Source organism: Lysinibacillus sp. RU7, from assembly GCF_057837305.1.
Window position 1 is genome coordinate 1 of record NZ_JBYQFK010000003.1, and the last position, 115,343, is coordinate 115,343.

106 protein-coding genes, 1 rRNA gene, 1 pseudogene and 1 riboswitch (1 of these 109 running past the window's edge) are annotated in these 115,343 nt (G+C 38.9%); of the genes and pseudogenes, 38 read left to right on the plus strand and 70 right to left on the minus strand.

Annotated elements, in window-relative coordinates:
* Nucleotides 1-273 (minus strand): 16S ribosomal RNA (locus AC3II9_RS02950); the annotation flags it as partial.
* A gap of 249 nt (nucleotides 274-522) precedes the next feature.
* Nucleotides 523-1,434 carry a DMT family transporter gene (locus tag AC3II9_RS02955; RefSeq protein WP_489152986.1) on the minus strand — a complete coding sequence of 304 codons (912 nt, stop codon included), beginning with the start codon at nucleotides 1,432-1,434 and terminating at the stop codon, nucleotides 523-525.
* Nucleotides 1,435-1,515: 81 nt separating this feature from the next.
* Here AC3II9_RS02955 and AC3II9_RS02960 point away from each other — a divergent pair, with 81 nt between their 5' ends.
* On the plus strand, nucleotides 1,516-2,238 hold the full coding sequence (locus AC3II9_RS02960; protein WP_489152988.1) for an MgtC/SapB family protein: 723 nt from the start codon (nucleotides 1,516-1,518) through the stop codon (nucleotides 2,236-2,238).
* A gap of 12 nt (nucleotides 2,239-2,250) precedes the next feature.
* The gene (locus AC3II9_RS02965; protein ID WP_489152990.1) at nucleotides 2,251-3,219 is read left to right on the plus strand and encodes a cation diffusion facilitator family transporter; all 969 of its coding nucleotides are present in this window, start codon (nucleotides 2,251-2,253) and stop codon (nucleotides 3,217-3,219) included.
* 40 nt (nucleotides 3,220-3,259) lie between these two features.
* On the opposite strand, the gene AC3II9_RS02970 is transcribed toward AC3II9_RS02965, so the two are convergent.
* From AC3II9_RS02970 to yugI, 4 genes are all read right to left on the minus strand, one after another.
* The gene (locus tag AC3II9_RS02970; protein WP_489152992.1) at nucleotides 3,260-4,414 is read right to left on the minus strand and encodes an iron-containing alcohol dehydrogenase; all 1,155 of its coding nucleotides are present in this window, start codon (nucleotides 4,412-4,414) and stop codon (nucleotides 3,260-3,262) included.
* A gap of 289 nt (nucleotides 4,415-4,703) precedes the next feature.
* Nucleotides 4,704-5,948 (minus strand): Glu/Leu/Phe/Val family dehydrogenase, encoded by a 1,245-nt coding sequence (locus AC3II9_RS02975; RefSeq protein ID WP_489152994.1) that lies wholly within the window; start codon nucleotides 5,946-5,948, stop codon nucleotides 4,704-4,706.
* Nucleotides 5,949-6,175: 227 nt separating this feature from the next.
* Nucleotides 6,176-7,720 carry an L-glutamate gamma-semialdehyde dehydrogenase gene (pruA, locus tag AC3II9_RS02980; protein WP_489152996.1) on the minus strand — a complete coding sequence of 515 codons (1,545 nt, stop codon included), beginning with the start codon at nucleotides 7,718-7,720 and terminating at the stop codon, nucleotides 6,176-6,178.
* A gap of 254 nt (nucleotides 7,721-7,974) precedes the next feature.
* A complete protein-coding gene (gene yugI, locus AC3II9_RS02985; protein ID WP_489152998.1) occupies nucleotides 7,975-8,349 on the minus strand; it encodes a S1 domain-containing post-transcriptional regulator GSP13 in 375 nt (124 codons plus the stop codon).
* 251 nt (nucleotides 8,350-8,600) lie between these two features.
* Between yugI and AC3II9_RS02990 the strand changes: the two genes are divergently transcribed.
* On the plus strand, nucleotides 8,601-9,926 hold the full coding sequence (locus AC3II9_RS02990) for a sodium-dependent transporter (protein ID WP_489153000.1): 1,326 nt from the start codon (nucleotides 8,601-8,603) through the stop codon (nucleotides 9,924-9,926).
* A gap of 138 nt (nucleotides 9,927-10,064) precedes the next feature.
* The gene (locus tag AC3II9_RS02995; protein WP_489153002.1) at nucleotides 10,065-10,268 is read left to right on the plus strand and encodes a helix-turn-helix domain-containing protein; all 204 of its coding nucleotides are present in this window, start codon (nucleotides 10,065-10,067) and stop codon (nucleotides 10,266-10,268) included.
* 176 nt (nucleotides 10,269-10,444) lie between these two features.
* On the opposite strand, the gene AC3II9_RS03000 is transcribed toward AC3II9_RS02995, so the two are convergent.
* Nucleotides 10,445-10,705: a DUF1871 family protein gene (locus AC3II9_RS03000; protein ID WP_391373141.1), complete on the minus strand. Its 261-nt coding sequence runs from the start codon at nucleotides 10,703-10,705 to the stop codon at nucleotides 10,445-10,447.
* 80 nt (nucleotides 10,706-10,785) lie between these two features.
* Here AC3II9_RS03000 and AC3II9_RS03005 point away from each other — a divergent pair, with 80 nt between their 5' ends.
* The gene (locus tag AC3II9_RS03005; protein ID WP_489153004.1) at nucleotides 10,786-11,955 is read left to right on the plus strand and encodes a MalY/PatB family protein; all 1,170 of its coding nucleotides are present in this window, start codon (nucleotides 10,786-10,788) and stop codon (nucleotides 11,953-11,955) included.
* 49 nt (nucleotides 11,956-12,004) lie between these two features.
* Here AC3II9_RS03005 and AC3II9_RS03010 read toward each other — a convergent pair whose 3' ends face one another.
* Both AC3II9_RS03010 and AC3II9_RS03015 read right to left on the minus strand, forming a co-directional pair.
* Nucleotides 12,005-12,265: a hypothetical protein gene (locus tag AC3II9_RS03010; protein ID WP_489153005.1), complete on the minus strand. Its 261-nt coding sequence runs from the start codon at nucleotides 12,263-12,265 to the stop codon at nucleotides 12,005-12,007.
* Between the two features lie 21 nt (nucleotides 12,266-12,286).
* Complete coding sequence (locus AC3II9_RS03015; protein ID WP_489153007.1) at nucleotides 12,287-12,874, minus strand: peptidylprolyl isomerase; 588 nt, start codon at nucleotides 12,872-12,874, stop codon at nucleotides 12,287-12,289.
* A 567-nt stretch (nucleotides 12,875-13,441) separates the two neighbouring features.
* On the opposite strand from AC3II9_RS03015, the gene AC3II9_RS03020 reads away from it, so the two are divergent.
* Entirely contained in the window at nucleotides 13,442-15,292 is a 1,851-nt protein-coding gene (locus tag AC3II9_RS03020; protein WP_489153009.1) for a transglycosylase domain-containing protein, read from the plus strand.
* Nucleotides 15,293-15,442: 150 nt separating this feature from the next.
* On the opposite strand, the gene AC3II9_RS03025 is transcribed toward AC3II9_RS03020, so the two are convergent.
* The 6 genes from AC3II9_RS03025 to AC3II9_RS03050 form a co-directional block, all read right to left on the minus strand.
* The gene (locus tag AC3II9_RS03025; protein WP_489153011.1) at nucleotides 15,443-16,165 is read right to left on the minus strand and encodes a FadR/GntR family transcriptional regulator; all 723 of its coding nucleotides are present in this window, start codon (nucleotides 16,163-16,165) and stop codon (nucleotides 15,443-15,445) included.
* Nucleotides 16,166-16,202: 37 nt separating this feature from the next.
* Nucleotides 16,203-17,468: a TRAP transporter large permease gene (locus AC3II9_RS03030; protein WP_489153013.1), complete on the minus strand. Its 1,266-nt coding sequence runs from the start codon at nucleotides 17,466-17,468 to the stop codon at nucleotides 16,203-16,205.
* Nucleotides 17,468-17,938, minus strand: coding sequence for a TRAP transporter small permease (locus tag AC3II9_RS03035; RefSeq protein ID WP_489153015.1), 471 nt, complete (start codon nucleotides 17,936-17,938; stop codon nucleotides 17,468-17,470). The genes AC3II9_RS03030 and AC3II9_RS03035 overlap by 1 nt, the downstream gene beginning before the upstream one ends.
* A gap of 683 nt (nucleotides 17,939-18,621) precedes the next feature.
* Nucleotides 18,622-19,629 (minus strand): TRAP transporter substrate-binding protein, encoded by a 1,008-nt coding sequence (locus AC3II9_RS03040; protein WP_489153016.1) that lies wholly within the window; start codon nucleotides 19,627-19,629, stop codon nucleotides 18,622-18,624.
* A gap of 13 nt (nucleotides 19,630-19,642) precedes the next feature.
* Complete coding sequence (locus tag AC3II9_RS03045; protein ID WP_489153018.1) at nucleotides 19,643-21,007, minus strand: FAD-binding oxidoreductase; 1,365 nt, start codon at nucleotides 21,005-21,007, stop codon at nucleotides 19,643-19,645.
* Nucleotides 21,008-21,243: 236 nt separating this feature from the next.
* Nucleotides 21,244-21,804 (minus strand): YufK family protein, encoded by a 561-nt coding sequence (locus AC3II9_RS03050; protein ID WP_489153020.1) that lies wholly within the window; start codon nucleotides 21,802-21,804, stop codon nucleotides 21,244-21,246.
* A 161-nt stretch (nucleotides 21,805-21,965) separates the two neighbouring features.
* Here AC3II9_RS03050 and AC3II9_RS03055 point away from each other — a divergent pair, with 161 nt between their 5' ends.
* From AC3II9_RS03055 to mnhG, 7 genes are read left to right on the plus strand one after another with little or no spacing between them, the layout of a single operon-like run.
* Nucleotides 21,966-24,383 (plus strand): Na+/H+ antiporter subunit A, encoded by a 2,418-nt coding sequence (locus tag AC3II9_RS03055; protein ID WP_489153022.1) that lies wholly within the window; start codon nucleotides 21,966-21,968, stop codon nucleotides 24,381-24,383.
* Nucleotides 24,370-24,792, plus strand: coding sequence for a Na(+)/H(+) antiporter subunit B (locus AC3II9_RS03060; protein WP_489153023.1), 423 nt, complete (start codon nucleotides 24,370-24,372; stop codon nucleotides 24,790-24,792). The genes AC3II9_RS03055 and AC3II9_RS03060 overlap by 14 nt, the downstream gene beginning before the upstream one ends.
* Nucleotides 24,792-25,133: a Na(+)/H(+) antiporter subunit C gene (locus tag AC3II9_RS03065; protein WP_489153025.1), complete on the plus strand. Its 342-nt coding sequence runs from the start codon at nucleotides 24,792-24,794 to the stop codon at nucleotides 25,131-25,133. The genes AC3II9_RS03060 and AC3II9_RS03065 overlap by 1 nt, the downstream gene beginning before the upstream one ends.
* Nucleotides 25,126-26,613: a Na+/H+ antiporter subunit D gene (locus AC3II9_RS03070; protein ID WP_489153027.1), complete on the plus strand. Its 1,488-nt coding sequence runs from the start codon at nucleotides 25,126-25,128 to the stop codon at nucleotides 26,611-26,613. Before AC3II9_RS03065 ends, AC3II9_RS03070 begins: the two co-directional genes overlap by 8 nt.
* A gap of 1 nt (nucleotide 26,614) precedes the next feature.
* Nucleotides 26,615-27,094 carry a Na+/H+ antiporter subunit E gene (locus AC3II9_RS03075; protein WP_489153029.1) on the plus strand — a complete coding sequence of 160 codons (480 nt, stop codon included), beginning with the start codon at nucleotides 26,615-26,617 and terminating at the stop codon, nucleotides 27,092-27,094.
* Nucleotides 27,091-27,372: a Na(+)/H(+) antiporter subunit F1 gene (locus AC3II9_RS03080; protein WP_489153031.1), complete on the plus strand. Its 282-nt coding sequence runs from the start codon at nucleotides 27,091-27,093 to the stop codon at nucleotides 27,370-27,372. The genes AC3II9_RS03075 and AC3II9_RS03080 overlap by 4 nt, the downstream gene beginning before the upstream one ends.
* Complete coding sequence (gene mnhG / locus AC3II9_RS03085; RefSeq protein WP_489153032.1) at nucleotides 27,356-27,724, plus strand: monovalent cation/H(+) antiporter subunit G; 369 nt, start codon at nucleotides 27,356-27,358, stop codon at nucleotides 27,722-27,724. The genes AC3II9_RS03080 and mnhG overlap by 17 nt, the downstream gene beginning before the upstream one ends.
* A gap of 63 nt (nucleotides 27,725-27,787) precedes the next feature.
* On the opposite strand, the gene AC3II9_RS03090 is transcribed toward mnhG, so the two are convergent.
* Both AC3II9_RS03090 and AC3II9_RS03095 read right to left on the minus strand, forming a co-directional pair.
* Entirely contained in the window at nucleotides 27,788-28,030 is a 243-nt protein-coding gene (locus AC3II9_RS03090) for a hypothetical protein (protein WP_489153034.1), read from the minus strand.
* Between the two features lie 168 nt (nucleotides 28,031-28,198).
* The gene (locus AC3II9_RS03095; protein ID WP_489153036.1) at nucleotides 28,199-29,695 is read right to left on the minus strand and encodes a leucyl aminopeptidase; all 1,497 of its coding nucleotides are present in this window, start codon (nucleotides 29,693-29,695) and stop codon (nucleotides 28,199-28,201) included.
* A gap of 138 nt (nucleotides 29,696-29,833) precedes the next feature.
* On the opposite strand from AC3II9_RS03095, the gene AC3II9_RS03100 reads away from it, so the two are divergent.
* Complete coding sequence (locus tag AC3II9_RS03100; RefSeq protein WP_489153038.1) at nucleotides 29,834-30,307, plus strand: divergent PAP2 family protein; 474 nt, start codon at nucleotides 29,834-29,836, stop codon at nucleotides 30,305-30,307.
* Nucleotides 30,308-31,005: 698 nt separating this feature from the next.
* Here the strand turns inward: AC3II9_RS03100 and AC3II9_RS03105 are convergent.
* The 5 genes from AC3II9_RS03105 to AC3II9_RS03125 all read right to left on the minus strand — a co-directional run bounded on the left by AC3II9_RS03105 (nucleotide 31,006) and on the right by AC3II9_RS03125 (nucleotide 35,593).
* Nucleotides 31,006-31,335, minus strand: coding sequence for a YuiB family protein (locus tag AC3II9_RS03105; RefSeq protein WP_489153040.1), 330 nt, complete (start codon nucleotides 31,333-31,335; stop codon nucleotides 31,006-31,008).
* 95 nt (nucleotides 31,336-31,430) lie between these two features.
* Nucleotides 31,431-31,928 carry an NUDIX domain-containing protein gene (locus AC3II9_RS03110; protein WP_489153042.1) on the minus strand — a complete coding sequence of 166 codons (498 nt, stop codon included), beginning with the start codon at nucleotides 31,926-31,928 and terminating at the stop codon, nucleotides 31,431-31,433.
* 164 nt (nucleotides 31,929-32,092) lie between these two features.
* Complete coding sequence (locus tag AC3II9_RS03115) at nucleotides 32,093-33,304, minus strand: NAD(P)/FAD-dependent oxidoreductase (protein WP_489153044.1); 1,212 nt, start codon at nucleotides 33,302-33,304, stop codon at nucleotides 32,093-32,095.
* A 310-nt stretch (nucleotides 33,305-33,614) separates the two neighbouring features.
* Nucleotides 33,615-34,820: an EAL-associated domain-containing protein gene (locus AC3II9_RS03120; protein ID WP_489153046.1), complete on the minus strand. Its 1,206-nt coding sequence runs from the start codon at nucleotides 34,818-34,820 to the stop codon at nucleotides 33,615-33,617.
* Nucleotides 34,821-35,218: 398 nt separating this feature from the next.
* Complete coding sequence (locus AC3II9_RS03125) at nucleotides 35,219-35,593, minus strand: HesB/IscA family protein (RefSeq protein WP_391373209.1); 375 nt, start codon at nucleotides 35,591-35,593, stop codon at nucleotides 35,219-35,221.
* A 151-nt stretch (nucleotides 35,594-35,744) separates the two neighbouring features.
* On the opposite strand from AC3II9_RS03125, the gene AC3II9_RS03130 reads away from it, so the two are divergent.
* Entirely contained in the window at nucleotides 35,745-36,428 is a 684-nt protein-coding gene (locus AC3II9_RS03130; RefSeq protein ID WP_489153048.1) for a DUF2225 domain-containing protein, read from the plus strand.
* Nucleotides 36,429-36,511: 83 nt separating this feature from the next.
* Here the strand turns inward: AC3II9_RS03130 and AC3II9_RS03135 are convergent.
* Nucleotides 36,512-36,834, minus strand: a pseudogene (locus tag AC3II9_RS03135) (NifU family protein).
* Here AC3II9_RS03135 and AC3II9_RS03140 point away from each other — a divergent pair.
* Nucleotides 36,833-37,159, plus strand: coding sequence for a YuzD family protein (locus AC3II9_RS03140; protein WP_489153050.1), 327 nt, complete (start codon nucleotides 36,833-36,835; stop codon nucleotides 37,157-37,159). The pseudogene AC3II9_RS03135 and the gene AC3II9_RS03140 overlap by 2 nt on opposite strands.
* 41 nt (nucleotides 37,160-37,200) lie before the next feature.
* Here AC3II9_RS03140 and AC3II9_RS03145 read toward each other — a convergent pair whose 3' ends face one another.
* Nucleotides 37,201-38,274: an NAD(P)/FAD-dependent oxidoreductase gene (locus tag AC3II9_RS03145; protein ID WP_489153052.1), complete on the minus strand. Its 1,074-nt coding sequence runs from the start codon at nucleotides 38,272-38,274 to the stop codon at nucleotides 37,201-37,203.
* A gap of 180 nt (nucleotides 38,275-38,454) precedes the next feature.
* On the opposite strand from AC3II9_RS03145, the gene AC3II9_RS03150 reads away from it, so the two are divergent.
* Nucleotides 38,455-38,691, plus strand: a complete 237-nt coding sequence (locus AC3II9_RS03150) for a YuzB family protein (RefSeq protein ID WP_489153054.1) — start codon at nucleotides 38,455-38,457, stop codon at nucleotides 38,689-38,691.
* 121 nt (nucleotides 38,692-38,812) lie between these two features.
* Here the strand turns inward: AC3II9_RS03150 and AC3II9_RS03155 are convergent, their stop codons facing one another.
* Both AC3II9_RS03155 and AC3II9_RS03160 read right to left on the minus strand, forming a co-directional pair.
* Nucleotides 38,813-39,574 (minus strand): TIGR01457 family HAD-type hydrolase, encoded by a 762-nt coding sequence (locus AC3II9_RS03155; protein ID WP_489153056.1) that lies wholly within the window; start codon nucleotides 39,572-39,574, stop codon nucleotides 38,813-38,815.
* A 1-nt stretch (nucleotide 39,575) separates the two neighbouring features.
* Nucleotides 39,576-40,025, minus strand: a complete 450-nt coding sequence (locus AC3II9_RS03160; protein WP_391373225.1) for a DUF86 domain-containing protein — start codon at nucleotides 40,023-40,025, stop codon at nucleotides 39,576-39,578.
* An 88-nt stretch (nucleotides 40,026-40,113) separates the two neighbouring features.
* Between AC3II9_RS03160 and AC3II9_RS03165 the strand changes: the two genes are divergently transcribed.
* A complete protein-coding gene (locus AC3II9_RS03165; protein WP_489153058.1) occupies nucleotides 40,114-40,380 on the plus strand; it encodes a DUF3055 domain-containing protein in 267 nt (88 codons plus the stop codon).
* Nucleotides 40,381-40,455: 75 nt separating this feature from the next.
* Here AC3II9_RS03165 and AC3II9_RS03170 read toward each other — a convergent pair whose 3' ends face one another.
* From AC3II9_RS03170 to AC3II9_RS03200, 7 genes are all read right to left on the minus strand, one after another.
* Entirely contained in the window at nucleotides 40,456-40,779 is a 324-nt protein-coding gene (locus tag AC3II9_RS03170; protein ID WP_489153060.1) for a YutD family protein, read from the minus strand.
* A gap of 49 nt (nucleotides 40,780-40,828) precedes the next feature.
* Nucleotides 40,829-41,755 (minus strand): lipoyl synthase, encoded by a 927-nt coding sequence (lipA, locus tag AC3II9_RS03175; RefSeq protein WP_391373233.1) that lies wholly within the window; start codon nucleotides 41,753-41,755, stop codon nucleotides 40,829-40,831.
* A 117-nt stretch (nucleotides 41,756-41,872) separates the two neighbouring features.
* The gene (gene yunB, locus AC3II9_RS03180) at nucleotides 41,873-42,622 is read right to left on the minus strand and encodes a sporulation protein YunB (RefSeq protein ID WP_489153318.1); all 750 of its coding nucleotides are present in this window, start codon (nucleotides 42,620-42,622) and stop codon (nucleotides 41,873-41,875) included.
* 61 nt (nucleotides 42,623-42,683) lie between these two features.
* Nucleotides 42,684-43,787 (minus strand): HD-GYP domain-containing protein, encoded by a 1,104-nt coding sequence (locus AC3II9_RS03185; protein ID WP_489153061.1) that lies wholly within the window; start codon nucleotides 43,785-43,787, stop codon nucleotides 42,684-42,686.
* A gap of 84 nt (nucleotides 43,788-43,871) precedes the next feature.
* The gene (locus AC3II9_RS03190) at nucleotides 43,872-45,233 is read right to left on the minus strand and encodes a bifunctional metallophosphatase/5'-nucleotidase (protein WP_489153063.1); all 1,362 of its coding nucleotides are present in this window, start codon (nucleotides 45,231-45,233) and stop codon (nucleotides 43,872-43,874) included.
* Nucleotides 45,234-45,248: 15 nt separating this feature from the next.
* Complete coding sequence (locus AC3II9_RS03195; RefSeq protein ID WP_431027686.1) at nucleotides 45,249-46,070, minus strand: sulfite exporter TauE/SafE family protein; 822 nt, start codon at nucleotides 46,068-46,070, stop codon at nucleotides 45,249-45,251.
* Nucleotides 46,070-46,927: a DUF72 domain-containing protein gene (locus AC3II9_RS03200; protein ID WP_489153065.1), complete on the minus strand. Its 858-nt coding sequence runs from the start codon at nucleotides 46,925-46,927 to the stop codon at nucleotides 46,070-46,072. Before AC3II9_RS03200 ends, AC3II9_RS03195 begins: the two co-directional genes overlap by 1 nt.
* Nucleotides 46,928-47,025: 98 nt before the next feature.
* Here AC3II9_RS03200 and AC3II9_RS03205 point away from each other — a divergent pair, with 98 nt between their 5' ends.
* A complete protein-coding gene (locus AC3II9_RS03205; protein WP_489153066.1) occupies nucleotides 47,026-47,811 on the plus strand; it encodes a glycerophosphodiester phosphodiesterase in 786 nt (261 codons plus the stop codon).
* Between the two features lie 6 nt (nucleotides 47,812-47,817).
* Here AC3II9_RS03205 and AC3II9_RS03210 read toward each other — a convergent pair whose 3' ends face one another.
* Nucleotides 47,818-49,452 carry a glycerol-3-phosphate dehydrogenase/oxidase gene (locus AC3II9_RS03210; protein ID WP_489153068.1) on the minus strand — a complete coding sequence of 545 codons (1,635 nt, stop codon included), beginning with the start codon at nucleotides 49,450-49,452 and terminating at the stop codon, nucleotides 47,818-47,820.
* Between the two features lie 1,003 nt (nucleotides 49,453-50,455).
* Between AC3II9_RS03210 and AC3II9_RS03215 the strand changes: the two genes are divergently transcribed.
* A complete protein-coding gene (locus tag AC3II9_RS03215) occupies nucleotides 50,456-51,169 on the plus strand; it encodes a glycerophosphodiester phosphodiesterase (protein ID WP_489153069.1) in 714 nt (237 codons plus the stop codon).
* Between the two features lie 56 nt (nucleotides 51,170-51,225).
* On the opposite strand, the gene cysK is transcribed toward AC3II9_RS03215, so the two are convergent.
* Nucleotides 51,226-52,155, minus strand: a complete 930-nt coding sequence (gene cysK / locus AC3II9_RS03220) for a cysteine synthase A (RefSeq protein WP_489153071.1) — start codon at nucleotides 52,153-52,155, stop codon at nucleotides 51,226-51,228.
* A gap of 660 nt (nucleotides 52,156-52,815) precedes the next feature.
* On the opposite strand from cysK, the gene AC3II9_RS03225 reads away from it, so the two are divergent.
* Nucleotides 52,816-53,130, plus strand: coding sequence for a thioredoxin family protein (locus AC3II9_RS03225; RefSeq protein WP_489153073.1), 315 nt, complete (start codon nucleotides 52,816-52,818; stop codon nucleotides 53,128-53,130).
* A gap of 153 nt (nucleotides 53,131-53,283) precedes the next feature.
* Here the strand turns inward: AC3II9_RS03225 and AC3II9_RS03230 are convergent, their stop codons facing one another.
* The 11 genes from AC3II9_RS03230 to gltB all read right to left on the minus strand — a co-directional run bounded on the left by AC3II9_RS03230 (nucleotide 53,284) and on the right by gltB (nucleotide 71,811).
* Nucleotides 53,284-54,156 (minus strand): helix-turn-helix transcriptional regulator, encoded by an 873-nt coding sequence (locus AC3II9_RS03230; protein WP_489153075.1) that lies wholly within the window; start codon nucleotides 54,154-54,156, stop codon nucleotides 53,284-53,286.
* Nucleotides 54,157-54,320: 164 nt separating this feature from the next.
* The gene (sufB, locus tag AC3II9_RS03235) at nucleotides 54,321-55,718 is read right to left on the minus strand and encodes a Fe-S cluster assembly protein SufB (RefSeq protein ID WP_489153077.1); all 1,398 of its coding nucleotides are present in this window, start codon (nucleotides 55,716-55,718) and stop codon (nucleotides 54,321-54,323) included.
* Nucleotides 55,719-55,813: 95 nt separating this feature from the next.
* Nucleotides 55,814-56,254: a Fe-S cluster assembly sulfur transfer protein SufU gene (sufU, locus tag AC3II9_RS03240; protein WP_391373272.1), complete on the minus strand. Its 441-nt coding sequence runs from the start codon at nucleotides 56,252-56,254 to the stop codon at nucleotides 55,814-55,816.
* Nucleotides 56,244-57,473, minus strand: a complete 1,230-nt coding sequence (locus tag AC3II9_RS03245; protein ID WP_489153079.1) for a cysteine desulfurase — start codon at nucleotides 57,471-57,473, stop codon at nucleotides 56,244-56,246. The genes sufU and AC3II9_RS03245 overlap by 11 nt, the downstream gene beginning before the upstream one ends.
* Nucleotides 57,473-58,780: a Fe-S cluster assembly protein SufD gene (sufD, locus tag AC3II9_RS03250; RefSeq protein ID WP_489153081.1), complete on the minus strand. Its 1,308-nt coding sequence runs from the start codon at nucleotides 58,778-58,780 to the stop codon at nucleotides 57,473-57,475. The genes AC3II9_RS03245 and sufD overlap by 1 nt, the downstream gene beginning before the upstream one ends.
* A gap of 19 nt (nucleotides 58,781-58,799) precedes the next feature.
* A complete protein-coding gene (sufC, locus tag AC3II9_RS03255; protein WP_489153082.1) occupies nucleotides 58,800-59,582 on the minus strand; it encodes a Fe-S cluster assembly ATPase SufC in 783 nt (260 codons plus the stop codon).
* Nucleotides 59,583-60,708: 1,126 nt separating this feature from the next.
* Complete coding sequence (locus tag AC3II9_RS03260) at nucleotides 60,709-61,932, minus strand: GGDEF domain-containing protein (RefSeq protein WP_489153084.1); 1,224 nt, start codon at nucleotides 61,930-61,932, stop codon at nucleotides 60,709-60,711.
* 66 nt (nucleotides 61,933-61,998) lie between these two features.
* Nucleotides 61,999-62,766: a response regulator gene (locus AC3II9_RS03265; protein WP_489153085.1), complete on the minus strand. Its 768-nt coding sequence runs from the start codon at nucleotides 62,764-62,766 to the stop codon at nucleotides 61,999-62,001.
* 2 nt (nucleotides 62,767-62,768) lie between these two features.
* Nucleotides 62,769-65,684, minus strand: coding sequence for a hybrid sensor histidine kinase/response regulator (locus AC3II9_RS03270; protein WP_489153087.1), 2,916 nt, complete (start codon nucleotides 65,682-65,684; stop codon nucleotides 62,769-62,771).
* 112 nt (nucleotides 65,685-65,796) lie between these two features.
* The gene (locus tag AC3II9_RS03275) at nucleotides 65,797-67,278 is read right to left on the minus strand and encodes a glutamate synthase subunit beta (protein ID WP_489153089.1); all 1,482 of its coding nucleotides are present in this window, start codon (nucleotides 67,276-67,278) and stop codon (nucleotides 65,797-65,799) included.
* 15 nt (nucleotides 67,279-67,293) lie between these two features.
* On the minus strand, nucleotides 67,294-71,811 hold the full coding sequence (gene gltB / locus AC3II9_RS03280; RefSeq protein ID WP_489153091.1) for a glutamate synthase large subunit: 4,518 nt from the start codon (nucleotides 71,809-71,811) through the stop codon (nucleotides 67,294-67,296).
* A gap of 119 nt (nucleotides 71,812-71,930) precedes the next feature.
* Between gltB and gltC the strand changes: the two genes are divergently transcribed.
* On the plus strand, nucleotides 71,931-72,833 hold the full coding sequence (gene gltC / locus AC3II9_RS03285) for a glutamate biosynthesis transcriptional regulator GltC (protein ID WP_489153092.1): 903 nt from the start codon (nucleotides 71,931-71,933) through the stop codon (nucleotides 72,831-72,833).
* Between the two features lie 203 nt (nucleotides 72,834-73,036).
* Here the strand turns inward: gltC and AC3II9_RS03290 are convergent, their stop codons facing one another.
* The 10 genes from AC3II9_RS03290 to AC3II9_RS03335 all read right to left on the minus strand — a co-directional run bounded on the left by AC3II9_RS03290 (nucleotide 73,037) and on the right by AC3II9_RS03335 (nucleotide 83,166).
* Nucleotides 73,037-73,894: a MetQ/NlpA family ABC transporter substrate-binding protein gene (locus tag AC3II9_RS03290; RefSeq protein ID WP_489153094.1), complete on the minus strand. Its 858-nt coding sequence runs from the start codon at nucleotides 73,892-73,894 to the stop codon at nucleotides 73,037-73,039.
* Between the two features lie 65 nt (nucleotides 73,895-73,959).
* A complete protein-coding gene (locus tag AC3II9_RS03295; protein ID WP_489153096.1) occupies nucleotides 73,960-74,628 on the minus strand; it encodes a methionine ABC transporter permease in 669 nt (222 codons plus the stop codon).
* A complete protein-coding gene (locus AC3II9_RS03300) occupies nucleotides 74,621-75,646 on the minus strand; it encodes a methionine ABC transporter ATP-binding protein (RefSeq protein ID WP_489153097.1) in 1,026 nt (341 codons plus the stop codon). The genes AC3II9_RS03295 and AC3II9_RS03300 overlap by 8 nt, the downstream gene beginning before the upstream one ends.
* An 83-nt stretch (nucleotides 75,647-75,729) precedes the next feature.
* Nucleotides 75,730-75,833, minus strand: a riboswitch (SAM riboswitch).
* 56 nt (nucleotides 75,834-75,889) lie between these two features.
* Nucleotides 75,890-76,195 (minus strand): thioredoxin family protein, encoded by a 306-nt coding sequence (locus AC3II9_RS03305; protein ID WP_489153099.1) that lies wholly within the window; start codon nucleotides 76,193-76,195, stop codon nucleotides 75,890-75,892.
* Nucleotides 76,196-76,204: 9 nt separating this feature from the next.
* Entirely contained in the window at nucleotides 76,205-76,528 is a 324-nt protein-coding gene (locus AC3II9_RS03310) for a toprim domain-containing protein (RefSeq protein WP_431027715.1), read from the minus strand.
* Between the two features lie 64 nt (nucleotides 76,529-76,592).
* Nucleotides 76,593-76,973, minus strand: a complete 381-nt coding sequence (gcvH, locus tag AC3II9_RS03315) for a glycine cleavage system protein GcvH (protein ID WP_391373312.1) — start codon at nucleotides 76,971-76,973, stop codon at nucleotides 76,593-76,595.
* 77 nt (nucleotides 76,974-77,050) lie between these two features.
* Entirely contained in the window at nucleotides 77,051-77,407 is a 357-nt protein-coding gene (locus AC3II9_RS03320; protein ID WP_489153101.1) for an arsenate reductase family protein, read from the minus strand.
* 207 nt (nucleotides 77,408-77,614) lie between these two features.
* A complete protein-coding gene (locus tag AC3II9_RS03325; RefSeq protein ID WP_489153103.1) occupies nucleotides 77,615-79,396 on the minus strand; it encodes an acyl-CoA dehydrogenase FadE in 1,782 nt (593 codons plus the stop codon).
* 146 nt (nucleotides 79,397-79,542) lie between these two features.
* Nucleotides 79,543-80,715, minus strand: a complete 1,173-nt coding sequence (locus AC3II9_RS03330; RefSeq protein ID WP_489153105.1) for an acetyl-CoA C-acetyltransferase — start codon at nucleotides 80,713-80,715, stop codon at nucleotides 79,543-79,545.
* Between the two features lie 60 nt (nucleotides 80,716-80,775).
* Nucleotides 80,776-83,166 carry a 3-hydroxyacyl-CoA dehydrogenase/enoyl-CoA hydratase family protein gene (locus tag AC3II9_RS03335; RefSeq protein WP_489153107.1) on the minus strand — a complete coding sequence of 797 codons (2,391 nt, stop codon included), beginning with the start codon at nucleotides 83,164-83,166 and terminating at the stop codon, nucleotides 80,776-80,778.
* A 304-nt stretch (nucleotides 83,167-83,470) separates the two neighbouring features.
* Between AC3II9_RS03335 and AC3II9_RS03340 the strand changes: the two genes are divergently transcribed.
* Entirely contained in the window at nucleotides 83,471-83,791 is a 321-nt protein-coding gene (locus AC3II9_RS03340; protein WP_489153108.1) for a thioredoxin family protein, read from the plus strand.
* Between the two features lie 119 nt (nucleotides 83,792-83,910).
* The gene (locus AC3II9_RS03345) at nucleotides 83,911-84,435 is read left to right on the plus strand and encodes a C39 family peptidase (protein ID WP_489153110.1); all 525 of its coding nucleotides are present in this window, start codon (nucleotides 83,911-83,913) and stop codon (nucleotides 84,433-84,435) included.
* A 24-nt stretch (nucleotides 84,436-84,459) separates the two neighbouring features.
* On the opposite strand, the gene AC3II9_RS03350 is transcribed toward AC3II9_RS03345, so the two are convergent.
* The 3 genes from AC3II9_RS03350 to hutI all read right to left on the minus strand — a co-directional run bounded on the left by AC3II9_RS03350 (nucleotide 84,460) and on the right by hutI (nucleotide 88,405).
* On the minus strand, nucleotides 84,460-85,335 hold the full coding sequence (locus tag AC3II9_RS03350) for a 5'-3' exonuclease (protein ID WP_489153112.1): 876 nt from the start codon (nucleotides 85,333-85,335) through the stop codon (nucleotides 84,460-84,462).
* 266 nt (nucleotides 85,336-85,601) lie between these two features.
* Complete coding sequence (gene hutH / locus AC3II9_RS03355; protein WP_489153114.1) at nucleotides 85,602-87,077, minus strand: histidine ammonia-lyase; 1,476 nt, start codon at nucleotides 87,075-87,077, stop codon at nucleotides 85,602-85,604.
* 23 nt (nucleotides 87,078-87,100) lie between these two features.
* A complete protein-coding gene (hutI, locus tag AC3II9_RS03360; RefSeq protein WP_489153116.1) occupies nucleotides 87,101-88,405 on the minus strand; it encodes an imidazolonepropionase in 1,305 nt (434 codons plus the stop codon).
* 283 nt (nucleotides 88,406-88,688) lie between these two features.
* On the opposite strand from hutI, the gene AC3II9_RS03365 reads away from it, so the two are divergent.
* Together AC3II9_RS03365 and AC3II9_RS03370 are read left to right on the plus strand one after the other, a co-directional pair.
* Nucleotides 88,689-90,008 (plus strand): SPFH domain-containing protein, encoded by a 1,320-nt coding sequence (locus AC3II9_RS03365; protein WP_489153117.1) that lies wholly within the window; start codon nucleotides 88,689-88,691, stop codon nucleotides 90,006-90,008.
* A gap of 12 nt (nucleotides 90,009-90,020) precedes the next feature.
* Nucleotides 90,021-91,127 (plus strand): TFIIB-type zinc ribbon-containing protein, encoded by a 1,107-nt coding sequence (locus AC3II9_RS03370; protein ID WP_489153119.1) that lies wholly within the window; start codon nucleotides 90,021-90,023, stop codon nucleotides 91,125-91,127.
* Between the two features lie 134 nt (nucleotides 91,128-91,261).
* On the opposite strand, the gene AC3II9_RS03375 is transcribed toward AC3II9_RS03370, so the two are convergent.
* From AC3II9_RS03375 to AC3II9_RS03390, 4 genes are all read right to left on the minus strand, one after another.
* Nucleotides 91,262-93,259, minus strand: coding sequence for an ABC1 kinase family protein (locus AC3II9_RS03375; RefSeq protein ID WP_489153121.1), 1,998 nt, complete (start codon nucleotides 93,257-93,259; stop codon nucleotides 91,262-91,264).
* Between the two features lie 13 nt (nucleotides 93,260-93,272).
* A complete protein-coding gene (locus AC3II9_RS03380; RefSeq protein ID WP_489153122.1) occupies nucleotides 93,273-93,707 on the minus strand; it encodes an SACOL1771 family peroxiredoxin in 435 nt (144 codons plus the stop codon).
* Between the two features lie 121 nt (nucleotides 93,708-93,828).
* Nucleotides 93,829-94,764 carry a TRM11 family SAM-dependent methyltransferase gene (locus tag AC3II9_RS03385; RefSeq protein WP_489153124.1) on the minus strand — a complete coding sequence of 312 codons (936 nt, stop codon included), beginning with the start codon at nucleotides 94,762-94,764 and terminating at the stop codon, nucleotides 93,829-93,831.
* Complete coding sequence (locus AC3II9_RS03390) at nucleotides 94,764-95,210, minus strand: hypothetical protein (protein ID WP_489153126.1); 447 nt, start codon at nucleotides 95,208-95,210, stop codon at nucleotides 94,764-94,766. Before AC3II9_RS03390 ends, AC3II9_RS03385 begins: the two co-directional genes overlap by 1 nt.
* 131 nt (nucleotides 95,211-95,341) lie before the next feature.
* Here AC3II9_RS03390 and AC3II9_RS03395 point away from each other — a divergent pair, with 131 nt between their 5' ends.
* Together AC3II9_RS03395 and AC3II9_RS03400 are read left to right on the plus strand one after the other, a co-directional pair.
* On the plus strand, nucleotides 95,342-95,623 hold the full coding sequence (locus AC3II9_RS03395; protein WP_489153128.1) for an amphi-Trp domain-containing protein: 282 nt from the start codon (nucleotides 95,342-95,344) through the stop codon (nucleotides 95,621-95,623).
* A gap of 76 nt (nucleotides 95,624-95,699) precedes the next feature.
* Nucleotides 95,700-96,455: an SDR family NAD(P)-dependent oxidoreductase gene (locus tag AC3II9_RS03400; protein ID WP_489153130.1), complete on the plus strand. Its 756-nt coding sequence runs from the start codon at nucleotides 95,700-95,702 to the stop codon at nucleotides 96,453-96,455.
* 657 nt (nucleotides 96,456-97,112) lie between these two features.
* On the opposite strand, the gene AC3II9_RS03405 is transcribed toward AC3II9_RS03400, so the two are convergent.
* The 5 genes from AC3II9_RS03405 to AC3II9_RS03425 form a co-directional block, all read right to left on the minus strand.
* Nucleotides 97,113-97,685, minus strand: coding sequence for a Fic/DOC family protein (locus AC3II9_RS03405; protein ID WP_489153132.1), 573 nt, complete (start codon nucleotides 97,683-97,685; stop codon nucleotides 97,113-97,115).
* On the minus strand, nucleotides 97,672-97,845 hold the full coding sequence (locus tag AC3II9_RS03410; protein ID WP_391373365.1) for a hypothetical protein: 174 nt from the start codon (nucleotides 97,843-97,845) through the stop codon (nucleotides 97,672-97,674). Before AC3II9_RS03410 ends, AC3II9_RS03405 begins: the two co-directional genes overlap by 14 nt.
* Before the next feature lie 530 nt (nucleotides 97,846-98,375).
* The gene (locus tag AC3II9_RS03415) at nucleotides 98,376-99,218 is read right to left on the minus strand and encodes a hypothetical protein (protein ID WP_489153134.1); all 843 of its coding nucleotides are present in this window, start codon (nucleotides 99,216-99,218) and stop codon (nucleotides 98,376-98,378) included.
* 179 nt (nucleotides 99,219-99,397) lie between these two features.
* Nucleotides 99,398-99,877, minus strand: coding sequence for an NUDIX hydrolase (locus tag AC3II9_RS03420; RefSeq protein WP_489153136.1), 480 nt, complete (start codon nucleotides 99,875-99,877; stop codon nucleotides 99,398-99,400).
* Between the two features lie 300 nt (nucleotides 99,878-100,177).
* A complete protein-coding gene (locus AC3II9_RS03425) occupies nucleotides 100,178-100,930 on the minus strand; it encodes a 3D domain-containing protein (RefSeq protein WP_489153138.1) in 753 nt (250 codons plus the stop codon).
* Nucleotides 100,931-101,269: 339 nt separating this feature from the next.
* Here AC3II9_RS03425 and AC3II9_RS03430 point away from each other — a divergent pair, with 339 nt between their 5' ends.
* On the plus strand, nucleotides 101,270-101,743 hold the full coding sequence (locus AC3II9_RS03430; RefSeq protein WP_489153140.1) for a hypothetical protein: 474 nt from the start codon (nucleotides 101,270-101,272) through the stop codon (nucleotides 101,741-101,743).
* Between the two features lie 273 nt (nucleotides 101,744-102,016).
* Here AC3II9_RS03430 and sstT read toward each other — a convergent pair whose 3' ends face one another.
* Nucleotides 102,017-103,228, minus strand: coding sequence for a serine/threonine transporter SstT (gene sstT / locus AC3II9_RS03435; RefSeq protein ID WP_489153141.1), 1,212 nt, complete (start codon nucleotides 103,226-103,228; stop codon nucleotides 102,017-102,019).
* Nucleotides 103,229-104,144: 916 nt separating this feature from the next.
* Here sstT and qoxA point away from each other — a divergent pair.
* The 4 genes from qoxA (at nucleotide 104,145) to qoxD (ending at nucleotide 107,957) form a co-directional block, all read left to right on the plus strand.
* Nucleotides 104,145-105,035 (plus strand): cytochrome aa3 quinol oxidase subunit II, encoded by an 891-nt coding sequence (gene qoxA, locus AC3II9_RS03440; protein WP_489153143.1) that lies wholly within the window; start codon nucleotides 104,145-104,147, stop codon nucleotides 105,033-105,035.
* An 81-nt stretch (nucleotides 105,036-105,116) separates the two neighbouring features.
* Complete coding sequence (gene qoxB / locus AC3II9_RS03445) at nucleotides 105,117-107,075, plus strand: cytochrome aa3 quinol oxidase subunit I (RefSeq protein WP_489153145.1); 1,959 nt, start codon at nucleotides 105,117-105,119, stop codon at nucleotides 107,073-107,075.
* Nucleotides 107,075-107,674 carry a cytochrome (ubi)quinol oxidase subunit III gene (locus tag AC3II9_RS03450; RefSeq protein ID WP_489153147.1) on the plus strand — a complete coding sequence of 200 codons (600 nt, stop codon included), beginning with the start codon at nucleotides 107,075-107,077 and terminating at the stop codon, nucleotides 107,672-107,674. Before qoxB ends, AC3II9_RS03450 begins: the two co-directional genes overlap by 1 nt.
* Nucleotide 107,675: 1 nt before the next feature.
* Nucleotides 107,676-107,957 (plus strand): cytochrome aa3 quinol oxidase subunit IV, encoded by a 282-nt coding sequence (gene qoxD / locus AC3II9_RS03455; protein WP_489153148.1) that lies wholly within the window; start codon nucleotides 107,676-107,678, stop codon nucleotides 107,955-107,957.
* Between the two features lie 247 nt (nucleotides 107,958-108,204).
* Here qoxD and AC3II9_RS03460 read toward each other — a convergent pair whose 3' ends face one another.
* Nucleotides 108,205-109,560 (minus strand): YjiH family protein, encoded by a 1,356-nt coding sequence (locus tag AC3II9_RS03460; protein WP_489153150.1) that lies wholly within the window; start codon nucleotides 109,558-109,560, stop codon nucleotides 108,205-108,207.
* Nucleotides 109,561-109,826: 266 nt separating this feature from the next.
* On the opposite strand from AC3II9_RS03460, the gene AC3II9_RS03465 reads away from it, so the two are divergent.
* The 5 genes in view from AC3II9_RS03465 to AC3II9_RS03485 are tightly spaced (at most 24 nt apart) and all read left to right on the plus strand, a layout consistent with a single transcriptional unit that may run on beyond the window.
* A complete protein-coding gene (locus AC3II9_RS03465; RefSeq protein ID WP_489153152.1) occupies nucleotides 109,827-110,975 on the plus strand; it encodes a CaiB/BaiF CoA transferase family protein in 1,149 nt (382 codons plus the stop codon).
* 19 nt (nucleotides 110,976-110,994) lie between these two features.
* Nucleotides 110,995-112,134 (plus strand): acyl-CoA dehydrogenase family protein, encoded by a 1,140-nt coding sequence (locus AC3II9_RS03470; protein ID WP_489153153.1) that lies wholly within the window; start codon nucleotides 110,995-110,997, stop codon nucleotides 112,132-112,134.
* A 24-nt stretch (nucleotides 112,135-112,158) separates the two neighbouring features.
* A complete protein-coding gene (locus tag AC3II9_RS03475) occupies nucleotides 112,159-113,649 on the plus strand; it encodes a urocanate hydratase family protein (RefSeq protein WP_489153155.1) in 1,491 nt (496 codons plus the stop codon).
* Nucleotides 113,650-113,660: 11 nt separating this feature from the next.
* Nucleotides 113,661-115,298, plus strand: coding sequence for a urocanate hydratase (gene hutU, locus AC3II9_RS03480; protein ID WP_489153157.1), 1,638 nt, complete (start codon nucleotides 113,661-113,663; stop codon nucleotides 115,296-115,298).
* Nucleotides 115,299-115,316: 18 nt separating this feature from the next.
* Nucleotides 115,317-115,343 carry the start of an AraC family transcriptional regulator gene (locus tag AC3II9_RS03485; protein ID WP_489153158.1) on the plus strand. The gene runs 1,551 nt beyond the window's last position, so 27 of the gene's 1,578 nt are visible here — the first part of the coding sequence; its start codon is at nucleotides 115,317-115,319; the stop codon falls past the right edge of the window.

The window sequence follows — 115,343 nt, forward strand, 5'->3', positions numbered from 1 at the left end:
TACCTCACCAACTAGCTAATGCGCCGCGGGCCCATCCTGTAGCGATAGCAGAACCATCTTTCAACTTTCTAACATGAGTTAAAAAGTATCATTCGGTATTAGCCCCGGTTTCCCGGAGTTATCCCAAACTACAGGGCAGGTTGCCCACGTGTTACTCACCCGTCCGCCGCTAACTTTCAGCTGATGCAAGCATCAAATGAAAGTCCGCTCGACTTGCATGTATTAGGCACGCCGCCAGCGTTCGTCCTGAGCCAGGATCAAACTCTCCATAAAAGAATTTGAGTAAGCTCAAATTTGCTGGCATCATGTTTGATGTCCAAAATTTTGTTTCTTATTCAGAAACATTTATTGTTAACGTTTTGCTTGTTCAGTTTTCAAAGTTCATTTCGTCACCGCTCAACTGCAGCGACTTTTATAGAATAACTTATCCTTAAGTTATTGTCAACATCTTTTATTCACTCTTAAATTTTTTGTGTTGGCGTCTCGTTAAGGACAAGTAATAATATATAATATATTTCCGACCTATGCAACACTTTTTTTAAAAAAACTTTTCACTTTTTTTATATCTGTTACAACCATTGCTATACCAACGATTATAATAATACCTCCAACAACTTGAGAAACCATTAGTTTTTCGCTAAAAATAAAGAAAGCTAAAATTGCAGCACCTACTGGCTCAAATAAGATTGCTATGGATATCGTATTTGTACTCACCCATTTCAATGACCAATTAAATAACGTATGCCCTAGTAAGTTTGGTACAATGGCCAACATAACAAACCAAAACCAATCTGTCTTTTCATAAGGTCCGAATGATTGTCCCATGCATAATACATAAACGAAAAGACATAGCGTACTTACACTATAAACAACCATTGTATAGGTCATCAAAGATAATCGATTACGAACAGCTTGTCCAAATAGTAAATACCCTGTAATTAATGCACAGGCTATTAGCGCTAATATATCTCCATAAAGCGCAGTGCCACTGACCCGAAAATCTCCCCAGCCAATTAATAAACTTCCAAAAAGTGCTACGCTAACTGCTACAATAGATTGAAAAGATGCTCTTTCTTTAAAAAAGATATATGTCCCGACAAATGCAAATAGCGGTTGTAGCGTCACTAATACTGTAGAACTTGCCACAGAAGTGTAATTCAATGATTCAAACCAGAGGATAAAATGGAACGCTAAAAAAATGCCTGCAACGGAAGAAAACAGCCACTCCCTTTTATCTAGTAGCTTCAACTCATGACGATATTTTATAAAGAATAATGGACTCATAATTAGAACCGAAAACAACATACGATAAAAAGCAATCACCCCTGATTCTGCACTCGCCAATTTTACAAAGATTGCTGACAACGAAACTGAAATAACGCCTATTATAATCGCCAAATACGGTTTCATTGATTTCGTTGTTTTATTAAGCATTTATGCCACACCTACCTTATACCTTATTGTACATAAAGTATATTGATTCGCAACACGAAATAACAGAGAGGATGATCACCAATGCATTTCTTATTAAATGATACGCTTTCGCTAGAAATTTTAATAAAATTAACGATCGCGGGAACTTTAAGTTTAATTATCGGAATTGAAAGAGAACTAAAAAAGAAACCAGTCGGATTAAAAACAAGCTTAGTTATCGCTACCTTTAGTTGCTTATTAACGATTATCTCAATCGAAACAGCATATACTACACCTGCAAGAGATGATATTAATATCACAATGGATCCACTACGTCTAGCTGCTCAAGTCGTGAGTGGCATTGGATTTTTAGGCGCAGGTGTCATTTTACGAAAAGGGAATGATAGTATTACGGGCTTAACGACCGCTGCGATGATTTGGGGTGCCGCAGGGATTGGTATCGCAGTTGGTGCAGGATTTTATTTTCAAGCATTTGTTACTGTCGTTATTGTTGTCATCGGAATTGAAGTAATTGCACCATTTCTTATTAAAATAGGTCCAAGGCGATTACGTATGCGGGAAGTGGCATTAAAGGTTGTTATTAAGGACATTAATCAATTACCAGCATTATTAGAACAAATGAAAGCACATAATATGACAATTGAACATGTAGGCATTCGTGATTCAGTTGATGGGCATAACAACCGTTTACACGAGGTAAATATACGACTGTCAACACTTATTTCGAAAGACACACTGTGGATTTACAATACACTGCACATACTTGAGTATATCGAAACAGTAGAAATTGAATTTTTAGCTTAATGGAGGCTCAGTATGGGAGAACTATTTTCGTTGTTAAAAAACGGCAATAAACCTTCACTTGCCGCAGCATTCGTCAACACATTTTTAGGGATCATTAAAGGAGTAGCATTTTTCTTTACCGGAAATGTAGCTATGTTCGCAGAAATGATGCACTCACTTGGTGATGCAGCAAACCAATTTTTTGTTTATATCGGCTCTGCATTATCGAAGAAAGCACCAACACCAAAGTTTCCAAACGGCTACGGCCGAGTAGTCAATCTCGTTTGCTTAGGAGCTGTATTAATTGTTGCTATTCTTTCATATGAAACAATTAAAGAAGGCTGGCATCACTTTATGCACCCAGCCACTGAATCACACGGAATATTCATCGCTTTAGGGGTGCTTTCAATCGGAATTATTTTGGAAGGCTTCGTATTGCATAAAGCCGCTAAAGAAGTACTGCATGAAGTCGGAGTAGAAAAAGTTGGAATGATGGCCATCCCTCAATCTGCACGATATTTAAATCGCGCAAAACCTGCCACAAAGCTTGTATGGATGGAAGATTTAGTGGCAACAAGCGGCAATGTTCTTGCCTTTGTTGCCATCGTGATCGCTTATTTCACAGGCTTTTATCGTCTAGAGGGACTAGTTTCCATCATTATAGGTATAATGATGTTCTACGTAGTCGGCCGTGTGTTCTTAGATAATGCAAGGGGCGCTATTGGCGAAACAGATGAAGAAATGATGATTCATATCGGAAATCTTGTGATGGAAGATCGCCATGTATCCGATATCCCGCGTATTGAAGTCATTAAAGAGGGCGAATTTTTACATGTCGAGGTTGTGGCTGAGACAGATAAAAGTTTATCACTGGATTACTTAGACGATGTACGTGACCATTTAGTCGAACTGATTCTCGCACAAAAAGGAGTAACAAAGGTAACACTCTCTTTTGACGAAGAAGATGGTATTACACAGTGGAAGCATAAACCCACCCTATAAAACAAAGCTCGGCGTCTTACATAAAACGCCGAGCTTTTTTCTATAAAGACGCGACAAGTATAGCGCGTACATCTTCACTATTTAATTTATTGAAGTTCCCAAACGGACCATTTAATACTGTATGCGCAATAATCCCTTCGAAATCACGATCATCAATATGATAATCCGCTAGGCTACTTGGTGCACCAATGGACTTCCAAAACGCACTTAAACGATTAATCCCTTCAAGTGCCATTTCCTCATCTTTGAGATGGCCACGCTCCACCCCAAATACTTTTTCAGCAAGCCTTGCAAATCGCGCTGGATTTACATGCAGATTATGACGCATCCAGTGTGGGAAAAGGATCGCCAGTCCCCCTGCATGCGGAATATCATAGTATGCAGAAATAGCATGTTCAATATTATGTGTTGCCCAATCACCGCGCGAGCCCATTGAAAGGAAATTATTTAAACCAAACGTACTTGATAACATTAATGTTTCACGATGCTCATAATTGTCCGGCTCCGCTAACGCTTTGGGTGTGACATCGATAATTGTACGTAAAATCCCTTCACTCATTTCATCTGTGAGCGGCGTATTTGTTGCATTGTTAAAGTATTGCTCAAAGATGTGCGACATCGTATCTACTACACCATTGACGAGTTGATCTTTCGGCACTGTAAAAGTATAGGTTGGATCTAAAATAGAGAATTTCGGGAATACCGCCGGACTCCCCCAACCAAACTTCTCTTTTGTCTCCAAATTTGTAATAACAGAACCTGAGTTCATCTCTGAGCCTGTTGCCGCAAGTGTTAACACAGTGCCAAGTGGTAATGCCTCATTTGCAGGGGCCTTTCGAATCACGATATCCCATGCATCCGCATCAGACTTCGCCCCAGCTACAATTAACTTAGCACAGTCGATTACTGAGCCACCACCGACAGCTAATACGAAATCGATTTCTTGCTCCTTACATATGGCAACACCTTTTCTAGCAGTTGACACACGCGGGTTTGGCTCAACACCTGATAATTCAAATACTTGCTTACCCGTTAAAGCGTTCATGACATCCTCATAAACCCCATTTTTCTTAATGCTGCCACCGCCATATACAACAAGTATTTTTTCATAAGATGCGACTTCTTTTGTTAATTGTTCAATACTCCCTTTGCCAAAGTGTAATTTCACCGGATTCCAAAACGAAAATGTGTTCATTTTTTCTCTCCTTCCATATACATGTTCATTTTCCATATTAACATAAGAACTATCGATTATGCGTATATGTACTTCGAAGTGGTAGCTGCATTATCACTACTGTACATTTTTCTTTTATTTTTCAACTAAAATTAAGCATTTTTGATTTATTTCTCTTGAATGAATCGATTCAACAAAATACATAAACAACAACATACGATGATTACAAACGTTTCTCTAACTACTCGTTAAGGTAAAAAAAGAGTTAACCCGATGGCATTCGAGTTAACTCTTCTCTATTATATAATAATTAAACCCATCCACGGAAGCGAGATGCTTCTGCTGTACGACGCACACCAACCATATATGCCGCTAAGCGCATGTTAATGTTACGATTTGTTGCTGTTGTGTAGACGTTTTCGAATGCATCTACCATTTTACGATATAATTTTTCACGCACTTCTTCTTCTGTCCAGTAGTAGCCTTGGTTGTTTTGTACCCATTCAAAGTAAGATACTGTTACACCACCAGCTGACGCCAATACGTCCGGCACTAACAGAATGTCACGCTCTGTTAAAATTTTTGTAGCTTCTGCTGTTGTTGGACCATTCGCTGCCTCAACCACGATGTTCGCTTTAATATTATGTGCATTTTCTGCAGTAATTTGGTTTTCAATAGCAGCTGGCACTAAAATATCACAATCAAGCTCTAAAAGCTCTTTGTTTGAAATTGTATTTTCAAATAACGTTGTCACTGTACCAAACGAATCGCGACGATCAAGTAAATAGTCAATATCTAAGCCGTTTGGATCATGTAGTGCACCGTAAGCATCTGAAATACCGATTACTTTCGCCCCTAAATCACTCATAAATTTCGCTAAGAAGCTACCCGCGTTACCGAAGCCTTGAATTACGACACGCGCTCCTTGAATCTCGATACCGCGTTTTTTTGCCGCCTCTTGAATAACAATTGTTACCCCTTCTGCTGTTGCACGGTCACGACCTTGCGAACCACCTAGTACAATTGGTTTGCCTGTGATAAAACCTGGTGAGTTAAATTCGTCCATACGACTATACTCATCCATCATCCATGCCATAATTTGTGCATTTGTAAATACGTCTGGAGCCGGGATATCTTTCGTTGGTCCGACGATTTGGCTCACTGCGCGCACATATCCGCGACTTAAACGTTCTAGTTCACCCATTGACATTTGGCGTGGGTCACAAATAATACCACCCTTACCACCACCATATGGAAGATCTACGATACCGCATTTTAACGTCATCCACATAGAAAGTGCTTTTACTTCTTCTTCGCTCACCATTGGATGGAAGCGTACGCCACCTTTTGTTGGTCCTACAGCATCAGAGTGTTGTGCACGGTAACCAGTGAACACTTTTGTTGTACCGTCGTCCATTTTTACAGGAATACGAACTGTTAATAAACGAAGTGGTTCTTTTAATAATTCATACATCCCTTCGTCGTACCCTAACTTGCCTAGCGCATCTTTAATAACATCCTGTGTTGAAGTAAATAGGTTTAAATTTTCAGCCATTAGTTTCGCCTCTTTAAAATTTAATAGTGATTTGATTATCGCCAACATTGTAACATACTTGATACAAGATTTGGCTACTATTTTGTCACATTTTGAACACTTTTTATAAATTATTTATTTTGTCATGTTTTACTTACATTTTATCCTAATAAAAAAACCACTACACATGACTTTCGATCTATGTTTTTTCATCCTATCATACAAAATTCATTACATTTCAAAGAATTTTAAAGCATTTCCGACGTTGTTTTGGCTTGCATATGAAGTTGTAAGTAATCGGGACCACCTGCTTTTGAATCCGTACCAGACATATTAAAACCGCCAAACGGTTGATATCCTACAATAGCACCTGTACACCCTCGATTAAAATATAAATTCCCAACATGAAAATCCTCACGGGCTTGCTCGATATGCATCCGATTATTCGAAATAACTGCACCTGTTAAGCCATACTCCGTGTCATTCGCAATCGCAATCGCCTCTGTAAAATCGTTTGCCTGTGTAATGGCTACTACAGGACCAAAAATTTCTTCCTTCATAATCCGCGCAGTTGGATCGACATCGACGAACACAGTTGGTTCAATAAAGTATCCTACTGAATCATCACTACCGCCACCTACTAGGAGCTTCCCTTCCGTTTTACCAATTTCAATATACTCGGTAATTTTTTGAAACGCCTTTTCATCAATCACACTTGCCATAAAGTGTTCTGGATTAACAGGGTCACCTATTTTAAGCTCTTTTGTTAAATCAACGACACGTTCTATCACCTTATTATAGACATTTCCTACAATAACAACACGTGAACATGCAGAACATTTCTGGCCTGAAAAACCAAACGCAGACTTTACAATCGATTGTGCAGCTAATTCTAAATCTGCATCACTATCAACGATAATGGTATCTTTACCACCCATCTCAGCAATCACACGCTTGATCCAAATTTGCCCTGGTGCCGGTTTAGCTGCCCGTTCATTAATGCGAAGCCCTATATCACGAGAACCTGTAAAGCTAATAAAACGTGTTTTCGGATGATCAATTAAATAATCGCCTACTTCTGCACCACTTCCTGGCACAAAATTCAATACCCCAGGTGGCAGTCCTGCTTCTTCTAAAACCTCTGCAAACTTATAAGCAATGACTGGAGTAGTCGATGCCGGTTTCAATAGCACTGTATTCCCTGTTACAATGGCAGCTGCTGTTGTACCTGCCATAATCGCTAACGGAAAATTCCATGGTGAAATAATAATGCCCACACCTAACGGGATATAATCATAACGATTAAACTCACCAGGTCGACTTTCAACGGTTTGCCCTTCTTTCAGACGTAACATCTGTCGACCGTAATATTCTAAAAAATCAATCGCCTCTGCTGTATCTGCATCCGCTTCATGCCATGGCTTTCCTGCTTCTTTCGTTAATAGTGCCGAAAACTCAAATTTCCGGCGACGAATAATGGCAGCTGCCTTAAATAAAATATCAGCGCGAACATTCGGATTTACTTTTTTCCACGTTTTGAACGTTTCTTCTGCTACTTGCATCGCCTGTTCTGCATATGCTGTTGTCGCCTTCGAAACAATCCCCACTACTTCCGTTTTTTTCGCCGGATTATACGACCTAATTTTTTCTTGTGTTAGAATACGTTCCCCGCCAATAATCAGTGGATATTCCTTCCCTAAATATCCTTCAACTAGATCGAGCCCCTTTGCATACGCCGCACGATTAGTCTCCATTGAAAAATCAGTAAATGGTTCATGCTTATATGGAATCATTGCTCATCGCTCCTTTAACGACATTATCGCTTATGTAGCATGACACATAAAAAAATAACCCCGTTCACAATACGTCATACTACTAACGTCTTTTATAGATGTATGCTTGACTAATCGTTAAAATTAGAAAGACACATCTCGACCAAAATAGGTCGAGATGATGTTCTTACTTATGTGGATTTCCTTAAATTCCACACTTTCTTATCTACTAAAAAGAATGTGCTAATCCTTTATGATAAGCACATTCTTTGACATCATTCACCTGATTGACTAATCCAATCTTGTAATTTACTTTTTAATAACTGGAATCCATTTGCATCAGCCTCATCTACACGGTCTTGAAGCGATCTACGTGGTACTTGTTCACGCTTTCTTTGTTGTGGCGCTTCATGTAGCATTCGAATGGATAAACTTATTTTCTTGGCATCATCATCTACTTCAAGTACTTTTACAGTAATTTCATCCCCAACGTTTAAATAATCATGTACATCCTTTACAAACCCATACGTAATTTCTGAGATATGAACAAGTCCCTGCGTAGTTTCATCTAACGCAACAAATGCACCGTACGGTTGGATTCCGGTTACTTTACCAGTTAACACTTCACCTACTTCATATTTTTTTGCCATAGCTTTGTTCCTACTTTCTCTATACTTTATCTACGAAATCGTCATGTTAAATTATAACATATCAAAACATTCCTCACAAAGAATGTCCTACACGTACCTACATGTTCTCTTTTTTTACTTTTTTACAATAATTTTTTACACACTACGAAATATTCTAAAAAATTTTTAAATTTTTTCGAAAAATGACTTTGTTTTCATTATAAAGTACGATAGAATGAATACTGTTTTTGATTTTTAAGGAGGTTTTATGTTTGTCATCTAGAGATCAATTCGCCTCTAAGATTGGATTTATATTAGCAGCTGCTGGTAGTGCAATCGGTCTCGGAGCGATTTGGAAATTCCCGTATATGGCTGGTACAAATGGGGGAAGTGTTTTTATCTTTCTTTTCATTTTATGTACTGTATTTATTGGTCTTCCCATTTTAATTGCAGAGTTCATGATTGGTCGACGCGGTCAACTTGATCCGATTAATTCATTTAAAGCGCAAGCACCAAGTAAACCTTGGTATATGATTGGTTGGTTAGGTCTAGTAGCGTGTGGTTTAATTTTATCGTTCTACAGTGTTGTAGGTGGCTGGATTTTAAGTTATTTATTCCGTGCGATTTCGATGAGTTTAACAGGGCAAGGTTTAGATTTCGCTGCCTTATTTGGTGAGATTATTTCAAACCCAGTAGAAGTATTAATGGCACAAGGCGCGTTTATGTTGTTGACACTATTAATTGTACAAGCCGGTATTAAAGGTGGTATTGAAGTAGCAAGTAAATGGATGATGCCTTTACTGTTTATCTTCTTTATTCTATTGTTCATTCGCTCGATTACATTAGACGGTGCAATGGAAGGTATTAAATTTATGTTTGTACCAGATTGGTCATACTTAAATGCGAAAACATTGTTACTTGCACTTGGCCAAGCATTTTTCTCTCTAAGTGTCGGTGTATCCGCAATGATTACGTATGCTTCCTATTTACCACGTACAGAAAACATTGTGAGCTCTGCACGTAATGTAGCGATTATGAATATTGCGATTTCGATTTTAGCTGGACTTGTTATTTTCCCAGCTGTTTTCGCACTTGGTTATTCGCCTGAGCAAGGACCTGGACTTGTATTTATTATGATTCCTGCTGTATTTGAACAATTGCCGATGGGCGGTTTATTTTTAATTATCTTCTTCATTTTACTGTTATTTGCAACAATTACTTCATCTATTGCACTATTAGAGGTTGTTGTATCAATTGGTGTGGGCAAGAAAACACAGGCGCGCAAACGTGCTTCATGGCTTTTCGCCACAATTATTTTTATTGTCGGAATTCCAAGTGCCTTATCATATGGTATTATGAGTGACTTTACCATTATGGGTAAAAACTTCTTTGACTTTGCTGATTATGTAACAAATAGTATTATGATGCCGATTGGTGCATTGCTTATCTCACTATTTGCTGGCTTCCATTACTCAAAGAAAATCTCACAGGAAGAATTCCAATCTTCCCCATTCCTTTTTAAAGCGTGGCTACTAATCGTTCGTTATATTGCACCAATTGCAATCATCGTCATATTGGTTCGTCAGGCATTCGCATAAGTTAAAAGTCGTCTTCATATCATTTTATGAAGACGACTTTTAATTTTCAATTTTTAGACAAAATGTGAAAGCTATTTATAAATCAGCTCGTATTATAATAACTATAACAAACTGAAATCGAAAGGATGTGCTCGCTTTATGACGATGAAATTACATGATTTATTAAAACAGCTACGCGAAGAACGCAATTGGTCGTTAGAAGATTTATCTAAAAAAACGCAAGTTGGGGTTGAAAAATTAGCCATGTACGAGAACGGTGAGTTAACGCCTTCGGTACAAACAATTTTAAAGTTATCAAATGTCTTAGAAATACCTGCTTCTAACTTAATGGACGGCTTATAAAGGGAATGTTGGCATTTTGATACGCCCACCACAGGAGCAATGTTTCTTAGTAGCTATTTATTAAGAAGTGAAGGGGGTGTCCCGAAAGTAAAAACTTTCGAGACACCCCCTAAATCACCAAGTATCTGTTCATATGAATCGCATCAAAAATACGCCCTTATTAAAATCGTATCTTTCTAAATGATGCATTTCGCTTCGAATTTGACCGCAATTAGTTTACGAGCCATTTCTACACATTCTTCAAACGGAATCCACTGTTCAAATGAATGTTCATAAACATTTTGAATCACCTTCGCTAAATCGCTCGGATTATCTATTCCCTGTAATGCTGCTACCACATCCGCTGTCTCTGTATCATAACCATCTTTACCTATTTTAAAAGGGTCCCAATGCAGAAGCATCCAAACTGCCTTTTTATTCATTTCTATATTTTCCACAATAACTCCCCTGACTACTCTTTCTACTATTTCGTATGATAACATATATGTAAGACTAACAAAAAGAAAAGAGTGATAGTATGTCAGTTTTTAATCAAGTTTATCCACGTAGAAATACACGTTCGCTAAAGTGGGACAAAATGGAGAAGGTTTATAATATGGACGATACTTCCGAACTATTAGCGATGTGGGTAGCTGATATGGATTTTGCTCCCCCTCAAGCTGTAATAGACGCTTTACATAAAAGACTAGAACACCCTATTTTCGGTTATTCACTTGTCGATGATCATTGTAAAAATGCCATTGTCTCTTGGTTTGAGCGTCGTCATAATTGGACAATTGATCCAAATTTAATGCTTTTCCATAGCGGTGTCGTACCAGCAATTGCCAATATCGTCAGTGCCTTTACAGAGCCGAATGATAAAATTGTTGTCTCCACACCCATTTACCCACCATTCTTTAACGTACCGAAAAACCAAAAACGCGATTTAATCATGTGTGATTTACATGAAGAAAACGGCACATATCGCTTTAATTTTGAGACGTTAGAAGCGGCCTTTAAAGAAGCAAAAATGTATATTTTATGTAACCCACATAATCCAGGCGGTATGACATGGTCACAGCAAGACCTTGAAAAAATTGTGGAACTCGCGATTCAACATGATGTGTTCATTTTATCTGACGAAATTCATGCGGATTTGCTCATTGATGACAACAAGCATATTCCATTACTCACGGTCGCACGAGCAAATGAAGCGAACATTATTACATGTATTGCACCTACGAAAACATTTAATATCGCAGGGATTCAAGCAGCGATGACGGTTTCATCTAATATGCAATTAAAACACACACTGGAGCAGTACGGTGTCGCACATGGTCTTTTCGAATTAAATGCGTTCGTTTCAACAGCAATAGAAGCAGCCTATACGGAAGGTGATGCTTGGCTAGATGAATTACGCACTTATTTAGCGAACAATATGGATTACGTTATTCAAGAACTAACGAACATTCCAGGCATTCGCATTCAAAAACCACAGGCAACCTATCTCATTTGGATTGATTATCGAGAGATAGGTATCGAAGAAAAAGATATGATGCATCGACTTCTAACAATTGGTAAACTGGCGCTAGATCCAGGAACAAAATATAGTGAAGCAGGTCGCGGTTTCTTACGTATGAATGTCGCTGCTCCGTTTGAAACAATCCAAGACGGTGTAGAGCGATTTAAAAAGGCACTTCAAAAGTAAGACCCTCAAATAAAAAAGCTTCCAAAGTGTGTGCTTTGGAAGCTTTTTTCTAGTTATTTACTTTTTCTTTTTTTGTTTCTTTTTTTGTTTCTTTTTCTTTTTCCTGTTTTATGCGCTTATCACGCTCTTCTAACGCACGTTCTTCAAGCTTTTTTGCTTCTGCCGCTTGTTTTGCTGAATTTTTACGTAGCCATTTAAATATTAAAAACACGACTACAAATAGCAACATCATTTCAATGGCAGCTGGAAGATAAGTGGACTTATCTTCCGGGAAATATAGGAAACCCCAGTTGAGGATGAATTGATCCATCATCTCACACTTCTTTCGTTATTATTCAAAAACAGTGATCGATTCAATTTTAACATCTTCTTTTGGTTTATCGTGCATATCACGGTCAACGTTCGTAATATTGTCAACAACGTCCATACCTTCGATTACTTGACCAAATACTGTATGTTTACCATCTAACCAAGGTGTACCACCGTTTTTCTTGTATACATCTACCTCTTCTTTAGACCAGCCACGTACTTCCATTTGTTTTAACATTGACACTTCTACTTGAGGCGCTTGTACGATAAAGAATTGAGAACCATTTGTGCCAGGACCCGCGTTGGCCATTGATAAGGCACCGCGAATATTTAATAACTCAGGTACACATTCATCTTCAAATGTACCACCCCAGATAGATTCACCACCCATACCTGTACCAGTTGGGTCACCGCCTTGAATCATGAATTTTGGAATGACACGGTGGAAAATAATACCGTTATAGTAACCTGATTTTGCATGACCTAAAAAGTTTTCAACCGTTTTTGGTGCATGTTGTGGGAATAGTTTAATTTTAATATCCCCCATTGTTGTTTTCATTTCTACTAGTACTTCGCCAGCATTTAGTTCTTTTGATAATTGTGGAAACATGCTTGTCTCTCCTTTAAATAAATATAGGTGTTGCATACCTCGATTAAGTTTACCATACCTTCACAATTTTTCCGATTAAAAAACCACTTCCTTCGTCCTACGAAATAAATTGCACAAAAATAGACTCTTCACCATAACTTGTGGTTGATTTCCGTTCCGGCTGGACGCTTTCCTGGGGGCGTTCGATGAGCCGCTTCCCTCGCTACGCTCAGTCCAGGGTCTCATCTAGAACGCTAATCCCCAAGGAGTCGCCAGCCTACACTTCAATCAACAAGCATCCTACCCTAATTTGCAAACAGCTAATTTTAGTAGTAAACCTAAAAAATATTTCAAAACAGATAGAAGGTATAGAAATCAGTGCAAGATAGAAGGCACAATTTGATTGTAACACCTTCTGTTACAATGATTATGCCGCGCTTATTGCTTTAAACGATCCCCGCTTGTCTGTAGCGCCCTTCATTCCGAAAATAATGAAGGAATGTGTAAATAACTTACTTAAAAATCACATATAACGAATAGTTAATATATGTTATATTTTCATATAGGTAAACCGTTGGAGGAAGGAATATGAAACAAATTTTTGGTTATTTCCTTATACTTTGTTCCATTCCACTACTACTACTCTTCGGAAGTGAAGTATGGAAGGAAATCGTGATTGCTAAAACACATGAGGAGAAAATGGAGGCATCCATTCACTTGCCACAAGTACAGGCACAACTGCCCGTTACATTATTAGATAGCAATGACCACATTTTTAACGAGGAATACGTAGAGTGGCGTGAACCACTTACGTTTGAAGAATTTCCGCAAATTGTAAAAGATATTTTCGTTTATAGTGAGGATACGGAGTTCTTTAATCATATTGGCTTTGATGTAACGGCGATTGCCCGTGCTGTTATGGCGAATTCAGTGGAACAATCGATTCAACAAGGGGCCAGTACCATTACGCAACAGCTCGTCCGTATGCGCTATTTATCGGAAGAAAAAACATATGAACGTAAGCTAATGGAATTGTTTTATGCTTACGAGCTAGAACAGATGTACAGTAAAGATGAAATTTTAGAAATGTATTTAAATGAAATGTATTTCGGTAATCAAGTTTACGGTATGGCAAGTGCAGCCACTTATTATTTTGGGCGCCCACTAGCTAAACTAACAATAGCGGAAATTTCCTTTATTGCAGCCATTCCAAATAACCCAAGTCTGTATGATCCACTAGAGAATTTTGATAAGACGAAAGAACGACAAGAACGATTACTTGATACATTAGCCAAACATGCGATTCTCTCGACTAGTGAAGCCGAAAACTTCAAAGCGCAGCCAATCGAATTACAAGTAAAACAGAAAATTCAACAGTACCCCGCCTATAGCACATACGTATTACAAGAATTACGCTGGCTCGTCGCACATCATGAAGGATTAGAAGAACAACTGGCGAAGGCAAAAACAGCAGAAGATCGTCAGCTCATTTCATCACAACTCGATACTATCATTGATGACATGTTTGTAAACGGCATTATCATTCATACAGCATTACAGCCAGAAAAACAGGCAGCCGATGAACAAGCAATGAATCACATTTTATCCCCATATGATATGGAAGCAAGTGCCACCGTGATTGACAATGAAACGCGAGAGATTATTAGCATTTTCGCTGGACGCAATTATGAAAAGCACAATTTACATCGTGCCTACCAAACACCGCGTCAACCAGGATCTGCCTTTAAGCCATTAATCGATTATGCACCTGCGATTGAACTATTGAGCTACACACCATCTTCTACCATTAGCGGAGGGCATTACTGTGTAGGCAGCTTTTGTCCACAAAACTATGGTGGTGGCGTTTATGGTCATGTATCCCTTTCGACCGCATTTAGTTGGAGTTACAATACAAGCGCGCTTCGATTATTAAAGCAAGTCGGTCTTGAGCCAGCATTTAGCTATATTGACCGCTTTCACTTCCGTTCCATTGTCGATGAAGACCGTAACTATGCTGCCGCGCTAGGTGGTTTAACTTACGGGGTGACCTCTCTTGAAATGGCTGACGCTTATACGAGTTTTATAGATGGAAGCTATAGTCAAGCACATGCTATTCGGAAAGTGACAGATTTAGACGGAAATATTTTATATGAATGGCCGAAAGAACGCGATACTATTTGGTCTGCTAAAACCGTACGTCATATGCGTAGCCTATTAACAGATGTCGTCTATAAAGGAACTGGTAAAGGGCTATATACTAATACTTCGTATATAGGCGCCAAAACAGGTACAACAAATGATTTCAAAGACTTTTGGTTAGCTGGACTGACGGAAAATTATACAACCGCCATTTGGATCGGCTACGATGAACCACGTAATATGCAGTCGCTTGAAAATGATAAAATTCACTTTAAAATGTTCAATGCTATTATGGACTAAGAAAAGTGCAAGCGCGCCCGCTTACGCTTTCGTAGCAAAAAAAATTTGGGCGCGAATGCCTAGACACCCTTTCCATTTGAAAAAGTTTATACTTTCTTATTCTTTTAAAAAAGGTGGGGAAAAACATCATCGTTTTTCTCCACCCTTTCTTTACTCTTGTTGTTGATGATAATTTTCTAAAGCAACTTCTGACATTTCTTGACGAATTTTTGTTATGTGTTGAATCATTAATTGTTTAGCACCATGAGCATCCCTACGACTAATCGCTAAAAACAAATCTCTATGCTCATTAAATGTTTCTTCGTATAGCCCATCACGTGCAAAACGGTGATTGCGCGTTGCTTGAATGGTCTTTTTCATATGTCCACCAAGTGTTTGAACTAACCCTAACAAAACGGAATTATGCGCTGCTTCTGCAATACTATAATGAAATTGTAAATCCGCTAGTACACCGCGTTCTGTATCTTTATCTGCCACACGCATCTCTTCAATACATCGCCCAATTTTTTCAATATCTCGACTCGTCGCTCGTAACGCAGCAAAATAAGCACACTCCGACTCCAATACAAGTCTTGTTTCTAACATTTCATAAATCATTGTATCTTCTGTATTAACAATGACATTTGATAAACTTTCCACGACCGCATTGACATTGGATGCTTTTATAAACGTACCGTCCCCATGCCTAATCTCCACAACGCCACTCATCTCTAACACCCGTAATGCCTCTCGAATCGATGTACGGCTCACATTATACCGATTTGCTAGCTCTCTCTCAGATGGTAACTTCTCACCAGGTAAAAGCTCACCTTGCATAATGGAATCTTTTATTTTATTGAAAATGACTTGATAAACCTTTTGATTTGGCTTCATTTCTAGAACCAACTTGTCACACCCTTACAAAATAATACTATTTTACTAAGAATAAGCTTAATTGCGGAATAAATGAAATAATAAGTACGCCAATAATCATGATACAAACAAACGGTATAATCGCTTTCATAACCCCTTCAAATTTTGTTCCAGCAATTTTATTAGCGACAAATAAATTTAAACCGACTGGTGGGGTAATATAACCTATCGCTAAGTTCACAATCATGATAATCCCAAAATGCACAAGGTCCATGCCTAACGCTGAAGCGACCGGTGCCAATATCGGTGTTAAAATAAGAATTGCTGCAGCCGTTTCCATGAAAGTCCCTACCACAAGTAAGATGGCGTTAATTATTAATAAAGCAATAATCCAGTTATCTGTTAAACTTAGAAGTGCTTCCGTAATTTCCATTGGAATGCGTTCACGCGTTAAATAATAAGCAAAAATAGAAGCACCCGCAATAATATACAAAATGGTTGCACTCATTAACATAGAGGATGAAAAGATTTCAAATAAATCTTTGAGTTTAATTTCACGATAAATGAATACACCGACAATTAACCCATATATTACCGCTACTAATGCCGCTTCTGTTGCAGTAAAGAATCCACTATAAATCCCACCTAAAATAATAACTGGCATCATTAAAGCTAAAACGGATTCCTTTAATGCAATCAATAATTCTTTCACACTATGCTTCTCTCCACCACCATACCCTTTCATGAGAGAGATGATATAAACTAAAATCATGAGTAGTATAACAATAAAAATCCCCGGAATAATGCCGGCAATAAACAGGTCACTAATGGATACACCTGCTGTTACACCAAATAATACAAGCGGCACACTCGGTGGGATAATCACACCGACTGTCCCCCCAGTAGCTTGAATCGCAGTGGAGAAATTTTTATCATAGCCCTTTTTCACCATTGCTGGAATCATAATCGCTCCCACGGCCGCTGTTGTTGCAGCTGCTGAACCAGATAACGCTGCAAAAAACGCACAAGATACGATCGATACAAGTGCAAGACCGCCCTTCACACGACCAAGCATCACTTCAGCTAAATGAACAAGGCGTTTAGAAATACCACCACTTTCCATCAATTTTCCCGCTAAAATAAAAAATGGAATCGCTAGTAGTGGAAAAGAATCCACCGAGTTAAACATACGTTGCAAAATCGCTACTAATGGTACATTTCCTTGCATCGTAAAAAAAATAACTGCCGTCATCGATAAGGCTACCGCAATCGGAACATTTATAATGAATAATACAAGTAATACGATAAATAATAAAATATCCATTACTTCGCCTCCTCTTTAATTTGTTGAATAGTTACATCTACTAAGTTCACCATTAAAATAACACCACTGATTGGTATAACTGCATAGACGAGCCCCATTGGAATTTGTAAGACGGGCGAAGGTTGATTCATAACTTGATTGGACAAGGTGATTCCTTCTTTAATCATAAGAAAGAAAAACACCATGGAAACAATCCCCGATAATACAATTACGAGAATTTTCAGCATCCCTTTTACTCTTTCGACAAGTAACTCCATGCCAATATGCGCTCTTTTAGATAGTGCATAAGCTGCCCCTAAAAATGTAATCCAAATTAACGAATAACGAGACAATTCCTCTGTCCATGCTAAAGGCTGATTTAATACTAAGCGGAATAAAATTTGACAAAATACTGTAATGACTAGCTCCGCCATTAATAAAACTAAAAAAATATGTACGACAGCATTCATGCAATCTATTAACTTTCTCACTACACAACCCCTCCTGTTCGATTTATACTCATTTAATACTGAACACACTTCCATCCTTTGCTACTAAAAAAGACAAATAAAAACGAGAAGATATTCTCCTCGTTTTTATCTAATTTTGTCTAGAAATTTACAATGAGCAAATCTGCAAATATATATTACCATTTGAGTAACCATTGCTTTCCGCTACGGCACTCGCTTTCCACGGGCGAGCATCAAGCCTCCTCGTCGCTCATGCGGGGTCTTGATTGTCTCGCTTTTCCCGTAGGAAGCTTTGCTCTGTAGCGAAAGGCGCATGCCGTCAGCTACACCTCGTGCCTCCGCTACAAGCAACTATTGTTCAATAAAAAACAATAAATAACCTCATAGATTACAGTGGGCTAGGCGACGATATGTGTAAATAGAAAGAAATTAATTTCTTTTAAAAAAGAAAAAATTTTTTCTAGAATATCGAGAAGTATTCACTTTTGCCGTAGCGCGCCATAGCCACAGGAGCCAAGATTTTCTTTGCGACGAAAGCGCAAGCGTCAGGAGCAGGAACAGGAGATCCAACCAGGCCCACGCCTGTTTTAGCTCCTGTGTAGGCTGTGGCAAAGCGCGGAGGCTACAAGTATGATTTAGTTTAATATTTTTTACCATTTATCTGGTATTTTTAAGGTGTGGTTTTGCCCATTACGAATAAAAATTTATTGTTGCTGTTCTAAAATGCGATCTAGCAACTCTTTATTTGATGTTTCATTGTAAAGCTCTTCAATTTTGCTTCGGAATTCTTCCACATTTACCTCTTCAATAATTTGCATGCCATTTTCTTTTAAGCGCGCTAAAGCCTCGGTTTCATTGTCAATTACTAATTGTCGCTCATAAGCCCCGATTTTTTTGCCTTCTTCCATTAAAATCTCACGTAAGTCATCAGGTAACTTATTGTATGTAGACTCACTTAACATAAAGACAGCAGAAGAATAAGCATGACTTGTTAATGTCATATACTTTTGATTTGCATCATATAATTTGTAGCTATCAATAACTAAAATAGGATTTTCCTGTCCATCTACTACACCTGATTGCAATGCTGTTAATGCTTCTGTCCATGCCATTGGTGATGCACTCGCACCTAACTTTTCAAATGCTGAAATAAACACCTTATTTTCTTGCGTACGGAATTTCAATCCTTTTAGATCATCTGGTGTTTGTATAGGACGAACACTGTTTGTCATATGACGGAAACCATTTTCCCCCCAAGAAAGCGGGATAATTCCGACGCCTTCTAATTGAGCAAATAACTCATTTCCAATGTCACCTTCTAATACTTTTACAGCCGCATCACGGTTATTAAATAAAAATGGTAAGTCTAATACACCGAAATCTGATACAAAGTTAATAATTGGGCCAGATGTGGAAACGACTAAATCAACTGAGCCTAATGTTAAGCCTTCAATTAACTCCCGCTCCGCCCCAAGCTGGCTTAGTGGGAACGTTTCAATTTTCAAACGGCCATCAGATTTTTCTTCTACATTTTTCGCTAGTTCTTGCATCGCTAGCTCAAATGGATGATCTTCAGCTAATGAATGTCCCGCTTGTAATACAAATGTTTCTCCGTCACCACTATCACTAGCAGTCGTATTATCCTCTCCGCCACAAGCTACTACAATTACCGTCATACATAACAACAATACCCCTAATAGAAACTTTCTCATCTTCTTCCTCCCCTTAGTCGATAAAGATTTTTCCTGGATTCAAAATATTATTTGGATCAAATGTATGTTTAATTTGTTTCATCAACCCATAAGCTACGCCATGTTCAGCCGACTGGTATTTAGCTTTACCTACACCCACACCATGCTCACCTGTACATGTTCCCCCTTTAGATAAGGCAAACTCTACTATATGTTCATTCAACTCTTTTGCTAATTGAATCTCTTCTTCACTGGATAAATCAATCATTAATAATACATGGTAATTGCCATCCCCTACGTGCCCAACAATTCCTGCTTCCATTTGCATGCTATCAATTTTGGCACGTGTATTTTCAATCGCTTCCGGTAATGAGTTGATTGGTACAACGACATCTGTTGTCATCAATTTCTTTCTAGGTGACGAGTGAATATACGTATAGGCAAGATTATGACGTAATTCCCATAAATGATTGCGGGCTTTTTCGTCTTGTTCAAAGGCAAAATTTAGGCAGCCGATATCCTGCAAAATTTCTTGAGCAAATGCAATATCTGCATTTAGGCCCGCTTCATTACCATGAAATTCTAAAAACAATGTTGGTGCTTCTTCAAATGAAGCGTCCGAATTAGCATTCACTAATTGGATACTGCGCTGATCTACAAGTTCCATACGCGCCATCGGAATACCAGCCGCTGTAATGGCCACGACAGCATCCACTGCTTGCTGTACTGTTGGGAATGTAGCACGAGCCGCCATAATTTTTTCTGGAATTCCGTAAACACGTAAGATCAATTCTGTAATAACGCCTAATGTCCCCTCTGAACCAACTAGTAAGCCATTTAAATGAATACCCGATGATGATTTTGCTGCTAAGCCGCCTGTACGAATAATGCGTCCATCTGCTAGTACAACTTCTAAATCGCGTACTTGATCACGCATAATACCATATTTAACAGAGGTTGTACCACTTGCATTTGTCGCAGCCATTCCTCCGAGTGTCGCATCTGCCCCTGGATCTACAGAGAAAAATAAACCAAATTTCTTTAATTGTTTATTCAGCTGTGTTCGTGTAATCCCAGGTTGAACACGTACTAAAAAGTCATCGTTGCGAATTTCCAATACTTCATTCATTAAAGACATATCAAGCGATATCCCACCATTATATGGAATAACATGTCCTTCTAAGCTCGTCCCGAGACCAAATGGTACTACTGGAATTTTGTGTTCATTGGCAAACTGTAATACTTTGCTCACTTCTTCTGTTGTCTTCGGAAACACTACCACATCCGGTAAATGTGGCTTGTGATACGATTCATCCTTACTGTGTTGTTCCAACATGACTTCATTCGTTGTGACTTGATCAGTTGGAAGAATCGCTTTTAATTGTTCGATGTAACTCATTTTCTCTCCACCCCACCATAACAGGTCCAACCAATTCCTCGAAAAAAAGATTGAACATTGTAAAATTTAAAACTTAAATGTCTGTTCACATCATACGTAAACTCTATTGGTCCAACCTCCACTAGAATATACTTAATTTTCTAAAAATACAATATTTTTTGTTAAATAATTTCACTTTTCAAAAAAAAAGCATTTATAACGTCTATATGACGTCATAAATACCTCATTTCATCCCTCTACACAAACGGTAAACTAGCAATTACCCCATTGTATAATTTGATTACGATATATACAATTACTGTACTAAATAATGTCCAAAACAAAATTTCAAAAAAGATTAATCCAATCAGTCCCATTAAGCTCATAAAATGACTCATTTTATATACTGTGTACACAAAATAAGTGGCTACTGTTACGACAAAAATACCAATTAACAAAACAAGTGACTGGATACCCACCGCTGATAGTAACGCCCCAAAAAAGAAAATGACGTAACCTCCACGTGCCACACTCATCGTTTCTCCATTTTGATCCTTCGAGAAAAACAGCATCCCTAGTTCATGAATCGTTTCTCCTATGAGCTTGAGCGCTGAAAAAAGCATAAAAAAACAGAGCGCAAACAGTATAAGTAAAAATACTTTTAGCTCCATATCCGATAAAAACTCTCGCATGCCTGCATATACACCAATTGCTTGAAATAAGTTCATCGATTCTGAAACAGCATAAATACCAAATGTTAAACTAAAAAGTAAAATCGTAAATAACGGTAAATAACCATATAAATATGGATTTTTCATAAAATTTTAACCCCATTTTTTTGTTGTTCCTTCATATTTAATAATACCCAATAAATATCGCTCCTCGCAACAACAGAAGGTAATAGTTGGCATGCAACGATACGAACTTTACGCTATAATTGGCTTATTGATATAAAACACATTTGAAAGGAGGCATTGCAATGCAAGTACTTGCCATATTCATTCCGATAATTGCAGCACTTTTGTTACCTTTACTATTTAAAAAAGTTCGAGCGATACACACGGGATGGTTTGTACTGCTAGTGCCACTCGCTTTACTAGGCTACTATATTCCATTTGTTAAAACAACGATGAATGGAGATACCGCTATCTCTACATTCGAGTGGATTCCGTCATTAAATATTGCTTTCACTTCTTATTTAGACGGATTGAGCATACTTTTTTCTATTTTAATTACAGGAATTGGCTCATTAGTGGTGCTGTATTCGATCTTTTATTTAGATAAAACGAAGGAACAACTGCATAACTTCTATATTTATCTATTAATGTTTATGACTGCGATGCTCGGGGTCGTACAATCTGACCATGTCATTACACTTTATTTATTTTGGGAGTTAACATCGATTTCATCGTTCTTGCTTATTGGCTACTGGTTTAATCGAGATAAGTCTCGCTTCGGTGCCTTAAAGTCGATGATGATTACGGTTGCTGGTGGTTTAATGATGCTTGGGGGCTTCGTTTTACTGTCCATCATGGGTGATTCTTTCTCTATTCGTGAATTGATTGCCAATGCTAGTACTATTGCTAACCACGAATATTTCACATTAGCCTTAGTACTCATCTTACTTGGAGCATTTACAAAGTCCGCACAGTTCCCGTTCTATATCTGGTTACCAGATGCAATGGAAGCGCCTACACCTGTATCAGCGTATCTTCACTCTGCCACAATGGTGAAAGCAGGCATTTACTTAGTTGCTCGTTTTACCCCTATTTTCGCGGTGTCAGAAGTATGGATTTGGCTTGTTGCAGGAATCGGGTTATTAACATTATTGTGGGGCTCTTTATTTGGCGCAAAACAAACGGACTTAAAAGGTATTTTAGCTTTCTCAACAGTGAGTCAGCTCGGTCTGATTATGTCCTTATTAGGCGTCAGTGCGATGGCCTTCCATGTAGAAGATGCGGCAAGCACTGTATTTAAATACGCTGGGTTCGCAGCGATTTTCCATTTGATTAACCATGCGACATTTAAAGGAAGCTTATTCATGATTGCTGGGATTGTCGACCATGAAACAGGTACGCGGGATATTCGCAAACTCGGCGGCTTAATGAGCTTAATGCCTGTCAGCTTTACTGTTGCATTAATTGGTAGTTTCTCAATGGCAGGACTTCCTCCATTTAACGGTTTCTTGAGTAAAGAAATGTTTTTAACAGCCATGCTTTCGGTTCAAGATTTCAACTTATTCAATTTTGAAACTTTTGGTGTACTATTCCCGATTATTGCTTGGGTAGCAAGTGTATTTACATTTGTGTATAGCTTCTACTTTGTGTTTAAAACGTTTACAGGTAAATTACAACTAGAAAAACTACCAAAGAAACCACATGAAGCACCGGTCGGTATGTTAGTTTCACCGGTCATTTTAGCAAGCTTTGTTGTGGCGATTTTTTTCATCCCAAATATTATTGGAGAGTATTTTGTGAAGCCTGCTGTGGCAGCAATCCAGCCATTCCTTTATACATCACCTGAGCAAATAGATGTACATGTACAAGCTTGGCACGGGCATATTACACCAGAATTACAGCTGACAATCGGTGTAGTCATTATCGGCTTACTGCTATTTGTATCGCTTGCCAAATGGCAAAAAGCATACGATGTATGGCCAAATAAGCTATCATTCAATAATTTGTATGATTTCATCATGAATGGTGTATTAGAAGAAGGCATGGAGAGCTTTTCTAAACTCTATATGACTGGTTCCATTCGCAAATATTTAACGTATATGTTTGCAGCGATTACCGTGATTGTTATTGGTACTTTGTTTATTACAGATGCTTTTGTCGTATCATTTGAAAACGTTTCGCCAATCGCGATTTATGACATCATACTAATCGTTGTCCTTGTCATCGGAACACTGACAACACTATTAGCCAAAACTCGTATTACAGCGATTGTCGGTCTTGGTGCAGTCGGCTATACAGTCGCGTTGTTCTTCGTTATTTTCAATGCACCGGACTTAGCACTCACACAACTTGTCATCGAAACCATTTCGGTTGCTCTATTTTTAATGGCATTTTACCATTTACCAAAGCTTGAGCGCGTCGAAGAACGTATGCGCTTCCAAATTGGACGAGCAATTATTGCGATTGCCGTTGGGGCAATGGTTACATTACTTGCTTTATCCGCCCACTCACAGAAATTGATCACATCAATTTCAGAGTACTATAAGGAAACGGTATACTCTCTTGCAGGTGGCGGTAATATCGTTAACGTAATCTTAGTAGACTACCGAGGATTTGATACACTATTTGAAATTACGGTTCTTGGGATTGCTGGGATGGGCATTTATGCGATGATTAAATTACGCTTAAACAGAAAGGAGAAAGCAAATGAGAACCAATAATTTAATCTTGCAATTTACGTCTAAAATTGTGTTCTTTATGATTTTCTTCTTTGCTGTGCATATTTTCTTTGCAGGACACTATACACCCGGTGGCGGTTTCGTAGGTGGGCTTTTAATGGCAAGTGCCATTGTTTTACTTGTAATCGCTTATGATTTAAAAACCGTACAAGCGATTTTGCCGCTAAATTACATGTATATGACAGCAACGGGGCTCATTTTAGCGTTAGGAACGGCTGCATTCCCAATGTTCCGAAACAAGCCCTTCTTTACACATTCTTATGATTACTTTAACTTACCGTTAATCGGCAAGACGTCACTTCATACAGCAGCATTGTTTGATCTTGGTGTATTTTTAGTTGTTGTCGGTGTGACAATGACCATTATTCAAACGATTGGGGAGGATGAATAATGGAAATTGTAATGGCTTTTGTGTGCGGCTTCTTATTTATGGCTGCGATTTACTTAATTTTATCGCGTTCCCTTCTGCGCATTATTATTGGAACAGGTTTACTCAGTCACGGGGCACACTTACTCATTTTAACAATGGGGGGCTTTGGTGGTGACCATCCACCTGTATTAGCAGATGGTGTCACAAGCTATGTTGACCCGCTTCCACAAGCGCTTATTTTAACAGCAATTGTTATTTCGTTTGGGGTTACAGCATTCTTCCTCGTACTCGCTTATCGTTCGTATCAAGAACTTGGCACAGACGATACGACTAAGATGAAAGGAAGTGAAGAGGATGATTAACTTCCTATTAATTCCGATTATCATCCCATTTTTCATGGGGATGGTATTAATGTTTTTACAAAACAATATACGACTACAGCGTATTTTAACGTTACTTACACTATTTTGTGCTTCGTCCATTTCGTTCCTTGTCATGTTGAAAGTAAAAACGGATGGTATTCAATCCGTTACATTCGGGAACTGGCCTGTACCATTTGGGATTACAATGGTCGCTGATGGCATGTCTACATTATTAGTGTTTACAACATTCGTTCTCGCGTTCTTCATTGCTTGGTATAGCTTTGAAACAATTGGACGTGAGCGAGAACAATTCTTCTACTACCCTGGCTTATTATTTATTTTAACTGGGGTAACAGGGGCATTTACAACAGGCGATATTTTCAACTTATTCGTATTCTTCGAAGTGTTGTTAATGTCTTCTTACCTATTGATTGTGCTCGGTGGAGAAAAAAAACAACTCCGTGAATCGATTAAATATATTTTAGTGAATGTCATTTCATCTGCTTTATTTGTTATTGCAGTGGCCTATCTGTATTCTGTTATTGGCACATTAAGTATGGCGGACATTTCAGTGAAAATTGCTGAGATCGGTCAGCCAGGTATTATTACAACGATCGCTGTGTTGTTCTTAATGGTTTTTGGCTTAAAAGCAGCGATCTTCCCGCTTTACTTTTGGTTACCTAGCTCATACGGTGCAGCACCAATTCCAGTGCTTGCGCTATTCGGTGCATTACTGACAAAAGTAGGTGTTTACGCGATTATGCGTACATATACACTGTTCTTTGTACACGATGTAGCGTATACGCATGAGTTACTACTAATCCTAGCGGTTCTAACAATTGTAGCTGGCTGCATCGGTGCACTTGCGACATTCAATGCGACACAAATTATCATCTATAATATCGTCATTGCCGTTGGGGTTATTTTATTTGGTGTTGCCCAAATGAATAAAATTGGCTTAGAAGGCGCAATGTTCTACTTAGTACACGATATGATCATTAAAGCTGTGCTATTTATGCTTGTAGGGATGATTATTTATATCTCTGGCACGGCCAACTTACGAAAAATGGGTGGCCTAATGAAAACATATCCCGCACTTGGTTGGTTTTATTTAATTGCTGCATTCGGTTTAGCTGGTATTCCACCACTTAGCGGATTCGTTGGAAAGCTATTAATTGTACAAGGTGGTTTCGAAGCAGGGAATATTTGGAGTAGTATTTTTATTTTAGCCTCTAGTTTAGTCGTATTACTTTCGGTTATTCGCATTTTCATCTATGCGTTTTGGGGGAGTGACGGTGAACGTGTGACGATAGAGAAACATCGCTACAATCGTATGTTTTATCCGACAGCTATACTTGTGATTATATCCATTGCATACGGTGTGGGGGCAGAATGGGTCACACCATTTATGGACAATACTGCGAAAATGCTTGTCGATCCAACGATTTATGTCGATGCCGTGATGAAAGGAGGAGAATAACATGGCCTTGCAAATTTTACTTAACTTCTCCTTAGCATTTTTATGGATGTTTTTATCAGATCACTTTACAGCAAACGGCTTTTTAATCGGCTTTCTTTTAGGAGCACTGTCCCTTGTGATTATGCGCCGCTTCTTTACAGGGCGCCTGTATTTGGAACGTGTTTGGTCCGTGATAAAATTAACGCTATTATTTCTAAAAGAGCTTGTCCTCGCGAATATAGCGGTATTAAAGGTTGTATTAAAGCCAAAATTGGATATGCAGCCAGCATTCTTTAAATATGAAACAGCATTAACAAAAGAATGGGAACTAACACTACTCTCAAGCTTAATTACATTAACGCCTGGTACAGTCGTCGTGCATATTTCGGATGATAATAAATACTTATACATTCATGCGATTGACTCGGCAGATATTGATGACACAATTGCATCCATTCGTGATTCATTTGAAAAAGCTATTTTGGAGGTGAGCCGCTTATGACAATATTTATTTGGAGCTCCATTGTCCTCATTACGCTTTCGATGATTATTATTATTTATCGCCTCGTCAAGGGACCAAATGCTTCTGACCGTGTCATTGCACTGGATACAATTGGGGTCTGCTTAATTTCATTAGTTGGCTTGTTTTCGATCATGGTAGATACAAGTTTCTTCTTGGAAATTATTTTATTGTTAGCGATTTTATCGTTTATCGGTACAGTTGCTTTCTCTAGATTTATAGAGAAAGGAGATATTATCGAACGTGACAACTCTCGCTAATATTTTAGTTATTGCTTTTATTGCGATCGGTGTATTATTTATCATCGTCACAGCTATCGGTTTATACCGACTGCCTGATCTATATACGCGTGCCCACGCTGCCTCAAAAAGTGCAACACTTGGTGTTATGTGTATTTTACTCGGTGTATTCTTCCACTTTTGGCTCATTGAAGATCATTTCAATGCTCGTATTCTACTCGGGATTTTGTTTATTTTCATTACAGGTCCTGTTGGGGGACATATTATGAGCCGTTCATCGTATATCGCGGGTGTTAAACCTTGGAAAGGTACCGTGCATGATGATTTAAAAGAAGAAATCGAACGAATGAAAAAAGAACAAGGGATTCAATAAGTTAAAGCACACAAAGCTCATGTTACGCTTTGTGTGCTTTTTATGTTTTAAAAATGGTTAGCATTAATAGTATGGATATGGTGAGTATGGTCCGTATGGTGAATACGGTCCATATGGCGAGTATGGTGGGTATGGTGGGTATGACGGATATGGTGGATAGATAGCATTTCCTAAAAAGCTACCTAAAAACCCGCCTAAAAATGGGCCTCCAAATGGAAAAAGTGCTCCGCCAAAGCCCGGTCCTCCGAAAAATCCGCGCCCTGGTCCTCTGTTATAACGAGGCCCTCCTCCGTAAAAGCGTGACATTACATCCCTCCTCTACATTAAAGTATGATAAAAGACTAGGATTGCACTTGATATACGCCTATTCCCTATGCTTACTAAAATATTTCAAATAGAAAGCACCCTATCGCCTAACAATAAAGCGACACGATGCTTTTCAACACTTTCAAATCAATGACGCCTCGTTATACTTTAGTTTACCTGCATAACAAACGCTGCCAATGTACGCACCATAACACCTGTACCACCTTTTGGGCCGAGGTCATGTGCCGCATTTGCATCCGATGTCCCCGCAATATCTAAATGAATCCAAGGTGTGTCTTCTGCAAACTCGCCAACAAATCCACCAGCGAAAATCATATGCCCATCACGCCCCGGTGAGTTGTTTAAGTCTGCCATATCAGATTTACGAATACGTTTTTTGTCTTTTTCTGTAAGTGGTAGTCGCCAAACGAATTCATCTGTTTCCGCTGCTGCCTTCATAAAGCTTTCAAAGAATTCGTCGTTATTCGTTAAGGCACCTGTTTTATCCATACCAAGCGCGACAATGACACCACCTGTTAATGTGGCCACATCAATTAAGTAGTTGGCTCCTTGCTGTTTAGCATATGTGACGGCATCTGCCAACACTAAACGCCCTTCAGCGTCTGTATTTAGCACTTCTACCGTCTTTCCGCTGTACGTTGTAATGACATCATCGGGCTTAAAGGCAGTACCTGACACCATATTGTCTGTTGCCCCAATGACCGCGACAACATTACGCTTTGGACGTGTTTCACCAATAATTTTCATCGCCCCAAGAACAGCGGCTGCACCACCCATATCCCCTTTCATACCGACCATTGATTCACGCGGCTTTAATGAATAACCACCTGTATCATATGTGACCCCTTTTCCAACAAAGCCAATAACATCTTCCCACTTATCTTTCGCCTGATATTTCAACGTAATCAAACGTGGTTCTTCCGTTGAGCCTTGGTTGACACTTAAAATGCCGCCCATCCCTAATTGTTCGAGCTGTGCTTTATCTAAAATTTCTACTTCAAAATCATATTGCTTCGCTAGCTCTACTGCATAATTCGCTAAGTCTGTCGCGGTTAACATATTAGGTGGTAAGTTCACTAAACTTCGCGCTTCATTCACCGCTTCTGCATAAATCCACCCTTCGTTAAAGCTAGCTACCATTTCTTCCATATGAGCTGTTGTGACAAATTCTACACCATCAAGATATGTGTCCGCTTCATTTGATGATGTTTTATAATTTGGTACGGTATAAAAGCCCATATGAATACCTTCTGCTGCAAGGAATGCCACATCTGTTTCTGCCATTGCTGGTGTGACGAATGAATCTAACCAAATGGCATAGTCATTCACTTTTAGCGCTTTGAGTTCTTTCCCTACTAAACCAAATGTTTCACGTAAGTTTTCCTTTGTCACTGTTTTTCCTTCTCCCAAGCCAACAAATACTACACGTTTTATATTGGTATTTGCTGTAGTAACAGGAAACTTCATAATTTTTTTACGATCTGAGCTAATTTCCCCTACACGAATCCATGTATCTAATGCGCTACCGAAAAACGCACTAAACGTTGGCCAATTTTTCATTTGTTCACGGTGTTTTTGCACCCCAATAATGATCGTTTCTGCCGTTATAGATGAAAATGTTTTACTTTGGGCAATAATCTTCATATAAAAGTCCCCCTTCAATATTCATTTCTACTTTATTATAACGCTTTCCCGATTATTTCGGTTAGCGAAGTTTAATTTTTTTCACTTTTCGGAAAATATGATATGATGGTGACAACTTCTTTTGAAAGGGATGATGTGATGGCACTCCTTCAAAACACTCCTCTGATCCTAGGATTATTGGCAATACTTTTTGTACAATTTTTAAAAGTCCCGATTTATTTTATTGTGACAAAGAAAGTAGACTGGTCACTACTAACGTCTACAGGAGGGATGCCGAGCTCTCATTCTGCTGCTGTGACAAGTGTAGCAACGGCAGTCGGGTTTGAAACGGGCTTTGATTCTCCTACTTTTGCTGTTGCAGCCATGTTAGCTATGATTGTCATGTATGATGCTCGTGGGATTCGTTATCAAGCGGGACAGCATGCGGCTGCCTTAAATGAGATTCGTCGGGATTTACAAATCTTTTTCCGCGATATTACACGCTGGCCTAAAATGAATGAAGAAGAAAAGAATGAGGAGTTAAAAACCTTGTTAGGCCATAAAAGAAGTGAAGTATTAATAGGTGCTTTAGCAGGGATCTTCCTCAGTTGTCTTGTCTATTACGTCGGTTAATCGCACATCGATCAAAAAAGAACACGTACAGCTATAAACGTAAGCCGTCGCCTCGCTACCACCTACTAGAAAGAAAGCGCAAATATTTTTCCCCTTACGCATTAAAATCGATTTTTTTAATACCTTAATTTTGTCATGTAGCGAAAATGAGATACAACTTAATTTAAAATAAGCGTCAAATCGGGACTATTTACTCAAAATGGCACTTATCCTGAATTAAGTCGTATATCAAAATCAGCCACTTGCGTTTTAATCGATTTTTTTAATGTATGTATAATTTTCTTATTAAAAAAACTCACGTTATCCTTTTTTCTTATTATGATACAGAGAAATTTACGTTTTTTTATAAATAACGACATCAAAAAGGGACATACCCATCTTTTGGCATGATGACGCATTTTCCCGAAAAAAGCGCGATTATACCCATGTTCTCCCCTAAAATCGCTCTTTTCCGTTTATTACACACGCCTTCTCTTTAGTAAATTTCTCTCTTTTTTATCATAGCAGCTACTCGTAAAGCGTTCTATTTTGAATGAAAACAGGCATTTTTCAACTAAAATGCAAGTAAATAAGGTAGTTCACTCACAAGATGCAGGAAAATTTTTGAAGTCAATCGTTATATTGGAATACTAATCTAATGTTTCAAGAAGAGGATTAACAGGAAGACAATAAAAAAACATGCACCGAAATGATGCATGTTAAAACATTCTATATCCTGCTTTGCGTAAGTAAATCATAACAACTCCCGCAACGATTGCTCCCGCAAATCCACCAGACAAAATCGCAATATCTACAATTTGCAGTGCTTGCAGTTTATCCATTAATGCGGGGAATGCTGTTCCTGGCTTAAAAATATAATCAAGGAAGCTGACTTCATCTACGATCAATACAACAACAACTGGATACACAATTGCCATAAGCCATGTCATGCGAAGTAACATGTTTAATAAAAAACCGATACCAAAAAACATCACGAAAAATAGCACGACTGAAATGATTAATTGAACTAAAGAAACAGAACCACTCATCTATGTAAACCCTCCAATTTTCCTTTCATAAGTTTACATGATAAATCGAAGGCTTTCAATGTTCCTGTTTAGTTTGTCCCTCTATTGTCACATGTCTATTTTTTGATAAACAAATTGTATTTCGTATAACCGAAAACTTCTTCCGGAACGATATGATCCATATTATCTAACATATGGTGCTCTACTTGACTCTGCGCTACTTCCTTGAGCATTTGATTAGCCTGTTCATCAACGGCTAATTGTGCTGGCGTCATCCAACACGCCTCTGAAATTTCATCCTCCTGCACGATAATGGGTTGCGTATCGTCTACAAGAGTGCAGTAAAGAATCGCCATATTATCACTGATTTCACCACGAATAACTCCTGTCCTAAAGCCAACTAGCCCTTTGACGATACAGTCAATACCTGTCTCTTCTTTTATTTCACGAACAGCTGCGTCATCAATCGTTTCTCCTTCTTGAACAAAACCAGCAGGCAGTGACCAGCGCCCTTTTAGCCCACTATAGCATTTTTTGACGACCAGCCATTCGCCCTTGCTATTTTCAACGATGCCACATGCCCCTAGCCATACTTTTCCTCGGTCTTTTTTCATCCCTGTATCAACCCTTTACATAAATTACTACCTATTATAGCGGGTAGTAGTAGTACATATAAAGAAAAACACCATCCTTTTTAAGATGATGTGTAGGTATTGAACCAAAAAAAGACAAAGCCATCAATGTGGCTTTGTCTTTTTAATGCTACATAGGCATTACATTAGAAGAATTTGAACTTCCCTTTTTTCAGCGTTAAACCTACGCCACCTACTAAGAATAATGCGCGGTCGTCAACTACTTTTTTCAGCGCAGAAGCTGTTTTACCTGTATATTTGCGACCTAATGCGTCACCAATTGCATCTTCATGACCTAAAGAGCATACTGCACCTTTATCAGAATATACAAATGTTTCTGTGTCTTCGCCATTCATTAAGTGTTTGATGTTTTTAGCGATGTTTACGGCTTGTTGCATAGCAATTTGAGCTGTTGGTGGATATGGACGGTTCGCTTCTTTGTTTAGAAGGAATGCACAATCACCTACTACGAATACATCATCAAAACCTGGTGCACGCATATCTTCACGAACAGCGATACGAGCACGGTTGTTTTCGATACCTGAACTTTCTACTAAAGCGTTACCACGTACTCCTGCAGCCCAGATCACTGTACCTGCTTTGATGAATTCGAACTCGTCTTCACCTTTTTTAATTTTAACGCCCTCTTCAGTTGCTTCTACAACCGGTGTGCCGATTGAAAACTCAATTCCTTTTTTAGACAATTGCGTTTTTGCATATTCTACAAGCTGTGGATCAAAACCTGGTAATACCATTGGTGCTGCTTCTACACAAAGTACACGTACTTTTTCTTGTGGAATATCAAATTCTTTACAAAGTTCTGGCACACGGTTACCAAGCTCACCTAGTAACTCAATACCAGTAAAGCCAGCACCACCTACAATGATTGTCAGTTTGCTGTCATCTTTTTCTTCATCTAATGACCAAGAAGCGAATTGATATTCGATATGCTCACGAATTTGACGAGCAGCGTTTAAGTTTGCTAAAGAAAGTGCATACTCTTTTAGGCCTGGAATACCGAAAGTCTCACCTTCAAAACCAAGACCTATTACTAAATAGTCATATGTGAATTCACCCGCAGATGTATCAACTTTTTTCGTATTTACATCAATACCTTGAACTGTTGCTTGTACGAAACGAACGTTTTGGTTAATTACGCTTGAAATTGGATAACGGGCTTTGTCTGGAGAAATAGTACCAGCTCCAACTTCATGTAACCAAGTCGTTTCATAGTGATAATCATTTTTATTAATTAAAATGATTTCTGCTTGATCACCGCTGATCATCTTTTGTAAATTAACAACAGTAGTCAATCCGCCATACCCTGCGCCTAATACTAAAATTGTTGGTCTTTTCACTGGAATCAAAACCCCTTTAATTTTATTGTACTAGCGCAAGACAAACAAAAAAGAAGTACAAAATATATACTTCAGTAGTTTGTTACGCTAGGTCGACATATTTTTCGACATTAATTCCTAACTATTATACTATAATAGCCCTTTTCCAGCGTAATTTCAATACATTAATATATACTATAAAAATTTCAACACGTATATCCGTTACAGTTACTGAATAAAGAATTATTATGACTTTAGGAAATGTACCTCAACTCAAACTTTTATGCAACTGAAGCCGCCCTTTCTTTATAGAATGGCGGCTTTTTAGAAATTAATTCACAATATTGTGTTCATATAAATAATTGTAGGAAATATCGATAAATAGATATTGATTATTAGGTAAAGCCATACTAAATGTTCGTGTTAATTCTCCTGTTTCAATATCTGAGTAAGCAGATGATAGATTGGCTACCTGATCTTGGCGCATTTTCAATAAATTTTGTAAAAAATATGGTCGCCAGCTCCAATTTTTGCCGAGCGCCTCTTCTTCAAGCATCCACTGATTGTGCTTCCATGTAATATTCGGTGTCGTTTGGAATCCTTCACCATTACAAATATATAAACGGAATGTATACTCTTGTAATTGTTGTGCCAGCTCATTTAATTTCTCTACTTGATCACTCGTTGGACCAATTTGTTCCACGCTTGACGTAATTTTTTTCTCGAGTTTTTTTAATTCCTCTAATTTATGCTTCAGTAGCTTTTTTTCCGTCGCTATAAATTGCTCACATTCATCACGAAAACGTGGTTTTAATGTATCGCGTGGGATAAAAGATGACGCTGGCTTTTGTAAATAAGCACCTTTATAATAGCGGGCACCATTTTTCCAACCGTGTTGCAATTGGTAAATGTTATCAATACCATTCACCATAAGCGATGCACCCATTTTCAAAGCAAGTGTGCGAAGTGTTGTAAATACATAATTTTGACTGCCCCACTTATTATAGTTAAGCTCACTTACATTAATACTTAGTACACTCGGCTCTAACATTAAAATCGCATTGAGTTGGCTATGTGCACCAATATTCGCTAAACCAATTTTCACACCATATGTTTTAATGTATTTGATGACATGGTGTACATGTCTAATATCTCCTTTAAACAGATGCTCATTCATCGTCAGTGTAATATGATGCAGTTTGTGCTCAGGAATGAGTTCTTTTAATAAGGAAAAATAACTTTCGCCAAAATCAGTCATTAATAAGTTCGGATTACATGGAATATATAGATCAATTTGGTCAATTTCATGTAAGGCAGATTCAATGGCTTGACGTACAACCATTTGCTCTACTTCTGCTCTAATCTCTTCGGGTACTTCGTCACTATATGTAAATTGTTCAATATCGATTACTTTTTCTTTGTCTACAATGCGCCCGGTTACTTCATACGCAACAATGCTATGTTCATCTGCACTATAAATTGGCTCATACAAAATTTCTATTCGGTCTAACTTATCTAATACTTCTAGCATATCCATTGGACAACCTCCTCACCCTTTACCATAGCCTTATGATAAAGCAAACGTTTCAATAATTCAAAGTAAGTCACTAATTACTAGTAACATCATCAGAATTAACCTTTTTCAAGTAGATTATATACAATGGATAGCGGCTTTGGCACATAGGGAGTGATAGTACCTACATTATCACGCGGTTAGACGCATATCGCATTAATTAGTAGGTGGTTTGATTATAGAAGAAAAGTGAAAAAAGAGGATACTAAAGAGGAAATAAAAAGAGCATTTATCCCTCTTTTGTTTACGCTATGTGTTTAGATATTTCTTACTTAAACTTTTGGGATTATCATTCTATTTTTGATACTCAAAAGAGCCATCCTATCTTTAGGACAGCTCCTTATGTTTACCTATTTTCATTGTTATTCACAATCGCCTGGTGTTCCTTCACGCTGGGCTGCTTTAAAGCTTGTGCCGCATCCACAGGAAGCAATCGCATTGGGATTCTCGATTGTGAAGCCACCACCCATGAGTGATTGTTTAAAGTCAACTTCCGTACCTTGTAAAATAGGTGCATCTTCACGACTTACAACAATTTGTAACCCATGTTGCATATCTAAATAATCGTCTTCGTTAATTGTTGTATCAAAGGCCATGCCATAAGAAAGTCCGCTACAACCGCCGCCCTTAACAGCGACACGTAAATACGAACCTTCCTCCTCGTTATGTTTCATCATTTCCTTTACTTGAAACGAGGCCGCTTCCGTTAAAATAATTACTTGTTTTTCATTTGTCATTCGTGTCACCTTCCTTCTTTTTTATCATATCAAGTGTGTGGAACTTGTGACAACAAAAGCGTTTCAAAAAATATTAATAAAAATCATTCAGACACGTTACTAAATACTGTTATAATAGTCTTACGAATAATAGATTAAGGGGTTTAGAGAAATGGAACTATCACCTTATTATGAAAAAAAAATAGACTGTTTGAACTGCAAGAAGAGCTTCCCCACATTAAAAGTACGTTCTAAATTCATAAAAGTCGCTTCCTCAGAAAGCGACTTTCAACCTATTTACGCTGATGAAAATGTACAAGCATTGTACTATAATGTGTTCGTTTGTGAACATTGCGGATTTTCTTTTACCGAAGACTTTACGAAATATTTTGCCCCAGGTATAAAAGAACAAATCGATGAGCAAATCACAAAAAAATGGGTGCATCACGACTTCAACGGAGAGCGAACTGTATTCCAAGCCATTCAAGCATATAAACTGGCTTTACTTTGTGCGGATATTAAGAAAGAAAAATCGGTAGCGAAAGCCGGCCTTGCGTTACGTTTAGGATGGCTTTATCGCTCATTAAAAAATGATGGGCAGGAACAACGATTTTTAAAAATCGCACGCGACCAATATATGGAATCTTTTTCTACTGAAGATTATGCCAATACACAAATGTCTGGCGTACGTATTATGTACATCATAGCAGAGCTTTCTCGTCGACTAGGTGATTATGAGCATGCTACTCGCTTCTTCTCGAAAGTCATCGAAAGCCAACGTGCCGGTGGCGGAGAGGCAAAACTTGTTGAAATGGCAAAAGAGCAATGGGAGTTAGTACGAGCAGATCGTACATAAATGGTAAATAAAAAAGCAAGGGGGTATCCAGAAAGTAAAAGCTTTCAACACACCCCCTTTACTAGTTTAAAAGAGCTATTATTTTAGAATACTTGCTCTACTTCGATAATACCTGGTACTTCCTCTAGAAGTGCACGCTCAATACCTGCTTTTAATGTAATTGTAGAACTTGGGCAGCTGCCACATGCACCTAAAAGGCGTAATTTTACGATGCCGTCCTCGATATCTACAAGTTCACAGTCCCCTCCATCGCGAAGTAAAAACGGACGTAATTTATCTAAAACTTCTTGTACTAGTTCTTTTTGTTCTGTTTCTGTCATTTCTCTCGACTCCTTTCACTAAAATCATTATAATGTGAAGAAACGAAAAAATCCAATGTTGAATGATGAAAGGTCGGTATAATGATGGAACAAACAAAAGCGATGATTGAAGTATATGGTGCAGATATACAATGTGCGAGCTGTGTAAACGCCCCATCATCTAAAGATACATACGAATGGTTACAAGCAGCAATTGATCGTAAGTTCCCCAACCAACCATACACAATCCGTTACATAGACATAGAAAGTGAACTCACAGATGCACGTGATTTGGATTACGCAAATCGGATTCATGAAGATGAATTTTTTTACCCACTTGTATTAATTAATAATGAAGTAGTGGGTGAAGGGTATGTGCAGATTAAACCTGTATTTACTGCTTTAGAGAAGCTGGGTTATACTTCCATATAATACAAAGGTGTCTCATTTGTTTTATGAGACACCTTTTATTATTATGAATTATGGTTTTGATACTTATACATCCATAGTAAACCCGATTTCATTAAACGTGCGATACGCCCTGTAACGGTCGTATCTGCTAAGTATACAAATCCTTGTTTTTTACCTAAAGAGCCCATAAAGCCTTTTAGCTTAATGTCTGGCATTGTTTCTGGCAATGCTCCACCACTCCAACGCATTTTTAATACTTTCACAACGCGCTCTGCTTGTTCTTCTGCCAGTTGTGCTGTCGGTGGTAACTCCGATGAAGCACAGTCACCAATGACGTAAATATGCTCGTCACTTGGTAAGTTGAAGTATTGTGTGACAATAGGACGATCAAATTTATCTTTTTCTACTTCCATCTCACGTACAATTTTTACAGGTTGAACACCTGCTGTCCAAACAATCGCATCTGCCTCAATCACTTGATCATGATTATATAAAAGATTCGGTTCAACACGTGTAATGTTCGACTGTGCGATTACTTCAACATCATGTTTTTCAAACCAAGATTTAATATAGTTACTTAATTTTTCTGGGAAATCGCGCAAAATACGATGTGAACGGTCGAATAGCTTAATGTTTAAATCTGCTCGACTTTCACGTAATTCACTTGCCAGCTCAATACCTGATAGTCCTGCCCCTACAATCGCTACAGTTGAACCTGGTGCTAAACCACATAACTTTTCAAATGTACTGCGAGATTTAGCAATTGTCTGAATACTATATGTGTTCTCCGCCGCGCCAGGTACCCCGTGATACTTATCTTCACAACCTAAACCAATGACTAAATCGTCATATTCTACAACGTGGCCATCTTCTAAATAAACGACCTTTTCTTCACGGTCCACTCGTACGACTTCTCCATATACCTTCTTTAATCGGTCATGTTCTGGAAATGCTACACGTACTTCCTTATCCGTTGAAGTACCAGCTGCTAATGCATAAAACTCTGTTTTTAAACTATGGAAAGGTGCACGATCTATTAACGTAATTTCCGTATCAAGAGGTAAATTATTTGGTAATAAACGTAGTAATACACGCATATTACCGTATCCGCCACCTAATAAAACTAATTTTTTCATATTGTTCTCCTTTATACACTCTACCATTCTAATATGTTCACAAAGTATCCATAAATGAGTATAGCCGATTGTGAGATGTTTCACAATATATTATTGTAGTTTTGTGAAGTTTTTCACAAGTTGTACGAATTGACGAAAAATCCAAATCCAAGTAGCATACTTACTGTGAGGTGACACAACATGAATCCATTGGTAGAGTTTTGTATTAGCAATTTAGCAAATGGTACCCAAAAAACATTCGAAGCACTTGAAAAAGATCCAAATATTGATGTGTTAGAATACGGTTGTTTAAGTTATTGTACGAAATGCGCGAATTCCTTATATGCAGTCGTAAATGGCGATATCGTCGAAGCACATACAGCTGATGAATTAACTCAAAAAATTTATGCATATATCGAAGAAAATCCGATGTGGTAAACGGCTAATTTGTTATGTCGTTAGATTAAACTTATAAATGCCCTCTTTTTTGTTTTATTATGCATGAATACGAAGCTTTGTTTCTCGATTTTTTCAAAAAAACAATTAAAAACCGCGTCTTTTATAGACGCGGTAGCTTAGTTAAATCCTCTACAATATACGTTGGCTGTGCAGGCATTGATTTGACCACTTCCGGCGCTGTGACACCTGTTGCCACATGTACGGTAATACAACCGTAGTTAATACCACATAAAATATCCGTATCATAATTATCGCCGACCATGACAAAATCATTGCGTGCAATATCGTGCTCTTCTGCAATCATTTCGAGCATGACAGGTGACGGCTTCCCGATAAATAACGGCTCCACCCCGCATACATTCGCAACCATACGTACAAACGAGCCGTTCCCTGGTACGAAACCATCTTCTGTCGGAAAACGAATGTCTTCATTTGTACCGATGAGTTTTGCCCCTCGCTGCACGGTTAAGCACGCTTCAGCAAGACGTTTATAATCAATTGTCCGATCAATCCCCATCACCAGCACGTCTACTTCGCCTTCGTCTGTTACCGTAATGCCTTCGCCTTCAAGTGCTGCTCGAATACCATCTGCACCAATTACGCGCACCTTTGCTTCACTGTAATTTTTAGCCACGTACTTGGCTGTTGATAAGGCACTCGAATAAATATTCGAAACAGGTGCGTCTACACCGATTGCTTGTAATGCTTGTTGTAGCTGCTCACGTGTTTTGGAAGAATTATTTGTGACATAAAATGGTTCATTGCCTTCTGCTTGTAATGCTTTTATAAAGGCTATCGCAGTAGGAATACCTGTTTTCCCTCGGTACACTGTGCCATCTAGGTCAAAGCAAAAACGTTTCATCTTACTTGTCCTCTGGTAAAAAGGCAGAAACAGGCCCTAGCTCATTTGTTAAGTAGTCTTGCACTTTCCCTGGGAACGCTTTAATAGCTGGTAAGTTTGTCGTTAAAACATGTAGTACTTCCGCGTCATTCACTTGAATGAATTCACGTACTAGCATTTTGCGTAAGCCCACTACTACTTTTAATGGAGCATCCATTTCAGGTGTAATTACTTTTTCATCGACTAAAATGTCGATAATATCCTCATAGCTACCTGGGTCGCGCATAATGAAACCATCAATCATTAAATTACCGACGTCCATCATGGATTCCATTAAATTATGACCGATTCGTTGTAGCGCTAATTTATTGACAGTTGAATCTAACCAATCCGTGTTTGCTTCTAACACCGTGATTAATTCATTCATATGTTGTAAATTTAACGTAATTTTGTTGCGGTCTACGAAGTACATAAAGTACAGCCTCCAATCAATATATGTTGATACTGTTTTCCTATATATAGTACCATATTATAGAGGATTGGAAGGAGCTTTCGCGAATATGGAACGATTTTTCTTATATGATGATGTTGAAGATACAAAAACGCGCTTTGTGAGCTTTACGGGCAAAACGCAACGCTATGATTTAGCGATTTTACAAAGTAGCCGTTTCTTCGGAAAAGTGCTTGTACTCGATATTCAATTTGGTCGCTTTGCCATTATTGGACCAGACGATGTCGAAGAGCCTGGTTACTTAGAACAGGTGTACAATCGAACAGAAGAAGAAGCAACAGACTTACGAGACTACTTACGTGAATTATTAAGTTAAAAAGACACATCTCAACCTATTTTGGTCGAGATGTGTCTTATCTTTGCGGATCGAAACGTACACTTTTCGATCCGCTTATTCGATAGGCTGATTTATTTCTTCTTGTGTAGGCATAACAGTCGGTGCCTTCCCTACTTTTTTCACGATAAAATAGGCACAGCCAAAATTACAGTATTCAAATAAATAATCTTGAAGCGTACTAATTTTTGTATCAAATGTTGCTTTTTGATTTTTATCATCAAAGAACCCTTTTAACCGCAGTTGACCATATCCCCAATCACCTACGATATAATCATATTTCACTAAAATATCCGAGTAACGCTCTATAAAAACCTCTTCTTTAAAGCCCTCTCGTACATTTTCAATGAGCTCATACACATAGCCTTCTGCTAGTATCATGAATACACCACCAATCTATTACCATGTTAAAGCAAAGTACAGCTTGAAATCAACTTGTTTGCGAATCGTGTAGTAGACGCTCTTTCGCTGCAGCATTTACTTGTTCATCCGCATGGTAGCTACTACGCACTAATGGTCCTGCCTCACAATGCGAGAATCCTTTAGACATGGCAATTTTACGTAACTTACCAAATTCAAGCGGCGAGTAATATTTTTTTACCGGTAAATGTTTTTTGGTCGGTTGTAAATATTGACCAATCGTCATAATATCTACATTATTTGCACGTAAATCATCCATTACTTCAATGATTTCATCCCATGTTTCACCAAGGCCAATCATTAGGGACGATTTTGTTGGAATATCTGGCTGCATTTCCTTTGCTTTACGTAAAAATTCAAGTGAACGGTCATATTTTGCTTTTGCACGTACTCTTGGTGTTAAACGACGAACCGTTTCAATATTATGATTTAAGATATCTGGTTTCGCATCCATTAGTAGTTGTAAGTTTTCCTCTACTCCTCCTAAATCAGACGGAAGTACTTCAATCGATGTCAATGGTGACTTTCGGCGAATGGCACGAATAGTTTCTGCAAGTACACCTGATCCACCATCCTTTAAATCATCGCGTGCTACCATTGTAATGACCACATGTTTTAAATTCATAATGGCAACCGAATCTGCTACACGTTCTGGTTCCGCTAAATCTAATTCTGTCGGTAATCCTGTTTTGACTGCACAGAAACGGCATGCACGTGTACAAACGGAACCTAAAATCATCATCGTTGCTGTACGGCGCTCTCCCCAGCATTCATGAATATTTGGGCAACGCGCTTCCTCGCACACCGTATGCAGATTATTTTCGCGCATTAACTTTTTCAGCGCTTTATATTCATCGTTTGTATTTAATTTTATCTTTAACCACTCCGGCTTTCGTAAGTGCTCTTCTTTGTTGTTCGTTGGTTTACAAGATGTCATGAACTTCCGCCCCTTATTGATATCCCAAAATTTTTGTATATTGCATTACTGATGTCAATGTAACATATATGAACTCACCCAACAACCGGCTTTTCAAATAATCCTACTATTTCCATACTAATCATACGGTATAGGAACCTCTAAAGATGGCTGTACGCCTTCCCCTCCACCTGTATAAATATGTGGCACTGTACCCCTTATTAAACCAATTGCAACTGGAATATACTGTTCTACCCTAGCAGATTTACTGGCGAACGGAATAATAATCTGTACATTTACTTCTAAATGTATACTAACCTCTACATAGGCATTATTAATCCCAAATTCGCGAATTGTTGATTCTACACCACTGTGCACATTGCCAATGATATGAAAGCGAATTGGAATGGTCGGTCCTAAATTCCCAAGAAGGGGTAAATTCAGCGCTTGCCCCATCGGCACGAAAAATACGATTCCATCCCCCGCTTCCATTCTCCCCACATCATACTCTACATTTTCAAGGCTTGGTAAACGTGATAAATCACCGTTCTCCGCTTGCTCTAAATACTCTTTCACAAGCGCTGTCGTCTCAGCTCGCACTTGATTGATAATATCTGTGTTAAGCTTAGTCGTAACCATACTATCGCTTGTACCCGGTGGAAGATCTACAATAATATCATTTACATCGAGTACACTTGAAGTGCGAGAATTAATCGCTTTGCTGACAACATAAGAAGCAACCTTTTCTGTTTGTACCTCGGCATACTGTAAATACGTCGGCATAATGCGACTATTTAAATAATACAAAGACATAATGACCATTACAACTAAACTGACAAATAACATCGTTAGTTTGGCCGAAGCTTTTTTTCTCCTCTTAAACTTCATCTTACGCCGTTTAGCAAACAAAAAAATCCCCCTCCTCTACAATATGAGAAGGGAGAAATGACTATTCGACAGGTGTTATGTAATCCATCTCTACTTTATCAATTAAGAGACTTGGCACTTCAGCTAAATTGATTTCATATGTTGCATTCAAAATTTCATCATCTTCTTCAAAAATACGTACAAAAGGACGATCAGGTTGCTCTGTATTTTGCTTAAATACTACACCACGTCGACCATCTGCTAATAGCAAAATCGTGCCATTTGGATAATGGACTACGCTTTTGCGCAATGCTTCTACTACACGTGGGCTGAAAATAGTTCCACTTCCAGCTTCAATGATAGCCATTCCTTGAGAAGGTAATAATTTCTCCCGATACACACGATTCGACGTTACTGCATCAAATACATCTGCTACCCCTATAATTTTCGCAAATGGATGAATCTCAAAATCAACAAGGCCACGCGGATATCCGCTCCCGTCAATTCGTTCGTGATGTTGGAATGCACAGTGCGCAACGAGCAACGAAACAGAGTGCAAATTCCGTAGTAAATCAAAGCCATAACGCGCGTGATTTTTCATCACTTCAAATTCTTCATTTGTTAGGCGACCTGGCTTCAATAAAACATCAGTCGGAATTAACAGCTTCCCTACATCATGCAACATAGCGCCAATACCGATTAAACGTAAATCCTCATAAGAATAACCCATTTCTTTCGCTATGGCTAATGAATATAAAGTAACTTGAAATGAGTGTTGATATAAGTATTCATCATACAAGTAAGCATCTGTTAAAACCGTTAAAATTTCTTCACTATCCAAGATGGAGCTCAATAAATCTTCAACAATTGTACCAATCGCTTTTGATTGTTGGTCTAATACAAAAGAAGCTTGCTCTCGTTTTGCTACTTTTACAGACTGGAATGACTGTGTAATTTTGTTGACAACTTTATTACGTACTTCTGGTCTTACTGTTTCTTCAATTTCGATACCGTATGATATGCTATCTTCAATATAAACATATTTTATATTTAATTGTTTTAGTCGTAGTAGGATTCGATCTGTTACAACTACTCCCTTTTGGAGCAATGGATGACCCGCTTCGTTCCAAATCGTTCTACCGACAATCATCCCAGATCTGAGTACATTGATTGATATTAATCGCATTAACTTGGTAAACTCCCATCTTTGTAATTACGTTAACTAAATTATAATCCCCTTTCTATAAATAGGAAAGTAGCTGAAAACATGTTATTTTTTGTTTTGTAAATAAGACAAAAAAATATCACGTAAGAAAGTTGGTAAATAATACTGTTTTTTAGCGTATTTAAATGTAGGGAAGAAATAGCCAAATGTAAATAAATCAAGCGTTGCGAGTTTATACGTTTTTGTTGGTTCTACTTGTTGATCACCAATAAATAATTTTCTTTGCTTATTCATGCTGATGTTATACATCAATAACTTTCCGAACACAATCCCGCGAAAACCAAGGCCCTTTAACTGTAATTGCGGCCATTCTTCATTTTGCGCCTGCATATACATTTCCTTTAATTCCGCTCCTGTTAGTTCCATTAAGCAAAGGTTAATTGGATGTGGCAAAATCTTATGCATATCAAATGTACTAACATATCCTTTTTTCAAATCTTCAACAAAAATCCCTGCATTAAACATGACACAATCTGCATCTGTATAATCAAAAACCGCTTTGGCAAATAACCGAGATAAAGGCGAGTGATGAAACCATTCTTTATAATATGTTTTTGGTAATTGCGTAACAGGTTCCGACAATAATGCTTCTCCCTTTTTTACTAAACTATATACAAATTCAGCTTCTCCCGGCACCATCGTCAGTTGTCCGTTCTCAATTAACTCTTCCTCCATTGACTCAATGCCCTGCTTGTCATGGTTATATGAAATCGTTAAATGTCCGGTAAACTGACCGAACTTACCGCCACCGGTTAATAGCACACCATTGACAAGTTTCCCTTGTGGAAAAACATGATGTGTATGTGCTCCAAAAATGACATCAAGACCTGGACATTCTTTTGCAAGTAATTCGTCATCTGTAATGCCTAGATGTGATAAGCATACAATGATATCGACTTCTTTTCTTAACTGTTGCACGAGTAAAATCAGCGCTTTACGTGGCTCTGTTACTTCCCAATTCAGTGTACGGTAAAACACATCAAATTGCGCTGTAGCACCGATCACAGCAATTTTAGTACCGTAAACAGTCGTTAAAATGCTATATGGCTTTAACCAATTGGGATTGTCCCCTTTGATGGCGTTAAGATTTGCGACCACAACATCAAATTGAGCACCCTCATAAAGAGCCGATAACTCCTCAAATGACAGCGTAATCCCTTCATTATTACCAATTGTTACAACATCGTACTCCGCCTCATTTAAAAGCTGAACATTGCCTTTCCCGAGCGTTGCCTCTGTATAAATATTCGAACGATCCAGATGATCCCCAATGTCCAATAAAAAGCTAACCTCACCCTTGCTTGCGAGAAGCTGACGCTGCTCTTTTATAAAGGTCTGCATACGTAACCAATATTCGAAATGGCTATGTAAATCGTTCGTGTGAAAAATATGAATTTTTTCGAGCACCACCATCACCTCTTTCTACAGTAATGCATCTAAAATAGAACGAATGCCAAGTAATAATAGAACAATCCGCAATGAAAACACTAATTGCTCTGATTTTAATTTTTTATTTAATGTAGCACCTATTTTGGCACCTATGTATCCACCTGGAATGACTGCGAGTGTATACAGCCACGGCACATTGCCAAGCGCAATATGACTAGCTGAGTTCACTAAGGCAGTTAGGAACACTAAAAACATACTTGTTGATACCGCCACATGTGGGGGAAATAAAAATAAAATAAGCATAGCTGGTACAATCATAGAGCCGCCGCCAATACCAAATAAGCCTGACATAAATCCAACAGCAAAAGTTAAAGCAAGTGCAAACCAAATCGGATATCCATATATATGTTTTTCGCCTTGCGCGTCAATATACTCAAACTTTGTCCCATGCTCCACGAACCATTTCACTGGTTTTAATTTATCACGAAAAATTAAAATGGTAGCGATAATAATAAGCAAAATACCAAAATATAAATTAAATGAAGGCAAATCAAGCCCTTTATTGACCCATGCTCCTAAAATGGTTCCCGGGATACTTCCCGCAAAAAAGATGAATCCCGTTTTAAAATCGACTGTCCCGGATTTCATATACGACATCGTCGAAGCCATTCCGATAAAAATCATCATAATGACAGAAAGACCTACAACCGTTTGTGGTGTAATATTTGGGATGAGCCCGAGATTCATGCCAACGAATAATGTAGCAGGAACTAATATAACACCACCGCCAAGTCCTACTAGTGCACCAATAACCCCTGAAACCGTAGCGATGACAAATAGCAATAAAAATTCCATTAAAACTCTCCTTCAAACATGTTCATTTGTTTCGGTGCTAAACCTTCAAATTCAATACTAAGCAGCTCTTGCAGTCGCTTCGCATTCATTGCCGCATGACCACCCGAGTTATTATTGAACAGCACATAGACGTCTTTTGCTTGCTGCTGTAGTGCTCGAATATGGGCCGCTAAGCCTTGCAGCTCTTCCTCGTTGTAATCATATAAAAAGCGAACTTTACGCCAATTTTGTGCATTTCCAGCATTGCGCCAACCATGAATATTACGACCATGTATACGAAGAAGTGCTTTATCTGCTGTTGCGATGGGCACAAGGGGGACAGAACCCGCTCCTGCTTGTGGCTCATCACAAACTGTATGAATGAGTTCGTTCTCACGTAAAAATTGAAGTGTTTTATGCTTCATATCTTTAGCGTACCATGTTTGATTGCGAAATTCGATGGCAATTGGTAAATGCACCAATTGTTGCTTTACATAACGCATGTATTGCACATTTTTTGCTGTACAATCAAACCATGGGGGAAATTGGACAAGTATCATCGCCAGTTTACCTTGCTTTTGGAAGCATTGTGCACATTCTATAAAGGCGTTAAACATATCATTACGTGTTTCATATGGCAAATCATCGCGCTGATGCCCTGTCATCCCTTGATATGCTTTTAAAACAAACTGAAAATTATGCGGTGTCTCACTACACCACTTTTCTACGTGTCTGTTATTTGGAATCGCATAAAATGATGTATCGACTTCAACAATTGGAAAGTGTCCGCTATAATCAAATAATTTATCCCGCGCAGATGTCACATCTGAATACAGCATAGGATGGTCTCCCCAACCAGTTAATCCAATAGTAATCATACTGAATGCCTCCTTCACGTTATTTATTATAGCCGATTCACACAGCAATTTAACAAATGATCGTTTCAGGGTAAGCTAGTAGAAAGGGAGATGAAAAGATGAAAAAATGGTATTTTCTTTTAGCAGTAATCATTGCTACAACGCTGTTTACTTTAAATTTCGGAGACTCATCGACACATAAGCCTTTCATTATTGCACATCGGGGAGCATCTTATTATGCACCTGAGCACAGCTTGGAGGCATATAATTTAGCGTTAACACAAGGGGCAGATTATTTAGAATTTGATACCCAAATGACAAAAGATCATGTATTAGTCATCGAACATGATAAAGTTCCTTCCTACAGCGATGGGCGGACCATTCAAGATTATACCGCAACGGAGCTAAAACAACTAAAACGAGCGAATGAATTGGGTAACTCTTCTATTTTGACATTGCAAGAGGTACTCGCCCACTATCCGACAACACCACTGTATATCGAAACAAAAAATCGACGTGATGGTGTGGAGGAGACGCTTTTAAAAGAATTGCAAGCAGCAGGACGCCTCCACGATAAATCATTAATCATTCAGTCTTTTTCAGCAAAAAGCTTACGGTTATTACGGGAGGAAAACCACTCGATTCACCTGTTTCAACTATTCACAAAGGAAGGAACGCATGAACTGACACGCGAAAAACTACGACAAGTACGTGAATATGCAAATGGTATTATCGTTCCCCAACAAGCGATAACAGAAGCACTTATTCACTTAGCACATGCAGAACAGCTAAAAGTACATGTCTACACGGTCAACCATCCGCGCCAGATGAAAAAATTAATCGAACAACAAATAGACGGCATTATTACAGACCGCCCAGATGTTTTATATGAACTGCTGTATTAATGTGGCTTATTTTCCCGTCGTAGCACGTGTTATTTCAGCATGTAGCGCTTTTTCATAAAGAGCACGTGCTTCAGCTGACCAATGCAATAGTCTTTCCATTTCATCTAAAATCGCTTTCTTATACGTCTTCACCGTATCGATATCAAAAAATAAATGAGACGTGCGGCGCATAAAAAAATCGAGCGGGTGCACGACAAGTTCATGCTCGATCCCGTAGTGTAATTGAGCGGAAAGCAGGCGCGGTAAAATCGTATGTTCTGTTTGTAAATAAGCATATACTTGCTCTACATTGGAGCCGTAATGCCGCGCTAGCTTCATACTTTCTGCAAGTGAAAGGCCATACACAGCACCTATTTTTGCCTTATTCGCAACATACTGCTCAAAGTACTTAGAACCGCCCACTTCCCCACCAGAAATCGGCAGCTTTTTTGTTACGCACGGACGTAGCTTTTTATCGGTTATTTTCGTGACAACCTGATCGACAATCATTTCAGCCATTTTTCGGTACCCTGTCAGCTTCCCCCCTGCAATGGTGAGTAGTCCACTTGGTGATACCCAAACTTCATCTTTTCGAGAAATTTCGGATGGCTTTTTTCCTTCCTCGTGAATTAGTGGTCTCACTCCCGCCCAGCTCGATTCAATCTCACCCTCTGTTATTTGTAAAGTGGGAAACATATAACGAATTGCTTTCATTAAATAAGCTCGGTCTGCTTGGTCAATCGCAATATCACTTAAATCACCATCATAAAACGTATCCGTTGTTCCAACATATGTTTTGCCCTCTCGTGGAATCGCAAAAACCATTCGTCCATCCTGCGTATCAAAGTAAACAGCTTGGTGAAGGGGAAAAACAGACTCATCAAACACAATGTGGACACCCTTTGATTGCACCAAATGCTTATGTAAAGGTTGCTGTTCTAGTTGACGAATCGTATCTGCCCATGGACCAGTCGCATTGATCACTACCTTCGCTTTAATGTGAAGAGATTCATTAGCTAGCGTATTATGTGCTACAACGCCATAAATTTTTCGTTGTGCATCATATAAAAAGTCTGTTACTTTTGTGTAGGTTGCGACAATCGCTCCCTGTTCTATTGCTTTTTTCGCTACTTCGATCGTAAGCCGTGCATCATCTGTCCGATACTCCACATACAGGCCACCGCCAAGTAAGCCTTCTTTTTTGATAAGTGGCTCATTTTGTAATGTTTCTTGCGCGGTTAACATTTTTCGACGCTCTGATTTTTTAACACCCGCTAAGAAATCATATACTTGTAACCCAAGAGACGTGGACCATTTCCCAAATGTTCCCCCCTTATGAAAAGGAAGCAGCATACGAACAGGCGTTGTAACATGTGGACCAATTTCATAAACGATTGCCCGCTCTTTGCCTAAATCCGCTACTTCTTTTATTTCGAATTGCTTCAAATAACGCAATCCGCCGTGTACTAATTTTGTCGAGCGACTTGAAGTACCGCTTGCCAAATCGCACATTTCGATTAATGCCACTTGCAGCCCTCGACTAGCAGCATCCAATGCAATCCCGACTCCAGTAATGCCACCACCGATAATGAGTACATCGAATGTTTTACTTTTTAATAGGTTGAATACTTCGTTTCTTTTTAGCGAAGAAGCATAGCTCATGTCATCCACTCCTTACTATCAAAATCACAATACTTCATTATAGTATTGATCACGAGTTACCACTTGGAACACTATATTTAAAATAAAGGGATGCTATTTCATTAATTTGAAGGGTTTTGCTTGGGGATATTTTTTTCTGAAACATGAGTTTTGAGCGAATACATGCTCTTTTTGCTCAGATACGGTACCTTTTTGCCCGTTCCAAATTCCCAGCGCTTCGACTGTGAGGATTAACTAACAATAAAAACGACAGCACGTGAAGCTTCTGTCGTTTTTACTCTTTGCTAATCATTTATCGGTATTTTTAATAGCACAATTTGTTCATTCGGTGGCTTGTTCTAAAATAACTCGCAGGTCGCCACATGAATACGACTCTTCTATTGCTGTAACAACGTGCGTAAGCCATCCAGGGAATAACGAAATGAGGATACTATTAGCCCTTTTTAGATGATTTTTTCTGTCTCCTTATCAAACAAGCAAACTTCCTCTTCATCAATAGAAAATTTAAGTAACTGTCAGATTTTAAGATTCCATTGACCTCCCTATTTATGAATCTCTTCTTTAACTTCCACATCAATCGCAATCAGCGTTTCATTTTCTAATCGTACAACGTTCATAATCGGTGCCTTATAGATTGTCCCCCCTCTATCGGGTAGATGAAACACTCTTTTAATGTAATGACTTCTAACATAGCACTATACTTTTCCACAACTACTTCAAAAATTCGCTTGGCTCTATTTTAATATTTGTACCATTTTATACTGCTGTTTGTTTGTCGTAAGATTTCTTACGTTTTCTAATTGTACTCATTGCATGCACGTTCAACTCCCTCCTTCACAATTGACTAATAAGTTGTTGTATTATCATTATAAAATTTGACTTTCAAGATATCATTAACCTTTTGTCAATTTACTGTAAATTGTATTATTTATTCATTTAATTATATATATTCATATTAATATAAGTTTTTCACTAATTTTTAGAGGAAAGTAGGAAAAGGCGTATGAAAATCTTTGCACATAGAGGATGCAGTAAGCAGTACCCAGAAAATACGTGTATCGCTTTTCAACAGGCGGCTGCACTACCTATTTTTGGTGTGGAGTTTGATGTTCATTTGACAGCTGACAATCAATTAGTCGTCATTCATGATGAAACGATTGACCGTACATCTACAGGAACAGGGTTTGTAAAAGAGCTGACACTAGCTGAGCTACAACAATATGATTACGGAAAATGGTTTGGAGAGCAATTTGCTGGAGAGAAAATCCCTACGTTGACAGAGGTATTAATGATTTTTCAACATACACATCACGTATTAAATATTGAAATAAAATCCGATATTTTTGAGTATGAAGGGATTGAGCAGCTCATTGCAGCTGAAATTGAGGCATTTGGGATGCATGACAGGGTGATTGTTTCTTCGTTTAATCATGAAAGTATTGAGCGCTTCCATCAATTGCAGCCAACAATTCAAACAGGGGCGCTATTTGCTTCTCTTGTGACAAATATTGAAGACTATGTAAAAGCACTGGATAGTGATGCACTTCATATCTATTACTTTCATGCATACCGTACAATTATTCAAAGAGCCATCGCAAATGGGGCAACGGTACGCACCTTTACAGTGAACGATGTAGGCATCGTAAAAGAACTACAATTACTTGGGATAGAAGCAATCTTTACAGATGATCCAGAAATGATGCTATCGGGATTATAAATTTATACACTATGCATTCGGCTGAACCTTCGAACCGAATGCATGGTAATCCAGTCTTATTCTCCAAACAGCCCTTCCATACTTAAATAACGCTCGCCGTTATCTGGTGCGATACATAAAACACGTTTACCTGGTCCTAATGCTCGTGCTTTTTGAATCGCTGTCCATACCGCAGCACCGGATGATGGGCCTACCAAAACCCCTTCCAACCTTGCTAAATCTCGCGTTGTTTGTAACGCATTTTCGTCCTCTACTTGAACAATTTCATCATAAATGGCTGTATTTAAAATCGACGGTACAAACCCTGGACTCGTGCCTACCAGTTTATGAGGACCGGGTTGTCCCCCTGAAAGTACAGGAGAGCCTTTTGGTTCCACAACAATGACTTCTAAATGCGGTAAATGTTCTTTTAATACCTCACCCGTGCCTGTAATCGTACCACCCGTTCCTGCTGTGGCAACAAAGGCATCTAATCTTCCTTCTGTTTGCGCCAAAATCTCAGGAGCCGTCGTCACTCGATGAATAGATGGATTGGCTGGATTTTCAAATTGTTGCGGAATAAAGCTATTAGCAATCTGACTTTGCAATTCAAGCGCTTTTTTCACAGCACCAGGCATTTTTTCTACAGCCGGTGTTAATACAACTTGTGCACCATACGCCTTTAATATAGCAATACGTTCCTTTGTCATATTATCAGGCATAACAAAAATCGCTTTATAGCCTTTCGCTGCGGCATTCATAGCTAATCCAATTCCTGTATTCCCACTCGTTGGCTCAATAATGGTTGCCCCTCGTTTGATTAACCCCTGTTTTTCAGCAGCTTCCACTAAAGAATACGCCGCGCGATCTTTGACACTGCCACTAGGATTAAAATATTCTAATTTCACTAGCACTTCTGCACACTGTTCATCGATAAGCCGATTCAGTTTCACAACCGGTGTATTACCTACAAGCTCTAAAATTGACTGATATATTTTATTCGCCATTCCCGTCACTTCCTCATTTGAATGTCACTATTTTTGAGTCTTTATTCATTTATAACTCGTAACGAGCAAAAGTATATCCTAAAAATACCAGATAAATAGTAAAAGATATTAAACTAAAGTATACCCGTAGCCTCCGCGCTTTGCCACAGCCTACACAGGAGCTAAAACAGGCGTGGCCTGTTTGGATCTCCTGTTACGGCTCCTGTGGCTATAGCGCGCTACGGCAAAAGTAAATACTTCTAAATATGCTAGAAAAACATTTCTCTTCTTTAAAAGAAATCATTTTCTTTCTATTTGTACATATCGTCACCTAACCCCTGTAATCTCTGAGGATATTTATTTGTTTTGAGCAACTCATTTTTTATTGAACAATAGTTGCTTGTAGCGGAGGCACGAGACTCCTACGGGAAAGCGAGACAAGCAAGACCCCGCAGGAGCGAAGCATGAGCGACGAGGAGGCTTGATGCTCGCCCGTGGAAAGCGAGTGCCGCAGCGGAAAGCAACGGTTACTCAAATGGTAATATATGTTTCAGAATTTACTCATTATAATTTATAATACATAAATTCATATAAGTTTACAAGGTTTTAAATTTAAAGTATGCTATTCATGATGATGCAATATGATATGATAAAAAATACAGTGACGTAGGAGGTTTTATGATGGAGAATTTACAATCCGTAGAGCAGTTTCAACAATTAAAAAATGGAGATGCCACGCTATTTGTCTTTTCAGCCGATTGGTGTGGAGATTGCCGTTTTATCGATCCATTTATGCCAGAAGTAGAAGAAAAATTTACAAACTATACGTTTGTGAAGGTGGATCGTGATGCATTTATCGATCTTTGTATAGAGCTAGATGTATTTGGTATTCCAAGCTTCGTTGCATATAAAAAAGGCGAAGAAATTGGCCGTTTTGTTAGTAAGGATCGTAAGGCGCAGGAAGAGATTGAAAGCTTTATTGCAGGATTAAAGTAATTGATTTTGACTCTCGTCCGAAAAAATAAGCCTGTATGTGAGATCTTCACATACAGGCTTATTATATTTAATTAGTTAAAATTATTAACTACATAACTTTTACTCAGGGTACCTAAAATAATAGCAATACTACGTGACACTTTTCTAAAAATACTATTCATCAAATCCTAAATTAATCGGTTGCTGTGGTAATGTTTCCAACCCTAACATATTTGTTGTTAGTACAGATTCATCAACCTCTTCAAATTTAAAACCATCTGCCCATACTTTCCCTTGACCTGCTAAAAGTACGCCAAAATGAATAGAAGCACTCTCAGGAGGTACATCTAGTACAATGGAATAATAGTTCCAGTCAGATGTTCCTATAATGGAACGGTTATCCATATTATCAAATTGAATCACATCTCCTGAACCATTATCAACACGACACCAAGCACCACATTTATTTACTTTTTCCGTTTTTAAATAGCAGGACATTTTAATGCGTTTCCCTTTATACATATCTGCCAAGAAACTTTGCATCATTGTACCAAACCCATCTTCGCCCGCATTCCCTTTTGCATATAGAACACCGGATTTCGTTCCTGTATGGAAAATTTGATCATCGATACCTACATCATAATAATTCGGATGTGAGCCACTTAAAGTCCACCCTTTAATCATTGTTTGTCCATTCATCCCTTCTTCCTCCATTCCACTAAGTGTCTTCATCATTTTTCGGTATTTTCCTGGTGGCATTCCGTACAGTTCCTTAAAAGACCTTGTAAATGCTTCTTGTGACTGGAATTGTAATGAAAAAGCAATCTGGAGTATCGATTCATCAGAATACAACAAATACATCGCTGCTACTGCTAAACGTCGCATACGAATATACTCACTAATCGTTACACCTGTTTCTTGTTTAAATAGCCTGGATAAATGAAACTTTGAATAACCCACTTCTTTTGCAATATCATCTAGAAATCGATCCTCTAATAAGTGCTCTTCAATATAACTGATTATCTCTCTTGTCACATCACTGTACATGCCGCTCACCTCACTTTCATCTTAACGGAAAAGAAAAAGGGATTTTTGATAGTATTTGCTAAAAATTTTTTTATCAATTCCAAAATACCACTACATAGAGTAAAAAGGGTCTCATAGATGCATTGGCATCTAAGAAACCCTTTCGTATTTATACTGTATAACGATTAACCGATAGAACCTTCCATCTCAAATTTGATGAGACGGTTCATCTCTACTGCGTATTCCATTGGAAGCTCTTTTGTGAATGGCTCGATGAAGCCCATTACGATCATTTCTGTTGCTTCTTCTTCCGAAACACCGCGAGACATTAAATAGAATAATTGCTCTTCAGATACTTTTGATACTTTTGCTTCGTGCTCTAAAGAGACATTATCATTAAAGATTTCATTGTATGGAATTGTATCTGAAGTAGATTCATTATCCATAATTAATGTATCACATTCAATGTTCGCACGTGCACCGCTTGCTTTTGGACCAAACTTCACTTGACCCATATAAGACACTTTACCACCTTGTTTCGCAATCGATTTAGAAACGATTGTTGACGAAGTGTTTGGTGCTAAGTGAATCATTTTTGCCCCTGCGTGTTGATGCTGTCCACGACCTGCAAGTGCAATCGATAATGTCATACCACGAGCGCCTTCACCTTTTAAAATACAAGCTGGGTATTTCATCGTTAATTTCGAACCGATGTTACCGTCGATCCATTCCATTGTACCGTTTTCTTCAACCACTGTACGTTTTGTTACTAAGTTGTATACGTTGTTTGCCCAGTTTTGGATCGTTGTGTAACGGCAGTAAGCATCTTTTTTAACGATAATTTCTACTACAGCTGAGTGTAGAGAGTTTGTTGTGTAAACAGGTGCTGTACATCCTTCTACATAGTGTACGTGTGCGCCTTCGTCTACGATAATTAACGTACGTTCGAATTGACCCATGTTTTCAGAGTTAATACGGAAGTAAGCTTGTAATGGTGTCTCTACTTTTACACCCGGTGGTACGTAAATAAATGAACCACCTGACCAAACTGCTGAGTTAAGCGCAGCAAATTTGTTGTCCGTATAAGGGATCACTGTACCCCAATGTTTTTTGAAAATATCTTCATTTTCACGTAATGCTGAGTCCGTATCTTTGAACACAATCCCCATATCTTCAAGGTCTTGTTTCATGTTGTGGTAAACTACTTCAGATTCGTACTGAGCAGATACACCTGCTAAATATTTTTGTTCTGCTTCTGGAATACCTAATTTATCGAATGTTGCTTTGATTTCTTCCGGTACTTCATCCCAAGAACGTTGTGTTGCTTCAGATGGTTTTACGTAGTACGTAATTTCATCGAAGTTTAATGCTGAAAGGTCGCCGCCCCATTGTGGCATCGGCATTGTATAGAATTTTTCAAGAGCTTTTAAGCGGTATTCAAGCATCCACTCTGGCTCTTCTTTCATTTTTGAGATTTCACGAACGATTTCTTCTGTTAAACCACGCTCAGAACGGAAAATAGATACGTCCTTATCATGGAAACCATATTTGTAATCGCCGATATCAGGCATTTTTTTAGCCATGTTGTCTCCTCCGTTCATTTTAGGAAAGTGCTAAAACACCTCCACCTAAATGTGAATAGTGTTTTAGACTGACCCTTTCATTTAGTGCGTAAAAGTTAGTTTTCTTCTTTTACGCCTTTTTCCATCGCTTTCCAAGCTAATGTCGCACATTTAATACGCGCTGGGAATTTCGCTACACCTTGTAGTGCCTCTACGTCCCCTAAATCATACTTATCTACATCAAACTCTTCGCCAAGCATCATTTTTGAGAAAATGTCTGCTAGCTCAAGTGCTTCTTCGATTTTTTTACCTTTAATGATTTGTGTCATCATCGAGGCAGAAGACATGGAAATTGAACAGCCTTCACCGTCAAATTTCGCATCTTGTACAAGCCCATTTTCAACTTGTAACGTTAAATGAATACGATCACCACATGTTGGGTTATTCATATCAATCGTTACGCTATTGTCTGCTAAAGAGCCTTTGTTGCGTGGGTTTTTGTAATGATCCATAATGACTGAGCGATATAGCTGATCTAAGTTATTATTAAAAGACATCGTTAAAATACTCCTTCGCCGAACGCAATCCTGCAACTAATTTATCGATATCCGCTTCATCATTATACATGTAGAAGCTTGCACGAGCAGTTGCCGTCACCTGAAGCCATTTCATTAACGGTTGAGCACAGTGATGCCCTGCACGTACAGCAATTCCACTCATATCTAATACTGTTGCTACATCATGAGGATGTACATCATCTAGATTGAATGTTACTAAGCCGCAACGCTTATTTGCATCACGAGGACCATAAATTGTGAGACCATTAATTGTTTCCATTTGATCCATTGCATACGCAGCCAGCTTGTGCTCGTATGCTTCGATGTTCTCTAGTCCAATTTCGTTTAAGAAGTCAATTGCTGCACCAAGACCAATTGCTCCTGCAATGATTGGTGTCCCACCTTCAAACTTCCACGGTAGCTCTTTCCATGTCGACTCATAAAGGCCTACAAAGTCAATCATTTCACCGCCGAATTCAACCGGCTCCATGTTTTCTAGGATTGCTTGTTTACCGTATAGTACACCAATTCCTGTTGGCGCACACATTTTATGCCCAGAGAATGCTAGGAAGTCACAATCGATTTCTTGCACATCAATTTTCATATGAGGTGCTGCTTGTGCACCATCGACCACCATAATTGCCCCATTGTCATGTGCAATTTGAGCAATCTCTTTGATTGGATTAATGGTACCTAATACGTTTGAAACCATCATGACAGATACAATTTTTGTTTTAGGCGTAATCGTTTGTCGAACCGTTTCTAAAGAAATTGTACCGTCTGCTTCTAAATCAATATATTTTAAAACTGCGCCTTTTTCTTTCGCTACTTGTTGCCAAGGAATAATATTGGAGTGATGTTCCATCATGCTAATGACAATCTCATCACCCTCTTGCAAGTTTTGGCGTGCATATCCTGCTGCAACTTTATTAATAGAAGTTGTTGTACCACGTGTAAAGATAATTTCTTTCGTTGATTTTGCATTAATGAATTTACGCACTTTGTCGCGCGCACCTTCATATAAATCCGTAGCACGATTCCCTAATGTATGAACGCCGCGATGCACATTTGAATTATCGAACTCATAGTATCTTTTCATCGCTTCGATTACTTGAATTGGTTTTTGTGACGTCGCTGCACTATCAAGGTAAACGAGCGGATGCCCGTTTACTTCTTGATTTAAAACTGGAAAATAGCTTTTAATGTCTTTTGCCATCATTATCGAACTTTCCTTTCGATAACCTCCGTCAGCTGCTTTTTAACGCCTTCAATCGGCAGATTAGTTACAACTGGCGCAAGGAATCCGTGAATTACAAGACGCTCTGCTTCTGCTTTTGAAATACCACGGCTCATTAAATAGTACAGTTGAGTCGGGTCAACACGTCCAACAGATGCTGCATGTCCTGCTGTTACATCGTCTTCGTCAATTAAAAGAATTGGGTTTGCATCGCCACGTGCTTTTTCAGAAAGCATTAATACGCGAGATTCTTGCTCAGCGTTTGCTTTTGTAGCACCGTGCTCAATTTTACCAATCCCATTGAAGATTGATTGAGCTGCATCCTTCATAACACCATGTTTTAAAATTTGACCATCTGAGTTTTTACCCCAGTGGCGAACTTCTGTTGTGAAGTTTTGTTTTTGCTCACCGCGACCAACAACGACTGTCTTTGTATCTGCAGCTGAGCCGTCACCTACTAAGTGCGTAATATTTTCAGAAATTGTATTGGAATCATTCATTAAACCAAGTGCCCAATCGATTTTTGCATCACGCGCTACGTTTGCACGGCGGTTTACATAAGTCGTAAAACCTTTTGCTAACACGTCTACAGCACCGTAAGTTACTTGTGCATTGTCTTTCGCGATCACTTCAGCGATGATGTTTGCTTGACCTTTCGATTCAGCGATTGTTGATACGTATGTTTCAACATACGTTACAGCTGAAGATTCTTCTGCTACAACTAGTACGTGGTTAAATAACGAAGCTTCCTCATTGTCGTTTAAGAATACTACTTGAAGAGGCGCTTCAATAATTACATTTCGTGGTACGTAGACAAATACACCACCGTTGACAAGTGCTGCGTGATAAGCCGCTAATTTGTGCTCATCTACTTTTACAGCTGTTGTCATAAAATATTTTTCAACTAAATCCGCATGCTCACGAATAGCTGTTTGAATGTCTGTGAAAAGGACACCTTTGTTCACAAGTTCTTCAGAAACTTTAATAAATGCAGGTGTATTGTTGCGTTGGATATACAGGTTTTCTTGCCCTTCGATATCGATTAACGCTTTTACTTCTTCAGGAAGCTCTTCTAATGAAGAGAATGGTGCTGATTCTACAGTGTGTACTGGGAATTCAGTGAAGTTCCATTTTGTAATATTTGTTTTGTCTGGCGTTGGTAGTGCAAGCTCTGCCGCTTTTTCAAGAGCTGTAGCGCGGAAATCAGCAAATGCTGCTGGCTCTCCATTGCTTTGAGAGAACGAGCGAACTTCTTCTACGGATAACGCTAATTTTGTTTCAACCGTCATCTTGTACGTCCTCCTCTAATTAAGCTTCTTCTACTACAGCGTTTGTATCTTCAATACCTAATTCAGCTTTAATCCACTCGTAACCTTCAGCTTCTAAACGTTGTGCTAATTCAGCACCGCCTGATTTTACGACTTTCCCTTGCATCATTACGTGAACGTGGTCAGGTGTAATGTAGTTCAGTAGACGTTGGTAGTGCGTGATCATTAAACAACCGAAGCCTTCGCCGCGCATTTCGTTAATGCCTTTTGATACAACTTTTAATGCGTCGATATCAAGACCTGAGTCAATTTCGTCAAGAATACCGAAAGTTGGTTTAATCATCATCATTTGAAGAATTTCGTTACGCTTTTTCTCACCACCAGAGAAACCTTCGTTTAAGTAACGTTGACCCATTTCTTCTGGCATTTCTAAAAATGCCATTGTTTTATCTAATTCACGGATGAATTTCATTAATGAAATTTCATCACCTTCTTCGCGACGCGCGTTAATTGCTGAACGTAAGAAGTCCGCGTTTGTAACACCTGAAATTTCAGATGGATATTGCATTGCTAGGAATAGACCTGCTTTTGCACGCTCGTCTACTTCCATTTCTAATACGTTTTCGCCATCAAGTAATACTTCACCTTGTGTGACTTCATATTTAGGGTGTCCCATGATTGCAGATGCTAGTGTAGATTTACCAGTACCGTTAGGACCCATGATTGCATGTACTTCATTTGTATTAATTGTTAGGTTTACACCTTTTAAAATCTCTTTTCCGTCGATTTCAACGTGAAGATCTTTAATTTCTAAAGTTGCCATTAGACTACCTCCATTAATTCATCGCATGGTTTTTCCATTGCTATTTTATTATCATAAACAATCTTAACTGAAATGAGAATGAGTTGCAAATACTTTAGAATGATTTTAATTAAATAAAGAAGAATTATTAATCAAAAACGTTATCATTACTTGAATTTGCATTATTGTATCGAAATTTGAATCTCGTATTATATTTTCAATAAGTCACCTTTAACTGAGAATCAATTTCATTTATTTATGTAGAATTACAATCAAATAGAATTAGGCTACTATAAAAATTCGTAACCACTAGGAACGAAGCAAGAAGAGTTGAGAGAGAGGGCTATTACGACGGATACTAACATAACATTTGAAGTAACTTGGCATGAGAGTTATGACTATATTTTATTTACTAACTCGTAATGAGCAAAAAATCACCCAAAAAATACCATTTAAATAGTGAAAGGTTTGTATCATAGCCTCCGCGCTTTGCCACAGCCTACACAGGAGCTAAAACAGGCGTGGCCTGTTTGGATCTCCTGTTCCTGCTCCTGACGCTACGCTTTCGTCGCAAAGAAAATCTTGGCTCCTGTGGCTATGGCGCGCTACGGCAAAAGTCAATACTTCTCGATGTGCTAGAAAAATAGTTCTCTTACTAAAAGAAATCATTTTCTTCCTATTTGCAAGTGTAATTACCCAGCCTCTACCGCAATGAATGAGCATCTTTCTTTATTTTTAGCCAAGTGTGTTGATTAACAAAATAATTCCTTTAGAAGCGTATTTTTACGCAAAACGTGATCAAAAATGACTTGCCAGTTGATTGCAGCGGAATCGGTGAGACTCCTACGGGAATAGCAATGTTTTTCTGCAACGAAAGCGTAGCGACAGGAGCATGAGCTGAAGACCCCGCAGGAAATTTATTTGCGACGAAAGCGCAGCGACAGGAGCACCGAGGTACGAGCGACGAGGAGGTTGAAGCCATACCCGTGGAAAGCGAGCCGAATGGAGCGGAAATCAACAGTTAACACAATGGTAATATATGTTTCAGGATTTGCTCATTCTAAGTTACTAATTATGTAGATGTTAACCAAATTGAAAAAATGTAGGTCTGTGTTCGACATTGTATCGTACACAGGCCCTTTACATGTTATATACGTAATTGGTCTTCAGCCCATATTTCTACGCGATTTCTCCCATTCTGCTTAGCCTTATACAGCATTTGATCGGCCTTTTCAATTAATACTTTAATATCAGCTTCTTGTGTAATATCACCCGCTGCCAATCCCAAACTGATTGTGACAACATTAGAAATAGACGATTCCTTATGTGGGATTTCTAGCCGTTCAATAGCTACCCGAATTTTCTCCCCTAGTTGCTGAACATCACTGACAGGTACATTAAATGTTGCTATGATAAATTCTTCGCCACCATATCTTGCAGCTAAACTAATTGTCGGATCAATACATGCATGAATTTGCTGGGCCACCTCGCGAATAATGCTATCACCAGCTACATGCCCGTAATAATCGTTATATAGTTTAAACGAGTCAATATCTAGCATAATAATTGACAAACGTTGTTTTGTATCGATCCGTTCTATATACTTTTGAATATATTCATCAAATCCTCGACGATTTGGAATTTGAGATAATTCATCCATCGTTGTTAATTGTTTCAGCTGTTTGACCGCTTGTTCAAGTTGAAGGTTGATATGAATATTTTCCTCCATATTTTGTGCTAGTTTCTCATTGGATTCCTCAAGCAGTACCTTATTACAAAAGTTTCGATAATAGCTTGTATAGAGCATTTTAGCAGCTAACCAACAGAAAAATAAAAAGACGGCTAAATTGATATAATGTCCGACTAAAACTTCTTCAGACACTTGAAAAAAAGGGAGTCCTCCTACCAACACAATAACCGGCATTGTAAATAGACGGAAAAACAATGTGTTAGACGTATGGAACAATATGGACACACACATTGCATTTACAACAAAAGCCATAATATGTCCATAGCTGTGTTGATCAACTAGTGTTAATACAGCCCCCCATAATAAAAATAAAAAAACTAAAACATGTAAGCCTTTTTGAAATTTCTTAAATCGGGATTCTTCATGAATATCTCCCTTCTCAAAGATTGAAATATAAACTAACATAACTAACGCCAGGAGCAATAATGTTATATACATAAAGAAATAAGCATTGAATACTTCATCTGATGAAAAGACATTCATTAAAATCAGTAAAACTTCAAAGAAAATAACCACTTTCGCAAAGAGCTTACTACGCATTATATTTTCATAAAATAATTGCCACTCTAACTCTTTTTGCTTATCATTGGAAAGCCGCTCAGGTATATCCAATAATTTCATCCACTCACCTCTTTGGTTGTACCTTATTTCAAGAAGAAAAAGGACATATTATTACAAGCTTATCAATCAACGGACATCTGTTTTCGCATATGCCCACAAATAGCCTTTCGTTTCTAAAAGTGTCCCATGAGAATTTAGCGAAGGTAGGCGTGTAATCGCATGATTTGACTTTAATTCATACCCATCGTTAACACGTTCAATTTCAATAGACAAATGATGCTCAGTAAATAACTGACGTAACCGGTAAATTGTATTATACAAGTTGGCTAATGCCCTCTTCTCCTCATGATTTGGCCAAAGATCATCTAATATTTGATATTTCGACACCCTTTTCCCCTCATGAACTAGCAAATAATAAAATAACTCCTCTGTTACTTTTGTAGGCCATTTCAATGCTTGACCATTTATACGCACTTCCGCTTCCCCATACAAGCGTACCTCTAGCCTTGATATGTCGCGTGTTTTTTTTATGCCATAGTATTTGGAAAGTCGTTCATCTAACTGATGCACCATACTTGGTGTCATTGGTTTTAATACATAGTCTAATGCTTGCACTCGAAAGGCCTCTACAGCATATTGCGCATACGCTGTAGAAAAAATAATGGGAACATCGATTCCTTCTTCAACAAGCTTTTGAGCAAGCTCAAGTCCCGTCATTTTAGGCATCTCAATATCTAACAAAAATGCATCCGCTTGAATTTTTGGTAGTTCCAATGCGGCCGCTACTGAAGATGTAAAACTAGCAATCACTTGAAATAGATTATCTTTTTCAAGAATTCGCTTATGCAATTCTAAAATCGGCTGCTCATCTTCCACCATGACAATTTTCCACATAGCTACTCTCCTTTAGTCGGTAATGTTAACGTAACAGTTGTTCCTTCATTCACTTCTGAATGCACGGTTAAGGTCGCATGCTGCATCTCTCGTACACGGCGCAGTACATTGCTAAATCCAATACCGCTACTGCTAATAATTTTTCCTTCCATCAGCATCGTTACCTGCTCTTCTGTCATACCTATACCATCATCAATGACTTTAATTTGTATCATTTGAGGGAATTGTTGAATAGTAATTGTGACATGCCCTTCGCCTTCCTTTTCAAAAATACCGTGACGAATCGCATTTTCAACGAGAGGCTGTATAAGTAAGCTTGGCAATTCCACTTTCGTCATATTTAACGTTTCATCTATCTCTATTTGAACAGTTAATCGTTCCCCAAAGCGTGCCTGCTCGATCTCAACATAAGCTTCAATAATTTCTAATTCTTTTTCCACAGTAGCAAGTGTACTTTCTTTGCTAGACTCAAAAATAGAACGTAAATAAGTTGAGAGCATTGTCAATAAATGCCCTGCTTTTTCACCATCTGTGTAACAAAAATAAATAATACTACTAAGAGCATTATATAAAAAATGTGGCTTTATTTGTGCCTGTAAAAACGCCATTTCGTTCGCGACTGCTTGGTTTATCGCCTCTTTCGTTAAAGAGATGGCAGATAGTCTAGCCATAATGGTTTCCTTTGTTGCAGGCTTTCGAACATAATCATTTGCCCCTGCCTCAAGAACGAATGAAATATTCGTTGGATATTCATCTGCTACAAGCATAATAATCGGTAAATCAAAATAGCTATACTTTTCTCTAATGATCCTTGTTAAAGCTAATCCATCTTTTTGTGGCATTACTTCATCCATTAATAAGAAATCAGGCTTACAATCTTCTAATTTTGCGAGCGCAGTTTCTGCATTATGAGCCACTTGAATAGCATAATGACTACTGAGTAACGCTTGTAAAACCTCCGCATGTGTTACATCATCCTCTACAATAAGCAATTGAGGCAGCTGAGTATCACTCACTAAGCTTTTGCCACGAGCATTTGATATAAGCTGCACTTCATACTGCTTTGCATATTTTGAAAATGGTAATGTGATGATATAACGAATGCCGTGCTCTGTAGTATCCACAACATAAGAGCCTCTCATCTGTTCAATAATAGCTTGACCAATTGATTGCCCAGTTTCATCAGCTGCTATTAATGTCGTTACTTCCGGTCCATTTCCTTCGATTATAATACGAACGTCTGTATCCAGGTGCATAACCGATATAATCACTTGCCCATTGACTGCATGATGAATAGCTGTTTCAAGTACCCGGTACATAATTTGACTTAACTTTTGTTCATTCGCTATGACCTCTAATGTACTATCTACTTGTAAAAATAGACGAATGCTTTTCTTTTCCATTGTTAGTGAATGCATCGTCATCACATGTTGAAGGATCATTTGAAGATTAATCGAAGACACCGAAATTTGAAATTCCTCAAAACGAATACGTGTAAAATCCTTTAAATCACTCACCAAATAAAGCAAGCGTTCCAACTGTTGCTCAAGTAAACGCTGCTCATCGGACGATTGATTTTCTGCTATGGTCCTTGTTATATTGAGTGCATGGTAAAGAGGCTGCTCTAGCTCTTTCGTCGTCACTTCTAAAAAAGAGTCCTTTCCAATTGTTGCTTTTTCCAGTCGCTCACTAAACATTTCTGCATCTGTCGTTCGATTCACTAATCGCAGCGCAAGGAAAATATTCATACTTAAAAGAAAAAGTACCATGCCAATCCGATTAAAAATATTTCGCCCTGAGAAAAACAATTGATCAAACGTACCACTAAGGCTAAAGATCAAAATGGAGAAAAAAATTAAAATTAACGTGACTAACTCATTTTTAGGTGCTTTCGTCCTTTTCGTAATAAATAAAAATAAACAGCGCACACCCAATAAAAACGCTAACAAATTCATATAACTGAAAAAAACGTATTGCATGCTAGATAATTCCCTTGCAGGAAATAATAAAATCGCAATACTGTAAATGATTAAAGGTAATGACAACATGAATACAGTCCGACGCTTCAATACTGCATCGATTGTGTAATACACAAAATAAATGAGCATAAAGCCATTAAAAAACGTGATAAAATCCTGAAATCGAAAATAAAACTCAAACGGTAAATCCGGAAAATAACGTAATAATATTCGCTCTCCACGCGTTAACACAAGAACGGCTAGTGATATAAAGTAAAGTGCACTATAGAAAAATGCCTTATCTTTTGTCCTAAGTAAAAATAAACTAAAATGAAAAATAGAAAAAATAAGTAATAGTAAAATAACAGTCCATTCCAAATTTATATCTTTCATTACATCATTTTGTATTGCTTCTGCTACCCCAATATCAATGGGAAAAATAATACCTTGTCTAGCATTATAAAAATCCGCTACTTGAATCGTTAAAATAATCGTTTTTGTTTCAGGGGTAAAATAAACCTCATACGTTGGGTTACTTGGGTCTACATTCACTTTCTCAGTTCCTACTTTTCCCTGGGAGGCTAGCTCTTCTCCATTAATATATAGCTGATGAGCAGACCAAATATTTCGAATTCTTAATCCGATGTCTTTAAAATGTTCAGGTAATTTAATTTTAAGCTGATATGTTCCAAACTGCGTGTCCACTTTCCATGCTCCTGGTACGATCTGCGTCGGTGCATCTTCTTGGAAAATTTGAGTAGCACTTAATTCACCAGGAATAAACTTCCATTCCCCTGAAAGTGCGACAATTCGCTCATCTAGCGTAATCGATGTTAAATCGAGTACACCACCCTCAGCTTGAATCTTTGTTTTCCGTGTATCTTGATCACTAAATATCATAAAAAAAAGAATTAGAATTGATAACAATATCAGTATCCAACTCGTTAGCTTTTTCCACATACACACTCACCCCTTCCCCATCATACAGCACATAACTCTCAAAATACTAACAAGTAAGAAAATAAAGTGAAATACAAAAAGTGCTGCTCTTTTGGAGCAACACTTTTATCTATTATATAGTTACTTTCGTATGAGTTAAATAGTAATCCACACTGGCTGCGACAGCACGCCCCTCTTTAATCGCCCAAACGACTAAGCTTTGACCACGCCTTGCATCACCTGCTGCAAATACGCCTGGGATATTCGTTTCAAAATCTTTAATCGATGCGCGAATGCGATTATTCGTAATTTCTACACCAAAATGCGCCGGTAACGGCTTTTCAACCCCTTCAAAACCAATTGCTACAAATACGTGCTGAGCTGGCCAAATGCGCTCTGTACCTGGTAGTTCTTTAAAGTAGTGGAAGCCATCATCACCTAAGATTTTTTCCATTTGAATCGTGTGTAATTCTTTTACTTGACCATGTTCATCCTTCACAATTTTTTGCGTTTGGATACAATACTCACGTGGGTCATACCCTTTCACATCATTTACTTCTGCATAGGCGTAATCTAATGTGAATACGTTTGGATCTTTCGGCCATGGATTATCCTCTGTACGTGTGAATGGCAATGCTGGATGTTTACCAAATTGATAAACAGATTTACATTTTTGACGAATCGCTGTCGCTACACAGTCTGCCCCTGTATCGCCCCCACCAATAACGATTACGTCTTTACCTTCAACATTTAAGGCTTTACCGTCTTCAAAATTTGAGTCTAGTAGGCTTTTTGTGACGTCTGTTAAATAATCCATTGCTAAGTGGATACCCTGTGCATCTGAGCCTTCCATATGGAGTAGGCGTTGTTTCTGTGCACCAATACATAAAACGACGGCATCATATTGTGTGCGTAACTCGTCTGCTGTTACATCTACCCCTACATTGATACCACATTTAAACTCAATGCCCTCTAATGATAGAAGGTTTACACGGCGCTCAATGACTTCTTTTTCAAGCTTCATGTTTGGAATACCGTACATTAAAAGCCCACCTGGACGGTCAGCACGTTCAAATACTGTCACCGTATGCCCAAGTTGATTTAATTGGTCTGCCGCTGCTAAACCAGCAGGGCCTGAGCCGACGATTGCTACCTTGTATCCTGTACGTTGGCGGGGCATGCGCGGTACAACCCATCCATTTTCAAAGCCTTTATCGATAATCGTCCGTTCAATCGATTTAATCGCTACTGCTGGATCTGTAATCGCTAATGTACAAGACCCCTCACAAGGCGCTGGACAAACGCGCCCTGTGAATTCTGGGAAGTTATTTGTCATATGCAGACGATCTAAAGCTTCCTTCCATTGTCCTTTATATACTAAATCATTCCACTCTGGAATCACGTTATGAATCGGACAGCCTGCAGCCGTTCCGCGAATTTCCATTCCCATATGACAAAATGGTGTACCGCAATCCATACAGCGTGCTCCTTGTGTTTGTAAAGACTCATCTGACAGCCTAGAAGCATACTCTTTCCAACTCGAGACACGCTCTAGTGTTGGCTGTTCCTTTGTTTTTTCTCGTTTGTATTCCATAAATCCAGTCGGTTTACCCATGCTAGAACCCTCCTCTTATTTAGAAATGGCAAGCTCCTTGTTGCCAGTTGTTTCTACAAATGCTTGCATCGCTGCATTTTCCTCTGTTAACCCTTGTAACTTGTGGAATTCGATTTTATCAAGCATTTTCTTGTAGTCTGTCGGTACAACTTTCACAAATTTCGGCACCATTTGCTCCCACTTCGCTAATACATCCAGTGCTAGTGAGCTATCTGTATGCTCTAAATGCTGAATAATCATTGTACGAACAGCTTCCATTTCTGCTTTTTCTTCTAGCTTTGCAAATTCAATCATTTCCATATTACATTGTGCTTTGAATGCTGCTTCATTTGTCGGTAACACATAGGCAATACCACCTGACATCCCAGCACCAAAGTTTTGACCAACGTCACCTAAGATGATAATTTTTCCGCCTGTCATGTACTCACAGCCATGATCTCCGATCCCTTCAACGACAATATTTGCCCCTGAGTTACGGACAGCGAATCGATGTCCAGCACGTCCGTTCATAAATGCCTGACCGCTTGTCGCACCATATAAACATACATTACCAGCAATCACATTTTTCTCATAATGACCTTTTATTGGTGAAGCAGCTACTACTTTCCCACCGGATAAACCTTTACCGAAGTAGTCATTGACATCTCCAACAACTGTCATTGTCATACCACGTGGAATAAAGGCACCGAAGCTTTGACCCGCACGACCGTTGAATTTTAAATGGATTGTATTGTCTGGTAATCCTTGTTCGCCGTACTTACGTGAAATTTCACTCCCAATGATTGTGCCCATGACACGATCTGTATTTTTAATCGGGAATTGTAACTCCATTTTCCGTTTTTCAGCAATCGCTTGTTCAAGCTGCGGTAATAAGTGCACCATATCGAAGCTTTGCTCAATTCCATGATTTTGCTCACGTTGTTTTGTACGTGTACCTTGTACTTGATAAAGAAGGGCTGATAAATCTAGCTGACTCGCTTTCCAATGCTGCTTTGTACGTTCTGAAATCGTTAATACATCCGTTCGACCAACCATTTCTTCTACTGTACGGAAACCTAAAATCGACATATATTCACGCATTTCTTCTGCTAAAAAGCGCATATAATTCACTATGTGGTCGGCACTGCCCATGAATTTGGCGCGAAGTTCTGGGTTTTGTGTCGCCACCCCTACTGGGCAAGTGTCTAAATGACACACACGCATCATGACACAGCCTAAAACGATTAATGGTGCTGTTGCAAAACCAAATTCCTCTGCTCCTAATAACGCCGCCATCACGACATCTTTCCCTGTCATTAACTTTCCATCTGTTTCTAAAATGACGCGATCACGAAGACCGTTTAACATGAGTGTTTGATGCGCTTCTGCCAGACCAAGCTCCCATGGTAGACCTGTATGCTTAATCGATGTTTTCGGAGAAGCCCCCGTACCACCATCATAACCAGAGATTACAATGACATCTGCTGCCCCTTTTGCTACACCAGCAGCAATCGTTCCGACCCCTGCCTTCGCAACTAACTTTACGGAAATACGGGCAAAGCGGTTAGCATTTTTTAAATCATGAATCAGCTCCGCCATATCCTCAATCGAGTAAATATCGTGATGCGGTGGTGGTGAAATTAAGCCTACACCCGGTGTTGAACCGCGCACTTCTGCCACCCATGGATACACTTTGTTCCCTGGTAATTGCCCACCTTCACCTGGTTTAGCGCCCTGTGCCATCTTAATCTGCAGCTCATCTGCATTGACTAAATAATGCGATTTTACACCGAAGCGACCTGATGCGATTTGTTTAATAGCAGATCGTTTGCTATCCCCGTTTTCTTCTTGTGTGAAGCGTGTTGGATCTTCTCCACCTTCACCAGAGTTTGAACGAGCACCTAAACGATTCATCGCAATGGCAAGTGTCTCATGCGCCTCTTTTGATAAAGAACCAAATGACATCGCCCCTGATTTAAAGCGTTTGACAATCGATTCTACTGACTCTACTTCTTCTAAAGGTACTTTTTTCTCCGCTTTTTTAAAGTCAAATAAATTACGTAAGAAGCCGATGCGTTCTTCATTTGCCATTTCTGCGAACATACGATATAAACCGTAATCATTTTTACGTGTTGCCCATTGCAGTGTATGAATTGTTTTTGGATTAAACGCATGATGTTCTCCGTCTGCTCGCCACTGGAAGTCAGAGCCGGATTCTAACTCTGCTCGCAATGATTGTACAGCACTTGTATGGCGACGTTTTGCCTCTTCACCGATTGTGGCTAAGTCGATCCCGTCAATTTGCGACGCTGTTCCTGTAAAATGCTCCTCGATTACTTCTTTTCCAATACCAACCGCTTCAAATACTTGTGCACCACGGTAAGACTGTACTGTCGAAATGCCCATTTTCGACATGACTTTGACAACACCGTCTGCACCACCTTTGCGGAACTTTTTCACCGCTGTTTGGTAATCCAGTGTTAAATGTCCTTTTTCAATAGCCTCTGCGATTGTCGCATAAGCTAAATACGGATGAATGGCATCCACGCCAAAGCCGATTAATGCAGCAAAATGATGCACTTCACGTGCTTCCGCGCTATTAACAATAAGGCTTACTTTCGTTCGCAAACCTTCCCGCACTAAAAATTGATGCAAGCTACTCACTGCTAATAATACTGGTACAGTCGGTATAGCTGGATTGTCAACATGATCACAAAGCATTAATAACGTTTTACCTGCTGTAATTGCTTGAACAGCTTCTTGTCGTATACGATTCAGTTCATTTTCGATATTTTCTGTATATTGAAGCGAGATAGTCGCCGATTGGAAGTCATTCTCTTTGTTTTCTACTAATTGTTTATACTCACTATTTGTTAAGATGGGTGTGTCTAAAATGATACGTCGTGCATTTTCTGCACTTGGGTGAAGTAGATTTCCTTCCTTGCCAAGTAGGGTCATTGTGGACGTCACAACATGCTCCCGAATCGAGTCAATCGGTGGATTTGTTACTTGCGCAAATAATTGCTTGAAGTAATGAAATAATGATTGTGGACGATCGGATAACACAGCCAGTGGTGTATCATTGCCCATCGAACCAAGTGGGTCTTTTCCGTCTTTTGCTAACGGAACAATATATTTTTGCACATCTTCAAATGTGTAGCCGTAAATTTTTTGACGCAGCGTTAAATCATTCAGCACGACTGGCTGCTCTTTTTCAGTTTTCAGTTTCAACATATTATCTTCAAGCCATTGTTGATAGGGCTCTTTTGCGACCATTTCTGCCTTTAGCTCATCATCTGAAATGATTTTGCCTTGCTCAAGGTCAATTAACAGCATACGACCTGGGCTTAAACGGTCTTTTAATATAACCTCTTCTTCTGGTACATCGACAACGCCTGTTTCAGAAGAAAAAATAACATGGTCGTCTTTTGTTACATATAAACGCCCTGGACGTAATCCATTTCGATCTAAAATGGCACCGATTTGTTTACCATCAGTAAAACAAATGGCTGTCGGACCATCCCATGGCTCCATTAAACTCGCATGATATTGATAGAATGCTTTACGGTCTTTCTCCAGACGTGGGTTTTCTGTCCATGGCTCTGGAATTAACATCATCGCTGCATGTGCGGGTGTACGACCTGCTAATACAAAAAACTCAAATGCATTATCCAACATCGATGAATCAGACCCTGTTGTATCAATGATTGGCAAGATTTTTTGTAAATCTTCACCGAATGCTTCCGATACAAACTGTTGCTCACGTGCACGCATCCAGTTAATATTACCGCGTAGTGTATTAATTTCACCATTATGAATAATATAACGATTTGGATGTGCACGTTTCCAAGAAGGGAATGTATTGGTAGAATAACGGGAGTGAACAAGAGCAAAAGCCGATACAAAACTAGGATCTTGCAAATCTTGATAGAAGTCACTTACTTCCTCTGGCGCAAGTAAGCCCTTAAAGACCATTGTCTCACTTGACAAACTTGGCATATATAACTCATAGCCCTGCGCCTCTGCCCAGTGCTCTAACTGTTTACGGATGACATATAATTTACGTTCAAATGCTAAACGTTCTCCTACCTTATTACGTATAAATACCTGACGTACAACGGGGGCAGAAGATTTGGCAATAGCACTTAAGTTTTGTTTATTTGTTGGAGCCCAGCGCCAGCCAATTAAACTTTGACCTTCTTGTGCGATCAGCTCATTCATTTTTTCTTCAATCGCCATACGTTCTTGCTCTTTTTCTGTAAAAAATAATTGTCCTACTGCATAATCCCCTTTTTCCGGTAAATATAAATCTGGACAGTTATATTTAAAAAAGGCGTGAGGGATTTGTACCATAATCCCTGCTCCGTCACCTGTTTTTCCGTCTCCACCACGTCCGGCACGGTGCTCTAAGCGACATAACATTTCTAAACCGTTTTTTACGATATCATGTGATGGCTTCCCTTTAAAATTTGCGTACATCCCAATACCGCACGCATCATGTTCAAATTCTGGCGAATAAAGGCCCTGTGGTTGTGGATATTGATGAAAAGTCATAATAAATTCCCCCCAAATCTTTCACTAACGTATTTACATTTTAAAGTTTCCGAAATAATATAAACAATATATAGTTTGGATGGAATCAATCTAATATTTCGATAAATGAGGTGAAAGCGTTGGAATTAAGGCAATTACGCTACTTTGTAGAGGTAGCTGAGCGAGAACATATTTCTGAAGCAGCAGAATATCTTCACGTAGCACAGTCAGCGATTAGCCGACAAATTGCAAACTTAGAAGATGAACTAGGAACACCGCTTTTCGAACGAATTGGGCGCAATGTTAAATTAACACCAATTGGTAAAATTTTTTTAGAACATGCAATTACCGCGTTAAAGGCAATTGACTTTGCTGCAAAGCAAGTGGAAGAATACTTAGATCCAGCAAAAGGCACAATCAAAATCGGTTTCCCGACAAGTTTAGCAAGTTATGTATTACCAACGGTTATTTCTGCCTTTAAAAAGGAATATCCCCATGTATCTTTTCATTTACGACAAGGTTCGTATAAATTTTTAATCGAGGCTGTGAAAAATCGAGAATTAAATTTAGCTTTTTTAGGACCGCTTCCTCCGAAAGATGAAGCGATTACGCCCACCATTCTGTTTAGTGAGAATATCCATGCACTATTACCAGCAAATCATCCACTTGCCAAAAACGAGCGTCTTAACTTAGTAGATTTACGTAACGAAAATTTCGTTTTATTCCCAGAAGGGTATATTTTGCATAAAGTAGCTGTGGAAGCATGTAAATCAGCCGGCTTTGTCCCAAAGATTACATCTGAAGGAGAAGATATGGATGCATTGAAAGGGTTAGTGGCGGCAGGTATCGGAGTGACGTTATTACCTGAAAGCTCCTTATCTGACTCGACACCACGCTTGACCGTAAAAGTTCCAATCGCATTACCTGTAATCCGTCGTACAGTTGGTGTCATTTCCCCAACGAACCGAGAACTCGCTCCATCTGAACAAGTATTTCTACAATTTGTTACAAACTTCTTCTCTCGCTTAACACAATTTCAATAATGTGGGCAGTAGGGGGATTGGGAAAGTAAAAACTTTCCGAATCCCCCTACACTTCTTAATAATTCTCTACTCAAAATACCTTTTCAAAAGCGCCCTTCTTACTGAGGATTTCCTGGGGAATATTGGCGAACCCTGCTTAGAAAAACGCAATTTACGACAAAAAAATCCCGAGGTTGATGTTCACCTCGGGATCAATTGATTTATTATTTTGATACAGGTACGACAGCGCCGCCCCACTCTTCAAGAATGAATTCTTGAATTGGTTCAGAATGTAATACTTCTACTAAGCGAGCAATTGCTTCACTGTCTTTGTCTTCACTACGAACTGCGATGACATTTACATATGGAGACTCAGAACCTTCGATTGCGATTGAATCTTCAAGTGGATTAATTCCAGCATCGATTGCAAAGTTAGAGTTGATAACTACCGCATCTCCTTCACCTTCTTCATAGTATGTTACTAATAATTCAGGTGCAGAGCTTGCATCAATTACTAATTTTTTCGGATTGTCTACAATATCATCAATCGTTGCAGCTGTTTTGTCGATACCATCTTTTAGTGTGATTAATCCTTGTGCTTCTAATAATTGAAGAATACGACCTTGGTCAGATACTGAGTTTGAGATGATAATTGTAGCACCATCTGGTAGCTCGTCTAATGATTTATATTTTTGAGAGTAGATACCGATTGGCTCAATATGAATCCCACCCGCATTTACGAAATCATAGCCCTTTTCTGCAATTTCAAGCTCTAAATAAGGGATATGTTGGAAATAGTTCGCATCAAGATCACCAGACTCTAAATCTTGGTTTGGCATAATATAATCTTGGTATGGCTTAACCTCTAAATCGATACCCTCTGCTTCTAAAATTGGCTCTGCTTCTTTTAAAATTAGTTCATGTAAACCGTTTGAAGCACCCACAACAATTTTTGTATCTTCTGCTGTTTCCCCCGCCTCATTTGCTGCTGTATCATTTGTTGGTTTTTCTTCATCAGAGCCACAAGCTCCTAATGCAAGTGCTAATGATGGTACTGCTAATAATGATAAATACTTCTTCATGTGTTGAAACCCCTTTTCTTTATCTTATATGTCTTTTTATAAAAACGGCTATCGCCGATACTACCTTATCGTTTGTCTGTACGTGCTGTAATCGCATCGCCAATCCACTGGATCACAAATACAATTACTAAAATAATAATCGTTGACATCAACACTACATCATCACGACTACGCTGGAACCCTTCGATAAAGGCTAAGTTCCCTAAACCGCCTGCTCCGATAATCCCTGCCATCGCTGTGTAACCAACAAGCGCAACAGCTGTTACGGTAATCCCTGAAATAAGGGCCGGTAAACTTTCTGGAATAAGCACTTTAAAAATAATCGTGGATGTTTTAGCCCCCATTGAACGAGCCGCTTCAATAACGCCTTTATCAATTTCGCGTAATGCGATTAATACCATACGTGCGTAAAACGGTGCAGCCCCAATGATTAATGCAGGAAGTGCTGCATTAGTGCCACGAATTGTACCGACTAAAAACTTTGTAAATGGAATTAATAAAATAATCAAGACGATAAACGGAATCGAACGGAAAATATTTACAAGTGATCCCGTTAAAAAATGAACGATTTTATTTGCCCACATTTGATTCGGACTCGTTAAAAACAATAAAATCCCAATGGCTAAACCTAAAATAAGCGTAATAACGGTTGAAATGGCTGTCATGTAAATCGTTTGGTATGTTGCCTCATACATCGTTTCCCAGTTTACATTCGGAAATAATTGACTAAGCATGTTCAATCACCTCCGTCTGAATTTCATGCTGCGATAATATGTTTAGTGCTTGTTGCACTTGCTCTTCTGTACCATCAATATGAACGATTAATGTCCCGTATGGACCACTTGTTGTATGTGAAATCGAACCATGTACAATATTTACATCGACGCCGTATTCTTTAATGACTTGCGAAATGATCGGCTGTTCTGTTGCTTGTCCAACAAATGTCACTTTCACAAGCTTCCCTGTAGGGTAATTTGTTAAAATTTGCTCAATCGATTCTTTTGTTTCGCTTGTACCAGATACTTGTGAAACGAATTTTTTTGTAATTGGCGCTTGCGGGTTTTGGAAGACATGTAATACTTCGCCTGCCTCTACTACCTTTCCAGCTTCCATGACAGCGACACGATGACAAATTTTGCGAATAACATGCATTTCGTGTGTAATCAATACAATTGTTAAACCAAGTCGCTTATTAATATCTAATAATAGCTCTAAAATCGAATCCGTTGTTTCTGGATCAAGTGCAGATGTCGCTTCATCACAAAGCAATACTTCTGGATTGTTTGCAAGCGCTCGTGCAATGCCGACACGTTGCTTTTGACCACCTGATAGTTGTGAAGGATACGCTTTGTCACGCCCTGCAAGACCAACTAACTCGATTAACTCTGCTACACGCTTTGCGCGCTCAGCCTTTGGTACACCTGCAATTTCTAATGGAAACGCAATATTTTCTTCCACTGTACGCGACCAAAGGAGATTAAAATGTTGGAAAATCATACTAATTTTTTGACGCGCTGCACGTAGCTTATTGCCCGAAATCGCCGAGATCTCTTCACCATTCACCACTACCGAACCTGTTGTTGGCTTTTCTAAACCATTTAACAGGCGAATCATTGTACTTTTACCAGCACCACTATAGCCAATAATACCGTATATTTCGCCTTTCTCAATCGCTAAGTTTACATTGTCAACAGCTTTTAGTTCACCGTTTTTCGTCTTGTAAACCTTTGTTATATTACTTAACTCAATCATAATAAACTCCTTCTACACGAAAAAACCTTCCTACTAATATAGACAAGCAGAAAGGTTTTCGCACAATTTATACGTTAACCGTTCTCTCATCTTTCAAAGCAAAACTTTGAGTGACTTGGCACCTTTTCACAATTGTGATGGTTGCCGGGCTTCATAGGGCACTTCCCTCCACCGCTCTTTATAAGAGTAACGTTATAAAATTTATTTTATGCATGTAAATGTACCATGACTGTTAATTGTCCGTCAATTGTTTTTTAACATTTCATACAAATTTAGTACGGATTGAAACGCGTACACCTTTTGGGCAATTTTACCGTTTTTAACGATTACTAAACACGGCACACTTTCAATTTCATAGTCATACGCTAGGTCTTCCATATAATTTAAATTTGCTTTACCAAGGGGTAATGTGGGCAGTAACTCTTCCACTACATTTAACATTTTAGATGCAACAGCACATGTACCGCACATCGGTGTATATAAATAAAAAGCGGCCATCTCTTTTTCGTTTATGATTTCCTGCCACTGTTCTTTTGTCCAGTCTTCCATCTGCTCATCCTATTTCACTTTGAATTTAGCCGCTTGTAAAATATCACGCACGACACTACTTGGTGCCTCTGCTACACCATTAAACGGCACAGGTAATTCAAGTTGCACAGCCTCGCTATATGTTCGGCGCATAATTTTTCTTAAATAATCCCCTGATTTATCGCGATCAAAAAAGGTAAATATCTCAATATCTTCGTATGGTTCAAGTAAATCGATTAATGCTTCTTCGTCTATCGTGCCATTTGTACACAAAATCAATACTTGCTCAGCAAGAAGGGGTGTAATTTTTAATTTATCAGAGCGACCTTCTACGATTATACACTTTTCAATCATTCAATTCTCCCCCTACGTTGAAAAAAACGCCAAAATCCATACTAGATTCAGGCGCTTCTTTGTATTATTCAGAAATAAACTCTTCGTATGCTTCGGCAGTTAATAGTTCTTCCACTTCTGCTTCATTTGAAAGTTCAACTACAATCATCCAAGCATTTTCGTATGGAGATTCATTAACGAATTCTGGGTTATCTGATAATTCGTCGTTTGCTTCTACTACTGTACCAGATACTGGTGAATATAATTCAGAAACTGTTTTTACTGACTCTACACTACCGAACGGTTCGTTAATTGTTACTGTATCGCCTACTTCTGGTAGCTCAACGAATACAATATCACCAAGTTCGTTTTGTGCAAAATCCGTAATACCAACGCGTACTTTATTGCCTTCGATTTTTACCCATTCGTGTTCTTTTGTGTAGCGTAAATCTTTAGGAATACTCATGAAAATCCCTCCAACAAAATGTATAAATCTCTTTCAGTTTGACATATTTCATTAGTAAAAACAAGGTTGTATTCAGCCTATTTCCACGTTTCTGAGAAGTCAGACTCCTTGAAACCAAGCGTCACCTTTTCACCATCTGTCACAATGGGGCGTTTAATGAGCATCCCATCAGATGCAAGCAAAGCTAATTGCTCTTCTTCGGACATATTTGCTAATTTATCCTTTAAGCCTAGTTCTTTATACTTGTTACCTGACGTATTGAAAAACTTCTTTAGTGGCAGACCACTTTTCTTATAGAGCTCTGTTAATTGTTGCTGTGTTGGCGTTTGTTCAACAATGTGTACAGATTCGTAAGCGATATTGTTTTCTTCTAGCCATTTTTGCGCCTTTTTACATGTCGTACATTTTGGATATTGAATAAATTTCAGTGGCATGTATGTAGCTCCTTTTATTGTTATCTTCTCTTCTATTGTATAAGATTTCCTAGCAAAATGCTAAAAAAAGACTAAATAATATGCCTCACCACCATAAAAGATGTCCCCTCTCTATCATCATATTCATACATAACAAAGAACGACAAAAAGGATTGTAAACTATTAATATAAAAAATCCGAATGCTGTCGCATCCGGATTTTTTAACATTAAACGACGTATTTTTCAGCTGCAATCAGTTTTGCTGCTGCTTCGCGTTTTTTCGGAATTAAGTTGTAAGGATTGTTACGTGTTAATTTACGAAGAGCTGACAACATCATGCGACCATTATCGCCCTCTACTGAAGCAAGTAATGTATCCTTTGCTTCTGCTTCAATAATAGCAAACGCTTCTTGACAGAAGATTTGTGTGTAAAGAATTTTTTGGGCTGCTTTTTCTGCACCATCACGCTCAATGGCTTTTTGTGTACGGATGACTGCTGATTCCATCGCATATAATTGGTTGGCAATGTTGGCAATGTTGACAAGCAGCTCTTGCTCTTGATCTAATTTTGCACCGAACGCCTGCGCCGCTGTACCTGCTGCAAGAACTGCGATTTTCTTCGCGTTCTTCACAAGATATTTTTCTTGTGCTAACGGTGCATCTTCAAGCTCTTCTGGCATCATCATGAGCAATTCACTTTGTAGATTTTGCGCTACTTGAAGAAGTGGTAACTCCCCTTTTAATGCTTTCTTCATAAATGTGCCTGGTACGATCATACGGTTAATTTCGTTTGTCCCTTCGAAAATACGATTAATACGAGAATCACGGTAAATACGCTCTACTTCATATTCTGCCATAAAGCCATAACCGCCGTGTAATTGTACCGCTTCGTCCGCGATATAATCCAATGTTTCCGTGCCAAATACTTTAGCGATTGAACATTCGATTGCATACTCAGCCACAGCTGCTGCAATGGCTGCTCCATTTTTTTGCTCTTCTTCTGATAGCTGGCTCAGTGTATCTTCGAAGTACCCTACTGTACGATAATTTAATGACTCTGAAGCATATAAATGTGCTGCCATTGTCGCTAATTTTTCTTTCGTTAAGTTGAAGCTAGAAATTGGCGTTTTAAATTGTTGACGTTGGTTCGTATATTGAATAGCAAGCTCCAGTGCACGCTTCGATCCACCTACAGTCCCTATACCAAGCTTATAACGACCGATGTTTAAAATGTTGAATGCAATGACGTGACCACGACCCACTTCACCAAGTACGTTTTCTACTGGTACTTGTGCATCTTCTAAAATCAATGTACGAGTAGAGGATGATTTAATGCCCATCTTCTTCTCTTCCGCCCCTACAGAAACGCCTGGGAATGCTCTCTCTACGATAAACGCAGTGAATTTTTCACCATCGATTTTAGCGTACACAACGAATACATCCGCAAAGCCTGCGTTTGTAATCCATTGTTTTTCACCATTTAATACATAGTGTGTTCCTGCTTCGTTTAATTTCGCCGTTGTTTTTGCACCTAATGCATCTGAACCCGAACCTGGCTCTGTTAACGCATACGCAGCAATTAACTCACCAGAAGCTAATTTCGGCAAGTATTTTGACTTTTGTTCGTCGTTACCGAATAATACGATTGGTAAAGAACCGATACCTACGTGTGCACCGTGCGTAATAGAAAAGCCACCAGCCACAGCCATTTTTTCAGCGATTAACGCTGAAGAAATTTTATCTAAGCCAAGCCCCTCATATTCTTCAGGTACATCCGCAGCGAGTAATCCTAATTCACCTGCCGTTTTCAATAAACGTACTGAATGCTCAAACTCGTGGTTTTCTAAGTTTTCTACTACTGGTAACACTTCATTTTCTACATAGTCAGCTGTTGTTTGCGCAATCATTTTTTGCTCATCTGTGAAATCCTCTGGTGTAATGACACGATTGATATCTACGTCCTCGATTAAAAAGCCGCCGCCTTTAATGATGTTTGTTGTTAATTTCATATCCATTTCCTCCTCATAGTCATTTCATTTTCTTCCCCTACAATAAAGCAAAAACTGAATGGTTATTCATATTTTGTGTATAGAAAAGCTCGGAAAGTTTACTCGGAGGCAAAGAGAATAAACTTTCCAAAAGCTGTTTCTAGAAATTAAAGGACTTCAAATACACCAGCTGCACCCATACCGCCACCGATACACATTGTGACGACGCCGTATTTCTTCTCTTGGCGTTTTAACTCGTGAAGCAGCTTGAGTGTCAAAATCGCTCCTGTTGCACCAAGTGGGTGACCAAGCGCAATCGCACCACCATTTACATTCACTTTATCCATATCAATTCCTAAGTGACGCACCACTTGGATAGACTGTGAAGCAAATGCTTCGTTGATTTCCCACAGGTCGATTTGATCTTGTGTAAGACCGGCAATTTTCAACGCTCTCGGTACCGCCTCAATTGGTCCAATCCCCATGACTTCTGGTGGTACACCGCCAACAGCGAATCCTAAAAATTTCGCCATCGGTTTTAATCCTTGTGTCTCTGCTTCTTCACGGTCCATCACAAGCACCGCTGCAGCACCATCAGAAGTTTGTGAAGCATTTCCTGCCGTTACAGACCCTTTAATATTGAATGCTGGGCGAAGTTTCCCTAACCCTTCAACGGTTGTATTCGGACGCACCCCTTCATCTGTATCAAACGTAAAGGTACGTGTTGCAGGTTTATGATCTTTCCCAACGAAGTGCTGTGTGACTTCAATCGGTACGATTTCATCTTTGAATTTTCCTTCTTTAATCGCTTTTTCAGCCAGCTCATGTGAACGAACAGCAAAAGCATCTTGGTCTTCACGGCTTACTTCATAACGCCGTGCTACTTCTTCTGCTGTATGCCCCATGCCCATATAGTACTGAGGGGCTGTTTCTGCTAATGTTGGATTCAGACGTACCGTATTCCCTGTCATTGGAATCATACTCATCGATTCTGTACCACCTGCGATAATCGCTTTTGAGTGGCCTAACATAACACGTTCTGCTGCATATGCAATAGATTGTAACCCTGATGAACAAAAGCGATTTACTGTAATCGCTGGTGTCGTATCAGGTAACCCTGCTAACGCACCGACTAAACGTGCTACGTTCATCCCTTGCTCTGCTTCAGGCATAGCACAGCCCATAATCAAATCATCAATCGGACCTTCATAGCCTGCTCGTTTTAATGTTTCCTTTACAACAATGCTACCGAAATCATCTGGACGCATCGTTGCAAGTGAACCTTTTTTCGCTTTCCCAATAGGCGTCCGTGCACCTGCTACAATTACGGCTTCACGCATAATGATGTCTCCCCCTTGTTTAGCTTCATGCTATTCATCATTTTCTATTAAACTCGTAAATTAGTTACGAAGCGGTTTCCCCTTTACAAGCATATGCTGCATACGTTGCTGTGTTTTCGGTTGCTGTACTAACTCCAAGAATGCTTGCTTCTCTAAGTTTAAAATATACTCTTCCTCAACCTCTGTTCCATATGGTACTAAACCACCTGCAAGAACAAATGCTAATTTTTTCGCAATGGATAAATCGTATTCGCTAATATAGCCCGAATCGAACATTCCTTGTGCCCCTAGCAGTAATGTTGCATAGCCCGATGCCCCGACCACTTTCACTTTCTTCTTCACAGGTGCTTTGTATCCTGCATCGTAAAGGGCAATAGCTGCTTGTTTCGCATCATAGATTAAGTGATCTGGGTTAACCGATACGCCGTCTGCAAAATCTAAGAAGTTATTTTCCCGTGCTTCTTCACCAGATGTCGATACTTTCGCCATCGCAATTGTCTCAAACACTTTGTTGATCACTGCTTGTAAATCGATATCTACACCATTTGGTAAACCTTTTAGGAACTTTTCGTAAAGTCCTAAGTTCCCTGCACCACCTGGAATGACCCCAACTCCTACTTCTACTAAACCGATATACGTCTCTGCTGAAGCTTGAATATGTGCTGCCGGTAAGCAAACTTCTGCTCCACCGCCAAGTGTCATTTGGAACGGTGCTGCTACAACTGGTTTTGAGGCGTACTTAATACGACGCATCGCTTTTTGGAATGCCCCAATGACAAAATCAAGTTCAAAAATATTATCATCTTGCGCTTCCATTAAGATCATGCCAAGATTGGCCCCTACACAGAAGTTCTTGCCTTGGTTACCAATGACAAGCCCTTTATAAGCTGCGTTGTTTTCCAATTCATCAATCGCCGTGTTTAACATTTGAATAATGTCTAAGCCAATGGCATTTGATTGTGAATGGAACTCTAATAAAAGCACACCATCTTGTAAGTCTATTAAGCTAGCTCCAGCATTTGATTTAATAACACCGTGTTTTTTCTTATAACGTTTTAAATCAATGGCTTTCTCGTTTACGGGCACTTTTACGTATTCCGTACCGTTGTAGTAAGCTAGCTCATGATCAATTTCTGAGTAGAATGTTTCCAAGCCTTTGTCGAGTAAGCCTTGAACAAACGCTGGAATGTCACGCCCTTCTTCTTTCATTTTTCCAACAGATTGTTTGACACCAATTGCATCCCACATTTCGAATGGACCTTGCGCCCAACCGAAGCCCCATTTCATTGCATTATCAATCGCAACAATATCATCCGCAATTTCACCTGTCAGTTGCGCTGAGTAAAGTAATGTTGGTGCAAAAATATTCCATAATAGTTCACCAGTACGGTCTTTGGCGTACACTAATGTTTTCACTTTATTGGCAAGACCACGTGCTTGTTTTGCCATTTCAATAGAAGGCGTTTTTAGCTTTTTCACTGGCTCATATTCAAATGTATCTAAATTTAACTCTTTAATCTCTTTTCCTTGTTTTAAGAAGAAACCTTGACCTGATTTTGCACCAAGCCAACCATTTGCAATCATTTTCTTTAATGTTGGATCTTCAGCAAACACCGTCTGTTCTTCACCTGTTGTATGGTCATAAACATTTTTCGCTACATGCGCAAATGTATCTAATCCTACAACATCAAGTGTACGGAATGTCGCAGATGATGGTCGCCCAATAAGTGGACCTGTTACCGAATCCACTTCCCCAACGGAGTAGCCACGTTCTTGCATTTCCTTCATCGTCAAAATTAAGCCGTACGTACCGATACGATTGGCAATGAAGTTTGGTGTATCTTTTGCAATTACGACGCCTTTACCAAGCACATCTTCACCGAACACTTGCATAAATTCTACTACTTCTGGCGCAGTAGTAGTAGAAGGAATGACCTCTAATAGCTTTAAATAACGTGGCGGGTTGAAAAAGTGTGTGCCAAGGAAATGCTTTTTAAAATCGGCTGAGCGCCCTTCCGCCATCTCATTAATGCTGACGCCTGACGTATTCGAACTTATAATTGTGCCTGGCGTACGTACCGCATCAATTTTTTCCATTAGGCCTTTTTTAATCTCAAGGTTTTCTACGATAACTTCAATAATCCAATCTACATCTTTTAATTTGTCAAAGTCGTCTTCAAAGTTACCTGGCGTAATTAACGCTAAGTTTTTCTTAGAAGCGAGCGGTGCTGGTTTTTGCTTTAATAATTTTTGCACTGCACCGTTTACAAATCGATTGCGTACGGCAGGACTTTCAAGCGTTAACCCTTTTGCTTGCTCTTCTGTAGTTAGCTCCCTTGGTACGATATCTAGCAATAATGTTGGGATACCGATATTAGCTAAGTGAGCGGCAATACCTGAACCCATAACCCCTGAGCCTAATACGGCTGCTTTTTGAATTTTGTAAGTCACGAGAATTTCCCCCTTCTCCACTCTTCTTCATCATAATGAATAGCCATTCATTTTTAACCGAAAAAAAAACTCGAAACAGCTTTTCTGTTCTTAGTGTAGATTATTTCGTCAGTTTTAGCAACGTTTTTTAACATTTATTTCTATAAAATTCTAAATTTTTCTCCATAAACGTTGATATACCAAGGAAAAAATGAATACTCATTCACTCTTTTTCAAATTATCTCATCTAGCATATAGAGAAAGCAAATTACTTTTAGCTTTTCACTAAAATGTGTAAACTAGCAATTATAGGAGCGTGATAAAGATGCAGGAAATTACAACAGTAGAACAGTTTAACGAAATCATTTCAGGTGATCAAAAGGTGATTGTCAAATTCTTCGCTGGTTGGTGCCCAGATTGTACACGTATGGATATGTTCATTGATCCAATCGTAGAAGAATACAATCAATATGTTTGGTATTCAGCGAACCGCGACAACTTCCCAGAATTAGCAGAAAAGTACCAAGTGATGGGTATCCCTTCACTATTAATCTTCCAAAATGGTGAAAAATTAGCGCACTTACACAGCGCAAATGCAAAATCACCTGAGCAAGTAACGGACTTTTTAGAAGCACAAAAGGCATAAATGATTCTAAGGCTCGTCATATTATACATGGCGAGCCCTATTTTATATACTAAACAGGAATTACCTATATGTAAGTTGAATAGTAAGTGTATGTTCATACTATCGGAGGTGGTTTAATAATGAAGATTTTACTAGATGTGAATGGAATGTCCCAATACAGTGAAATTGTTTATCCACAATTTCGGAACTCCGCTTGCGGACCAACGACAGCACACGTCATTTTAAACTATTTGTGCAAGGATCATCACGTAGCTAAAAAGAACATTAACGACATGTATCAACTGTTAGGTAGTACAAAAATCGGGTTGTTTAAATGGCGCTTCATTCGCAATTTACGCGCTCAACTAGGCCCTAATTTCTGCATTGAATCATGCAATTTATCCGAAGCGATTTGGCAACTCAGGTACGGATATCCTGTCGCTATGAAGTTCGATCAATATTTTACATTTCAGTGGTTTACGAAAAAGAAGCCTACATTTAAATATCATTGGGTGCCACTCATTGGATACGAAATTAAAAATGACAGTTTATATTTAATTATTCATGACAACGGTGGCCGTAATCGAGACAGTCAAATACGCTCTATTAAATACAACGATAACCGCCATGTACTCAGTTTTGTAAAAATAGAGCCAAGAGAATAAGTTCTCTTGGCTCCATTCATTCAGTTATAATCCTAATGATTTAGCGTGCTTCACAATTAATCTAAAGCCACGCTCGTGTAATTGCTCTAAGTGTTGCGTATAATCTGCTGGGACAATCAGCTCATCCAGTTGCTTTTCAATCGGTGCTTCACAATGAATTTGAGCAAGCTGATACGACAATTTCAGCATGTCCTCATTTTCACCAATTTTAATGCGTTGTCCAGCCTTCAACGTTGGGAGCGCCTCCAGCACGCCCTCAACGGAGTTGAAATCTTGGATTAATTTAAGCGCTGTTTTAGGACCGATTCCCTTTACGCCTGGGTAGCCATCACTTGTATCCCCCATAAATGCTTTAACATGGGCAAACTGTTCGGGCTCAATGCCATACTCCTTTTGGAATCGCTCTAGTGTATAGACATCATACTCTGTGTAGCCCTTTTTAGTAAAAGCGATTGTTGTAGATGGATTTAAAATTTGTAATAAATCTTTATCTCCACTAATAACGGTCATTTGTGCATCATATTGCCACTTTTTCACCATTGAACCAATGAGATCATCTGCCTCTATTCCTGTAATACCAAAGTTTGTCCACCCTAGCATGGCAGAAACTTCCTTTGCTAGATCAAATTGCGGCACCATCTCTTCAGGTGGTGCAGGACGGTTTGCTTTATATCCATCAAATAGCTCATTTCGAAACGTATGCATCCCCATATCCCAACAAACAGCGATATGCGTCGGCTGCATTAGATGCTGCGCTGTTAATACGTGACGCGCAAATCCTTGTACGCCATTTGTTGGTGTACCATCTTCTAAACGGATAAACTGGTTCATCGCTGCAGACGCAAAAAATGAACGGAATAACAATGCCATACCGTCTACAATAAGTAAATGTTTTGTCATCTTCAAAGCCCCTCTTTCTACGACATTTCTATTATATCAAATTCTGGACAAATGCCGACGAAAGGGACTTATTCGAATAAACAAAAAGTTGAAAAGCTAATTTTTAAATATTCATAACGACTCACACATTTGGATAAATGCGTACTTTTTAGGAGGAGATTTACGCGACTTTATAAGACTTTTACGCGAGATTCATCTACTTTTACGCAACTTCCCCTAATACATGAGCATTTTGTCCACACAAAACGCTCATGCCAAGGGTTATCCTAAGGCTTCAAATAACGCACAATCTTTTCAATATCATCATGGACAACGCGATCCTCCTGAAGAGGTGCTACAAATGTACGGAGCTCCTGCCACTTCGCTTTGGTACGCGGACTCATTAATTCCATTCCCCGATATTCAACTGCTTGCAATGCACAAAAGGCTTCAATCGCTAACACACGCCGCGCATTACAAAGTATCATATACGCATGACGAGCCGCTGTTGTCCCCATGCTCACATGATCTTCCTGATTGGCTGATGACGGAATAGAATCGACACTTGCTGGATGTGCTAGTGTTTTATTTTCAGAGACAAGGCTCGCCGCACTATATTGTAAAATCATCGCACCTGACTCAAGCCCCGGTCTCGCACTTAAAAATGCCGGTAAGCCTTCATTCAAACTTGGATTTACTAACCGTTCAATTCTTCGCTCAGAGACATTTGCCAATTCTGCTATGGCTAACTTAAAAAAATCCATCGCAAAGGCAATCGGTTGCCCGTGAAAATTTCCACCTGAAATGACCGCACCATCTTCAAATAATAGCGGGTTATCTGTAGCAGCATTCATTTCGATTTCTAGCTTTTCTTTGACATAAGCTAACACTTGCCAACTCGCACCATGAATTTGTGGAATGCATCGAAGAGAATAAGGATCTTGCGTGCGCAGTTCACCTTGCTTTGTCATGAGCTTACTTCCTGCGAACCAATCCCGCATTCTACTCGCTACATCCATTTGCTCCACAAAACCACGTGCTGCGTGTACGGCCGGGTGAAAAGCATCCGTAATCCCTCGCAACCCTTGAAGCGTCATCGCCGCAATCCACTCACTATCATACGCAAGCTTTTCCGCCTCAATATAATTTACAACGCCCTGTGCTGTCATCGCTTGCGTACCATTTATTAATGCTAGCCCTTCTTTCGCTCGAAGCTCAATCGGTGCAAGCTGGAACTTTTCAAAAATCGCTTTTGCTGCATAACGATAACCATGATGGAATACATCGCCTTCTCCAATCAGCGCCAGCACTAAATGTGAAAGCGGTGCTAGATCACCGGAGGCACCTAGCGAACCTTGCTGGAAAATAACAGGATGAACTTGCTCATTTACCATCCACTCGAGACGTTCAAGCACTTCTAGTCGAATGCCTGAATAACCCTTTAACAATGCATTCAAACGTAGTACCATCATCGCGCGGCTAACAACTTCTGAAAACGGCTCGCCAAACGCACAGGCATGTGAGCGGATTAAATTAAGCTGCAATCGATTCACTTCACGCTCGTCAATTTTCACATCGCTCAACTTGCCAAACCCTGTGTTAATGCCATACACCGTTTCACCGAGCTGGACAATTTTTTCTACTCGTGCCCGACTTGCTATTACTTTAGCTTTCGCTTCTTCTGCGATGATGATCGAAGCACCTTCATACAAGATTGCTTTCATTTGTTTCATCGTTAACTGATGACCATTCAAGGAAATCATGGATCTCGCCCCTTCAAGTTGGATTATCCGACAACCTTTACTCCATTTTTCCACACTTGATGAACGTGATTTACACCGAACATATAATGTAATTTTTGATAGTTTGAGACGTTCCAAATGACTAAATCTGCTTGTTTTCCTACTTCAATGGAGCCAATGATCTCTTCCATCCCAATAGCACATGCTGCATTATAAGTAGCCGCACATAGCGACTCAGCGGGTGTCATGCGCATTGTAATACACGCTAAGTTCATGACAAGTGGCATTGATGTTGTCGGTGAAGAACCTGGATTACAATCCGTTGATATTGCAACTGGTATACCTAAGTCAATCATATGTCGTGCCCTTGCAGGTGGCTCCCCTAAAATTAGTGCTGTTGCTGGTAACAAGCAGGCAATGACACCGCTACCGACAAGTTTTTGAAGCCCTTCATCGCTCGTTTTTAATAGATGGTCAGCGGAAATCGCCTCCACTTTCGCAGCTAACTCCGCTCCACCATAGCATTCAATTTCATCCGCATGCACTTTTGGCATCAGTCCGTGCTCTTTTCCTGCAAGTAACACACGCTCTGCCTGTTCAGCCGTGAACACACCTTTTTCTAAAAAAACATCACAAAACTTCGCCACACGAAGGCGGGCTATTTCTGGGATCATCTCTGTAATGACATAATCGACATAATCTTCCTCACGCCCTGCAAATCCCTCTGGTACAACATGAGCCCCCATAAACGTCGGAATAATGTCAATCGGATGTTTTTCATGTAAACGTTGCATAATGCGTAATTGCTTGAGCTCAGTTTCTAAGTCTAAACCGTATCCACTTTTACTCTCTAGTGTCGTAACACCATGCTGTAAAAATGAATCTAACCGAAGTGCCGTATCATTATAAATTTGCTCCTCTGACATTTCGCGTGTCTTTTTCACGGTCGCATGAATACCGCCACCGCTTTGCAAAATTTCCATATACCCTTTTCCTTTAATCCGCGCTTCGAATTCAAATTCACGAGAGCCTCCATGCACAATATGCGTATGCGGGTCAATTAATCCAGGCGTAATAATTTTTCCTGTTGCATCTACAATTTTTGCTTCATGTGCACGTGGCATACAAATTGGAATCATTTGCTGCATTGTACCGACTGCTCGAATTTTTCCATCTTCTATCCATATACTACCACCTTCGATTACTTGCAAATCAGCCATTTCTTCTTTCACACGCGGTCCTTTTTTATGTGACGCCAATGTAATCAGTTGTGCCGCATTTTGAATCCAAATTGGTTGTTTTACTTGTTGTTGCTGTTCTAATACTTGTACTACCGATTCCTTTTTCATTTCTTCAAACCCCTTTATCCCCTTTGATAACTCTATTATCTTCTAAATAATTCTACATTTCTAGTTATATATAACTACTTCAGTTATTTATAAGTAATATAAAATTTCTATTTACTATTCAAAAATAAGTCACTAAAACATAAATACCTATATAATTACTTTTATTAGTTCATTTCAAAGAAACACATTAATATATCAAAATAGTAAATATCCCTCTCAATTTTTGAAACTTTACGAATTTTTTTGAAGTATAATTAAATAAATCTTTATAGGAGGGATATGTATGGGTTTATTACAAGCAGGTATTGGTGCGGCAACAGGCGTATTAGCAGATCAATGGCGAGAGTATTTCTACTGTGATGCTATTCCAGCTGATGTATTAATGATGAAAGCGGAGAAAAAGGGCGGTAAGCGTGGCTTTAACAGAAAAGGTAGCGATAATATCATTAGTAATGGATCCATTATTGCCGTAAACGAAGGGCAAGCCATGATGATTGTGGAACAAGGGAAAATTATCGAATTCTGTGCAGAAGCAGGCGAATTTTTATTTGACACGTCAACAGAGTCAAGTATTTTCTACGGCGATTTAAGTGACAACATTCAAGAAACATTTAAACAGTTAGGTAAGCGGATTGCCTTTGGTGGCGAAGCACCGAAAGATCAGCGCATTTACTTTTTCAACAAAAAAGAAATTCCAGGCAATAAATACGGCACACCGAGCCCGATTCCATTTCGTGTAATCGATCACAACATTGGCCTTGATATCGATATTTCTATTCGCTGTCACGGTGAATACTCATACAAAATTATAGACCCGATTTTATTTTATACAAATGTAGCTGGGAATGTGGAAACAGAATTCCGTCGCTCACAGATTGAAACACAATTACGTACAGAGCTATTAACCGCGCTACAACCAGGATTCGCAAAAATTTCAACAATGGGTATCCGCTACAGTGCACTACCTGGCCATACACTAGAACTCGCACAAGCATTAAACGACATTCTATCTGAAAAATGGGCAAAAACACGCGGTATTCAAATCGTTGAGTTTGGTGTCAACGCAGTCAATGCCTCCGAAGAAGATGAAGAGATGATTAAACAATTACAGCGCAATGCCGTACTGCGTAATCCAAATATGGCGGCTGCTACACTTGCAGGTGCACAAGCTGACGCCATGACAAAAGCAGCTCAAAACGAAGCAGGTGCATTTATTGGCTTTGCAGGAATGAATATGGCAGCAGGTGCTAGTGGATTAAATGCGAAAGATTTATTTGCGATGGGTGCCCAACAGCAACAAGCAGCTCCACCTCAAACACCGCAAAATCCAGCACCAAAAGAAAATGGCTGGACATGTTCATGTGGCACAATAAATACAGGAAAATTTTGTACAGAATGCGGTGCAAAACAACCCGAACCCACAGGCACATGGGTATGTTCTTGTAGTACACAAAATACAGGGAAGTTCTGTACGGAATGTGGCTTACCAAAACCAACAACAACAGCAGTGAAATGTGATAAATGTGGTTGGCAATCAGAAGGCACAATACCAAAATTCTGTCCAGAATGCGGCGATGCTATCAACGAAGCAGATCGTATATAAGGAGGTAGGCACATGAGTACATTTACTGCCGAAGATTTCAAAGAAGTTGATGAGTACGATGCTTCATGTCCTTCCTGTAGCGCTTCGATTCAGTTTAATCCAGCAAATGGTACGTTAACTTGTCCGTATTGCGGTTATGAAGAAAGCATTCCACAGCCCGAGCTCGATGAGGACCGGCTTGCCCAAGAAATCCAATTAGATGAAGCACTTGAAACTGGAAGCTTCGACTGGGGTGCCGAGAAAAAGGTAGTTATTTGTGATGCTTGTGCGGCAGAATCCGTTTATGATGCACTTGAAGTGGCCAATGTTTGTCCGTATTGCGGTTCGAATCACGTCATGGAAAGTACTGCTGACAATGCACTCGCTCCAAATGGGGTCTGTCCATTTGAAATTACACGTGAACAAGCAAATGAAAATTTCCAACGTTGGATTAAAGGAAAATGGTTTGCACCAAATGAAGCAAAACGAAAAGCACGAGCGGACGCTTTTACGGGTCTTTATTTACCCTATTGGACGTTTGATACGAAAACAGCTTCACGCTACACAGCTCGTTATGGTAAGCATCGGCAAGTAACCGATCGCGATGGAAAAACACGTACCGAAACGGATTGGTATTCTACTAGCGGTTTCTACCAAGAATTTATCGATGACCATTTAGTTCGTGCCACAACACGTTATAATGAATCGATTTTGCGTTCAGTTGAACCATTTAACACGAATGCTAGTCGCGCTTACAGTAAAGAATACTTAAGTGGCTATGCTGCAGAACGTTACAGTATCGGTCTGAAAGATGGATGGAAACAAGCACAACAAGACATTCACTCACACATTGAGGCACAAATTTCACATCAGGTGCGTATGCGTCATAACGCAGATATTGTAACAAACATTCATTTTTCTACCGTGCACTCTAATGTAACCTATAAATATGTCATGCTACCACTTTGGCTATCTTCTTTCCGCTACAGCGATAAAACATATCAATTCATGGTAAATGGGCAAACAGGAAAAGTTGGTGGACAATCACCCATCTCTGTAATTAAAGTAACAATTGCGGTACTTGTCACGCTAATGATTATTGCCATTATTTATGTATTCGGAGAAGGGAACTTCTTCTAAGGAATTAGAAAGGGATCGTCTAGACGGATCCTTTGCGACGAGGATGGTAGCATGTTGATGCGATCACTGTAGGAGCAATATTTCTTCAAGAAGTGAAGGGGATGTTCCGAAAAGTTTCTGGAACACCCCCTTTTTTAAAATCGCTTCATATTGCGAATCGCTTGAATTGATAATCGCACGAGTAAAATCGCACATAAAAAGAGTCCTAAATAGGCGGCCGTATTTAAATAAATAGCATAGGCGGTATGGATAAATTGCGAAATCGCTAACAGGGCAACCGAAATAATTCCGAACGTAATGCCGACCATTAATAACACAAATTGAGCAAAGAGCTGTGTAACAAAATTGGCATTAGCTTTATCTGAAAAAATATCATGATGCAAAATAATTTTACCACGCTCGACCTTTTTTACTAATTGGTCAATACGACGCGGAATTTTGCGCAAATTTGGGAGTAATAAGGACATTTCCTCCTCTAGTTTCCCCCATGTAACGGCTGGCTCTTTAAACGGTTGTTTTATGCTATTTTTAATATACTCATTTGAAAATAGCTTTGCTTCCTGGAAGATATCAAATGTCGGATCAATAACACGTAATGTACCGTCTAATGTCACAATGGCGCGCAATGCTACACTGACTGATGGATAAAAATGCAAACCGAATTCACGGACAATCGAGAAAATCGAATAAATGAGTTCATCCGTTGGTACATGCTTCACATATGAAATTTTCAACAACACATGGCTAATCGCCTGCTCAATCTTTTCCCGCTCTGCTAAATCAGCATTTTCAACAAGTAATGTAATCCCATCAAATAAAACGCTCGCATCATTTTGGTAAATCCCGACTAAAAATAGCTTTAACCCCTCTTGTTGTGGTGCAGCTAAACGACCAACCGCCCCAAAATCAAGAATCGTCGTCACGCCACTTCGGTTGTCAATATACACATTCCCCGGATGTGGGTCGGCATGGAAAATACCAGAAATAAGCGCCTGTTCTAAAAAGTTATAAAGGAGCGTTTCCGCAAATTTGTGGCGGTCGATATTAAATTTTTCAAATACTTCATCCGCGCAAGCAACCGATACACCGTCAATATACTCCATGACCAGTATATTTTCATTGCTATACTGTGTATAAACACGCGGTACATTGACCTTCAATACCGACTTGCCCATCATATTCATCACTTGCATCATATTCCGTGCTTCAATTTCAAAATTAATTTCTTCTTTTAATGCTAAAGCAAAACCGACTGCAAGCTCTTTAAAACCTAAGTTTTCTGCCCACGTAGACTTTTCCGTAATCCATTTTGAAAACTCGACTAAAATCCCTAAATCATCTTGCATAATTTCCTTTACTTCTGGGCGTAGTAATTTCACAACCACTTGTTCATTTGTGTCACGTAACACAGCTGTATGTACTTGGCCAATAGAAGCGGCAGCTAAAGGTTTTTCACTAAAGTAGCTAAACACTTCATCAAATGGCACAGGTACATTTTGACGCAAAATGGCATCTACTTGCTCTTTTGACAACTGCGGTGCATTGCTCTGTAGTTTTTCCAGTTCTTCAATGAACACGGGTGAGAATAATTCTTTTCGCGTCGATAACACTTGCCCAAATTTCACAAAGATGCCACCACACTGCTCTAACGTCAGTCGCAACGCAAGCGCTAATTCTCTTTCATCCTCACGATTCCGAACATATTTCATCGTCCGTGTAATCCCATTCGTCATCGCAATACGGACTACGTGGCGCAGTCGCTTTTGACGACGCCAATAGATGAAAAGTCTCTTAAAAAAATTATTTTTCCCTTTCAAACGGGCGCCATTTTCGTCCAATGAAATGGGATCAAATAATTCAAAAAGTAAATAAAGTAACATAGAAATAAGCAGCATGCTGCCAAACCATAAAAGCGTTGCTACATTTAAGACATTTTCTATAAGCCCTTCTGTGTTTACAGGGTTATCACGCAAATACGTATACCAAAACACAAATGTTGTGAATGAAACACTTAGCACAACGGATAATATTCGTTTTACTAGATTAACATTAAAACCAATTAATCGACCACTCACGAAAAAAATCAAGATCGATGCAATGATGACTTGCATCGTCAACTGCCAAACATCCATTCACTCACACCCTTTACTCCATCGTTACATGCACCTTTATCTCCACATTGCCTTTTAGTGCTTTACTAATCATGCACGTTTGCTCTGCTTTATGAGCAAGACGAGTTACAATCCGTTCATTTCTTTCATTCTTTTCAGCAAGTTTTAATTGGAGGTTGTGTATGATTTGTTCATACGTAAAGACGCCATTTGTTACATCAACGATCCCTTCTGATGTCATATTTAATATCGCCTTAATATCGGAACGTTCGAGCATGGCCGCAAGTGAAATGAGATAACATGTCGCTGCCGCCCCTAGTAGCATCTCATCCGGGTTCGTGCCGGTGCCTGGGCCGTCCATTTCAGGGGGAATCGAAATCGCTGTTGATAATCGTTCAGCCTGTAATGTCCCTACATCATTGCGTCCGCCTGCCCACGTTGTTTGTAATGTAAATGTATGCTGTGTCACGTGAAAACCGCCTCATTTCCCAAAGTAATCTGTATATTTACTATGATAGGGACTTCAAGAAAGAATCACAAGTAATAGAAAGGGAGGTTGAAAAAGCTCAAGCTTTTCAAACCTCCCACCTTTATTGACACAATAATACTTCTCTACTAAAGTTTCCTTTTTTCACGACGGCACGGTCCACTACTTTAAATCCAGCAACCATTACCATCTCATCCATCGGTTCCACTGTGACAAATAAAACGCGTTCGGCAATACGACGAGCGGACGTAACAATCGACTGCAAGCTAGCCACATCACTATGTGTAAACACGTTATACGGCATATCAATAATCGCCACATCATAATGCTCTACTATATCTTCAATCGGACCAAGCTGCACTTCGCCTTGCAAGCCAAAATGCGCGATATTTTTTCGCGAACCTGATGTGACAAACCAATTCATATCCCGCCCGATAATAGGAATACCCATTGAGAGCGCCTCAACTAATACCGTTCCAACACCACAGCACGGATCAATTACACGCTTTCCTTCGATGACGGGCACTGCAATATTAACGAGTGCTCTTGCCATCTTTGTACTGAGTGCTGTCGAGTATTGCTGTGGGCGCTCTTGATGTGCTAGCCATACAGCCTTCCCTTCCACAAGCTCTCCAAAATAAAAAGTGTCATGAACCTGTACTACACCAAATATCACATTCGGTGACGTTAAATCCGGTTCTCCTTCAATTGCTAGTGCGAGCTGTCTCTCTGTGGCACGTCTTTTCGTATGTGCCCATTTAGTAGTTCCACCAAGGTCTACATCATTTAATGACACGACACGGTATGTTTTGTCCCCAAGTTGAATATCCGTCAACTGTTTACACAGCAACTCTACACTAGCTGCCTTAAATTGAATCGCTAGCCTTGCACGTATAAACGGGCTTCGAATCGGCTCTACTTTTACAGGTGAAATGAGTACATTTTCCTCCGTGTCTGTTCCAAAAAACGCACGCATTTCCATACGGCATAGCGCCATTTCATCTGGACGCCAGCCGTATGTGTATAAGTATGAAACCATTATGCTTCTAACACTCCAAGCATTTTTGTCACAAAGTCCATTAATAACTCGTATGCCTGTTCAAATGTTTCTTCTCCCGTAAAGCCTTCTATTGCATCTAATGCAATATTCACTTCCCACAGACCTTCATCCCCTGAGAATATGGCACTAGATGAGCCTAACATCCCTTTTAAGTTATCACGTAAATACGCTTTTAATTGTTGATTCACTTTTTTTTGTAATCGTAAACCGAATAATGCCGTGTATACTTTAAACATTTCATCAAACTCTAACACAACTGCATCGATTTTAGCCTCGGCAAAATCACTTGATTGTGCATATAAAAACTCTTCTTGATGTGCTTTTAAGTAGCTAATATTTTGCTGCAAAAATGCTGCTGTTTCAACTGCCAACGTTTCCTCTGTTTCTTTGTGGCAACGCTCTAGGGCGCTTACTGTAAATGCCATAATAATCCCTCCAAATAATATTTCCATATGTAGTATAGCGCAAATTGTAACAACGATGAGAACAATTACTGTTTCATTCGAGCTAAAATGTACAACATGGTATAATTAGGAAAAAAGAAGAGGTGATCTGTATGCAAGCAAATAAATCAGTAACAGAAGTTTTGTTGAAACATAAGGAACACCAAAGCATTCAAGAATTGGCAGAAACACTTGAAAAAATAGCGCAAAAATTACGAACAGATGGGCAATTTATATTTGTACAAGGCACTGAGCAAGTGGTGGTAGCACCAACTGGACAAGTAAAAGTTGAATACGAATATACGAAAAAAGGGGACAAACACTCATTCGAGATCGAATTTGACTGGTATGAAGGGACAAACCCAAAACAAAAATTATCTATGGGTATCGAGTAAAGAAGAGGTAGACTTCTAATGTGTTCCTCTGCAGCTAAAAATGTAAAACAGAAACTACAAAAGGAGCGTGTTTTATATGGCAAAACTACAAGATAAAGTTATTATGATTACAGGTGGTGCTGGTGGAATCGGTCGCGGGATGGCACTAGCTATGGTAAAAGAAGGCGCGAAAGTAGTAATCGTTGATTTAAACGAAGAAGCTGGTCGTAAAACAGAGGCTGAATTACAAGTCATTTCACCTGATTCTTCATTTATTCCATTTAATTTAACCGAGCACGATCAATTAAAAGGATTAGTAGAGCAAGTGGTGAAGAAGTACAGTAAACTAAACGTTTTAGTCAACAATGCACACGTATCAAAACAAATTCCATTCCTAGAAACGACAAAAGAACATATGGACCTATCGTTTAACACAGGCTTCTACCCTACGTTCTATTTAATGCAAGCGGCCATTCCGCACTTAAAAGAAACGAATGGGAATATTATTAACTTCGCTTCGGGCGCTGGCTTAAAAGGACATGCTACGCAAGGTTCCTATGCAGCAGCAAAAGAAGCAATCCGCGCCATTACGCGTGTAGCCGCAAATGAATTCGGTAAAGACGGCATTAATATTAACTTAATCTCACCTATCGCCAATTCAGAAGGTGTTCGTCAATGGGCAGAGGCGCAACCACAATACTACAAAGAAGTGTTAAAAAGTATTCCACTTGGTCGCTTCGGTGATCCAGAAGAGGATATCGGTAAAGTAGCGGTATTCTTAGCTTCTGACGACTGCAAATACATGACAGGCCAAACGTTTATGGTAGACGGTGGCTCCATTATGCTTCACTAAGCGTACTAAGAAAAGTGCAAGCGCCCTATCTAGCGCCGACATGCTTTGGAGCTAGACACTCTTTCAATTTGAAAAAGTTTATACTTTCTCTTCTCGTAATGAGCAAAAATGTACTGTAAAAATACCATTTAAATAGCGAAAGGTTTACATCACAGCCTACACAGCGCTTAGCTCCTGTGGCGATGGCGCGCTACGGCAAAAGTGAATACTTCTCGATATACTAGAAAAACATTTTTCTTCTCTAAAAGAAATCATTTTCTTTCTATTACAAGTATAATTGCCCAACCTCTACCATAATGAATGACAATCTTTCTTTATTTTTAGCAACTGATTATTGTATTTACCCAAGTGTGTTGATTAACAAAATATTTCCTGTATAGAAGCCTGTGTTTTAGCAAGACATGATTAAAAATGACTTGCCAGTTGATTGAAGCGGAATCGGCGAGACTCCTACGGGAATAGCATGAGCCGAAGACCCCGCAGGAGCGAGGTACGAGCGACGAGGAGGCTGAGGCCATGCCCGTGGAAAGCGAGCCGAATGGAGCGGAAATCAACGGTTAACACAATGGTAATATATGTTTCAGGATTTGCTCATTCTAAGTTATCTTTTTAAGAAAAATCGGCAAGTTCTTCTAATGTAAGAAGACTTGCCGATTTTTAGATGGATAATGTTCTATAAAAAATGTGTTCAAGCAATGTCGTATCCACAACTGATTCAATCATCGCTTGCATGTATTCATCTTTTTCGAGACTTGCATAGTCCCATTCATAGCCTTTTGTACGTGCATAAGCATGAATGAAGATACGTGTTGCACGTCCGTTCCCTTCACGGAAAGGATGCAACATATTTAGCTCCGTTTTAAAATAAGCTAAACGTTTTGCAGCCATTTCAATATCCTGCCAATCTTCTTCTGCCTGTATCGCCTTAAATATTTCATCGGCCATTTGGTCAATATATTGAAACTGGCAAAACCGTGTGGTCCCTTTCGATAGTTGTACTCTACGAAACTGACCAGCAAAAGTATAAATATCTTGAAATAAATAGCGATGTAAGTCCATGAAACTACGCTTTGTAAAGTGCGAAACCTTATAAAGACCATTTTCAATTTCTAACGCACGAATCATAAATGCATAAGCTTCTGCTCTTTCTAGCTGTTCCATCGTTCGGATGCCTAATTTATTATGAGTTAATAAGTACGATACATCTGCACCAAAATTATACTTTTCCAAGCTCTAACACTTCTTTTATCATGTTTGGCGTTAGTTTTTTCCCTGCATTGACCGTTTCAATGGCCTTTAAAGCAAGCTCTTCGTTTACATGTAAATCTTCTAGGGCTAGGTTTTTTTCTACACGTTTAAATTCAAGTGAGTCTATTACAATCTTTTTCATTGTTTCGCCCCCTATACGTTCTATTATACATGAAATGAGGGCAGTTATACAGCCCGAGCTTGCAAATAAAGAGATCAATTAGACTCATTTTATGTGTCTCTCTATCCCGAAAATCCCCCTTCCCTTTCAAACCCACCATATAAGGTTATTGTAGGACTACTCACTTTATGCCACACTTTTTTGTTGTTTTGTTGCCCCCTTCCGAAACTGATTCGAAAGGGGGTGAGTTATAAATATTTACTACTCCATTTACCCTAGTACTGAATCACCTAGGCAATCGTTCTATTTCATGCATAAGCCAGGATTGCAATTACGACACCAATAACTGTTGCAAAAACGACATAAATAAATTTAGCAAGTATGTCTCTTGTTCCTCCAGACATATTAGTTCCTCCTATTCACAGTATGTACTCTCGATGCAATAATAGAGGTTCCACTAGCTATTACCTAAATTCATTGGGGATATACTCCTACAAAACCGTTCAAAATAAAAATCCCGATTCTATGAAAAGAATCGAGAAGGAATTGGATTAATCGATATATTGCTTAGCAAATAATGATAAATCCATCTGATTGATTTTAAAATCAGCGCCACTATAAATAACAAGCTCCATCTCCCGCTCTTCATTTAGACCTATATCGCCTATCCCTATGAAAGTGAGTGTTTGTCCACTTTCAAGTGCTTGATCGATGGCACTAAACTTATTTAAGTAGCTACTATTCAATCTTTCTTTCACAAAAGCGTCTGGGTATGTGACCTTTAACAACTGTTCGTTGTACTGAATCAGCACATCAGCGACACTCCCGACTAACACAACCGAATGCACATAGCCTAACACGAGACGAACTTGCCCAACATCTTTGAATGTCAGCTCATTGACAAAGCGCTTACGAATCGCCTTCCCTTTTACGTGTGAATCGTCTTCTAATAAATCACCGTCATATAAAGTCATTTGCATATACTTTTTTCCAGCTTGCTTCAATGGCTGATTACTGCCTTTTCGGGATAGCTTTGCTTCTTTTATCGCTTTGTGCTCTTCCACAGTTCCTTCAAACATTTTCACAGCATCCCGCAAAGCATTTTGTCTGCGGTTTCCACTAATTGTAATCGTTGCATCTTCAGCTAGAGCAGCACCCAGTTCTAACATGTTGCGATTCACATTGTACATGCAGTCTGTACTATGATGGCGCAATCGCCACGTTTTAAAATGCGCCTTCTTGCCACCGCTATACGAAAGCAGTGCCGGACACCCCTCCGTAGGGCAATACAACTTCCCTTTAAACCGCTTTTTATATGTCTGTTTGTTCATATCACTTAGATGTACGATTTTCTCTAAACCATCAACTAAATACCGCCCGTTTGAAATACGCATACTGTCTCTCCCCCAAAACAAAAATCACCTACAATCTCGACGCTAAGATGTTAGGTGATTTTATGTGTGTATTCAAAAATGATAGAAACAAAACTTTCGCAACTAACCCCTACTATTAGTGAAGCTTTCTATTATTAGTTTATGCTTTATGAAGCTAGCCATGACTATTTTTTACACATTTACGAGTTTTTCTGTTCCACCCTAATTTCATTCTGAAAAAGATGAATAAAATCCCGATGGCTTCCTACCATTTTTTCAGGGAGCTGTGTACATTTGAAATAACGCACGTCCAACGTTTCCGCACAATCTAACTGAACAGTCCCCTCTACCTCTTTCGTTATGAAAACAGCTGTCACACAATACAATTCATCGCCATTTGGTGTTTTCATATAATAGTCTTTTCCCGAAAATACATGTAGCAATGTGATATTACGTATACGTAATCCGATTTCCTCAAATACTTCTCGTTCGGCTACTTCTTCAAAGCTTTCACCAAGATTCATCAATCCCCCAGGTAATCCCCATTTTCCCTCAGGGCGCTTTTGCAATAATACTTCTCCATCGTCATTGCCAATGATGACAACTGAACCAGGTAAAATTAAAGGTTTTGTCCCAACATACTGCCTTAAATATTTATAATACTCGATTTGTTCCGACATGTTTGATCATCCTCTTCTATCGTTAAGCGAAATGAAATAGTACGATTCTTATACATCATTCAAAACGATACTACTATTGTATACCTATCTTCTCAAAAGGTGACAACTAACTCTACTTATACATTCAAAGGGGGTATCCCGAAAGTAAAAACTTTCGGGATACCCCCTTCTTCATCAATATCAACTAAAAATATTGCTCCTGTGGTAGTCGAAAAGGTTGCTTCTTAAAATATCTTTTCAAACGCCTCTTTAAACACAATCACTTCTACTTTATAAAACGAAAGATTCACTATAATGTTCTTAATTTAAGATTCTAATTTTGACGGTTTTAACGCCCCACGCTACAGCATTTTCATAAGTTGGAATAAAGACATCGATTTTCTTTCCTTTAATCGCACCGCCTGTATCACCAGCAATCGCTTCTCCGTACCCTTCTACCCAAACCTTTGTCCCAAGTGGAATCACTCGTGGGTCTACAGCAATGACTTTTTGATTTGGATTAGCACGCAAATCAATACCGTAAGCGGTTGTACCAGAACATCCTTTACAATAAGCCGTATACGCTGTTGCTGTCACCGTCATTTCTTTGCCCGCCTGTTCTGCTGGTGGTTCTGCTACTACTTCCTCTTTAGGCTGCTGAACGACCGGCTGAGAAACAGCTGGAGGCGTAGGAACAGCGGTAGGGGTCGTAGTCGGAACAGTTGCTACTACTTTTTTCTGCTCGTTTATATCCTTTACTTCTTCCCCATACATTTTTAATTCATCGCCAGGATAAATTACATAATTCGTGAGATCATTCCAACTCATGAGTGTTTCAAGTGGAATATCGTGATTTACAGCAATGCGATATAAATTATCTCCTGCTGTCACTGTATAAATTTCTGCCTCTAGTTGATTATCTAAACTGACCACTTCCTCTAAAGCATCCCACGCACGAATATCTATACGCTCATAAGAATGAAGGTTTACAGGGAAATGTGACGTTGCGTATACTGCAGAAGCTGACGCAAATACAATAAAAGCACTAAATAAACAGGCTCTAATTTTAAGCATAGTGCCCCTCCTTTGTAGAAATTTGTTGATCAATAACCAACTTTACCCATATAGTAAAAAAATAAACATTTTTTTGAAAATAAAAAAATATCCTTCTAAATTCACGATGGTGTGGGTTGGAAAGGTGGCGTTCACAAAAGCTTCTTTCTACAAAAAGAGCGCAGTCTCATTCGTTATGCTCTAGCGATTAGTCAAGCGCAAATAGTATTCATTATTGCCTCCAAAGCATTTACACTAAACCTTTTTCATCTTCTATGTATTTAACCTAAATTTAAACTTCTGCCCCTATAATTTGGATAGGATATGTCCCGAACAATATGATAAAAAGGAGATTTTATTATGAAAAAGTTATTGCTAGGTGACCCACTAGCAATGGGGCTATTATTTACTTCAGTAAATCAGCCATCTACACAGTCTATTGAAGGTATTAGCCCAATCGATCTTGCATCTATGGACTTTGAAACAGCTCTAATGATGGTGCAACACCAACGAGCTAACTTATTAGAGCAACAGTTAGCAAATCAAATTCAAGAAGTGAATCAAAGAAATGAGCAAATTACTGAACTAAACAGGCAACTTTCAGAATTAAATCAAAATTTAAAGGAGGCAACTGACGAAAGCGAAAAGGCAACAATACATTCACAAATTACCGACCTAAAATCAAGCATTGATCAACTTAATAATTATTATCAAGTAGACATGCTACATCTTCAAAATCTGATCAACAAAAGAAATGAAGCATTTGATGTGATGACTAACTTCATCAAAAAAATGCAAGATAGCTGTTCCTCTATTATTGGTAATATGCGTTAAACAAAAAATCCGCCCTCATCAACGGTCTTTTGGGGTCGCTTCTTTTTATGTATAAAATGTATCATCAGTGCAGAGGCTAAAACATATAAATCATAAAGTAAGTGCCGTCACTTTATAATTTAACTGGTATTAAGTAGTTGACCTCTTTAAAAGATGATGGCATTTGGATACGACCGTCATAGAAGAAATATTTTTAATAGATATTTATTAAGGGGGTGTCCCGAAAGTAAAAACTTTCGGAACACCCCCTTTTGATAAATAAAAGTATTTTACTTATACACCTTTACGAGCTTTCGCTTGCTCTGCAGCTGCTGTAAAGACAACGTCAGAAGATGAGTTTAAGGCTGTTTCACAAGAATCTTGAATAACCCCGATGATAAAGCCAATTGCGACAACTTGCATTGCCACATCAGCTGATATACCAAATAAGCTACATGCGATTGGAATTAATAAAAGCGACCCACCTGCTACACCAGAAGCACCTGCTGCTGATATAGCCGATACAACCGATAAAATGAGAGCAGTGACAAAGTCTACTTCAACTCCTAGTGTATGAGCTGCTGCAAGCGTCAAGACAGAAATAGTTACAGCTGCCCCTCCCATATTGATCGTCGCACCTAGAGGAATCGATACAGAGTATGTGTCTTCATCTAAGCCTAACTTTTCACAAAGCTTCATATTAATTGGAATATTCGCTGCTGAACTGCGTGTGAAAAAGGCTGTCATCCCACTCTCTTTTAAACTTGTTAAAACGAGAGGATATGGATTTTTTCTTGTATAAACAAATACTAATAGTGGATTAACAACAAGTGCAATGACCAGCATTGAGCCAACAAGCACTAATAATAAATGTCCGTACTCACCTAAAGCTGAAAGTCCGTTTGACGAAATAGCATCAAATACTAATCCCATAATCCCGAATGGTGCTAAGCTAATGACCCATTGGACAACTGTTGAAATAGCATCTGAAATATTTGCTAAACTCTCTTTCGTTGAAGCACTTGCCTTTTTCAGTGCAATCCCTAACACAAGCGCCCATGCTAAAATACCAATGTAATTACCATTCATAAGCGCTGTTACAGGATTAGATACGATATTAAATAACAATGTCTGTAATACTTCACCAATACCACTTGGAGGTGCTACATCTTGTGCTGCATCCTTCAGCGTTAATGTCGTTGGGAACATAAAGCTTGCTAATACTGCTACAAATCCTGCTACAAATGTACCCACGGCATATAAAAAGATAATTGATTTCATATTTGTTTGGTTGTCACTCTTTTGTCCTGCAATAGCATTGATTACTAAAAAGAATACTAGTACAGGCGCAACAGCCTTTAACGCACTTACAAATAATGAACCAACCATTGAAATGCCACTTGCCGCCTCTGGAGCAACTAAAGCTAACACTAAGCCAACAATAATACCGAAAATAATTCGATTCACTAGATTAATCTGATTCCATCTTGCAAATAAATGTTTCATCTATTTCCTCCGACCGCACCTAAATTGTACTCTCGATGCGGATATTTGTTTTTCTACAAAATACATATTAACATATTATTTTTGAATTGCGTAAAAAATTTAATAAAAATAATGATTTTTTGTCTTTTTTAAGCGATCGCACACACAAAAAACTCGCAAATGTCTAATAATTGACTACAAAGAACAACTCTTAGTTAGTAGAGTAGTTAAGATATTATGTCCTCATTCCTACAAAAAATCCAAATCTTCACATCGTCAAAATATTGTTATAATACTCATTTTTTTATCGTTTTTATATACTTTTCTGTAAAATAGTCTCTCTTTTCCCTCATGTTGAACCTCCAATTTAATAGTTTGATTATTGCGAAAATAACGCCGTGTCATAAAAATGACATAAATAAACGTGATGCTGAAAAGCTCGAAAATGTCGATTAATGTCGATTAATACACGGTTTTTCCTATCCAGCCTGCCACATGGAATTTCCATCCATTATGACTCTATAGTTCTATCATCCAAAATTGCATATTATTTTTTTGACTATAGCCTAATATTCTAATAAAATTTCTAAGCAGTCAGAGGTGATTGTCATTATAAATATCAAAAGTTCTATCTGACATAATGAACCATTAGATGCGATGGTGATGAATTCTATTTTAGGCAATAAGCTGTCAATTAACTGCTATACAGTAATGAACGATTCAGACAGACACCTTACAGAAATAGAAAACTTTACAGAGCGATTCGATTGCACTAATAGACGTACCGAATCATCATCCATCACGTTTGATTTTATATCACCGTTTACCTCAGACATGCTGTATATACCTATTGCTACTTGTTTTCACTATCTCTAACGTGCAAATAGGTAAATACGACATCTTTAATTAGCTGTATCTAATTGAAAGGAGTCTAACTATGAAAGTGAATATGAAAGGGACTTTACTAGCATCAACAGTCTTTGGCACTCTGCTTCTTGGTGGATGTAATCCCTTATTAGTGCTTGACCCTAAAGGTCCTCAAGCAGAAGTACAAGCAAATGACACAATGATGTTAATTTTTCTGATGTCTGGCATTGTGCTTGTCGTACTTGCATTGCTGGTATTTATGTTATTTAAATACCGCGCTTCGAAACAAAGTCCTGACTACGAGCCACCACATATCCATGGGCACTGGCTAGTAGAAGCAATTTGTATCGGGGTTCCAATTCTAATCGTTCTGTTCTTATCTTTTAGAACGGTAGAAAGTAACTATTTAGTAGAAAGTGCTCCAGAACAATATAAAGATGAAGAGCCGTTAGTGATCTATGCATCTTCTTCTGATTGGAAATGGCACTTTAGCTACCCAGAACAAGGAATTGAAACGGTTAACTACCTATACATTCCAGCAAACCGCAACATTGAGTTCAAGTTATACTCTTACGGACCAATTACAAGTTTCTGGATTCCACAGCTAGGCGGTCAGAAATACGCGATGGCCGACATGGTAACAACGCTTCACTTAGCTGCAGATGTGGAAGGCGAGTTTTGGGGTCGTAACGCAAACTTCGCGGGTAAAGGAACAGCTGAGCAAACATTTGATGTAACAGCAATGTCTCAAAAAGACTTTGACGAGTGGGTAGAAGAAGTACACGAAACTGCTGAACCATTAACAGAGGAAAAATTCGAAGAGCTACTGGAGCCTGGTCACCTTGGTCGTTCAACTTATACAGGTACACACCTTGATTTCTTACCAGCACCAGAGCATAATCACGGCAAATCAGATACTGTAAATGCCGACCATAGCGAACATGCAGGTCATGAAGAATAAGACACTGGACATGAAAATCATTCTTCTCATTAATGATGTAAACTAAAAAGGCTTTACTAGTCTGAAAGGAGTTACAACAATATGGAATTTTTTGAGCGCTTTATGATACCACATCCAAGCTTTTTAATTTACGTGTCAATGGTATTAATTGTGCTTGTATCGATTGCATTAGTCGCGGTGATCACATACTTCAAGCTATGGGGTTACTTATGGCGTGAATGGATTACGACAGTTGACCATAAAAAAATCGGTATAATGTACTTACTAGTAGCACTCTTAATGTTATTCCGTGGTGGCGTTGATGCGGTCATGCTACGCTTACAGCTAGCTGTTCCGGATAATACATTTTTAGACGCGCAACACTATAATGAAGTATTTACAACACACGGGGTAGTCATGATTCTATTCATGGCGATGCCGTTCATTACATTCTTCTTTAACTTTTTAGTACCTTTACAAATTGGGGCACGTGACGTTGCGTTCCCACGCTTAAATAACTTAAGCTTCTGGCTATTCTTTATGGGGGCGATGCTATTCAACCTTTCATTCGTTGTTGGGGGATCTCCTGACGCGGGTTGGACTTCGTACTTCCCATTAGCAGATAACGAGTTCAGTACTTCAGTTGGTACGAACTACTATATGATTGCGATCCAAATTGCAGGGCTTGGTACGTTAATCACAGGTATTAACTTTATTACAACAATCATGAAAATGCGTGCACCAGGTATGACATTATTCAAAATGCCAATGTTCACTTGGTCAGCATTAATTGCCAACTTAATCGTTGTATTTGCTTTCCCAGTTCTTACTGTAGCGTTAGCAATGGGTGCGATGGACCGTCTATTCGATACACAGTTCTTCGCTATCGGCAACGGTGGTATGGATATGTTATGGGCCAACCTATTCTGGGTTTGGGGTCACCCTGAAGTATATATCTTAATTTTACCGGCATTCGGTATTTTCTCAGAGGTTATTTCGACATTTGCACGTCGTAACCTTTACGGCTATAACTCAATGGTATGGTCGATGATTATTATTTCTGTGTTTGCATTCACAGTATGGACGCACCACTTCTTTACGATGGGTCAAGGTGCTTTCACAAACTCGATCTTCTCGATCACAACAATGGCGATTGCCATCCCAACAGGGGTTAAAATATTCAACTGGCTGTTTACACTTTATAAAGGGAAAATTGAATTTACAACACCGATGTTGTATGCTGTTCACTTTATCCCATTATTCACACTTGGTGGTGTAACAGGGGTTATGCTTGCAATGTCTGCAGCTGACTACCAATACCACAACACAATGTTCTTAGTTGCCCACTTCCATAACGTAATCATCCCTGGTGTTGTTTACGCGATGTTAGCTGGTTTAACATTCTACTGGCCAAAAATGTTTGGTTTCATGCTGAATGAAAAAATCGGTAAAGCAACGGTTTGGGTAATGTCGACTGGTTTCGTCCTAGCGTTCATTCCAATGTATATCACTGGTTTAGACGGACAAGCTCGTCGTATGTACACTTATTCAGAATCAACTGGCTTCAGCACATTAAACATGGTGTCATTCGTTGGTGCAGGCATCATGACTGTATCATTCATCATGTTAGTTTGGAACATTTGGTATAGCTTTAAAAACTCTCCACGCAACATCGGTTCAGACCCATGGAATGCACGTGGCTTAGAGTGGGCAACACATACACCAATTCCAAATTATAACTTTGCAATTACACCGGATATCTCAGACAGCACTTCTGAAGCATTCTGGGATATGAAGAAAAAAGGTACGAAAATTTTCAAAGGCAATATTGAAAAGATTCATATGCCAAATAACTCTGGTGGTCCATTCATTATGAGTTGTGGATTCTTCCTAGGAGGATTCTCATTAATCTTTAGTATGTGGATTCCAGCGATTATCGGTTTAATCGTGATTCTTGCAGGTATGGCACATCGTTCATTCGAAAAAGATCACGGTTACTACATTTCTGCTGAAGAAGTAAAGGCAACAGAAAGTCAATATGAAAAGCGAGGTGCGAAATAATGGCTAAAGTAGATCACTCACGCCCGCTAGAGTATAGTACAGAGGAAAATAACCTAAAAATCTTTGGTTTCTGGGTATTCCTTGGTGCGGAGATTATGCTGTTTGGAACATTATTCGCCGCGTACTTTACATTAGTAGACCGTACAGGTAGCGGTCCTGCCGGTGCTGATATTTTTGAAATTACACCAGTCCTAGCTGAAACATTTATTCTTTTAGCAAGTAGTTTTACAATTGGTCTTGCGATCCATGCGATGCGTTTAGGCAGTAAAAAAGCAACACTTTCATTTATGGCTGTAACTCTACTATTAGGTTTAGCATTCTTAAGTGTTGAAATCTATGAATTTACACACTATGCACATATTGGCGCTGGTATTACTGTAAGTGCCTTCACGTCGATCCTATTAACGACTTTAGGAACACATGGTCTGCACGTAACAGTCGGTTTCTTCTGGGGATTATTTATCATGATTCAAATTTGGAAACGTGGTTTAAATCCAGAAACAGCGAACAAGTCTTTCATCTTCTCGCTATACTGGCACTTCCTAGATGTTGTGTGGATTTTCATCTTCAGTTTCATTTACTTGAAAGGAATGATGTAATATGGCAAAGTTCTTTCCGATCGGTCAAGTAATGGGATTTGTATTCTCTTTAGTTTTAACTGTGGTTGCACTACTTGTTTACTTCATGGATATGTCCATGACAACAGGGGTTACAGTACTATTAGTTACAGCATTCCTACAAGCTGGCCTGCAATTTATGATTTTCATGCACGCTGGTGAAACAGAAGATAAGTGGTCAATTTACTCAAACATCGTATATGGCTTTGCAATGGTCATTATTACAATCTTAGGTACGCTACTGATCCTTCTTTGGGATATGTAATTCAAAAGGTGCATTTTATAGGCTTGGGAACGTAATCATCGCCTCTGCGACTTTTACGGTGATAAAATGCATATCAATAAAACGAATGAATCTAGCTAATAGATTCATTCGTTTTTTTATTTAGTGCTTGTTTGCTATTTGCCTTTTAACTATGTGAACTAGTTCCCACCGTAGCTATGCGGAATATGGCGTTTCTATTTCCACAAAAATGTTCCTAAACCACCTATCGATTTAGGAACATTTTGATTTAAAATAATATCATCGCGACCGGTGTTACTAAAATTAATGTTAGCACTACGCGTACAAACCAAGTGAATATTAAGTGTGGAATGCTAATTTTGATTTCTGTTGATAAAATACATGGAATCATCGCTGAGAAGAATAAAATAGCCGATACTGAAACAACCGCTACAACAAAGCGCGTAAATTCCATCGAACCAGCTGCAATTAGTGCTGGTAAGAAAATTTCAGAAACTGATAATGCCGCTGCCTTTGCCGTTAACATAGGCTCTGGCATTTGCAACGCCCACGTAAATGGATAGAAAATCAGTCCAATCACATCGAATACCGGTGTATAAAGTGCAAGTAACATCCCCAGTAAACCCACGGACATAATGGTCGGTAAAATATTCATGACCATACGTAAACCATCACGTAAGTTAATCCAAATATTTTGCGGCAATGCTGGTGTTGTATTGACTACTTCCATTGCTTCAGCCCATGCATGTTTAAAACGGTCTTTTTTAATCATTTTTTCTGGTTGTGGTGTAGCGCCTGGTGCACACTCATCCGGAATTCTACTAATCGGCGGAATACGTGTTGTGATAGCTGTTACAGTAAATGTAATGATTAAAGATACCCAAAAATAAGTTAACCATATATCCATTAACTCTAATGTCTTAGCAATAACAACCATGAACGTAACCGATACGGTCGAGAAACCGGTTACAATAATGGCTGCTTCACGCTTCGTATATTTCCCCTCTAAATAAATACGATTTGTGATTAAAATACCAAGTGAATAACTTCCTACAAATGATGCTACAGCATCAATTGCCGAACGTCCTGGTGTTTTAAATAACGGACGCATAATTGGTTGCATAAATACCCCGATAAATTCTAATAAACCATACCCTACTAAGAAAGCTAAAAATACTCCCCCAATCGGAACTAATAATGATACCGGTTTAATTAGTTTCTCATATAAATATGGTCCTAAATCTGGCTCAAATAACCAAGCAGGTCCAAAACCGAAAACTAACATTACCCCAGCAACAGCACCAATTACTTTGAACACCGATAAGATCATATCTGTCATTGATTTGTTCCATGTTTTTTCATAAAACGGTAAAGCTGCTCCTAATAACAACACAATAAGCGCAAAATACGTTACAAATGTCGGCACTGAATTACGAATATACGTCACAATATGGTCTAATAAGATAGATGATGCTCCATTCATTTCAAATGGAATAAAGAACGCTAATATCCCTATTAAGCTAAACCCCAAAAACTTAAATATGCCGAGTGATGTCGTTTTTACTTCCGGTACTTTCGAATCTGAAATTGATTCAAAGTGTTCCTCCCTTGTTACATTCGTCATAATACTCCCCCTTTGCTAAATGATTCCCCTTGTGTAAAAAATAGATTGGATCAACTCTATTTTTAGAAAATTTTAATAATAGTTTATTTCCCATACAAGTGGACATTTTATCGAAAAAACTCACTTTTGTAAGTTTTAAGCACCTTTGTGCACATTTTATCTTATTTAATCTTTAAAAAATCCACAAATACATATTTTTTTTACGCTAGTAACAAATATTTCGATAGATGACAATAAAGAAAATCATCAAAGGGGGAATATCAAACATGGTAAAAGCACTTGAGGGGATTACTATTCTAGATTTTAGCAGGGTACTTGCAGGCCCATATTGCACAATGCTTTTAGCAGATTTGGGTGCAGAAGTAATTAAAGTGGAGTTACCTGGTTTCGGAGATGATACACGCCATTTTGGTCCGTATGTAAATGGAGAAAGTGCTTATTTTGCTCTTGTGAATCGAGGGAAAAAAAGTATCGAACTAGATTTAAAAAACCCTGAACATATTAGCTTAATTAAAGAAATGGTTCGTGATGTAGATGTAGTTGTTGAAAACTTCCGTCCCGGCGTTATCAAAAAACTCGGACTAGATTACGAAACTTTAAAAGAAATCAATCCCGGTCTTGTTTATACATCTATTTCTGGATTCGGACAAAATACATCGTTGTCACACCGCCCTGCTTATGATTTAGTCGCACAGGCTATTGGTGGTATGGCAAGTATTACTGGTTATCCTGATTCACCCCCAACACGTACAGGAAACTCACTAGGCGATATGAGTGCTGCTTTATATGCAGCTTACGGTACAATGGTCGCCCTATTCCATAAACAACGTACAGGTGTCGGACAGTTTGTTGATATTTCGATGGTGGATAGTATTTTTGCCATGCTTGAAACAAATGTACTTCGCTACACAATTAACAAGGAAGTGCCCGAACGTATCGGTAGTCGCCATCCAATTAGTACACCATTTGATATTTTCAAAACAAAAGAAGGTTATTTAGTCATTGCGATTGCCAATAATCGTCTATTTGAAAAATTCTGTGCAGCGATTCAAATGCCAGAGCTTTCAAAAGATGAACGTTTTACAACAGATGAGCTACGCACAGAAAATGAAACACAATTAAAAGAAATTATTGAATCATGGCTAGCTAACTATAGCTCCATTGAGGCAGAGCACATTTTAGAACAATCTGGTATCCCTGCTTCACGCATTAATACGATTAAAGATATTGCAGAAGACCCTTTAATCGCTGAGCGCGACATGCTTATTGATGTAGAGCATCCAACCGCTGGCACAATGCGCATTACCGGGAACCCAGTAAAACTATCTGAAACACCTGCTCAGATTAACAAAACAATCCCTGTCTTAGGGGTAAACAACGAAGAAATTTTCTCAAAATACAAAAAACTAGTATAATAAAAAGGTGGAATAGACTATGAATTTTAATTACACAGATGAACAACTTGAAATCCGTAAAATGGTGAAATCTTTCAGCAATGAAGTCTTACAAGAAAAAGCAGAAGAATTAGATCGTGAAAATCGCTTCCCTACTGAAACCATTCCAATGCTTGCTGAAATGGGCTTAATGGGGATCGCCTACCCTGAAGCGTACGGTGGTGTAGGTGCAGACTCTATTACAGAAGCTATCGCTGTTGAAGAAATCACAGCAGCATGCGCGGCAACAGGATCTATTTTAACAGCGCACTATTTAGGAATTGATGGCTTGTTTTTAGCTGCAAGTGAAGAACAAAAGAAAAAATATTTAACACCAGGCTGTACAGGTGAAAAGTTATTTGCATTTGGTTTAACAGAACCAAGCGGTGGTACAGACGTTGGTGCCATGCGTACAACAGCGAAATTAGATGGTGACCACTATGTATTAAATGGGCAAAAAGTATTCATCACAAACGGGGCTTATGCAGATATTATTGTTGTATACGCCAAAACAGATACAGCCGCTGGAACAAAAGGCATTAGTGCATTTATTGTAGAAAAAGGGACAGAAGGATTAATTTACGGTGCTGGTGATGATAAAATGGGCATTCGCGGTGCACGCACTGACGAGATCATTTTCGAAAATTGCCGCATTCCGAAAGAAAATTTAGTTGGTCAAGAAGGAGACGGCTTCAAAATTGCGATGCAAGTTGTTGACCGCGGACGTATCGGTATTGCTGCAATGGCAGTCGGTTTAGCACAAAGAGCGCTTGATGAAGCTGTAAAATATTCCAAAGAACGTATCGCTTTTAACAATGAAATTTCAAAATATCAAGGGATCCAGTGGATGCTTGCTGAGATGGAAGCAGATATACAGGTAGGACGTATTTATACATACTACACAGCAAGTTTAAAGGATCAGGAAGGCTATCGTATTTCAAAAGAAGCTGCTATATCAAAACTCTTCACATCAGAAGCATCCAATCGAGTCGTGAATAAGGCTGTACAAATTCACGGTGGCTATGGCTACATGAAAGAATACCCGGTCGAGCGTTTATACCGTGACCAACGTATTCTTGAAATTTTCGAAGGGACATCACAAGTACAAAAAATGGTTATTTCAGGTCATTTATTAAAATAAATTGAATTAAAATGGGGGATTTTTATGGTGCAACGCGACAAGTTTGAACGAGACGAATGGATTCAACAGACACTTTACGAGCTGCTCACACACTATAAAAATACCCCTTTTTTGCGTGAACAGCTGCTTAGACAAACGAATTATAGCGATACTTTACAAAGCATGACACAACTAAAAAGCGATGAAACTGCGATTATTCAATCTGGAAAACCAATTGCTAAATTTAAGACAAATCATCATGCACCACGGTTAATTACAGTGAATAATATGCTAGTACCCAACTGGACAACTCCCGATATATTTGACCAGTTACAACAAAAAAATCTTGTGCTGGAAAATGAAAGCCATGTAGCACACCTTACATACTTTAGCCACTATTCAGTGCTCTATACGACGTATTTCATGATGAAAGAGATGTTATATCAGAAAAATATTATATGTGCATTTGAAAATGAGTGGATTTTAAGCTCTGGACTCGGTGTTTTCAGCAGCGCAACCGTCGATGCAGCCTCTTTATTGCAAACACCTATTTTAACTGTTGTCCAAAATGAGCTACGTGCACAACAATTACTCGAAAAAGGTTCCATTCATCATATTGAATATGATGCCAAAATGGCGCTTGATCATATTCAACAAGCTATTACATCAAAACAATATATCGCTATTGTATTGATCGGTGACGTAACAGAACAATATGAACAGCTAGCAAATAGCGGTGCACACCCTACACTACTGATTGACCAAACACCACTTAACCGCCAGTCTTTCTATATGAACGTTACAGATGAACAAATCCAAAAGATGATGCAAGCTATTCAACAATTGATTGACCGAGGTACAATCGTAATGGATTTTGGAAATGGGCTTAGCCAGCTTATAAAAGCGTATACCCAGCAAAAAATCGAAACGACTATGCAACATTTTTTACGTCCTCTTTTGCTTGAAGGAAAAGAACATATTCACTTCATGTATTTATCCGATGATAAGCAAGAAATTGCATACATTCACAAAATACTCAATGAAAAAATAGAACAAGCATCATTAAAACACTGGCTACACATTTCTCAGCAATACTGTCAGCACGAGCAATTTTATATACGTGATTTTTGGCTATCAGAAAAGGAAACCATCGCTGTTGCTATAGCATTAAATCAATTACTAGCGGAACAACATTTATCGGCTCCTATCGTCATGTCAAAGGGGCTGTATAATACATCGACTGCTGTTGCACCCAAATTTGAAACCGAAAATTTAAAAGATAATAGTGACACAATTGCTGATTGGCTATTTTTGCAAGCATTACTTAGCACAAGTAGCGGTGCTAGCTGGATAACGATTGCACAGCATGCCCCTACTATGCCAAGTATTCACACATTATCTTCCCTTGTATTAGATGGGCAAATTGAAACCGAAAAAAGAATTCATCGTTTCTTCCACAATCAAGCACGTTTCACATTGTTACGACATGCCTATGCAGGCTATTCAAAATCCATCGCACAAGTAACAACGGACTAGGAGGTGTACTTATGGAAACCATTCGCGTACCTATTGGGCAAGAACGACAATGCCAAAATGATGAAATTGAAGGCCTTTATCGGATGTTTTTAAATTGTTTAGATCCACGTGTTGCAGAAAATAGTCCTGAATTTATCGTTTATGGTGGAGTGGGCAAAGCAACAAAAAATAACGAAACATTTCATGAAACACTCCATTATTTAAAAGCTCTACAGCCTGATGAAACATTGCTTATTCAATCTGGGCAACCCGTTGCTATTATGCAAACATTTGAAAGTGCTCCGCGCGTGCTCATTACAGCTGCTATGCTTGCTCCTGATACGGCAAATATGCAACATTTTAATTATTTATGTGATAAAGGCTTATCGATGTATGGACAAGCTACGGCAGCATCATGGTCATATATTGGTGTACAAGGGATTTTACAAACAACCTTTGAGACATTTCACGAAATCGCAGCACGCTATTTTCAACATTCACTTGCTGGTAAAATTGTTTTAAGCTCTGGACTCGGTGGGATGGGTAGTGCGCAACCTATTTCTGTTACGATGAATGGCGGGGTTTCAATTATTGTCGAAATAGATGAAAGCAAAATTAATCGTCGCCTCTTAAATAACTACTGTGATGTAAAGGTAGATAATTTAACAGAAGCAATCACCTTAGCAAAAGAAGCTGCTCATAAAAAAATGCCTTATGCCATTGCCCTAGTCGGTAATGCCATTGATGTCTATAAGGAATGCCTAGACTTAGGGTTTGTTCCTGATATTGTCACGGACCAAACGGCAACTCATGATTTATTAAATGGATTGATCCCACAAGGCTTGTCATTTGAGCAAGCTACTTATTTACGAACAAAAAAGCCAAAGGAATATTTAAAATTCGCCAAACGCTCCATTGTCGAACAAGTCAAATCGATGCTGCAATTTCAAGAAAAAGGTGCGATTGTTTTTGACTATGGGAATAATATTCGAGCAGAAGCTTTTAGTAATGGATTGATGGAAGCTTTTTCTTTTCCGGTGTTCACAAAAGAATATATTCGACCATTTTATTTTGAAGGGCGTGGTCCTTGCCGTTGGATTGCGTTATCAGGAAACCCTAATGATATTTATATTATTGATAATATTTTGCTTAATCGCTTTCCAAACAACGAGCGCTTAATACGTTGGATTCAATATGCCCAAGAAAAACTAAATTTCCATGGTTTACCTGCTCGAACTTGTTGGTTAAACTACGAGGAACGTATTTTAGTAGGAGAAATTTTACATGAGCTCGTCAAAAATAACATTTTATCAGGCTCTATTGTGATGACACGGGACCATTCTGAAGGAAGTACAATTGCTGCTCCTCATCGTGAAACAGAAAGCATGCTAGATGGTAGTGATATGATAGCAGATTGGCCAATTTTAACAGCCTTATTAAATACAAGCTGTGGTGCTTCTTTAGTTTCGATACAACATGGTGCGGGTGTCGGAATCGGCAAATCTATTCATACGGGAATGTCTGTTGTCATAGATGGTACAGAAAATTCCCTACAAAAACTTACAAAGGTTCTTGAAATTGACCCTGCGATGAATATTATTCGCCATGCAGATGCTCAATACGAAAAAGCACAGCAAATGCTTGAGAAGCTAAAAAAATACAAATTTTAATATGTGTGAGGTGGTTTAATGGTCAAGCAGATTATTGTCGTCGCA

What these genes read in the sequence shown, in the direction of transcription:
- AC3II9_RS03020 (WP_489153009.1), top strand. Translation starts at nt 13,442, where the DNA reads ATGAAACAAATTTTTGGTTATTTCCTTATACTTTGTTCCATTCCACTA.
- AC3II9_RS03330 (WP_489153105.1), bottom strand. Translation starts at nt 80,715, where the DNA reads ATGCGTGAAGCCGTAATTGTAGCAGGTGCACGGACGCCTATTGGGAAA.
- AC3II9_RS03370 (WP_489153119.1), top strand. Translation starts at nt 90,021, where the DNA reads ATGAGTACATTTACTGCCGAAGATTTCAAAGAAGTTGATGAGTACGAT.
- AC3II9_RS03200 (WP_489153065.1), bottom strand. Translation starts at nt 46,927, where the DNA reads ATGATTACTATTGGATTAACTGGTTGGGGAGACCATCCTATGCTGTAT.
- AC3II9_RS03265 (WP_489153085.1), bottom strand. Translation starts at nt 62,766, where the DNA reads ATGTGGAAAATTGTCATGGTGGAAGATGAGCAGCCGATTTTAGAATTG.
- AC3II9_RS03140 (WP_489153050.1), top strand. Translation starts at nt 36,833, where the DNA reads ATGGAACAAACAAAAGCGATGATTGAAGTATATGGTGCAGATATACAA.
- AC3II9_RS03390 (WP_489153126.1), bottom strand. Translation starts at nt 95,210, where the DNA reads ATGGCATTTACAGTAAGCGCCCTAGAGCGTTGCCACAAAGAAACAGAG.
- AC3II9_RS03295 (WP_489153096.1), bottom strand. Translation starts at nt 74,628, where the DNA reads ATGCTTAGTCAATTATTTCCGAATGTAAACTGGGAAACGATGTATGAG.
- AC3II9_RS03160 (WP_391373225.1), bottom strand. Translation starts at nt 40,025, where the DNA reads ATGTACTTCGTAGACCGCAACAAAATTACGTTAAATTTACAACATATG.
- gltB (WP_489153091.1), bottom strand. Translation starts at nt 71,811, where the DNA reads ATGACTTTTCATCAATATCCACAACCACAGGGCCTTTATTCGCCAGAA.
- AC3II9_RS03260 (WP_489153084.1), bottom strand. Translation starts at nt 61,932, where the DNA reads ATGAAATTATTGGATATACCTGAGCGGCTTTCCAATGATAAGCAAAAA.
- AC3II9_RS02955 (WP_489152986.1), bottom strand. Translation starts at nt 1,434, where the DNA reads ATGCTTAATAAAACAACGAAATCAATGAAACCGTATTTGGCGATTATA.
- AC3II9_RS03270 (WP_489153087.1), bottom strand. Translation starts at nt 65,684, where the DNA reads ATGTGGAAAAAGCTAACGAGTTGGATACTGATATTGTTATCAATTCTA.
- AC3II9_RS03465 (WP_489153152.1), top strand. Translation starts at nt 109,827, where the DNA reads ATGGTAAAAGCACTTGAGGGGATTACTATTCTAGATTTTAGCAGGGTA.
- sufC (WP_489153082.1), bottom strand. Translation starts at nt 59,582, where the DNA reads ATGGCAACTTTAGAAATTAAAGATCTTCACGTTGAAATCGACGGAAAA.
- AC3II9_RS03040 (WP_489153016.1), bottom strand. Translation starts at nt 19,629, where the DNA reads ATGAGAAAGTTTCTATTAGGGGTATTGTTGTTATGTATGACGGTAATT.
- AC3II9_RS03385 (WP_489153124.1), bottom strand. Translation starts at nt 94,764, where the DNA reads ATGGTTTCATACTTATACACATACGGCTGGCGTCCAGATGAAATGGCG.
- AC3II9_RS02970 (WP_489152992.1), bottom strand. Translation starts at nt 4,414, where the DNA reads ATGAACACATTTTCGTTTTGGAATCCGGTGAAATTACACTTTGGCAAA.
- AC3II9_RS03075 (WP_489153029.1), top strand. Translation starts at nt 26,615, where the DNA reads ATGGCCTTGCAAATTTTACTTAACTTCTCCTTAGCATTTTTATGGATG.
- sufD (WP_489153081.1), bottom strand. Translation starts at nt 58,780, where the DNA reads ATGACGGTTGAAACAAAATTAGCGTTATCCGTAGAAGAAGTTCGCTCG.
- AC3II9_RS03065 (WP_489153025.1), top strand. Translation starts at nt 24,792, where the DNA reads ATGGAAATTGTAATGGCTTTTGTGTGCGGCTTCTTATTTATGGCTGCG.
- AC3II9_RS03225 (WP_489153073.1), top strand. Translation starts at nt 52,816, where the DNA reads ATGGAGAATTTACAATCCGTAGAGCAGTTTCAACAATTAAAAAATGGA.
- hutI (WP_489153116.1), bottom strand. Translation starts at nt 88,405, where the DNA reads ATGAAAAAGGAATCGGTAGTACAAGTATTAGAACAGCAACAACAAGTA.
- AC3II9_RS03305 (WP_489153099.1), bottom strand. Translation starts at nt 76,195, where the DNA reads ATGGAAGACTGGACAAAAGAACAGTGGCAGGAAATCATAAACGAAAAA.
- AC3II9_RS03475 (WP_489153155.1), top strand. Translation starts at nt 112,159, where the DNA reads ATGGTGCAACGCGACAAGTTTGAACGAGACGAATGGATTCAACAGACA.
- yunB (WP_489153318.1), bottom strand. Translation starts at nt 42,622, where the DNA reads ATGAAGTTTAAGAGGAGAAAAAAAGCTTCGGCCAAACTAACGATGTTA.
- sstT (WP_489153141.1), bottom strand. Translation starts at nt 103,228, where the DNA reads ATGAAACATTTATTTGCAAGATGGAATCAGATTAATCTAGTGAATCGA.
- AC3II9_RS03090 (WP_489153034.1), bottom strand. Translation starts at nt 28,030, where the DNA reads ATGTCACGCTTTTACGGAGGAGGGCCTCGTTATAACAGAGGACCAGGG.
- AC3II9_RS03145 (WP_489153052.1), bottom strand. Translation starts at nt 38,274, where the DNA reads ATGAAAAAATTAGTTTTATTAGGTGGCGGATACGGTAATATGCGTGTA.
- AC3II9_RS03320 (WP_489153101.1), bottom strand. Translation starts at nt 77,407, where the DNA reads ATGCCACTGAAATTTATTCAATATCCAAAATGTACGACATGTAAAAAG.
- AC3II9_RS03395 (WP_489153128.1), top strand. Translation starts at nt 95,342, where the DNA reads ATGCAAGCAAATAAATCAGTAACAGAAGTTTTGTTGAAACATAAGGAA.
- AC3II9_RS03310 (WP_431027715.1), bottom strand. Translation starts at nt 76,528, where the DNA reads ATGATTGAAAAGTGTATAATCGTAGAAGGTCGCTCTGATAAATTAAAA.
- AC3II9_RS02965 (WP_489152990.1), top strand. Translation starts at nt 2,251, where the DNA reads ATGGGAGAACTATTTTCGTTGTTAAAAAACGGCAATAAACCTTCACTT.
- AC3II9_RS03430 (WP_489153140.1), top strand. Translation starts at nt 101,270, where the DNA reads ATGAAAAAGTTATTGCTAGGTGACCCACTAGCAATGGGGCTATTATTT.
- AC3II9_RS03110 (WP_489153042.1), bottom strand. Translation starts at nt 31,928, where the DNA reads ATGAAAAAAGACCGAGGAAAAGTATGGCTAGGGGCATGTGGCATCGTT.
- cysK (WP_489153071.1), bottom strand. Translation starts at nt 52,155, where the DNA reads ATGGCGAATAAAATATATCAGTCAATTTTAGAGCTTGTAGGTAATACA.
- AC3II9_RS03100 (WP_489153038.1), top strand. Translation starts at nt 29,834, where the DNA reads ATGGCACTCCTTCAAAACACTCCTCTGATCCTAGGATTATTGGCAATA.
- lipA (WP_391373233.1), bottom strand. Translation starts at nt 41,755, where the DNA reads ATGACATCTTGTAAACCAACGAACAACAAAGAAGAGCACTTACGAAAG.
- AC3II9_RS03245 (WP_489153079.1), bottom strand. Translation starts at nt 57,473, where the DNA reads ATGATGGCAAAAGACATTAAAAGCTATTTTCCAGTTTTAAATCAAGAA.
- AC3II9_RS03045 (WP_489153018.1), bottom strand. Translation starts at nt 21,007, where the DNA reads ATGAGTTACATCGAACAATTAAAAGCGATTCTTCCAACTGATCAAGTC.
- AC3II9_RS03425 (WP_489153138.1), bottom strand. Translation starts at nt 100,930, where the DNA reads ATGCTTAAAATTAGAGCCTGTTTATTTAGTGCTTTTATTGTATTTGCG.
- AC3II9_RS03340 (WP_489153108.1), top strand. Translation starts at nt 83,471, where the DNA reads ATGCAGGAAATTACAACAGTAGAACAGTTTAACGAAATCATTTCAGGT.
- AC3II9_RS03015 (WP_489153007.1), bottom strand. Translation starts at nt 12,874, where the DNA reads ATGTTTCCACAATTATCAAAAGAACTAAATGCTGGCGAAGTACTAGTA.
- AC3II9_RS03350 (WP_489153112.1), bottom strand. Translation starts at nt 85,335, where the DNA reads ATGACAAAACATTTACTTATTGTAGACGGTATGGCATTGTTATTCCGT.
- AC3II9_RS03290 (WP_489153094.1), bottom strand. Translation starts at nt 73,894, where the DNA reads ATGAAGAAGTATTTATCATTATTAGCAGTACCATCATTAGCACTTGCA.
- AC3II9_RS03450 (WP_489153147.1), top strand. Translation starts at nt 107,075, where the DNA reads ATGGCTAAAGTAGATCACTCACGCCCGCTAGAGTATAGTACAGAGGAA.
- sufB (WP_489153077.1), bottom strand. Translation starts at nt 55,718, where the DNA reads ATGGCTAAAAAAATGCCTGATATCGGCGATTACAAATATGGTTTCCAT.
- AC3II9_RS03375 (WP_489153121.1), bottom strand. Translation starts at nt 93,259, where the DNA reads ATGGATGTTTGGCAGTTGACGATGCAAGTCATCATTGCATCGATCTTG.
- AC3II9_RS03170 (WP_489153060.1), bottom strand. Translation starts at nt 40,779, where the DNA reads ATGATACTAGCAGAAGGCTATGTGTATGAGCTCATTGAAAATGTACGA.
- AC3II9_RS03055 (WP_489153022.1), top strand. Translation starts at nt 21,966, where the DNA reads ATGCAAGTACTTGCCATATTCATTCCGATAATTGCAGCACTTTTGTTA.
- AC3II9_RS03325 (WP_489153103.1), bottom strand. Translation starts at nt 79,396, where the DNA reads ATGAAATTAACAACAAACATCATTAAAGGCGGCGGCTTTTTAATCGAG.
- AC3II9_RS03215 (WP_489153069.1), top strand. Translation starts at nt 50,456, where the DNA reads ATGAAAATCTTTGCACATAGAGGATGCAGTAAGCAGTACCCAGAAAAT.
- gcvH (WP_391373312.1), bottom strand. Translation starts at nt 76,973, where the DNA reads ATGAGTATTCCTAAAGATTTACGCTACACAAAAGAACACGAATGGGTA.
- sufU (WP_391373272.1), bottom strand. Translation starts at nt 56,254, where the DNA reads ATGTCTTTTAATAATAACTTAGATCAGCTATATCGCTCAGTCATTATG.
- AC3II9_RS03070 (WP_489153027.1), top strand. Translation starts at nt 25,126, where the DNA reads ATGATTAACTTCCTATTAATTCCGATTATCATCCCATTTTTCATGGGG.
- qoxB (WP_489153145.1), top strand. Translation starts at nt 105,117, where the DNA reads ATGGAATTTTTTGAGCGCTTTATGATACCACATCCAAGCTTTTTAATT.
- AC3II9_RS03400 (WP_489153130.1), top strand. Translation starts at nt 95,700, where the DNA reads ATGGCAAAACTACAAGATAAAGTTATTATGATTACAGGTGGTGCTGGT.
- AC3II9_RS03120 (WP_489153046.1), bottom strand. Translation starts at nt 34,820, where the DNA reads ATGGATATGCTAGAAGTATTAGATAAGTTAGACCGAATAGAAATTTTG.
- AC3II9_RS03095 (WP_489153036.1), bottom strand. Translation starts at nt 29,695, where the DNA reads ATGAAGATTATTGCCCAAAGTAAAACATTTTCATCTATAACGGCAGAA.
- AC3II9_RS03125 (WP_391373209.1), bottom strand. Translation starts at nt 35,593, where the DNA reads ATGACAAATGAAAAACAAGTAATTATTTTAACGGAAGCGGCCTCGTTT.
- AC3II9_RS03050 (WP_489153020.1), bottom strand. Translation starts at nt 21,804, where the DNA reads ATGAAAAATCCATATTTATATGGTTATTTACCGTTATTTACGATTTTA.
- AC3II9_RS03195 (WP_431027686.1), bottom strand. Translation starts at nt 46,070, where the DNA reads ATGGAATTTTTATTGCTATTTGTCATCGCTACGGTTTCAGGGGTTATT.
- AC3II9_RS02995 (WP_489153002.1), top strand. Translation starts at nt 10,065, where the DNA reads ATGACGATGAAATTACATGATTTATTAAAACAGCTACGCGAAGAACGC.
- AC3II9_RS03105 (WP_489153040.1), bottom strand. Translation starts at nt 31,335, where the DNA reads ATGAGTGGTTCTGTTTCTTTAGTTCAATTAATCATTTCAGTCGTGCTA.
- AC3II9_RS02975 (WP_489152994.1), bottom strand. Translation starts at nt 5,948, where the DNA reads ATGGCTGAAAATTTAAACCTATTTACTTCAACACAGGATGTTATTAAA.
- pruA (WP_489152996.1), bottom strand. Translation starts at nt 7,720, where the DNA reads ATGATTCCATATAAGCATGAACCATTTACTGATTTTTCAATGGAGACT.
- AC3II9_RS03420 (WP_489153136.1), bottom strand. Translation starts at nt 99,877, where the DNA reads ATGTCGGAACAAATCGAGTATTATAAATATTTAAGGCAGTATGTTGGG.
- AC3II9_RS03205 (WP_489153066.1), top strand. Translation starts at nt 47,026, where the DNA reads ATGAAAAAATGGTATTTTCTTTTAGCAGTAATCATTGCTACAACGCTG.
- AC3II9_RS03415 (WP_489153134.1), bottom strand. Translation starts at nt 99,218, where the DNA reads ATGCGTATTTCAAACGGGCGGTATTTAGTTGATGGTTTAGAGAAAATC.
- AC3II9_RS03410 (WP_391373365.1), bottom strand. Translation starts at nt 97,845, where the DNA reads ATGAAAAAGATTGTAATAGACTCACTTGAATTTAAACGTGTAGAAAAA.
- AC3II9_RS03010 (WP_489153005.1), bottom strand. Translation starts at nt 12,265, where the DNA reads ATGGATCAATTCATCCTCAACTGGGGTTTCCTATATTTCCCGGAAGAT.
- AC3II9_RS03185 (WP_489153061.1), bottom strand. Translation starts at nt 43,787, where the DNA reads ATGCGATTAATATCAATCAATGTACTCAGATCTGGGATGATTGTCGGT.
- AC3II9_RS03165 (WP_489153058.1), top strand. Translation starts at nt 40,114, where the DNA reads ATGGAACGATTTTTCTTATATGATGATGTTGAAGATACAAAAACGCGC.
- AC3II9_RS03025 (WP_489153011.1), bottom strand. Translation starts at nt 16,165, where the DNA reads ATGAAGCCAAATCAAAAGGTTTATCAAGTCATTTTCAATAAAATAAAA.
- qoxD (WP_489153148.1), top strand. Translation starts at nt 107,676, where the DNA reads ATGGCAAAGTTCTTTCCGATCGGTCAAGTAATGGGATTTGTATTCTCT.
- AC3II9_RS03060 (WP_489153023.1), top strand. Translation starts at nt 24,370, where the DNA reads ATGAGAACCAATAATTTAATCTTGCAATTTACGTCTAAAATTGTGTTC.
- yugI (WP_489152998.1), bottom strand. Translation starts at nt 8,349, where the DNA reads ATGGCAAAAAAATATGAAGTAGGTGAAGTGTTAACTGGTAAAGTAACC.
- hutU (WP_489153157.1), top strand. Translation starts at nt 113,661, where the DNA reads ATGGAAACCATTCGCGTACCTATTGGGCAAGAACGACAATGCCAAAAT.
- AC3II9_RS03030 (WP_489153013.1), bottom strand. Translation starts at nt 17,468, where the DNA reads ATGGATATTTTATTATTTATCGTATTACTTGTATTATTCATTATAAAT.
- AC3II9_RS03275 (WP_489153089.1), bottom strand. Translation starts at nt 67,278, where the DNA reads ATGGGTAAACCGACTGGATTTATGGAATACAAACGAGAAAAAACAAAG.
- AC3II9_RS03080 (WP_489153031.1), top strand. Translation starts at nt 27,091, where the DNA reads ATGACAATATTTATTTGGAGCTCCATTGTCCTCATTACGCTTTCGATG.
- AC3II9_RS03365 (WP_489153117.1), top strand. Translation starts at nt 88,689, where the DNA reads ATGGGTTTATTACAAGCAGGTATTGGTGCGGCAACAGGCGTATTAGCA.
- qoxA (WP_489153143.1), top strand. Translation starts at nt 104,145, where the DNA reads ATGAAAGTGAATATGAAAGGGACTTTACTAGCATCAACAGTCTTTGGC.
- AC3II9_RS03155 (WP_489153056.1), bottom strand. Translation starts at nt 39,574, where the DNA reads ATGAAACGTTTTTGCTTTGACCTAGATGGCACAGTGTACCGAGGGAAA.
- AC3II9_RS03230 (WP_489153075.1), bottom strand. Translation starts at nt 54,156, where the DNA reads ATGTACAGTGATGTGACAAGAGAGATAATCAGTTATATTGAAGAGCAC.
- AC3II9_RS03150 (WP_489153054.1), top strand. Translation starts at nt 38,455, where the DNA reads ATGAATCCATTGGTAGAGTTTTGTATTAGCAATTTAGCAAATGGTACC.
- AC3II9_RS03005 (WP_489153004.1), top strand. Translation starts at nt 10,786, where the DNA reads ATGTCAGTTTTTAATCAAGTTTATCCACGTAGAAATACACGTTCGCTA.
- hutH (WP_489153114.1), bottom strand. Translation starts at nt 87,077, where the DNA reads ATGATTTCCTTGAATGGTCATCAGTTAACGATGAAACAAATGAAAGCA.
- AC3II9_RS03130 (WP_489153048.1), top strand. Translation starts at nt 35,745, where the DNA reads ATGGAACTATCACCTTATTATGAAAAAAAAATAGACTGTTTGAACTGC.
- AC3II9_RS03460 (WP_489153150.1), bottom strand. Translation starts at nt 109,560, where the DNA reads ATGACGAATGTAACAAGGGAGGAACACTTTGAATCAATTTCAGATTCG.
- AC3II9_RS02960 (WP_489152988.1), top strand. Translation starts at nt 1,516, where the DNA reads ATGCATTTCTTATTAAATGATACGCTTTCGCTAGAAATTTTAATAAAA.
- AC3II9_RS03345 (WP_489153110.1), top strand. Translation starts at nt 83,911, where the DNA reads ATGAAGATTTTACTAGATGTGAATGGAATGTCCCAATACAGTGAAATT.
- AC3II9_RS03470 (WP_489153153.1), top strand. Translation starts at nt 110,995, where the DNA reads ATGAATTTTAATTACACAGATGAACAACTTGAAATCCGTAAAATGGTG.
- AC3II9_RS03300 (WP_489153097.1), bottom strand. Translation starts at nt 75,646, where the DNA reads ATGATTGAGTTAAGTAATATAACAAAGGTTTACAAGACGAAAAACGGT.
- AC3II9_RS03210 (WP_489153068.1), bottom strand. Translation starts at nt 49,452, where the DNA reads ATGAGCTATGCTTCTTCGCTAAAAAGAAACGAAGTATTCAACCTATTA.